This window comes from Serratia sp. B501, from assembly GCF_051172315.1.
In the GTDB taxonomy this organism is placed as follows: Bacteria; Pseudomonadota; Gammaproteobacteria; order Enterobacterales; family Enterobacteriaceae; genus Serratia; species Serratia ureilytica.
Genome location: NZ_JBPIZB010000008.1, coordinates 114,559 through 229,901 on the forward strand (window position 1 = coordinate 114,559; position 115,343 = coordinate 229,901).

A 115,343-nucleotide genomic window follows, 5' to 3' on the forward strand; every position below is an offset into this window, starting at 1 on the left:
AGCGGTACCGCCAGACCGGAGGCGATGGCGGCGACCAGTGACATCACCGCCGCATAGGCCGCTATCATCGCGGCGGCGCGATGAGGAAAATCTCTTTTCACCAGCGTTGGCAGCACCACATTGGCGAAGGCGATGGCGGCACCGATCAGAACGCTTCCCAGCCACAGCATGGCGTCTTGCGGCAGGGAACGCAGCGCGATGCCGCAAACCAGCAGTGCGAGGGCAAAGCCCAGGGTGCGTTCGATTCCGATGCGTTTCGCCAGCGCCGGGGTGAGTGGCGAGAGGATGGCGAACAGGATCAGCGGCAGCGAGTTGATCAGGCCGGCGGCGGTGGCGGACAACGCCAGCTGTTGCTGAATCTGTTCCAGCAGCGGGCCGACGCTGGTGAGGGCGGCACGCAGGTTAGCCGCGATCAGCATGATGCCAACGATCAGCAGAGCAGGGCGATGCAAACGGCGACGCGGGGTCGCGATGGATGATGATGAAGATGAAGCGGGTTGCGGCATGAGTTCCTCGCACCAGGGCATGCAGACAATCAGCGCTGCATGGCGTGATGCGTTGATTGACGTTAACGCTTACGTACCGACAAGGAGCCGATATCTGATTGCAAGTGTAGGGAAGATGGCTCGTGCTGACAAGGGGATGGCCCGGCGGGATGGAGAGGGCTGACCCCCGCCGGCCGCAGGATAATTACCATTATGTGATCCTGGTCACTTAGCGAACTAAAAGTCATGGCGCAGGGCGGGGTCTGCAGCGCTTTCACTTCTGCCGCCGCCGGTGCGGCTGCTCTCCGGCGCTCATGCTCGTCATGGCATTTCATTTTTCTCCCATTCCATTTTTTGGCTTTTCGATTCGTTTCGATTCGAAAGGTTTTTTGGCGGTTTTTTTGCTAAAACGGGGCTGTAAGCCCGATCACAATTTCATTGCTTTCGCTTTGCTGTAATGCCAGCGCAGTAGAGCGAAAGCCATCTTCTCCCCGGCGATGCCGGAAACCTGAGGACCGCAGCTCATGCCAGTGAATACCGCAAAGCGACGTGAACACATCATCGATCTGTTATGCGAGCACGGCAGCGTGCGTGTGGAACAGCTCAGCAAACAGTTTGCAGTATCCACGGTGACGATCCGCAACGATCTGCGCTTTCTGGAACGAAAAGGGTGTGCGCTGCGCGCTTACGGCGGCGCAATGCTCAATCAGCAATTCGCTTTCGATCGGCCGCTGCGGGACAAAGGGCGGTTGAATCGCGATGTCAAAACGCTGATCGCCAACGCGGCGGCCGGCTATGTGCGCGACGGCGAGGCGCTGATCCTCGATTCCGGTTCAACCACCGCGCAGATTGTGCCGTTCCTGAAGGGGCGGCGCGATCTGGTGGTGATGACCAACGCGCTGAACATTGCCTATGAGCTTTCGGGAAACGACGGGGTGGAAGTCATGGTGCTGGGGGGCAGCGTGCGCCGCAACTCTTACTCGCTCTACGGTCCGGCTGCCGAGCAGCAATTGCGTCAGTACCGCTTCGACAAGCTGTTTTTGGGCGTCGACGGGTTCGATCTGAGCGCCGGCATCACCACGCCTCACCCCGGTGAAGCGCACCTCAATCGCGTGATGTGCGAGGTGGCGCGCGAGATTATCGCGGTGGCGGATGCCAGCAAATTCGGTCGCAAGAGCTTTTGCATGATTCGCGAAGCCGGACAAATCCATCGGCTGATCACCGACAGCCGTCTTCCGGACGATTACGAGCGGGCGTTAACCGAGCTGGGCGTGGAGGTCATCATCGCCGATCGGTAGCACGGCGCCTGCATGGGGGCTTCATGCAGCAGTTGTTACAGCTTGTCGAGCAGCACAAGGCCGGTATGCCGGTCGGGATTTTTTCCGTCTGTTCCGCCCATCCCTGGGTTCTGAAGGCCGCGCTGCGGCAGGCTAAAAGCCGCGGCACGCCGGTGTTGGTGGAAGCGACCTCCAACCAGGTCAATCAGTTCGGCGGCTATACCGGCCAAACGGCGGCCCAGTTCCGCGATGCGCTTTGGCGTCTGGCGGATGAGGTTGGCCTGGCGCGCGAGCGCGTGTGGCTGGGCGGCGACCATCTGGGGCCGAACGCCTGGCAGGATCGCCCGGCTCAGGAAGCGATGGCGCTGGCGGAAACGTTGATCGACGATTACGTTCGCGCCGGATTTCGCAAAATTCATCTCGATTGTTCCATGTCGTGCGCCGGCGATCCCTCGCCCCTGGGGGATGCGGCGGTTGCCGAGCGTGCGGCGCACCTGTGCGCGGTGGCGGAACGCGCCTGGGCGCAGAGCGGCGGCGAAGCGCCGGTCTATGTGATCGGCACCGAGGTGCCGGTGCCGGGCGGCGCGCAGGAGGCGTTGGCGGGCCTGCAGGTCACCACGCCGCAGGCGGTGGCGCAAACGCTGGAAATGCACCGTATCGCCTGGCAAAAAGCCGAGCTGAACGATGCCTGGCAGCGAACCATTGCGCTGGTGGTGCAGCCGGGCGTCGAGTTCGATCACCACAGCGTCGAACGTTATCAGCCGCAGCGCGCCGACGCATTGAGCCATTTCATCGAACGGCAGCCGGGCATGATCTATGAAGCGCACTCTACGGATTACCAACCGCCGCAGGCCTATCGCCAGTTGGTGCGCGATCACTTCGCCATCCTGAAGGTGGGGCCGGCGCTGACCTTTGCGCTGCGAGAAGCGCTGTTCGCCCTCGATCGCATCGAGCGTGAATGGCAGGGGGAACGCCAGTCGTCGCAGCTGCGCGCCACGCTGGAGCAGGTGATGCGCGAGCAGCCGCAGCAGTGGAGCCGCTATTACCACGGCACGCCGCACCAACAGTATCTCGATCGCCACTACAGCCTGAGCGATCGGGTGCGTTACTACTGGCCGCAGCCGCAGGTGCAGCAGGCGGTCGACGGCTTGCTGGACAACCTGCGCCGCAACCCGGCGCCGTTGGCGCTGCTCAGCCAGTACCTGCCGGATCAGGCGCGGGCGCTGAATGCCGGCGAGTTGAGCACCGATCCGCAGGAGTGGGTGCTGCATAAAGTGACGCAGGTACTCGACGATTACCACGCCGCCTGTTACCCGGAGGGCCGCTAGCATGCCGAACATTTTAATGACCCGCATCGACAATCGCCTGGTGCACGGCCAGGTGGGCGTGACCTGGACCAATACCCTCGGCGCCAACCTGGTGGTGGTGGCCAACGACGAGGCCGCCGCCGATCCGGTGCAGCAGAACCTGATGGACATGGTGGTGGCGGAAGGGGTGCAGACCCGTTATTTCACGCTGCAGAAAACCATTGACGTGATCCACAAGGCGGCGGATCGGCAGAAGATCTTTCTGGTGTGCAAAACGCCGCAGGACGTGTTGACGCTGGTGCGCGGCGGGGTGCCGATCCGTTTCGTCAACGTCGGCAATATGCACTTCGCCGAGGGGAAGCGGCAGGTGCACAAAACGGTGTCGCTGGACGACGGCGACGTGGCCGCGTTCCGCGCGCTGGCGGAACTGGGCGTGGAGTGCGAAGTGCGCCGGGTGCCGGATGAAGCGGGTGAGGCGATCGGCAAACTGCTCTTTTGAGCCAGGGGGAAAGCATGTTGACGGATGCGTTATTGATTGCGCTGTTGGCCGGGCTGGCGGGGGTTGACCTGTTCGACGGTCTGACCCACTTCCACCGGCCGGTAGTGATGGGGCCGCTGGTGGGGCTGATTTTGGGCGATGTCTATACCGGGTTGCTGGTGGGCGGCACGCTGGAGCTGGTGTGGATGGGGATGGTGCCGTTGGCGGGAGCCCAACCGCCTAACGTGGTGATCGGCGGGGTGATCGGCACCGCATTCGCCATTCTGACCAAAGCCGATCCTAAAGTGGCGATTGGCGTGGCGGTGCCGTTCTCGATCGCGGTGCAGGGTTGCATCACGCTGCTGTTTACGTTGTTCTCGCCGATGATGCACCGCTGCGATCGCATGGTGAAAGCGCTGAACTGGCGCGGCATTGAACGGGTGAACTATCTCGGCATCGGCATTCTGTTCATCTTCTATTTCGTGGTGGCGTTCCTGCCGATTTACTTCGGCGCCGATGCGGCCAGCGCCATGGTGCAGAAAGCGCCGGGCTGGCTGCTGGACGGGCTGGCGGTGGCGGGCGGCATGATGCCGGCGATCGGTTTCTCGCTGCTGATGAAGGTGATGATGAAAAAAACCTACGTGGCCTATTTTATCCTCGGTTTCATCTCGGTCACGTTTCTCAAACTGCCGATCCTGGCGGTGGCGCTGGGCGCCCTGGCGATCGCTTTGATTGATTTCTTCAACACGCAACGCGGCGCGGCAGAGGCGACGGCCCGGCCCGCTCCGCAGGAGGACGCCGAAGATGGCATTTAACGATTCCGACGATCTGCTGGCGCAAAAGGCCGAGCAGCGTATGGCGCAGGCGCTGGCCACCAGCCAGGTGGAGCAGGACGACTATCTGGACAGCCGGCCCGCCGAAGCGCTGACGCGCGGCGACATCAACCGCATGGCCTGGCGTTCGCTGCTGCTGCAGGCGTCGTTCAACTACGAGCGCATGCAGGCGGGCGGCTGGCTGTATCAGCTGATCCCCGCGCTGCGCAAGATCCACCGCAATCCGCAGGATCTGGCCAACTCGATGAAGATGCACATGGAATTTATCAACGTGCACCCGTTCGACGTCACCTTCCTGTCCGGCCTGGTGCTGGCGATGGAGCAGAACAAGGAAAAGATCTCCACCATTCGCGCGGTGAAAGTGGCGCTGATGGGGCCGCTCGGCGGTATCGGCGACGCGCTGTTTTGGCTGACGCTGTTGCCGATCTGCGCCGGCATAGGCGCTTCGCTGGCATTGGAGGGCAGCCTGTTCGGGCCGATCGTCTTCCTGCTGCTGTTCAACCTGTTCCACTTCGGCCTGCGTTTTGGGCTGGCGCACTACGGCTATCAGGCCGGCACCAGCGCGCTGGCGCTGCTGAAGACCCATACCCGGCGCATTTCTCACGCCGCTTCCATTGTCGGCATGACGGTGATCGGCGCGCTGGTGGCCTCGTACGTGCACCTGTCCACGCCGCTGGTGATGCATGCCGGCAAGGCCAGCGTGGCGCTGCAGACCGACGTGCTGGACAAGTTGATGCCCAACTTGCTGCCGCTGTGCTTCACGCTGCTCATTTTCTTCCTGATGAAGCGCGGATTCTCGCCGGTGAAGCTGATTGGCGTCACGGTAGCGATCGGCGTGGTGGGCAAATTTATCGGCATTTTGTGAGGAGCGAGATATGCCAGGCATTGTGATTACCGGCCACGGCGGCTTTGCCTCCGGGCTGTTGCAGGCGGTGGAACAGGTGGTGGGGCCGCAGCGGCATTGCGCGGCGGTCGATTTCCCCGAACAGATGAGCACCGCGCAGCTCAGGGACGCCTTACGCTCGGCGCTGGTCGCGGTGGCGCAGCCGGACGGCGTGGTGTTCCTGACCGACATGCTCGGCGGTTCGCCGTTTCGTAGCGCCTGTGAACTGGCGGATGCGCGGGGCGATTGCGAAGTGCTGACCGGCGTCAACATGCAGCTGGCGGCGGAAATGATGCTGGAACGTGACGGACTGAGCCTGGATGAATTTCGCGAGGTGGCGCTGGCGTGCGGTAAACGCGGCCTGACCAGCCTGTGGCATGAACGCCGCCGAGTGAAGTGCGAAGACGCGCAGGCCGACGGCATCTGAACGAAAACCGGGCGCGGGCGCGCCCGGTTCCGTGAGTTAGGCCGGCAACGGGCTCAGCGCCAGACGCGCCGGTTGGTCTTCGCCGCGACTGAAGCGCCAGCAGGTCTGGTGGTATTTCGCCACGCTGTTGCGGTGCGCCACGCTGACCAGCGTCACGTCCGGCAGTTCATCCACCAGCAGGCAGTACATCAGTTGCTCGGTTTCGTCGTCCAGCGCGCTGGTGGCCTCGTCGAGGAACAGGATGCTCGGGCGAATCAACAGGGCGCGGGCGAAGGCCAGCCGCTGTTGCTCGCCCGGCGACAGGCGATGGCTCCAGTTGGCGGAGGTGTCCAGCCTGCGCTGCAGGTGCTTCAGGCGGCAGTTTTCCAGCACCCGCATCAGCTGCGCGTCGCTGTATTCCGACGCCAGGCTCGGGTAGCTCAGCGCTTCGCGCAGCGTGCCTATCGGAATGTAGCTGCGCTGCGGCAGGAACAGCATGTTGGCGTTGCCCTCTACCCCGATGGCGCCCGCGCCGTAAGGCCAGATACCGGCGATGGCGCGCAGCAGCGTCGACTTGCCGCAGCCGGAAGGCCCGACGATCAGCAGGCGATCGCCGCGTTGCAGCGTCATCTCGGCGCCGGTCAGCAGCGGCTGGCCGTCGGGCAAGTGCAGGCTGAGGTTGTCCAGCGTTAACGGATGGGCGGTCTCCTCCCGCAGTTGAATGCCGCGCGGCTGATGGTGAACCTGATCGACGGCGGCGTTGAAGCCGGCCAGACGGTTAACGCAGGCTTTCCAGGTCGCCAAATCGTTAAACGCGTCGATAAACCACGACAGCGCGCCCTGCACCTGGCCGAAGGCCGAGGCGATCTGCATCAGGCCGCCCATCTGGATGGCGCCGGAGAAGTAGCGCGGCGCCGCCACCAGCAGGGGAAACACGATGGCGAACTGGCCGTAGAAGTTGGTGGCGATGTTGAGCCGCCGGGTGATGCGCATGATCGCCCACCAGTTGCTGCGAATGGTGTCGAAACGGTCACCCAACTGCTGCGCCTCGCGCGGTTCGCCGTGGTATAGCGCAATGGCGTCGTTGTTTTCGCGGATGCGGATCAGGCCGAAACGGAAGTTCGCCTCATACCGCTCCTGGTTAAAGCCCAGCATGACCAGCGGTTTGCCGACCCACCAGATCAGCAGCGATCCCAACACCGCATACAGCAGCGCGAACCACACCATATAGCCGGGCAAGGTGATGGCGTGTTGCCCGAGCGCGAAGGTCATCGGCCCGCTGACGTGCCATAAAATGTCGATAAAGGAAAACAGCGTCACCAGGCTGGAGAGCAGCCCGAGCGACAGCGACAGGGTATATTGAGTCAGCACGTTGAGATCTTCAGCGATACGCTGATCGGGGTTATCGACGATCTGCTGCTGCTCGGTGTGGTAATACGCCTGGTGCGCCAGCCATTTTCCCATGAACCTTTCCGTCATCCAGCGCCGCCAGCGCATCTGCAGCCCCTGAGTCAGGTAGATCTTGTAGACCGCCAGCACGATGAAGATCAGCGCCAGATAGGTAAAGCGCCACAGCTGCGCCTTGAATACCGGGTAGTTTTTGTTCTGCAGCGCGTCGTAGAACACCTGGTTCCACTGGTTGATCTGCACGCTGATATAGACCAGGCCGAGCGACAGGACGACGATGGCGATCAGCATCATCCAGGCGCGCCATCGTTCCTCCGACACCCAAAAGGGTTTGATCAACTGCCAAATGGCGTGTTTCTGCAAGGGGGTTGCGTTCATAACGGCTCGATAATTGCGGTATTTTGTTCAGCATGGGCTGCGGGCCGGTAACAAACAAACCGCGACTGTAAGCAGTTTTGACTCCGCTAACCGTTTGAAATAAGGCGGCTGAATCGCCGGCGGCGCGCAGGTGAGCGCAATTGCGGCATACACTCCGGCGCCGGGCGGTTATACTGGCGCCGAATTTTTGCAGAAAGGATAAACGATGAAGGCTTGGTTTCCCCTGTTGCTGACCTGCGGCGTCTTCGCCTGCGCCCGGGCCTGGGCGCACATTGACGAGCCGGACATCGCCGCCGACTGCCAAAAGGTGGCGAGCTACGCCGAACTGGGAAAAAAGGCCTATCAGCGCCAGGATTACGCCAAAGCCGCCGACATTTTTCGCGATCAGGCGGCCTGGAGCGAGTTTTGCGGTCTGAGCGAGCAGGCTGTCGCCACGGCTTACAACAACGTGGCGCTGTCGCTGATGCACGCCGGCGAATTGCTCAAGGCGCAGGCCTATCTGGCGCTGGCGCCGCACGCTGACAAATCGCAGCACAACATGAGTCTGTTGCGCCAACGCCTGGCGCAGCGGCCGCAGCCGCAGGGGCCGGGCGGCGTGTACTGGCAATACGCCGGGCGCGGGGTGTGGAGCGAAGTGGTGTTGAAGCCGCAGGGCGAGCGCTGGCTGATCGATTTTTCCGGCTACGCCATGCCGCAGATGGGGCTGTATTACGGCCCGAACATGGGCGACTTCACCGCCGAGCTGCCCATTGAGCACGGCAAGGCCGTCTACCATCAACATGACTCGGAAAGCGCGCAGGTCTGCGACGTGACGATGGCGTTTGGCGAGCAAGCGCTGGAGATGCATACGCGGGGGGATTGCGGATTCGGCCACAATGTGCGGGCGGAAGGGCGGTTCGTGCGGGTCGAATGACCCGCCCCGGTGGCCGGGGCGAGAAGGGTTACGCCAGCGCGGCGGCGCCCAACAGATTCTTCCAGGCTTCCACATTGCCCAGATAGTTGCCGGCCGGCAGCAGATGCAGCTGGCCCTCGCTATCCTGCAGCGCAAAGGTCGGGAAGCCCTGGCCCTGCACTTTGGCCAGCAGCGCCCGGCTTTCCGCGATGTGTTGCGCGGTCGGCGCGCCGCTGTTGAAGCGCATTTCGGCGATAAACGCCGCCGAAGGCAACCCCAGCTCTTTCGCCAACGCTTCCAGCACCGGCGTGTCGGCGATGCGCCGCCCTTCCTGATAGTGCGCCTGCTGAATGCGGTGCAGCATGTCCAGCCCGCATCCCGCCAGTTTTTCCGCCGCCAGGATAGCCGTGATCGGCGGCTCGGAATCCATCACCGCCGTGGTGTCGCGCAGCAGGCCGTTGAAATAGGCTTCGCCGAAAGGCTGGCCCGTCATCTCGGCGATGCGCTTGTCGTGCGGAATGACGTAGTTGCGCCATTCGTCGGTGATCTGACGGCGGTTGTTGCCGGTCATCATGCCGCCGGCGTGCGGCACGACCTTCAGCCCGGGGAGGCTCTGAGCCGCTTTCACCAGCGGCGCGGCGCCGTAGCACCAACCGCACAGCGGATCGAAAATGTAATGCAGAGTGGTTTCGGTCATTTTTACTCCTCGCTTGGCGCGCGGCAAGCCGCCGCGGCGCCAGGGCTGGTTCAATCACGCACGGGCGCTTATTGCGGCCACTTCATCTCGCCTTTCAGCACTTTCGCGCTCAGTTCAAGGCTCGATTCGTCTTTCAGCGTCGGGTAGTGCTTTTTCATCGCTTCAATCAGCGCGGCGGAATCCTTGGCTTTCGGCAGTTCAGCTTCCAGCGTTGTCAGGTATTTTTGGGTAAAGTGCACCGATGCCAGCGTCTGTGCGGCACCCGGCAGGAAGTGGCCCGGCACGACGACCTGCGGCTTCAGCGCTTCGATGTTTTTCAGCGTCTGCTGCCAGTGCTGGCGCGATTCTACGCTCTGGTTATCGGCGATCCACGGATGGATATTGTCACCGGCGACCGCCACGCCGCCCACGACCGCTTTCAGCGCCGGGATCCACACGAAGGTGCGATCGGGGGTCGGGCCGTTCAGGCCTTTCACTTCCACTTTTTGACCGTCGATGGTGAAGCTGTCGCCCTGCAGCGGCTGCGGCACGATCACGGTTTTCGGCGCGTTGTCTTTCAGGATTGGGCCCCAGTAGGCGATTTTGCCGTCTTTGGTGGCGTTAATGTCTTTGATGGTGCCAGGCGAAGCGATGATTTTCGCCTCCGGGAAAGCGGCCTTAATCACGTCCAGACCGAAATAGAAATCCGGATCTGAGTGGCTGATGTAGACGGTGGTCAGTTTCTTGCCGGTCGCCTTGATCTTTTTCACCAGCTCTTCGGCATCGTTGCGCTGGAACTGTGCGTCGATCAGCGCCACTTCGTGTTTGCCGCTGACGATTTCGGAAGACACCGGGAACACGCTTTTCTCGCCCGGGTTATACACTTCCATGGTCAGGGTATCGGCAGCGGTGGCGTAGGTGCTCAGCGTGGCGACGCCGGTGAAGGCCAGAGTTAACAGTGATTTCTTAAACATGGGCAGAGGTCCTTAGGTATCGGTTAATGTTGTAATGATGTTAGGTTGCATAAAGCGATAGAAAAACCGGATAATAAGCAATTATTCGTTGCATAAATCGGACTAATCATGGATCGCATTACCGCCGCTGAGGTTTTTGTCACCATCGTCGATCGCGGCAGCATGATCGCCGCTGCGGAAACGCTGGAGATGTCGCGCGCGATGGTCACTCGCTACCTGGCCCAGATGGAGCAATGGGCCGGGGCGCGTTTACTGCACCGCACTACCCGTAAGCTTAGTCTGACCGACGCCGGTGAGCGTACTTTGGAGCGCTGCCGACAAATGTTGGCGCTGGCGGGGGAAATCGATCTGGTGGAGGAAGGGCAGAGCGACGAACTGCGTGGCCTGCTGCGCATCACCTGTTCGCAATCGCTCGGGCAAACGGCGCTGGTGGGGGCTGTCGCCCAGTATCTGAAGCGTCATCCGCAGGTGGCGGTCGATCTGCAGATGAACAACCGGGCGGTGAACCTGGTGGAAGAGCGCATCGATCTGGCGCTGCGCATCACCAATGAGCTGGATCCCAACCTGATCGCCCGGCCGCTGTCCACCTGCGCGTCGGTGGTGTGCGCTGCGCCCGCTTATCTGGCGGCGCACGGCACGCCGCGTCAGCCGCAGGATCTGGCGTTGCACAACTGCCTGACTTATTCCTATTTCGGCAAAAGCCTGTGGCATTTCGACGCTCAGGGGGTGAAATCGGCGGTGGCGGTCAGCGGCAACCTGAGCGCCAACGAATCGGTGGTGCTGATGGCCGGTACGGTGCAGGGGGCGGGTATTTCCCTGCAGCCCTACTATTCGGCGGCGCCGCTGTTGGCCAGCGGCGAACTGGTGGAGCTGCTGCCGGGTTACCGGCCGCAATCGATGGGCATCTACGGCATCTACACCTCACGCCGACAAATGCCCGCCACCTTGCGCACCATGCTGGACTTTCTGGTGGAATGGTTCGCCAGCGATCCGCAGTGGCAGGCGACGCTGCGCTAAGGCTGCAGCAACATTCCCACGCCGTTTTCATCGTTTGACGGCGGCGGCCAGGCGGGCGGAGAACAGTGCCGCCTGTTGATGCAGATGGTCGATAAAGGCCGCCACCAGCGCCGATGAAGGGCGGTGCAGCGGCCGTATCAGGCTGACGGTGAACGGCACGTCGATGCTGAATGGCCGCACGTGCACGCCGCTGCCGGCATAGTCGAGCGCCGTCAGCGGGTTGACGATCGAGACCCCCACGCCGGCTCTTACCATGGCGCACACCGACGCCGCGCTGTGCGTTTCCATCACCATGCGGCGCTCGACGCCCTGCTCGGCGAACAGCGCATCGAGCAAGTGGCGATAGCTGTCGGTGCTCGACAGGCTGATAAAGTTTTGCCCGGCGAAATCCTGCGGCGTCAGTTGGCCTTTCGCCAGCAAAGGATGGCCCGCCGGCAGCACGCAGACCTCATTCAACGTCATCAGCGTTACCCGATCGGTGCCCGCTGGCGTCAGGGTGGTTTCCGTCAGCCCCAGATCGTGGCGCTGGGCCGACAGCCACTCTTCCAGCAGCGGCGATTCTTGCGGGATCACGCTGAAGCTGACTTCCGGGTAACGTTCGATAAAGGGCCGGCACACCGCCGGCAGCAGCGATTGGGAAAATACTGGCAGGCACACGATCGACAGCTGCGCCTGCTGAAACTGGCGAATGCCGGCGGCGGCGTTGACGATGCGATCGAGGCCATAATAGGAGCGTTGCACCTCTTCGAACAGCCGTAGGCCCTGCACCGTGGGGGACAAGCGCCCGCGAACCCGATCGAACAGCTGCAGCCGAATCAGCTTCTCAAAGCGCGCCAGCTCACGGCTGACGGTGGGTTGCGAGGTTTGCAGCAGGGCCGCCGCCTCGGTCAGGTTGCCGGTGGTCATCACCGCCCGAAAGATTTCTATCTGCCGCAAAGAGATGCTGTGCATGACGAGGCTGCTCGACTGTAGAGAAAGCTATATCATAAATGAATAGACTACGGCTAAATAGATATTTTTCACCCGATTCAGCGTGCGGCACTATGGCCTTATCTGCCGTTACTTTCGAATTGGGAATATTGCCATGCCACGCCCGTTGCACGACACCTCCACCGCGTTGAACGCCGCTAACCTGCTGGCCTTGCCGCAGCGCTTCGGTTGCCCGGTCTGGGCTTATGATGCCGACATCATCAGCCAGCGCATCGCTCAGCTGCGCCACTTCGACACTATCCGTTTCGCGCAGAAAGCCTGTTCGAACATTCATATTTTGCGCCTGATGCGCGAGCAGGGCGTGAAGGTGGATTCGGTGTCGCTCGGCGAAATCGAGCGGGCGCTGCAGGCCGGTTTTCAGCCGGGCGGCGAGCCGAGCGATATCGTGTTTACCGCGGACGTATTGGATCACGCGACGCTGGCGCGCGTCAGCGCATTGAAGATCCCGGTCAACGCCGGTTCCATCGATATGCTGGATCAGCTCGGCCAGGCTTCCGCGGGGCATCCGGTGTGGCTGCGCATTAATCCGGGGTTTGGCCATGGCCACAGCCAGAAAACCAACACCGGCGGCGAGAACAGCAAGCACGGCATCTGGTATGCCGACCTGCCGCAGGCGGTGGAGAAGATCCGCCGCTACGGCCTGAAGCTGATCGGCGTGCATATGCATATCGGCTCCGGCGTCGATTACCAGCATCTGGAGCGCGTCTGCGATGCGATGGTGCAGCAGGTGATCGATCTCGGTCATGACATCAGCGCCATTTCCGCCGGCGGCGGCCTGTCTATCCCGTATCAGTACGGCGAAGAGGCGATCGATACCGAACACTATTTCGGTTTGTGGAACCGGGCGCGTGAGCGCATCGCCGCGCATCTGGGGCACCCGGTGCAGTTGGAGATTGAACCCGGACGTTTCCTGATGGCGGAGGCGGGCGTATTGGTGGCCGAGGTGCGGGCGGTAAAAGACATGGGGAGCCGCCACTTTGTGCTGGTGGATGCCGGTTTTAACGATCTGATGCGCCCGGCGATGTACGGCAGCTATCACCATATTTCGCTGTTGCCGGCCGATGGGCGCGACACCTCGGAACAACCGCTGCGCGACACGGTGATCGCCGGGCCGCTGTGCGAATCCGGCGACGTCTTCACCCAGCAGGCGGGCGGCGGCGTGGAAACCCGCGAGCTGCCGCCGGTGCAGATCGGCGATTATCTGGTGTTTCACGATACCGGCGCCTACGGCGCATCGATGTCCTCCAACTACAACAGCCGTCCGCTGTTGCCTGAAGTGCTGTTCGAAAACGGCGAGCCGCGTTTGATCCGCCGCCGCCAAACCATCGAAGAACTGATCGCGCTGGAACTTATCTGATAAGCGGGCGGGCGCCTTGCGCCCGTTTCACAGCGTCATGCGACGGTGCTGGCCATTGGGCAATTGCACATCCAGCGACAGCGTGCCGCCCATCGCCTCGATATAGCGTTTGAGCGACGACAGCTTTATTTCACTGCCGCGCTTTTCCAAATTGGCGACGGAGGGTTGGCTGATACCGAGCCGCTTCGCCAATTCAACCTGAGAGACCGCCAGCTCTTCCCTCAGCATCGCCAGCCGCAGTTCGAAAATTTCCTTGTCCGCTTTTTGCCTGGCTGCGGCAACGACGGCGGGATCGAGCTTGTCGATCAGTTGGGATAACGGTTTGGCCATCTGCACTACCTCCGGGTTGCCAGATAATGTGAAAATTCCATGGCAGCGATGGGCAACATGCGCTGGTAAAAGCGTTTGTCGCCGGTTTTATCGCCACCGCACAGTAATACTGCTTGCCGCTGTGGGTCAAAGGCGAAAAACACCCTGAAAGGGCGCCCGCGATGTTGAACGCGCAACTCCTTCAACTGCCGGGCCGCGTCGGAAAAATGCAGCGTATCGGCGTGCGGCCGCGCCAACTGCGGGCCGAACGTCTGTAATTTGAAGATCGCCGCCAGGATGCTTGTTTGCTGGGCGTTGTTCAGCGCCAAAAACCAGTCGTCGAATCGTTCGACGGTCACCACTTGCCACATGACGCGCTTCGAATATAGTGTTTATGCTATATAGTGTAAAGGTTATTGTGCCAACAATCTGCACGAACGCAGGGAGCGGAAAAAATCCAAAAGCGAGAAATGCGGCGGGCTGCGCAATCTGAGCGCATGGGTGACGGCTCACCCATGCGGCGGCATGATTACGGCTGTTCGTGCGCGTTGTTGAGGGTGGCGACCGAGTGGCGGCGCACCAGCGTTGGGCTGAACATGTTGGTGATTTCCGGCAGCGGTTGCCGGTTGGCCAGCGCCAGCGCCAGCTCCGCCGCCTGGGTCGCCATCGCCACGATAGGGTAGCGAATGGTGGTCAGGCGTGGGCGCAGGTAGCGCGAAATCAACACGTCGTCGAAACCGATCAGCGAAATTTCTCCCGGTACGTCGACGCTGTTATCGCTCAGCACCGACAGCGCGCCGGCGGCCATCGGATCGTTGTAGCAGGTAATGGCGGAGAACGAACGGCCGCGGCCGAGCAATTCGGTCATCGCCTGTTCGCCGCCGATCTCGTCCGGTTCGCCGTAGGCGATCAGCTTTTCATCCACCGCAATGCCGTGTTCCTGCAGCGCGTCGAGATAGCCTTGCAGACGATCGGTGGCGTCGGAAATCTGGTGGGTGGAGCAGATGATAGCGATGCGCTGGTGCCCTTGCTGGATCAGATGTCGGGTCGCCAGCCAGGCGCCGTAGCGATCGTCGAGCGCCACGCAGCGCGTTTCAAACCCCGGCAGCGTGCGATTGATGAGCACCATGCCCGGGATCTGTTGCATCCAGCCGCAAAGTTCCTGATCGCTTAGCCTTTTGGCGTGCACCACCAGCGCTTCGCAGCGGTGCCGCACCAGCTGTTCAATCGCCTGACGCTCTTTTTCGGCGTCGTGGTAACCGTTGCCAATCAGCAGAAAATTGTGGGTGGCGTAGGCCACCTGCTCGACCGCCTTGACCATCGCGCCGAAGAAGGGATCGGAAACGTCGGAGACGATCAGCCCCAGCGTCTCGGTGGATTGCTGCGCCAGCGCTCGTGCGTTGGCGTTAGGGTGATACTGCAGCTGTTCCATGGCGGCCTGCACCGCGGTGCGCGACCCTTCGCTGGCCTTGGGGGAATTGTTTATCACGCGGGATACCGTGGCCACGGAAACACCCGCCAGCCTGGCAACATCCTTTATCGTAGCCATATCAGTCAACACATCCTGGGTAATCGCTTACATCCCCCAGTTTTGCGGAAAAAAACCGGGGCTGCAAGCGGTCTCGTGCGCAACTTGTGGTGGCGGTTGCAGAATCTCTTCGAGTCTGTACGCATAACCGACTGCTACCGAACGATAGCGCAATTTGTACGTTGGCACTGGCGGCGGGCTGAGGTAACGTCTGTGCATTCCGATTTGCGCCGAGAACGCCATGTCCATTAAACGCTATCCGCAGCTCGCCCATTGGGGCGCTTATACCGCCGTGGTTGAAGACGGCCGGCTTATCCGTTGTGAACCCTTCGTCGACGATCCTGACCCTTCGCCGCTGCTCGATTCCATCGTCCCGATGGTCTACTCCGACAAACGCATCCGCAAGCCGGCGGTGCGCCGCTCGTGGCTGCAAAAGCGCGAGGGCAGCGACCGGACGCTGCGCGGCAGGGAAGATTTCGTCGAGGTGGACTGGGAATTGGCGCTCGATTTGGTGGCGCAAGAGAATCGCCGGGTGCGCGAGCGTTACGGCGCCTCCGGGTTGTTTACCGGCTCTTATGGCTGGTCGTCGGCCGGGCGGCTGCACCATGCCCGCTCGCTGGTGCGGCGGTTCTACTTCAGCGGCGGCGGCGGCGTCGATCAGCAGGGCAACTACAGCTGGGGCGCGGCGCAGTTCTTTCTGCCGTATGTGATCGGCACTTTCTCGCCCTTGACCGGGCGCGTCACCAGTTGGCCGAGCGTGGTGGAGCATTGCGAGCTGTTTGTGGCGTTTGGCGGGTTGGCGCTGAAAAACGCTCAGGTCTCTTCCGGCGGCGCGGCGGAACATGCGCTCAAGCCCTGGCTGCAAAAGCTGGCGCGCAAGGGCACGCCGGTTGTCAACATCAGCCCGATGCGCGACGACTGCCCCGAGTTCGTCAACGCGGAATGGATCCCGATCCGGCCGAATACCGACGTGGCGCTGATGCTGGCGCTGGCTTACGAAATCCAGCGGCTGGGCGCGCAGGATGAAGCCTTCCTGCACAGCCACTGCGTGGGCTATCAACAGCTGGCGGATTACCTGAACGGCGCCGGTGACGGCGTGGCGAAAACCCCCGTTTGGGCCAGCGCCATTACCGGCATTCCGGCGGCGCGCATCGCGCTGCTGGCGCGGCAACTGATCGGCGTGCGCAGTTTCATCACCTGTTCCTACTCCGTGCAACGCGCGCATCGGGGGGAGCAACCGTATTGGATGATGATCGCGCTGTCGGCGATGCTGGGCCAGGTGGGGCTGCCGGGCGGCGGTTTCTCGTTCGGCCACGGCTCGATGAACGGCGTCGGCAATCCGCGCGTGGACACGCCTGCGCCGACCATGCCGGTAGGCGAAAATCCGGCCGGGCTGGCGATCCCGGTGGCGCGCATCTGCGACATGCTGTTGCACCCCGGTGAGGCCTATCAATTTTGCGGCGAGACGCGGCATTATCCGGATATCCATTTGGTGCACTGGGCCGGCGGCAACCCGTTCCATCATCATCAGCAGTTGAATCGGCTGGTGGAGGGCTGGCAGAAGCCGGACACGGTGATCGTTCAAGATATCTGGTGGACGGCGGCGGCCAAAATGGCGGACATCGTGCTGCCGGTCACCAGTTCGCTGGAGCGTAACGATATCGGCGGCTCGTCGCGCGATCGTTACGTGCTGGCGATGCATCAGGCCATTGCGCCGCAGCATCAGGCGCGCAACGATTTCGATATCTTCGCCGATCTGGCGGAGCGTCTCGGCTATCGCGAGCGCTTTACCGAGAATCGCGACGAGCGGGCCTGGATCGAAGCTATCTACCGGCAATGCGGCGCAGCGCAGCAGCGCGCCGGGGTCGCCTGGCCCGAGTTTGAGGCCTTCTGGCAGCGGGGCTATGTCGAGCTGCCCGCGCCGGCTAAAGAGTTCGTATTTTTTGACGCGTTCCGCGCCGATCCGCAGGCTAACCCGCTGCAAACGCCCAGCGGCAAGATAGAGCTGTTCAGCGAGCGGATCGCCGGCTATCGCTACGAAGATTTCGCTCCGCATCCGCAGTGGCGGCCGCCGGTGGAGTGGCTGGGCGCGCCGCAGGCCAAAAACTGGCCGCTGCACCTGATCTCCATTCAGCCGAGCGATCGCCTGCATAGCCAGATGGATCCGGCGCCGCTGGCGCAGGGCAACAAGACCGCCGGGCGAGAAACCTTGTACATGCATCCGGACGATGCGGCGCCGCGCGGCGTGGCGGACGGCGCCGAAGTGCTGGTCAGCAACGCGCGCGGCAGCTGTCTGGCGGGGGTATCGCTCACCGATGGCGTGACGCGCGGCGTGGTGCTGATGGCGACCGGCGCTTGGTTCGAGCCGGGTTTCGACGCGCAGCGCCGGCCGGTCGAGCAGGCGGGCAACCCGAACGTGCTGACGCTGGATATCGGCACCTCGCCGCTGACGCAGGGGCCGAACGCCATGAGCTGTCTGGTCGAGGTCAGCGCACGATGAGTGAATATTTCACGTCTGGGTCACTGGCTCGTCGTTGTTATATTTATTTTCGTCGCTGCGGTAAGGTTTAAGTTTCATTGAGTTATTACAGCAGATCGTGGGAAATTTACAGCTGGTTGCATTTGGAGCAGAACTCTTGCGATTCGCCGGTAGTTTCCTGCACGCCATCTCTCTAGAGTAGGTGATCCCAGAGGTATTGATTGGTGAGAAGTCAGCGTGCCTTGCATGCTGAAGCCATTTTCAATTGCACCAACCTACGCGGATGCGTAGGTTTTTTTTTGCCTGCCATATAGTATTCTTTTCCCTACAACGATTTACGCCTCCATGGCCAAGGGAGAAGGGCATGATCTTTTCACTGCTGCGCGCGCTGTTTCGCCTGTTGTTTCGGGTACGGGTCGAAGGGGACGTCCAGCACTCCGAACGGCAAAAATTACTGATTACGCCGAACCACGTCTCTTTCCTCGACGGTGTACTGCTGGCGCTGTTCCTGCCGATAAAACCGGTGTTTGCGGTCTATGCCAGCATCGGCGAGAGCTGGTTTATGCGCTGGCTGCGGCCTTACATCGATTTTGTCTCGCTCGATCCCACCAAGCCGATGGCCATCAAGCAACTGGTGCGCATGGTCGAGCAGGGACGGCCGATCGTGGTGTTCCCTGAAGGGCGCATCACCGTGACCGGCGCGCTGATGAAAATTTACGACGGCGCGGCGTTTATCGCCGCCAAATCGGGCGCGACCGTGGTGCCGGTGCGGATCGATGGCCCGGAGTTCAGCCCGTTTGGCCGCATGGCCGGGGTGTTCAAGATCCGCTGGTTCCCGCAAATCAGCATCCGCATCTTGCCGCCGACCACGCTGCCGATGCCGGAAGCGCCGCGCGCGCGTGAACGCCGGGCGCTGGCGGGCGATCGGCTGATGCAGATCATGATGCGGGCGCGCATGGAGACGCGCGAGCCGCAAACGCTGTTCCATGCCTTGTTGGCGGCGCAGCACCGCTATGGGCGCCGCAAGCCGTGTATCGAAGACATCGCTTTCAAAGAAGACAGTTACCAGACGCTAGTCAAGAAATCGCTGGGCGTCAGCCGCATTCTGCAGCGCTTTACCGCCGAGGGGGAGCACGTTGGGCTGCTGTTGCCCAACGCCACCATTACCGCGGCGGCGATCTTCGGCGCTTCGCTGCGCAATCGCATCCCGGCGATGCTCAACTACACCGCAGGCGCCAACGGCCTGAACAGCGCGATGACGGCCGCCGGCATCAAGACCATCGTCACCTCGCGCCAGTTTCTGGAGAAAGGCAAACTGACCCACCTGCCGGAACAGGTGCCGCAGGCTAACTGGGTGTATCTGGAAGATCTGAAAGAGACGGTCACGCTGGCGGATAAGCTGTGGATCCTGCGTCACTTGCTGCAGCCACAGCGCGCGGCGTTGCCGCAACGTCCGGAGGACCCGGCGCTGATCCTGTTCACGTCCGGATCCGAAGGCCATCCCAAGGGCGTGGTGCATTCGCACGCCAGCCTGCTGGCCAACGTAGAACAAATCCGCACCATCGCCGATTTCACGCCGCGCGACCGCTTCATGTCGTCGCTGCCGCTGTTCCACTCGTTCGGCCTGACGGTGGGGCTGCTTACGCCGCTGATCACCGGCAGCCGCATTTTCCTCTACCCCAGCCCGCTGCACTATCGCGTGGTGCCGGAGCTGGTGTATGACCGTAACTGCACGGTGCTGTTCGGCACGGCGACCTTCCTTAACAACTATGCGCGCTTCGCGCATCCGTATGATTTTGCCCGCCTGCGCTATGTCGTGGCCGGCGCGGAGAAACTGGCGGACAGCACCAAACAGATCTACCAGGACAAATACGGCATCCGCATTCTGGAAGGCTATGGCGTGACCGAGTGCGCGCCGGTGGTCTCGATCAACGTGCCGCTGGCGACCAAGGTGGGCACCGTCGGCCGCATCATGCCGCAGATGGAGGCGCGTCTGATCGCGGTGCCGGGTATTGATAACGGCGGCCGTCTGCAGCTGAAGGGGCCGAATATCATGAAAGGCTATCTGCGGGTTGAGCGCCCCGGCGAACTGGAGCCGCCGGCGGCGGAAGATGCGAACGGCGTGCTGCAGCCGGGCTGGTATGACACCGGCGATATCGTCAGCCTGGATGAGCAGGGTTACTGCACCATTCGCGGGCGCGTGAAGCGCTTCGCCAAGCTGGCGGGCGAGATGGTGTCGCTGGAAAGCGTCGAATTGCTGGCGCAACGGCTGTCGCCGGATAAACTGCATGCCGCCACGGTCAAAAGCGACAGCAGCAAAGGCGAGGCGTTGGTGCTGTTCACCACCGATCCCGCCATTACCCGCGAGGCATTGCTGCGGGTGGCGCGCGAACTGGGCAGCCCGGAGCTGGCGGTGCCGCGCGATATTCGCCTGTTGAAAACGTTGCCGGTGCTCGGCAGCGGCAAACCTGATTTCGTCACCCTGCGTCATATGGCCGAACAGCCGGAGAGTGCCTGATGAATCCTTCGACCGAATCCCCTTTGTTGTCACGCGGCATGATCGCGGTGATCAGCGCGCAGTTCCTCTCGGCGTTCGGCGACAATGCGTTGCTGTTCGCCACGCTGGCGTTGATCAAGCAGCAGCTGTATCCGGACTGGAGCCAGCCGATCCTGCAGATGGCCTTTGTCGCCACCTATATCATTCTGGCTCCGTTCGTCGGCCAGATCGCCGACAGCTTTGCCAAAGGGCGGGTGATGATGTTCGCCAACGCCCTGAAATTGGCGGGGGCATTGGTGATCTGTTTTGGGGGGAATCCGTTTCTGGGTTACAGCCTGGTCGGCGTGGGAGCCGCCGCGTATTCACCGGCTAAATACGGCATTCTGGGCGAGATCACCAGCGGCGAGAAACTGGTCAAGGCTAACGGCCTGATCGAGGCTTCGACCATTGCGGCCATTCTGACCGGTTCGGTGGCCGGCGGTATTCTGGCGGACTGGCACGTGGCGGCGGCGCTGGCGGCCTGCGCGTTGGTTTACGCGGGCGCGGTGGTCGCCAACCTGTATATTCCGCGTTTGGCGGCGGCGCGTCCTGGCGCTTCGTGGCGTCCTCAGGCCATGACGCACAGCTTCTTTGCTGCCTGCGTTACGCTGTGGCGCGATGGACAGACGCGTTTCTCATTGATTGGCACCAGCCTGTTTTGGGGGGCCGGCGTGACGCTGCGTTTTCTGCTGGTGCTGTGGGTGCCGGTGGCGCTCGGCATCGCCGATAACGCCACGCCAACGCTGCTGAACGCCATGGTGGCCGTCGGCATCGTGGTGGGGGCGGGTGCCGCCGCGCGCTTCGTCACGCTTAAAACGGTGAAACGCTGTATGCCGGCCGGGATCCTGATCGGCGTCGCGGTCGCGGTGTTTGCGCTGCAAACGACCATGCTCAATGCCTACGTCTTGCTGGCGCTCATCGGCATGCTGGGGGGCTTCTTCGTCGTGCCGCTCAATGCGTTGCTGCAGGAGCGGGGCAAACATTCGGTCGGCGCCGGCAATGCGATCGCAGTGCAAAACCTGGGTGAAAACGCCGCGATGTTACTGATGCTGGGCCTGTATTCTTTGGTCGTGAAGCTGGGCGTGCCGGTGGTGGGCGTCGGCGTAGGGTTTGGCGTGGTGTTTGCGCTGGCGATTAGCGCGTTGTGGTGGTCGCAGCGGCGGTGAAACGGGGCGCAGCCAGGCTGCGCCCTCCGGCTTCAAGGCGCCGGAATGGTAAACCGGGTGTGGATTTCTTCGAGCGCCTGCAGCACGTCCTCATCCAGAATCACGTCGAGGCTGTCGAGGTTGATTTTCAACTGCTCCACCGAGGTGGCGCCCAGCAGGGTGCTGGCGACGAACGGCTGCTGACGCACGAAGGCCAACGCCATCTGCGAAGGATCCAGCCCGTGTTTTTTGGCCAGCGCCACGTATTCGGCGATCGCCCGTTGGGTTTGCTGCCCTGAATAACGGTTGAAGCGGGTGAACAGCGTATTGCGCGCACCGGCCGGTTTAGCGCCGTTGAGGTATTTACCGCTCAGCGTGCCGAACGCCAGGCTGGAATAGGCCAGCAGTTCTACTCCTTCGTGCTGGCTGATTTCGGCCAGGCCAATCTCAAAGCTGCGGTTCAGCAGGCTGTACGGGTTTTGAATCGACACGATGCGCGGCAGCTCGTGTTTCTCCGCCAGTTGCAGATAGCGCATCACGCCCCAGGGCGTTTCGTTGGATACCCCGATATAGCGAATTTTACCGGCGCGCACCTGCTCGGTCAGCGCCTCCAGGGTTTCCAGCAGCGTGACCGTGGCTTTGTCATCGGTATATTGATAGTTGAGTTTGCCAAAGCAGTTGGTGGCGCGCTGCGGCCAGTGCAATTGGTAAAGATCGAGATAATCGGTGTTCAGCCGCTTGAGGCTGGCGTCCAGAGCGGCGCGGATGTTTTTGCGATCGAGCGCCTGCTGCGGGCGGATGCTGCTGTCAGTGCCGCGCACCGGGCCTGAGACTTTGCTGGCCAGGACGATTTTTTCGCGATTGCTGCGCGCTTTGATCCAACTGCCGATATAGCTTTCGGTCAGGCCCTGGGTTTCCGGGCGGGGCGGCACCGGGTACAGTTCGGCGGTATCAATTAGGTTCACGCCTGCGGCCAATGCATAGTCCAGTTGCGCATGGGCGTCGGCTTCGCTGTTCTGTTCGCCAAAGGTCATGGTGCCCAGTCCCAGCACGCTCACTTCTAAAGAACTGTGGGGAATACGGTGGTATTGCATTAACGGCCTTCCTTTCTTGTTAGCGCTGACGGGCCGTGCGGCCCGGTGAAACAGGAGCCCAATTCAGAAGACGGCGCAAAGTCCGTCGGGCGGCGATGTCGCCTTTCCTGACTATAACCAAGCGGTGAAGATGGGGGAAGCGGATTCCGTGCGGACACGAATGAGGGCTACCGCGCTCGAGCGGGCGATAGCCGGCGTGCGGTGATTAGCGTTCGATAACCTGGGAAACCTGATCGCCGTTGATCTGGCGGTGATTGCCTTTCTCATCTTTATAACTGATGAGCCCGGTGTCTGTGTCGATCTCCGGTTTGCCTTGCGTCAGGATCATGTTGCCGTCTTTGGTCGCCATGACGTAGTCGCTGGAACATCCCGCCAAACCGGCGGCCATAACCAGCGCAGACACTGCCATTACCCACTTTTTCATCCTGCGGATCCTCGATTATGCAGAAAACAATGTTCTTTCAAGATTAGCAAACTCTTGGCAGAGAGCGTCTCAGATAAGTCTTTATCTGATAAGAAAAACTGAAATGAGGGGGCAACGAAACGGCGGAAGCCGCCGATGGCGGCCTCCGCGTAGGGTTATTCCGGCGAACGGTTTTTCTTGCTGCGCATCAGATTGAGCGCTTCTACCGACATGGAGAAGAACATGGCGAAGTAGATGTAGCCTTTCGGCACGTGCACCTGGAAACTTTCCAGCATCAGCGTGAAGCCCACCAGGATCAGGAACGCCAGCGCCAGCATTTTCACCGACGGATGGCGATTGACGAATTCGCCGATCGGCCGTGCGGCGAACATCATCACGCCGACGGCAATCACCACCGCCGCCATCATGATGAACAGGTGATCGGAAAGGCCTACGGCGGTAATCACCGAATCCAGACTGAAGATGATATCCAACAGCATGATCTGTACGATCGCGCCGAAGAAGCTGTGCACCTTGGTGTGGTGCTCTTCTTCCGTGCCTTCGATGGTTTCGTGGATCTCTTTGCTGGCTTTCCAGATCAGGAACAATCCTCCGAGCAGCAGGATCAGATCGCGGGCGGAAATGGCGTGATCCAGCACGGTGAACAGCGGGTGCGTCAAGCGGATCACCCAGGCGATGGAGGCCAGCAGCGCCAGGCGCATCAGCATGGCGGCGGCCAAGCCCATTCGGCGAGCTTTGTTCTGTTGCGCTTTGGGCAGCTTCGCCACCACCAGCGACAGAAAAATGATGTTATCAATACCCAGTACGATCTCAAGAATGGTTAGCGTACCTAACGCTAACCAGGCATTGGGATCCATAATCCATTCGAACATTGCCCGACACACCTTAATACTTAATAAATGCAAAGGGTGAATTATACGCGTTTATCGTGGCGCTGACAGGGCTAGCTAAACCAGAGTTAAACGAAATCGCCTAGATTGAGAAATGTCTTGCCAGCAGCGCGCCGGTAAAACCCTTTTTCAGATAGAAACCGCGCGGCAGCGTCATGATAGGTTGCCCCTGTTCGCCGATGGCTTCGGTGAGCGCCTTGTTGTTGGCCGCTTTGGGGCGCAGTTGCAGCACTTCGCCGTGGCGTGCGGTGATGCGTTCTACGTGACCGAGCACAATCAGATCCATCAGCTCTTCCCAATCGCGGCGCAGCATCTCTTCTTCTGCAGCGCTCGGGCTCCACAGCAGCGGCGAACCGACGCGGCGCTGCGCCAGCGGGATTTGCCGTTCGCCCTCTACCGGTATCCACAACACGCGCGCCAGCTTGTGGCGAACGTGGCTGCTGGCCCAGGTGACGCCGCTGTTGCCGGTGAGCGGGGCCACGCAGACGAAAGTGGTCTCCAGCGGTTTGCCGGCGGCGTCGACAGGAATGGTTTTCAGCTCAATGCCCAGCTCAGGAAAATCCTGTTCCGGTTTGCTGCCGGCCATGGCGCCGAGGTACAGCTCCAGCAGCATGCCCACCCAGCCTTTATCGCGTTTCAGATCCTTGGGGATCGGCAACTGCGCGCGGGCGGCCAGTTCGCCAAAACTGAAGCCGGCCAGCGCCTGAGCGCGCTCGAACAGCTGCCGTTCATTTTCCGGCGGGGGCGGCAGAGGGGATAAAAACGCCATAAATCAAGCCTGTCGAATTTGGTTGAAAAACGTACTGCAAAGATACACGGGAAACGGTAACCCCAGTCGCCTGGGGAAAAGAATAATAGTAGCATGATTTTACATGACTTTTTTTCTTTCCTTGCGCGGGCGACAATGCACCCGCGAGGCTTGTTCACCTGAAGCCACCGACAATAAACAGGATCTTACACCTATTTATCCACAGATTTATGGGATAACCCAAATTTTTACCGATCACTGGTTCAATTTACAGCCTTGACTCGGGCGGTTTTTTACGAATTTGTCCGTTTTGTGCGTAACTTGCCCGGATAATCTGTGGATAAAAACGGCGTTGGTGGATCTTTCGCCAGGGTAAGATCCTTACCGTGCATAGATCACATTTTTGCCCTGTACATAACTGTGGGATATTGGTTAATTATATGTTTTTATAAATAATATTGTTTTATCTGTGTGAGGGGGGATTTTCGGGGACGAGAGTTTTACCGGCTTATCCCTCGAGTTCTACACACACCTATCCACAGAAAAAGTGAATAAAACCGGTCTGAAATGCCGATGCATGTTTATAACTTTGCCTATATCTGTGAGTTATCCCAATGTTATCCGGCCCGCAGCGCCGTAAAGCAGTGGTTTACCGCCTGTAGCTTGTGTGAAACAATCAGGACATCTATGCGAATTTAAGCTTATCGAGGTAGTCCGGTGATCGATGATGATGGCTACCGCCCGAATGTTGGTATCGTAATCTGTAATCGTCAGGGGCAGGTCTTATGGGCCCGCCGTTACGGTCAGCACTCCTGGCAGTTTCCCCAAGGTGGGATTAACCCTGGCGAAACTGCGGAGCAGGCGATGTACCGTGAGCTGTTCGAAGAAGTGGGGCTGAGTAAAAAGGATGTGCGCATCCTGGCTTCGACCCGCAACTGGTTGCGCTATAAATTGCCGAAACGTTTGGTGCGTTGGGACACAAAGCCGGTTTGTATCGGCCAAAAGCAAAAATGGTTTTTGTTGCAGCTACTGTGCAATGACGCTGATATCAACATGCAGCGCAGCAGCACACCGGAGTTCGACGGTTGGCGCTGGGTGAGCTTCTGGTATCCGGTGCGCCAGGTGGTGTCGTTTAAACGCGACGTCTACCGCCGGGTGATGAAAGAATTCGCCGTGACCGTGATGCCGATGCAAGAGCAGGCGGCGCCGCGGCAGGCCCCCGCTTATCGCCGAAAGAGAGGTTAAGTTAAGCCGACTATGCTCACGCGCTTGCGAGAAATTGTAGAGAAGGTGGCCGCGGCGGCCAGTCTGACGGATGCGCTGGATCTGCTGGTCAATGAAACCTGTCTGGCGATGGACACCGAAGTGTGCTCCATTTACCTGGCGGACAACGATCGCCGCTGTTACTACCTGATGGCCACGCGCGGGCTGAAAAAGCCGCGCGGGCGCACTATCGCATTGGCGTTTGACGAAGGTGTCGTCGGGTTGGTCGGCCGCCGGGCCGAACCCATCAACCTGGCCGATGCCCAAAGCCATCCCAGCTTCAAGTACGTTCCGCAGGTCAAAGAGGATCGCTTCCGATCCTTCCTCGGGGTACCGATCATTCACCGGCGCCAGCTGTTGGGGGTGTTGGTGGTGCAGCAGCGAGAGCTGCGCCAGTTTGACGAAAGCGAAGAGTCGTTCATGGTTACCCTGGCCACGCAGATGGCCGGGATCCTTTCACAGTCGCAGCTTAATGCCATTTTCGGCCAGTATCGCCAAACGCGCGTGCGCGCGCTGGCGGCCTCGCCCGGCGTAGCGGTGGCGGAAGGGTGGCAGGACAGCAGCCAGCCTTCGCTCGATCAGGTTTACCGCGCGTCGACGCTGGACACCGCCAGCGAGCGCGAGCGCCTGACGTTGGCGTTGGAAGAGGCCGGCGCGGAATTTCGCCGCTTCAGCAAGCGTTTTGCCGCCAGCTCGCAAAAAGAGAGCGCGGCGATCTTCGATCTTTATTCTCACCTGCTAAACGACGCCCGCCTCAAGCGCGAATTGTTCGCCGAAATTGACAACGGCTCGGTGGCGGAATGGGCGGTGAAGCAGGTGATAGAAGCCTTTGCCGAACAGTTCGCCAAACTGCAGGACACCTATATGCGCGAGCGCGGCAGCGACCTGCGTGCGCTGGGCCAGCGCCTGCTGTTCCACCTCGACGACACCACTCAGGGCGCCACCCAGTGGCCGGCGCGTTTTGTGCTGGTGGCGGATGAACTGACCGCGACATTGCTGGCCGAAGTGCCGCAGGATCGCCTGGTTGGCGTGGTCGTGCGCGACGGCGCCGCCAATTCGCATGCGGCGATTTTGGTGCGGGCGATGGGGGTCCCGACGGTGATGGGCGCCGACATCCAGCCTTCTCTGCTCAGCCAGCGGCTGCTGATCGTTGATGGATATCGCGGCGAACTGCTGGTCGATCCTGAGCCGGTGCTGGTGCAGGAATATCAACGGCTGATCAGCGAAGAACAGGAACTGAGCAAGCTGGCGGAAGACGACGTCGAACAGCCGGCGCAGTTGAAAAGCGGCGAACGCGTTCAGGTGATGTTGAACGCCGGCCTCAGCCCGGAACATGAACAGCTGTTGGGCGGCCGGGTGGACGGCGTGGGGTTGTACCGCACTGAAATTCCGTTCATGTTGCAAAGCGGTTTCCCTTCTGAAGAAGAACAGGTCGCGCAGTATCAAGGCATGCTGCAGCTTTACCCCAACAAACCGGTCACGCTGCGCACGCTGGACATCGGCGCCGACAAGCAACTGCCCTACATGCCGATCAGCGAAGAAAATCCCTGCCTGGGCTGGCGCGGCATTCGCATCACTCTGGACCAGCCGGAGATTTTTTTGATACAGGTGCGCGCCATGCTGCGCGCCAATGCCGGCACCGGCAACCTGGGCATTTTGCTGCCGATGGTCACCAGCCTGGAAGAGGTCGATGAGGCCAAGCGCTTGATTGACCGCGCCGGGCGCGAGGTGGAAGAGGTGCTTGGCTACGCGATCCCGAAACCGAAAATCGGCGTGATGCTGGAAGTGCCGTCGATGATTTTCCTGATCCCGCATTTGGCGGGGCGCGTCGACTTCATCTCGGTAGGTACCAACGATTTGACCCAGTACCTGCTGGCGGTGGATCGCAACAACACGCGGGTAGCCTCGCTGTACGACAGCCTGCATCCCGCGATGCTGCAGGTGCTGAAGCTGATCGCCGAACAGGGGAAAGCGGCCGGGCTGCAGCTTAGCCTGTGCGGTGAACTGGCCGGCGATCCGATGGGCGCGCTGTTGCTGGTAGGCATGGGCTATCGCAATCTGAGCATGAACGGACGCAGCGTGGCGCGCATCAAATACCTGCTGCGGCATATCGATCTTGCCGACGCCGAAGTGTTGGCGCACCGGGTGTTGAACACCCAAATGACCACGGAAGTGCGCCATTTGGTGGCGGCGTTTATGGAGCGACGCGGCATGGGCGGGTTGATTCGCGGCGGCAGATAATCGCCGCGCGATGTGATTTTTTTACAGAACTTTTCCCGCGCTGCCGGCCCGGACCGCGCTAAGCCTATGTTATGATGCGCAACCTCAGCGCGACGCATGTTCGTCGTCTTGCAAACCGCAGCGGCCAACGCTGCTGTTTGAAAGGCGTGTGACAACCTGCGCCGACGTTTGGCACCTGCCGCCCCCGCATGGGGAAAAATAACAGACATGTTGTGGTGATAGATGAGCAATAGCTATCTGGCGTTTCCTAAATTTGATCCGGTCATTTTCTCCATTGGCCCGGTTTCTTTGCATTGGTATGGCCTGATGTATCTGGTCGGCTTCGTTTTTGCCATGTGGCTGGCGGTGCGCCGCGCCAACAAGCCGGGCAGCGGCTGGACCAAAGACGAAGTGGAAAACCTGCTCTACGCCGGTTTCCTGGGCGTATTCGTCGGCGGCCGCGTGGGCTATGTGCTGTTCTACAACCTGCCGTTGTTCCTGGATAATCCGCTCTATCTGTTTAAAGTCTGGGATGGCGGCATGTCGTTCCACGGCGGATTGATGGGGGTGATTCTGGTGATGTTCTGGTTCGCTCGCCGCACCAAACGCACCTTCTTCCAGGTTTCCGATTTTATCGCGCCATTGATCCCGTTCGGTTTGGGCGCCGGCCGCCTCGGCAACTTCATCAACGGTGAACTGTGGGGCCGCGTGACCACCGACACCCCTTGGGCGATGCTGTTCCCAAGCTCGCGCAGCGAAGACGTGGCGCTCGCCGCCGCCGATCCTTCTCTGCTGCCGCTGCTGAATCAGTACGGCGTGCTGCCGCGTCACCCGTCCCAGCTGTATGAACTGCTGCTTGAAGGCGTGGTGCTGTTTATCATTCTGAACCTGTTCATCCGCAAGCCGCGGCCGATGGGTGCCGTATCGGGCCTGTTCCTGATCGGTTATGGCGCATTCCGCATCATCGTTGAAGCGTTCCGCCAGCCGGATGCCCAGCTTGGCCTGTTCGACGGCGTGATCAGCATGGGGCAGATCCTGTCCATCCCGATGGTGGTGGCCGGTGTTATTATGATGATTTGGGCGTACCGTCGTCGCCCGCAGCAACAACTGTCGTGAGGGACAAATGAAACAGTATCTGGATTTGATGAACAAGGTGCTCGCCGAGGGCACTCCTAAAGCCGACCGTACCGGCACTGGCACGTTGTCGATTTTCGGCCACCAGATGCGTTTCAATTTGCAGGAAGGCTTCCCGTTGGTGACCACCAAGAAATGTCATCTGCGTTCGATCATTCATGAGCTGTTGTGGTTCCTGAACGGCGATACCAACATCGCCTATCTGCGTGACAACAAGGTCACCATTTGGGACGAGTGGGCCGATGAAAACGGCGATCTCGGCCCGGTGTACGGCAAGCAGTGGCGAGCCTGGGGCGCGGCGGACGGTCGTCAGATCGATCAGCTGAGCAACGTGCTCCAGCAGCTGAAACAAGATCCGGATTCGCGCCGCATCATCGTTTCCGCCTGGAACGTCGGTGAGCTGGACCAGATGGCGCTGGCGCCGTGCCACGCGTTCTTCCAGTTCTACGTGGCGGACGGCAAGCTCTCTTGCCAGCTGTACCAGCGTTCCTGCGACGTGTTCCTCGGCCTGCCGTTCAACATCGCCAGCTACGCGCTGTTGGTGCATATGATGGCGCAGCAGTGCGATTTGGACGTCGGCGACTTCGTCTGGACCGGTGGCGATACCCATCTGTACAGTAATCATATGGAACAGACGAAGCTGCAGTTGACGCGTGAACCCCGTCCGTTGCCGAAGCTGGTGATCAAACGCAAGCCGGCTTCGCTGTTCGATTACCGTTTCGAAGACTTCGAGATCGAAGGTTACGATCCGCACCCGGCCATCAAGGCGCCGGTCGCGATCTGACCTTAACCGCATCACACCAGGGGCGCAGCGATTGCGCCCCTTTTTTTATCCGCATTGCGCGCCGCGCCGCATTTTATTGTCGCCATTTGTCGCTATAGGGAAAACATTGCGCAGCTTGCCGCAAGGCTTGCGCATGCGGCTTTACCGCCTTGTTACGGCCCTTAAACTGGCCGCATGAAAGAAAATACGCTCTCGAACATCGATGACCGCCAGCGTGGCATGACGCTGATTGAGCTGTTGGCGGCGCTCCTGATCGCCGGCATGCTCACCGGCTGGGGCGTCGGTCAATGGCGCCACCATCAGCAAACGTTGCGCCTGGAACATACTGCCCAGCAGCTGCTGGCGTTTTTACTGCGGCTGCAGGCGGACGCCAACTGGCGCAACCGCACGACGCTGCTGTGGTTCAAGAACGGCACGCCCTGGTGCCTGGGCGGCGGTGTGCCGCCGCCGGATTGCGCTTCCGCCGAGGGTTCCGTTTTCTCACCGTCTTACCGCGATGTCGTTTTGAACGGCTACACCGACAAAGAGATCGGGTTTTACGGCTTGCGCAATACCGCGCAGGCGGGGCATATCCTACTCAGCAACGAGGCAGGCGGCCTGCGGCTGGTGCTGTCCGCCCGAGGGCGGCTGCGTTTGTGCAGCGAAGGGCTCCGGATAAGGGGGATCGCGCCATGCTGACTGTCGAACGCGGTTTTACCGTGCCGGAGGTGATGTTGGCGCTGGTGTTCGGTAGCGTGATCGCGCTCGGCGCCGCGAAAACCTATCCGCTGTTGCGCCAGCAAAACGTGGCCGTCGGCCAGCATTTTCGGCTGGAGTCAACGCTGCGGCAACTGGCGTTCGGCATCGAGAAAGACCTGCGCCGCGCCGGTTTCTGTGCCGGGCAGTGCGCCGGCCGCCCGCTGCTGATCGGCCAGGCGGCGGGAGAAGCGGCGGGCAGCTGCGTTATCGTCGCTTACGACATCACCCGCAGCGGGCAATGGCTCACCTCGGGCGAGGATGCAGGTTATTTCGGTTATCGGCTGCGCAATGGCGGCTTGGAAGGGCAGCGTGGCGTAAGCCAATGCGACGGCGGCGGCTGGGAGCGGCTGCTCGATCGTGACGAAGTGCGCATTGAGCGGTTTCATGTGGCGATAGAGCGCGGGGAGCATGGCGGTGCGCTGGCCCGTTTGACTCTGGCGGGGCGCTCTGTCGGCGATGCGCGTATCAGGCGCAGCCTGAGCGGGAGCGTCGAAATGGCGGCGTTGCCATGAACCGGCGGAGCCAGCGAGGCGGCAGCACTTTGGCGGCGGTAATGTTGCTGTTGGCGTTGGGGTTGATGTTGCTCAATGCCCAGCACCGGCAATTGGATAACGCGCTGTTACTGGCCGCCGATCAGCAGCGCTACCTCCAGGCTTACAATCAGGCCGCTTCGGCGCTGAGTTGGGGCATGCTCCAGCGTTGGCCGCGCGCCGAGCTGAGTGCGGCGGCCTGGTTATGCAGGCAGCGCGCGGAACTGACGGCCTGCGCCCGGCTGTCTGCCAGAGCGGGCGTCGTGACGGTACGCGGCCTTGGGGAGATGCGCGGCGGTGAGCCGCTTTGGCTGTATCAATGGGGCGCGTTTGACGGTGCGGAATCGGTCGGCAGGGTGCAAGCGCAGCCGGGCGGCCGGCTGGATTTTTGCCCCGAGAAAAGGCCGGCCGACTGTGAGGGTTAACGCTCGCGCAGGGCGGTTATCCCGCAACGGCTTCAGCCTGCCGGAAGTGTTGGTGGCAGCATTGTTGTTCTCGGTGTCGCTGCTGGGCTTGTTACAGTATCATCAGGTGCTGTTGCAGTCGTTCCAGCGCCAGTGGCACTACCGGCAAGCCTGGGTGATGGCGCATCAGCAGTTGGAGGCGTTCGCCGTCACCGGTCGGCTCGATGCCGAACCGCTGCCGGAAGGCTGGCGACGCGAGACGGCGTTCGACGGCGCGGATGCTGATTGCCGCCGATTGACGGTCAGAGTACAAACTCCGCAACGGCAGTGGGCGACGCTGAGCCGCTGGTATTGCACCCGTTTTTGAGCCGGTACGTATCTTGTTTTAAAGGAGCCATCATGTTCACGGTTTATCATTCCAATCAGCTGGATTTATTGAAAACGCTGACCAGCGCGCTGATAGCCAGAGATCCGTTGGCCGATCCTTTTCAACAGGAAGTGGTGCTGGTTCAGAGCCCCGGTATGGCGCAATGGCTGCAAATGCAGCTGGCGGAGCAGTTCGGCATCGCCGCCAATGTCGCGTTTCCGCTGCCGGCGACCTTCATTTGGGACATGTTCACCCGAGTGTTGCCGGATATCCCGAAAGAGAGCGCCTTCAGCAAGGACGCCATGACCTGGAAGCTGATGTGGCTGCTGCCGGAGATGCTGACCCAGCCGGCGTTCGCGCCACTGCAGCACTATCTCACCGATGACGGCGACAAGCGAAAAATCCACCAATTGGCCGGCCGGGTTGCCGACCTGTTCGACCAGTATTTGGTTTATCGCCCGCAGTGGCTGGAGAGCTGGCAGCGCGGCGAACGCATCGACGGTCTGCCCGAGGCTCAGCAGTGGCAGGCGCCGCTCTGGGCACGGCTGGTGGAGTACACGCGCGAATTGGGGCAGCCGGAATGGCACCGCGCCAATCTGTATAGCCGCTTTATCCACGCGCTGGAGCAGGCAACAGCGTGTCCGCCCGGTTTGCCGCCGCGGGTGTTTATCTGCGGCATCTCGGCGTTGCCGCCGGTCTATCTGGAGGCGCTGCAGGCGCTGGGGCGGCATATCGATATCCACCTGATGTTCACCAACCCTTGTCGTTATTACTGGGGCGACATTCAGGATTACGCTTTCCTGGCCCGCTTGCAGAGCCGCAAGCGCCGTCACTATCATCAGGCGCGCGAGCAAGGGCTGTTTCGCGAGCCGGCCGACGCGGCGCGTCTGTTTGACGCTGAAGGGCAGCAGCAGCTCAGTAACCCGCTGCTGGCTTCCTGGGGCAAGCTCGGGCGCGATCACCTCTATTTGCTGTCGCAGATGGAAGGGGCGCAAGAGGTCGACGCCTTTGTCGATATCCCGGCGGATACCATGCTGCACGCCGTTCAACGCGATATGCTGGAGCTGGAAGATCACGCGGTGATCGGCATCACGGCGGAAACGCTGGAAAGCAGTTTCAGCAAGCGCAGGCTCGATCCGCAAGATCGTTCCCTCAGCCTGCACGCCTGCCACAGCCCACAGCGGGAAGTGGAGGTGCTGCACGATCAACTGCTGACCATGCTCGCGCAGGATCCCGCGTTGACGCCGCGCGACATCATCGTGATGGTGGCGGATATCGACAGCTATACGCCTTATATTCAGGCCGTGTTCGGCAATGCTCCCGCCGAGCGCTACCTGCCGTTCGCCATTTCTGACCGTAAAGCGCGGCAGGCGCATCCGGCTTTGCAGGCGTTCATCTCACTGCTCGATTTGCCGCAAAGCCGCTTTACTTCGGAACAGGTGCTGGCGCTGCTGGAAGTGCCGGCCCTGGCCGCCCGTTTCGCCATTGGCGAAGAGGGGCTGCGCCTGTTGCGTCACTGGGTCGGTGAATCCGGCGTGCGCTGGGGGCTGGACGACGATAACGTGCGCGAACTGGATCTGCCCGCCACGGGCCAGCACACCTGGCGATTCGGCATTACGCGCATGCTGCTCGGCTACGCGATGGACAGCAACGCCGGCGATTGGCAGGGCATTTTGCCTTACGACGAGTCGAGCGGGTTGGTCGCCGAACTGGCGGGGCAGTTGGCGGATCTGCTGGCCCAATTGAGCCATTGGCGGCAAGTCTTGAGCGAAGCGCGCTCGCTCGAGGCGTGGCTACCGCTGTGCCGACAGCTGCTGGATGCCTTCTTCGAAGCGGATAGCGAGACCGAAGTGGTGCTGGCATTGATCGAGCAGCAGTGGCAGCAGGCCATCAATTTTGGCCTGGCGGCGCGCTATCCGGATGACGTGCCCTTGACGATTCTGCGCGACGATTTGGCGACGCGCCTCGATCAGGAACGCATCAGCCAGCGCTTCCTCGCCGGGCAAATCAACTTCTGTACGCTGATGCCGATGCGCTCGATTCCGTTCAAGGTGGTGTGCCTGCTGGGCATGAACGACGGCGTGTATCCGCGCACGTTGCCGCCGTTGGGTTTTGATCTGATGGCGCAGCAGGTCAAGCGCGGCGACCGCAGCCGGCGCGATGACGACCGCTATCTGTTCCTGGAGGCGATTCTGTCCGCGCAACAACGGCTGTATATCAGCTTCATTGGCCGTTCCATTCAGGACAACAGCCCGCGCTATCCTTCGGTGCTGGTTACCGAGCTGCTGGAGTATCTGGAGCAAAGCTATTGCCTGCCGGGAGACGAGGCGCGCACCGCAGACGACAGCGCCCGGCGAGTGGGCGAGCATTTGCTGAAGTGGCATGCGCGCATGCCGTTCGCCGCCGAGAATTTCTTGCCGGGCTCGGAAGTGCAAAGCTATGCCGCCGAGTGGCTGCCCGCCGCCGACGGGCGCGGGGCGGCGCACCCGGCCTTCAACCAGCCGCTGCCCGCCGAAACGCTGCAGCAAATAGCGTTGGATGAGCTGCTGCGGTTTTACCGCCATCCTATTCGCGCCTTCTTCCAGCTGCGGTTGGGCGTCAGCTTTATCCTGGAAGAGACCGAGCTGCCGGACGAAGAGCCCTTCACGCTGGATAACCTCAGCCGCTACCAGTTCAACAGCCAACTGCTGAATACCCTGATTGACGGCGACGATCCCGAACGGTTGTTCCAACGGGTGCGCGCCGCCGGGGGGTTGCCCTATGGCGCCTTCGGCGAGATCTATTGGCAAAAGCAGCAGGAAGAGATGAGCGAACTGGCCGAGCAGGTGCGTGCGGAACGCGCAGAGAGCCATAGCCTGGAGCTGGATATCGATATCGCCGGCGTACGTCTCAGCGGCTGGCTGCATCAGGTGCAGGATGACGGCCTGTTGCGCTGGCGGCCCGCCACGTTGTCGGCGGTGGACGGCATATTGCTGTGGCTGGAGCACCTGGTGTACTGCTGCGCCGGCGGCACCGGCGAGAGCCGCATGTACGGTCGCAAGAACTCCGCCTGGCGCTTTGCCGCGCTTGCGCCCGAAGACGCGCAGGCGCAGCTGGCGGAACTGCTGGCGGGCTATCAGCGCGGTCTGTGTCAGCCGCTGCTGTTGCTGAACAAGAGCGGCTGGGCGTGGCTGAGTCAGTGCTATCAGCCGGAAACGCAGCAAATCGACTGGGAGGAAGAAGCGCAAACAAAGGCTCGCGCCAAATTGCTGCAGGCTTGGCAGGGCGATCAGCGCATTCCCGGAGAAGGGGAAGATCCCTATGTTCAGCGAGTGTTCCGCCAATTGGACAATGACTACCTGGCGCAAATACTGGCCGAAACAGAGCGTTATCTGCTGCCGGTGGCGCGTCATAATCTGGGGTAACAATCCCCCGGTGGTGCTGTGCGGCGGGAGGTGGTAAAAATAACGAAGGTTATATTCAACCATTGGGGTAATTCCCGGTCTTACATAACGTACAGGCATATACCCGCCGCGTTTGGGGCGCCACATTGGCGAAGAACCCGGCGAGTACAGATTTGGTTATGTGGTTTTGATGTACGTCGCCAGCGTCAGGGAGTGGGCGTGGCGATGTCAGAATAGGGGTTTATTTTGGATATGCGCAGACAGTTGGCCCGCATCACCGGGCTGGTATTATTGGCTATGTGTTGGGCGCCGTTGAGCTGGGCCGCACAAGGATGGCAACCGCTGGCGGAGAAGATCAACAAGAGCGAGCACGATCCGCGTCAGTACGAGGCGATCAAGTTGGCTAACGGCATGACGGTGCTGCTGGTGTCCGATGTCCAGGCGCCGAAATCGCTGGCGGCGCTGGCATTGCCGGTCGGGTCGCTCGAAGATCCGAACAGCCAACTGGGCTTGGCGCACTATCTGGAACATATGGTGCTGATGGGCTCCAAACGTTATCCCGAGCCGGAAAACCTGTCCGAATTCCTGAAAAAGCACGGCGGCAGCCACAACGCCAGCACGGCTTCTTATCGCACTGCCTTCTATCTGGAAGTGGAGAATGACGCGCTGGAGCCGGCGGTCGATCGCATGGCCGACGCTATTGCGGAGCCGCTGCTGGATCCGGGCAATGCCGATCGCGAGCGCAACGCGGTGAATTCAGAATTGACGATGGCGCGTTCGCGCGACGGCATGCGTATGGCGCAGGTCGGTGCGGAAACCCTCAACCCGGCGCACCCGAGCGCGCGCTTCTCCGGCGGTAATCTGGACACGCTGAAAGACAAGCCGGGCAGCAAGTTGCACGATGAGCTGACGGGGTTCTATAAGCGCTACTACTCCGCCAATCTGATGATGGGGGTGCTGTACGGCAATCAGCCGCTGCCGCAGCTGGCTGACATTGCCGCAAAAACCTTTGGTCGCGTGCCGAATCATGACGCCAGCGTGCCGCCGATCACCGTACCGGCCGTCACGCCGGAGCAGCAGGGCATCATCATTCACTATGTGCCGGCGCAGCCGCGCAAGCAGCTGAAGGTTGAGTTCCGCATCGATAACAACAGCGCCGCGTTTCGCAGCAAAACCGATACCTACATCGGTTACCTGATCGGCAACCGCAGTAAAAATACCCTGTCCGACTGGTTGCAGAAGCAGGGATTGGCGGACGCCATCAATGCCGGTGCCGATCCGATGGTGGATCGCAACGGCGGCGTCTTCGCCATCAGCGTCTCGCTGACTGACAAAGGCTTGGCCCAGCGCGACCAAGTCGTCGCCGCCATTTTCAACTACCTGAAAATGCTGCGCAGCGAAGGTATCAAGCAGAGTTACTTCGACGAAATCTCGCATGTTCTGAACCTGGACTTCCGCTATCCGTCGATCACGCGCGACATGGACTACATCGAATGGCTGGTGGACACTATGCTGCGCGTGCCGGTTGAGCATGCGCTGGATGCGCCTTACCTGGCCGATCGCTATGATCCTAAGGCGATCGCTGAACGTCTGGACGCCATGACGCCGCAAAATGCGCGCATCTGGTTCGTCAGCCCCGATGAGCCGCACAACAAGACGGCCTATTTCGTCAATGCTCCTTACCAGGTCGACAAAATCACGCCACAGCGCTTTACGCAGTGGCAGCAGTTGGGCAGCGGCATTTCCCTGTCATTGCCGGCGCTCAACCCGTACATTCCGGATGATTTCACCCTGACCAAACCGTCGCATGAATTCAAAAAGCCGGAAATGGTAGTGGATAAGCCCGGCCTGCGCGTGCTGTATATGCCGAGCCGTTACTTCGCCGATGAGCCGAAGGCCGACGTCACCGTCGCTTTCCGCAACGCCAAGACCATGGATTCCGCGCGCAACCAGGTGCTGTTCTCGCTGACGGATTATCTGGCCGGCCTGGCGCTGGATCAGCTGAGCTATCAGGCGTCGGTCGGCGGGTTGAGTTTCTCGACGTCGCCGAACAACGGCCTGATGTTTAACGCCAACGGCTTTACCCAGCGCCTGCCGCAGTTGCTGACGGCGCTGATCGAGGGCTATTCCAGCTTCACGCCGACGGAAGATCAGCTGGCGCAGGCCAAGTCCTGGTACCTGGAGCAGTTGGACGCCGCCGAGAAGGGCAAGGCGTTTGAACTGGCCATTCAGCCGGTGCAGATGGTTTCCCGCGTGCCGTATTCCGAACGCAGCGAGCGCCGCGAAGTGCTGAAAACGCTGACGCTGAAAGACGTGCTGGCGTATCGCGACAGCCTGCTGGCCGAGGCCACGCCGGAGCTGCTGGTGGTGGGCAACATGAGCAAGCAACAGGTCGATACGCTGGCGTCGACGCTGAAGCACCGTCTGGGCTGTACCGGTATTGAGTGGTGGCACGGTGAAGACGTGGTGGTGGACAAGAATCAGCTGGCCAACCTGCAACAGGTAGGCAGCAGCACCGACTCGGCGCTGGCGGCGGTCTACGTACCGACCGGTTACGACGAAGTGACCGGCATGGCCTATAGCTCGCTGTTGGGGCAGATTATTCAGCCGTGGTTCTACAGCCAGCTGCGCACTCAGGAACAATTGGGGTATGCGGTCTTTGCCTTCCCGATGTCGGTGGGCCGCCAGTGGGGCGTAGGCTTCCTGTTGCAGAGCAACAGCAAACAGCCGGCCTACCTGTACCAGCGCTATCAGGATTTCTATCCGAAAACCGAGAAACGCCTGCGTGAAATGAGCGAGGCCGATTTTGAGCAGTACAAACAGGCGCTGATCAACGAACTCAAACAGCGGCCGCAAACCCTCAGCGAGGAGGCCAGCCGGTTCGCCAATGATTTCGATCGCGGCAACTTCGCCTTTGATACCCGCCAGAAGCTGATCGCGCAGGTGCAACAGCTGACGCCGACCAAACTGGCGGATTATTTCCACCAGGCAGTGATCCAGCCGCAGGGGCTGGCGGTGTTGTCGCAGGTCAGCGGCAGCGGGCAGGACAAAGCGGATTACGCGGCGCCTAAGGATTGGGTCACCTATCCGAACGCGTCGGCATTGCAGCAGATCCTGCCGCGCAAAGTGGCGACGCCATGACGGAAGTCGCCCCGCAGAGGCTAGAACCGCTGACGCTGCCGCTGTTTGGCGAACGCCTGATCGAGGCGTCGGCGGGCACCGGCAAAACTTTTACCATCGGCGCGCTGTACCTGCGCTTGTTGCTGGGGTTGGGGGGGGAGGCGGCGTTTCCCCGCCCGTTGACGGTCGAAGAAATCCTGGTGGTGACCTTTACCGAGGCCGCCACCGAGGAGCTGCGCGGGCGTATCCGCGACAATATCCACGGGCTGCGCATCGCCTGCGTGCGCGGCATCAGCGCTAACCCGCTGTTTTCGGCGCTGATGGAAGAAATTGACGATTTGTCTGACGCCGCTGCGCAGCTGCTGGCGGCGGAGCGGCAGATGGACGAAGCGGCGATTTACACTATCCACGGTTTTTGCCAACGGATGTTGACCCACAACGCCTTCGAGTCCGGCATGCTGTTTGAACAAACGCTGGTACAGGACGAACTGCCGCTGCGGCGGCAGGCCTGCGCCGATTTCTGGCGGCGTCATTGCTATCCGTTGCCGCTGGGCGTGGCGCGTGCGGTCAGCCAGGAGTGGAGCGGCCCGGAAGCGTTGCTGGCCGACCTTTCCGGTTATCTGCACGGTGAAGCGCCGGCGCTGCGGCGGCCGCCGAAGGACGAAGAAACCGTCCTGATGCGCCACGAGCAGATTGTCGCGCGCATCGACGCCATCAAGGCGCAATGGCGGGCGGCGGCGGGCGATCTTGAGGCGTTAATCGCCCAGTCCGGCGTCGATAAGCGCAGCTACAGCAGCAAACACCTGCCGAACTGGCTGAACAAGGTCGGCGAATGGAGCGGGCAGGAGACCCAGGATTACCAACTGCCGAAGGAGCTGGACAAGTTTCGCCAGTCGGTGCTGCTGGATAAGACCAAGAAGGGCGAGCCGCCGCGTCATGCGCTGTTCACGGCGATAGACGAACTGTTCGATGAACCCTTGACGCTGCGCGACCTGATCATGGCGCGCGCGCTCAGCGAGATCCGCACCTCCATTCAGCAGGAAAAGCGCCAGCGCGCCGAGCTGGGGTTTGACGACCTGCTCAGCCGTTTGGACAGCGCCCTGCAAAGCGGCGGCGGCGAACAGTTGGCGCAGGCGATCCGCCAGCGCTATCCGGTGGCGATGATCGATGAATTCCAGGATACCGATCCGCAGCAATACCGTATTTTCCAAAAACTTTACGTCGGCCGGCCTGATTGCGGCCTGCTGCTGATCGGCGATCCCAAGCAGGCGATTTACGCCTTTCGCGGCGCCGACATCTTCACCTACATGCGCGCGCGTTCAGAGGTGAGCGCCCACTATACGCTGGAGACCAACTGGCGCTCGTCGCCGTCGATGGTCGCCAGCGTCAATCACCTGTTTTCTCAGGTAGAAAAACCTTTCCTGTTCGGCCAAATTCCCTTTATTGAGGTTAACGCGGCGGAAAAGAACCAAGGGCTGGCGTTTGAATTGCACGGCAAGCCCCAGCCGGCGATGCAGTTCTGGCTGCAGCAGGGGGAAGGCGCGGGTGTAAGTGATTACCAACAGCTGATGGCGCGCCTGTGCGCCACGCAAATTCGCGACTGGCTCAGCGCCGGGCAGCAGGGCCTGGCGCGGCTGCAGAGCGGCAAGGCGTCACGGCCGGTGCAAGCCTCTGATATCACGGTGCTGGTGCGCAGCCGCAACGAGGCGGCGTTGGTGCGCGATGCGCTCAGCGCGCTGTCTATTCCGTCGGTCTACCTGTCCAACCGCGACAGCGTGTTTGACACCCCGGAGGCCAAAGACCTGCTGTGGTTGCTGCAGGCGGTGTTGGCGCCGGAGCAGGAGCGCACGCTGCGCAGCGCCATGGCCACCGGGCTGATGGGGCTGGACGCGCCGACGCTGGACGGCTTGAGCCGCGATGAGCGCGCCTGGGACGCGCTGGTTAATGAATTCGACAATTACCGCACGCTCTGGCTGCGCCGCGGCGTGTTGCCGATGCTGAGCGAGGTGATGAAAACGCGCCAATTGGCGGAGAACCTGCTGGCCAGCGCCGGCGGCGAGCGTCGCTTGACCGACGTGCTGCATCTGGGGGAGCTGTTGCAAGAAGCGGCGGCGCAGCTCGACAGCGAGCATGCGCTGGTGCGCTGGCTGGCGCAGCAGATCGCTCAGCCTAATCGCCAGTCCGACAATCAGCAACTGCGGCTGGAGAGCGACCGGCATCTGGTGCAGGTGATCACGATCCACAAGTCCAAGGGGCTGGAGTTCGATCTGGTGTGGCTGCCGTTCGTCGGCAACTTCCGCCAGCAGCAGCAGGCGCTGTATCACGATCGCCACAGTTTCCAGGCGTTGCTGGACCTCGACGCCAATGAAGAGAGCCAGGCCTGGGCGGAGGAGGAGCGGTTGGCGGAGGATCTGCGTCTGCTGTATGTGGCGCTGACCCGCTCGGTGTACCACTGCAGTATCGGCATTGCGCCGCTGTTCCAGGGCACGCGCAAGAAACAGGGCGATACCGACCTGCACCGCAGCGCATTGGGCTATCTGGTGCAGGGCGGGCAGCCCGGCGACGCCGTGTATCTGCAGGAGCGGCTGCAGCAATTGGTGGGTGGCGGTATCGCGCTGTCGCTGGTTGAACCGCCGGATGCAGAACCCTGGCAACCCCAGGCGTCGCTGGCCGAAGCGTTGGCGGCGAAAAGCTTTACCCGGCGGATCCAGGATTTTTGGCGGGTGACCAGCTATACCGGTTTGCAACAGCACGGCGCGAGCCTGATGCAGGATCTGCTGCCGCGTCTGGATGTCGACGCGGCCGGTGAGCGCGGGGAAGAAAGTGAGCCAGCGCTTACACCGCATACCTTCCCGCGCGGCGCAACGCCCGGCACCTTCCTGCACAGCCTGTTTGAAACGCTGGACTTCACCCAGCCGCTCGACGAACAGTGGCTGCTGGAACAGCTGCAGCAGCAAGGGTTTGCCGAACACTGGCAACCGATACTGCTGGCGTGGATGCAGGTGCTGCTCAATACGCCGCTCGATGACAGCGGCGTGACGTTGGCGGCGCTGACGCCGCAGCATAAGCAGGCAGAGCTGCAGTTCTATTTACCGATTAACCGGCTGTTGCAGGCGAAGGAGCTCGATGCTCTGGTGAAGCGTTACGATCCGCTTTCCGCCCGCTGCCCGGCGCTGGATTTCCATCAGGTGCAGGGCATGCTGAAAGGCTTTATCGACCTGGTGTTCTGCTGGCAAGGCAAATACTACCTGCTGGACTACAAGTCCAACTGGCTGGGGGAGGACAGCTGCGCCTATACCCGGCCGGCGATGGAGCAGGCGATGGCGGAGCATCGTTATGATCTGCAATACCAGCTGTATACGCTGGCGTTGCATCGTTATTTGCGCCATCGGTTGCCGGATTATGATTACCGGCGCCATTTCGGCGGGGTGATTTATCTGTTCCTGCGCGGCGTGGATGCGGCGCACCCGGGCAACGGCATTTTCACCTGTCTCCCCGCGTTTGAGCTGGTGGCGGGAATGGATAGCTTGTTCAGCGGCGAAGCTGCGGCGACGGAGGAAAAATCATGATCGCACTGCTGGAGCAGGCGGTGGCGCTTGGCGCGCTGCGCCCGCTGGACGTGCAGTTCGCCCGCGTGGTGGCGAGCGAAGACGAGCCTGATATTTTACTGGCCGCCGCCTGTCTGAGCGCAGAGGCGGGGGCGGGGCATGTTTGCCTGATGCTGGAGCAGCTGCAGGCGGACACGCTGTTTGAAGGGCGCCAACCGGCGCTGGCGCTGGCGCTGTGGGAGGCGGCCGGGCGACCGGATAGCGCACGTTGGCAGCAGCGCCTGGCGAGCAGCGCGGCGGTTGGGGACGGCAGCGGCGCTACGCCGCTGGTGCTGCGTGGGCAGCGCTTATATCTGCAACGCATGTGGCAAAACGAAGGTGAAGTGGCGGCGTTTATCGGCGGTGAAGGTGAATCGCTGACGGTGCCGGAGGAGGCGTTGCGCGCCATTCTCGACCGCTTGTTCGGCGCGGCGAGCGATGAACCCGACTGGCAGAAGATCGCCGCTGCGGTGGCTGCCACGCGGCGCATCGCGGTGATTTCCGGCGGACCGGGCACCGGTAAAACCACCACCGTCGCTAAACTGCTGGCGGCGCTGGTGCAGTTGGATGAAAGCGCGCGCTTGCGGATTCAGCTGGCGGCGCCAACCGGCAAGGCGGCGGCGCGCCTGACGGAGTCGCTTGGCAGCGCCAGCCGTCAGCTGGCGTTGACCCCGGCGCAGCAGGCGTTGTTTCCCACGGAGGCGGCGACGTTGCACCGTCTGTTGGGGGCGCAACCCAACAGTCAGCGCATGCGCTATCACCGCGGTAACCGTCTGCATTTGGATGTGTTGGTGGTGGATGAGGCCTCGATGGTCGATCTGCCGATGATGGCGCGCCTGATTGCGGCGTTGCCCGATCGGGCCCGGGTAATTTTCCTCGGCGACCGCGATCAGCTGGCTTCGGTAGAGGCCGGTGCGGTGTTGGGGGATATTTGCCGTTTTGCCGAGCAGGGATACAGCGAGGCGCGCGCCGCAGAGCTGAGCCGCCTGACCGGTTGTTCGATCGCTGGGCAGCGGGCCGAAGCGCAAGCGGCGGTGCGCGACAGCCTGTGCCTGTTGCGTAAGAGCTATCGCTTCGACGCCCGTTCCGGCATCGGTCAACTGGCGTTGGCGGTCAACGCCGGTGCGGGGGATCGCGCGCTGGCGGCATTAAACGGCCGTTTCGGCGATGTCGCGGGCTATGCGCTGGCGACGAGCGAAGAGTATCAGGCGCTGCTGGACGCGTGCGTGGCGGGCTATCGCGACTATCTGCGGCTGACTGCCGAAGGCGCGGATGCGGCGGCGGTGCTGGCCGCCTTTAGCCGCTTCCAGGTGCTGTGCGCGCTGCGTGAAGGGCCGTTCGGCGTTGCCGGCCTGAATGAACGTATTGAACTCGGGCTGCAGCGCGCCGGCCTGATCGACCGCAAACCGGGCGTGCTCGGCCGCTGGTATCGGGGGCGGCCGGTGATGATCGGCCGCAACGACAGCGCGCTGGGGTTATTCAATGGGGATATCGGCATTACTCTGCCGGATGAGCGCGGCGAGCTGCGCGTGCATTTTCAACTGCCGGACGGCAGCATCAAGTCGGTGCAGCCGAGCCGTTTGCCGGCGCATGAAACCGCTTACGCCATGACGGTGCACAAGTCCCAGGGATCGGAGTTTGAGCATACGGTTCTGGTGTTGCCGAACCATTTCTTGCCGGTGCTGACGCGTGAACTGGTCTATACCGCGATCACCCGTGCGCGTCAGCAGCTCTCGCTGTACGCCACGGACGCGGTGCTGCTGCGGGCCATTCGCACGCCGACCCAGCGTCGCAGCGGATTGGCTGAACGGCTGCAGACGACGGAATAAGCGATGAAGGGGCGCGGTAGCGGCCGCGCCCACAGGGATTACAGATCCGCCAGCAGAATTTTGGAGCGGCGTTGGTAGTTGTACAACGCCTGTTTCTGCATCGGCAGCACGTCGACCTCCGCCGGGGTGAAACCACGCTCCTGAAACCAGTGGATGCTGCGGGTGGTCAGCACGAACAGCTTCTTCAATCCCATCTGCCGCGCCTGATTTTCTACCCGCTGCAGCAGCATCTCGCCGCGCGAAGAGCTGCGGTAATCGGGATGCACCGCCACGCAGGCCATCTCGCCGATTTTTTCCTCCGGGAACGGGTACAGCGCCGCGCAGGCGATGGTCAGGTTATCGCGTTCGATAATGGTGAACTTGTCGATCTCCATTTCCAGCTGTTCACGCGAACGGCGCACCAGAATACCCTGCTGTTCGAGCGGCCGGATGAGCTCCAGAATACCGCCGATGTCGTTGATCGTCGCCCGGCGCACCTGTTCGGCGCTCTCCATCACGATTTGGGTGCCGATGCCGTCGCGTGAGAACAGTTCTTGCACCAGCGCGCCGTCCTCCTGATAGCTGATCAGGTGGCTGCGGCGCACGCCGCTGCGGCAGCCTTTCACCGCGCCGCGCAGGAAGCGCACGGTGCCGGAATGGTAATCACCGCCTTCCTCCAGCTCTTCAAGACGCTTTTGCGCGTCGTTGGGGAACAGCTCGGAAAGGATGTTGCCTTCCGCGTCGGTCACGCCCTGCGAGGAGCAGAAACCGATCATTTTTTCCGCTTTCAGTTTGATCGCCAGCTGAGTCGCGACTTCCTCCGAAGTCAGGTTGAAGCTCTCGCCGGTCACCGAGACGGCGACCGGGCCGATCAGCACGATGGCGTTGCTGTCGAGCTGACGATGGATCGCTTCTTCATCGATGCGGCGAATGCGGCCGCTGTGGCAGTAGTCGATGCCGTCATCGACGCCCAGTGGCTGCGCGATGATGAAGTTGCCGCTGACCACGTTAATGTGCGCGCCCTGCAGCGGCGTGTTGTTGAGGCTCATCGACAGCCGGGCGGTGATGTCCAGCTGCAATAAACCGGCAGCCTGCTTGACTAACTCAAGCGTATGGGCGTCGGTCACGCGCGTATGCTTGTGATAGATCGGTTCATAGTTGTGCTGCGCCAGATTGGCGTCGATCTGCGGCCGTGCGCCGTAAACCACCACCAGGCGAATGCCCAGGCTATGCAGCAGCCCGATATCATTGACGATGTTGGAAAAATTCTCGTGTTCGATGGCTTCCCCACCGAGCATGATGACAAACGTCTTGCCGCGGTGGGCGTTGATATAGGGGACGGAGTGACGGAATCCTTGCACCAGCTCTGTACTACGTTCCTTCACGGGCAAACCTCTTTGCATATTTATACGATATTTTTGTATTTTTATTCTTTTATTGCGCCAATGGCAAGTGGGAAATCGTCATGAAGAGCGAGCTAAGGGCGCTAAATCGTTAATAAATTGAAAAACCATAAAAAGATTTTCTGATGACAGGGCTGGAATGATTGGTTAAAGTTTTCGGCATTCCCAAGTCATTGGTGTTTTTTTCATCTGTTGTAAACAGTTATTACTGCCGGAGCCGCATGCCAAACGCTAATCACAATCTGGGCCGCCGTCGTTTATTACAGGGCGTTGCCGCCAGCTGGTTGCTGAGTGTGAGTCGCACGGGCTTCGCCGCGTCATCGCACGTGATTGCCGTGCGCGTCTGGCCGTCCTCCACTTATACCCGCGTCACGCTGGAATCCAACGTCGAACTGAAATACAAGCAGTTCGCCCTGACCAATCCCGATCGCGTGGTGGTGGATATCGAAGGCGTGCATCTCAACAGCGTGCTGAAGGGCATCGCCGGGCAGGTGCGTGCCGACGATCCTTATCTCAAGCAGGCGCGCGTCGGCCAGTTCGATCAGAATACCGTGCGGCTGGTGCTGGAGCTCAAGCAAAGCGTCAGCCCGCACATGTTCTCGTTGGCGCCGGTGCCGGAGTATCGCAACCGTCTGGTGATGGATCTCTACCCGACCAAGGGCGGCAGCGGCGGCGAGGAGTATGATCCGTTACTGGCGTTACTGGAAGATTACAACAAAGGCGATCTGGAGCGCACGCTGCCGCCCGAAGCGCCGCAGGCCGGCAAGGCGGGGCGCGATCGGCCGATCGTCATCATGCTGGATCCTGGCCACGGGGGCGAAGATCCCGGTGCGATCGGCAAGTATAAGACGCGCGAGAAAGACATCGTGCTGCAGATTGCTCGCAAGCTGAGCGCCATGATCAAGCGCGAGCCGAACATGAAGGCGTTCATGACGCGCAATGAAGACGTGTTTATCCCGCTCAAGGTGCGCGTCGCCAAGGCGCGCAAGCAACGCGCCGATTTGTTCGTTTCGATTCACGCCGATGCCTTCACCAGCCGCGCCGCGCGCGGGTCATCGGTGTTCGCGTTGTCCACCAAAGGCGCCACCAGCTCGGCGGCCAAGTTCCTGGCGCAGACGCAGAACGCCTCGGACCAAATCGGCGGCGTCAGCAAGAGCGGCGACCGCTATCTCGACCACACCATGTTCGATTTGATCCAGACCGCAACCATCAACGATAGCCTGAAGTTCGGCAAGGAAGTGTTGAACCGGATGGGTAAAATCAACCGGTTGCACAAGAATCGCGTCGATCAGGCCGGTTTTGCGGTGTTGAAGGCGCCGGATATCCCGTCGATCCTGGTGGAAACGGCGTTTATCAGCAATATTGAAGAGGAGCGCAAGCTGCGCACCAGCCATTTCCAGCAGCAGGTGGCGGAGTCGATTCTGGCGGGCATCAAGGCTTATTTCGCCAACGGCGGCGCGTTGGCGAGCCGATAGCGGCAGGGCCGGGCGCAAGTCCGGCTGTTTTTGCGGATTGCAGATACAAAAAAACACCCGTCAGGGTGCTTATCTGTTGTCATCAAGAGTTGGTTGCGGGGGCCGGATTTGAACCGACGACCTTCGGGTTATGAGCCCGACGAGCTACCAGGCTGCTCCACCCCGCGTCCGTCTTGATGCGGTATTACGACGAAACCACCGTTCATGTTATGCCGCTGGTACGGCATTCGGTTGGTTGCGGGGGCCGGATTTGAACCGACGACCTTCGGGTTATGAGCCCGACGAGCTACCAGGCTGCTCCACCCCGCGTCCGTGTAATACTTTGTTATCGAACCCAAACGCAAAATACCGCCACTGCGGCATCGGTTGGTTGCGGGGGCCGGATTTGAACCGACGACCTTCGGGTTATGAGCCCGACGAGCTACCAGGCTGCTCCACCCCGCGTCCGATGGATGCGCACTATACTCTCCATGCGTTTTGTTGCAAACCCTTTTTGCATTTTATTGGCCTAAACCCGTTTTTCTGCTGAATTTGCCCGCAATTTGCCTTCTTTTTCATCACCATCCTCCGTGCGGCTTTTTTTATTTGCAGCGATTCCTTTATCAATGAGCGTTTGTTATCGTTCAGCCGGTAGATCATATCAGTTTGAGAGTGTGCGCGATGAAAGGACGTTGGGGCAAATACCTGCTGGGCGGGTTGATGGTGGCGGTGTTGGGGGGCTGTTCGTCCAAGCCGACCGATCGGGGTCAGCAATATAAAGATGGCCGTCTGGATCAATCGCTGGAGCTGGTCAATCAGCCCAACGCCAAAGGTTCGCCGGTCAACGCCAAGGACTACTCGGATCAGCTGATGGAGATCAAGTACGCGTCGCCTTCGCTGTTTAACCGCAACAACAGCACCTATCAGGCGGTGCAAAACTGGATGGCGTCTGGCGCCGACACGCGCATGCTGAGCCAGTACGGCCTCAGCGCTTACCAGATGGAAGGCGTCGACAATTACGGCAACGTGCAGTTTACCGGCTACTATACGCCGGTGGTGCAGGCGCGCTATACCCAACAGGGCGAGTTCCGCTATCCGCTGTACCGCATGCCGCCGAAGGGCAGGGGCCGCTTGCCGGATCGCGCGGGCATCTATTCCGGCGCGCTCGACGATCGCTATATCATCGCTTACACCAACTCGCTGATGGACAACTTCATGATGGAAGTCCAGGGTAGCGGCTATGTCGACTACGGCAACGGCCAGCCGCTGGTGTTCTTCGGCTACGGCGGCAAGAACGGCCACGCCTATCGCAGCATCGGCAAGGTGCTGATCGATCGCGGCGAGGTGGCCAAGGCGGACATGTCGATGCAGGCGATCCGTCAGTGGGCGGATACCCACAGCGCTGCAGAGGTGCGCGAGCTGCTGGAGCAGAACCCGTCGTTCGTGTTCTTCCGCCCGGAAGCTTTTGCGCCAGTGAAAGGCGCCAGCGCGGTGCCGCTGATCGCCAAAGCCTCGGTGGCCTCCGACCGTTCGCTGATCCCGGCGGGCACCACGCTGCTGGCTGAAGTGCCGCTGCTGGACAACAAGGGTAAATTCACGGGAAAATACGAGATGCGTCTGATGGTCGCGCTCGACGTGGGCGGCGCCATCAAGGGCCAGCATTTTGACATGTATCAGGGCATCGGGCCGGAAGCCGGCCACTCGGCGGGGTACTACAACCACTATGGCCGCGTCTGGGTGCTGAAGAACAACGGCGGTGGCCAGCTGTTCAGCGCCAATCAGTCAAACCGCGGCGGTTCGTTGCTGGCCACCCGCTAAACGCATACGGCGTGAAAAGAGTGACCCGCAAGGGCCGGATTTTCCGGCCCTTATCATTTGCATTACGAAGGTAATTAAAGCGTTATGAGCACAGCTTATTCGGAAGCCTATCTGCAGCGTTTCGGCGGCACGGCGCGGTTGTACGGCCAGCAGGCGCTGGCGGTGTTCGCGCAGGCGCACGTCTGCGTGATCGGAATCGGCGGCGTGGGTTCCTGGGCGGCTGAGGCACTGGCGCGCACCGGCATCGGCGCCATCACCCTGATCGACATGGATGATGTTTGCGTCACCAATACCAACCGCCAGATCCACGCGCTGCGCCAGCACGTCGGGCAATCGAAAACCGAGGTGATGGCGGAGCGTATCCTGGCGATCAATCCGGAATGCCGGGTGACCTGCATCGACGATTTCATCACCCCGGACAATGTCGCCGAGTTGCTGGACCATAACTTCAGCTACGTCATCGACGCGATCGACAGCGTGCGGCCGAAGGCGGCGCTGCTGTCATACTGCCGCCGCTTCAAGATCCCGGTGGTGACTACCGGCGGCGCCGGCGGGCAGATTGACCCGACCAAGATCGAAGTGGCCGATCTGGCGAAAACCATTCAGGATCCGCTGGCCGCCAAGCTGCGCGAGCGGCTGAAGCACGATTTTAACGTGGTGAAAAACGGCAAGGGCAAGCTGGGCATCGACTGCGTCTTTTCCAGCGAGCCGCTGGTTTATCCGCAGCCGGACGGTTCGGTATGCGCTTCGCGCAGTACGGCGGAAGGGCCGAAAAGAATGGATTGCAGCGCAGGTTTCGGCGCGGCGACCATGGTCACCGCCACCTTTGGCTTCGTCGCCGTGTCGCATGCGCTGAAAAAGATGGTGGCGAAGGCGGCGCGTCAGGCGTAACGGGCGGCGATCGCCTGCACGGCGGCGGCCAACGCCGCCAGCCCGCTGGCGCGAGTGGCGCTCAGCTGAGCGCGCAGCGCCAGGCGGTCGAACAGCGCCAGCGGATCCAATTCGGCGATCTGCTGCGGCGTTTTCCCTTCCACTTCGGTCAGCAGCACCGCCAACAGGCCACGCACGATGCGGCCTTCGCTGTCGCCATAAAAGTGCAGCGTGCCGTCTTCCAGCAACTGGTGCCCCAACCAGACGCGGTTTTCACACCCGCTCAACGCCATTTCTTCACTGCGCAAGGCCTCCGGCAGCGGCGGCAGCCGTTTTGCGAGCATAATCAGTTGGCGGTAGCGGTCTTCCCACTGTTTCAGCGCGCTGAAGGTGGCGATCAACGCTTCGGCGGTGATCTCTCGGCCAAAAGGATGGGGGGCGAGCATAGCGTCTCCGGGAATCAAGTCAGTCGGCCAGCAGGTCGAGGGAGTGGGTCAACGCGCTGACCAGCGTATCGACGTCCTGTTGAGTATTGTAGGGGGCGAACGACGCGCGCAACGTGCCGCTGACGCCTAACGCCGCCATCAGCGGCTGCGCGCAGTGCTGGCCGGCGCGCAGCGCAATGCCTTGCTCCGCCAGCAGCGTGACGATGTCGCTGTGGTGTACGCCGGCGATATCGAACGCCAGCAGGCTGGAACCGGAACTGCGGAAGCTGCGAAAGCCCGGCAGCTGCGCCAACCGCTGTTCTGCCCGATCCGCCAGCTCGCGACTGTAGCGCTCCGCCGCCGCCATGTCCTGTTCGCGAAGCCAGGTGAGCGCGGCGGCCAACCCCAGCACGCCGGCGATGTTCGGCGTGCCGGCCTCGAAGCAGTGCGGCGGTTTTTGCGGGATAAAACCGTCGAACGACGCCTGGGTCAACATCTTTCCCCCTCCTTGCCACGGTGCCATCTGCGCCAGCAGCTCGGATTTGCCGTACAGCGCGCCGATGCCGGTCGGGCCATACAGTTTGTGGCCGGAGAAGGCGTAGAAATCGATATCGAGCCGCTGTACGTCGGCCGGATCGTGAACCACGCCCTGTGCGCCGTCGATCATCACGCGCGCGCCGGCGGCATGGGCCAGCGCGATCGCCGGCGCCAGATCCGGGCAGCCGCCGGTGACATTGGACATTTGCCCCAGCGCCAACAGGCGGGTTCTATCGTTGAGCAGGGCGGGGAGCTGCGCCAGGTCCGGCAGCCGGTCGGCGCCGATAGGCAGTTTCACTACCCGGGCGCCGGTTTGATCCGCCACCATCAGCCAGGGGATCAGGTTGGCGTGGTGTTCCGCTTCGCTCACCAGAATTTCATCCCCCGGCTGCAGACGCGGACGCAGATGACTCTGCGCCACCAGGTTGATCGCCTCGGTGGTGCCGCGCGTCCAGACGATGTCGTCGGCCGACGGCGCATGGATCAGTTGCGCGACCTGGCCGCGCGCCTGTTCGAAACGGGCGGTCAGATCCTGCGCCGCCCGATGCTGGCTGCGGTGCACGGTGGCGGCGTCGTCGCGATAAAACTGCTGCGTGGCGTCGATCACCGCCTGCGGTTTCAACGCGGTGGCGGCGCTGTCCAGATAGATGCCGTCCTGCGCGAGCGCGGGAAACTGTTGGCGAAAAAGGCTGGGGTTAAAAGGCGTCATACCCTGATTGTCACTGGCTTGAGTCGATGGGTGATCCTGTCCTATTTTGCCGCCGGAGACAAGCGTTCGCGCCGATTAGGACTTATCGCCTGGCAAAATTGGGAAAGTTTGTTATGCTATTAAACGTGCGCTTATTAATCGCATCTATACACATAAAAGGTATTTATCAGCATTTAAAACTACAAAGGAGTCCTCAATGAAGAAAACAGCCGCAGTTCTCTCTGCCCTGATGCTTACGTTCACCCTGGCCGCCTGTTCCAGCAACTACGTGATGCATACCAATGACGGACGCACCATTGTCGCTGACGGCAAGCCTAAAGTGGATAACGATACCGGCATGATCAGCTATAAAGACGCCAACGGCGTCGAACAGCAGATCAACCGCGCCGATGTGAAAGAGATGGTTGAAAGCAACCAGTAACCGTCAGGTAAAAAAAAGCACCGCAAGTTTTGCGGTGCTGCATAAAATCACTATGGACAGACAGGGTAAATGTACAGGAAGTGAAAAAACAGTAGCCTAGCTACCATGTCCGGAATCGCCGGACAATTTGCAAACACAACATCACAACCACAAGCCAAAAGTTCATCGGCGTCCTCGACACCCACTCCCTTTTCGTTCCGGCCCGGGAAGTGCCGCCACTATAGGTATTTGCTGGCGCATCCTCAACGGACAAATTATAATGGCTCGGATTAAAAAAACTAATGGCAATGCGCCGTTAGCGTTTGTCCATGGCTTGCCACACAAAGCCGCCCGATTTTCGGCGCCGAATCATTCGGATTAATGTTACACAAAAGTAGCTAATTTAATGTCTAAACGCTTACCTCCCCTCAATGCGCTGCGCGTGTTCGATGCGGCCGCTCGCCACCTGAGTTTCACCAAGGCGGCGGAAGAGCTGTTCGTGACTCAGGCCGCGGTGAGCCACCAGATCAAGTCGCTGGAGGACTTCCTCGGGCTGAAGCTGTTTCGCCGGCGCAATCGCTCGCTGCTGCTGACCGAAGAGGGGCAAAGTTACTACCTTGATATCAAGGAGATCTTCTCTTCGATCAATGAGGCGACGCGCAAGCTGCAGGCGCGCAGCGCCAAGGGGGCATTGACCGTCAGTTTGCCGCCGAGCTTCGCCATTCAGTGGCTGGTGCCGCGTCTGTCCGGCTTTAACTCAGCTTATCCGGGCATCGACGTGCGCATCCAGGCGGTGGACCGTGAAGAGGACAAGCTGGCGGACGACGTCGACGTGGCGATTTTCTATGGCCGCGGCAATTGGCCGGGGCTGCGCGCCGAGCGCCTGTATGCGGAATATTTGCTGCCGGTTTGTTCGCCGAGCCTGCTGACCGGCGATCATCCGCTGAAAACCGCAGACGATCTGGCTTATCATACGCTACTGCATGACGTTTCACGTCGCGACTGGCTGGCCTATACGCGCCAGCTGGGGTTGCAGCACATTAACGTGCAGCAGGGGCCAATCTTCAGCCACAGCGCCATGGTGGTGCAGGCGGCGGTGCACGGTCAGGGCGTGGCGCTGGTGAACAACGTGATGGCGCAAACCGAGATTGAAGCCGGTCGTCTGGTGTGCCCGTTCAACGATGTGTTGGTCAGTAAAAATGCTTTTTATCTGGTATGTCATGACAGCCAGGCAGAACTGGGTAAAATAGCCGCCTTCCGGCAGTGGATCCTGGCGCGTGCCGCCAGCGAACAAGAGAAGTTTCGCTTCCGCTACGAACAATAAGGCCGGCCGCCGCCTTGCCGCGGCCGGTGACTTTTAATGGGATAGATCACGATGAGCAGCCGTTCCATGCTGGTTTTCGCCGCTATCAGCGGCTTTGTGTTTGTCGCGCTGGGCGCATTCGGCGCGCATGTGTTAAGCGGTACGCTGGGCGCCAACGAAATGGCCTGGATCCGCACCGGGCTGGAGTATCAGGGGTTCCACACCCTGGCCATCCTGGCGCTGGCGGTCGCGATGCAGCGCCGCGTGAGCCTGTGGTTTTACTGGAGCGGAGCGCTGTTGGCGTTCGGCACCGTGTTGTTCAGCGGCAGCCTCTATTGTCTGGCGCTGTCGCACCTGAAGGTCTGGGTATATATCACGCCGGTTGGCGGCGTGTGCTTCTTGATCGGCTGGATATTGATGTTGATTGGCGCTTTGCGTCTGAGGAAAAAGGCCGAGCGCCATGAATAAGATTGCGTTGTACTGCCGCCCCGGCTTCGAAAAAGAGTGTGCGGCGGAGATCACCGATAAAGCCGCCCAGCTGGAGATTTACGGCTTTGCGCGGGTAAAAGAGCACAGCGGTTACGTGTTGTTCGAATGCTATCAGCCGGACGATGCAGACCGCCTGGCGCGGGAGATTCCGTTCCGCGAACTGATTTTCGCCCGCCAAATGATCGTAGTGGGTGAGCTGCTGCGCGATCTGCCGCCGGAAGATCGGGTATCGCCGATCGTCGGCATGCTGATCGGCGTGGTTGATCGCGGCGGCGAGCTGCGGGTGGAAGTGCCGGACACCAACGAAAGCAAAGAGCTGATGAAATTCTGCCGCAAGCTGACGGTGCCGCTGCGCGCCGCGATGCGTGAGCAGAAGGTGCTGATGGCGCGCGAGAACCCGACTCGCCCGGTGGTGCACGTGTTCTTCATCGCGCCGGGCTGCTGTTACGTCGGTTACTCCTACAGCAACAACAACTCGCCGTTCTACATGGGCATTCCGCGTCTGCGCTTCCCGGCCGATGCGCCGAGCCGTTCGACGCTGAAGCTGGAAGAAGCGTTCCATGTGTTCATCCCCGCCGACGAATGGGACGAACGCCTGGCCAGCGGCATGCACGCGGTCGATCTGGGCGCTTGCCCAGGCGGCTGGACCTATCAGCTGGTGAAACGCAGCATGATGGTGCATTCGGTGGATAACGGCCCGATGGCGCCGAGCCTGATGGAAACCGGCCAGGTAACGCATCACCGCGCCGACGGCTTCAAGTTCGAGCCGAACAGCAGCAAGATCTACTGGCTGGTGTGCGACATGGTGGAGAAACCGGCGAAGGTGACCAGCCTGATGATTCAGTGGCTGGTGAAAGGCTGGTGCCGCGAAGCGATCTTTAACCTCAAACTGCCGATGAAAAAGCGCTATGAGGAAGTGTCGCAAAACCTGATGAGCATCCGCGAAGCGCTGGGCGCTGCCGGCATCAGCGTTGAAGTGCATGCCAAGCAGCTGTATCACGACCGCGAAGAGATCACCGTACACGTGCGCCGCATGTGGTCGGCGGTGCCGGGCCGCCGCGACGAGCGCGATTAATCGCGTTAAACCTGATAAAGGGCGCTGCTTGCAGCGCCCTTATTGTATTGGCAGGCGCAGCTGCTGCAGGTTGCCGTCCAGCGACAGATCGGTGCGCAGCATGGCGACGTGTTTGCTGATGTAGGCCAGCTCGCGGTGCTGCTCCAGCTTGCCGCGCCATTTCTCCGGCACCTGCTCCAGGTGCTGATAGATCCCGTCCAGACTGCCCGACTGCTGCAACAGCAGCACGGCGGTTTTCGGCCCGATGCCGGCCACGCCGGGGATCTTGCTGCTGCCGATCCCCGCTAACCCCCAGTAGTCCGGCAGTTGCTGCGGCTGCACGCCGAATTCCTGCTGCACGAAAGGCATATCCAACCAGCGTTTCTGGAAGTAATCGCGGATCTGTACGTTCGGCGCCAGCAGCTGGCAATAGCCTTTGTCGGTGGAGACGATGGTCACCTGGTGGCCGCCGTCGGCGACCTTCGCCGCCAGCGTGGCCGCCAGATCGTCTGCCTCGTTGCCGGGTGAATGCCAGCTGGCGACGCCCAGTTCGGCGAAGGCCTCACGCAGCTGCGGCATCTCCTGTTGCAGGTTTTCCGGCATCGGCGAGCGCCCGGCCTTGTAGTCCGGCAGAATTTGGTGGCGCCAGCTTTCGCTGCGGTCGTCCTCGTCAAATACCGCCACCGCGTGGGTCGGGCGGCTGTGCTGAAGCAACTGCTGCAGCGCGTGGCGGCAGGCGTTGACGCAAGGGGAGCCCTGTACGGCGTGAATGCGGCGGATGAGGTTCAGGGCGTCGACAATCAGTAGGTGTATCATCATGGGCGGCAAGGTCAGAAAAAACAGGGCGGCCGTTACGCCGCCCGGGATTGAGGATCAGGCGACGATTTCGTAGCAGGGCACATAGGCGCTGCCCGGCAGCTTCATGCGGTGCTGGGCGACAAAGCCCTGCAGCAGGCTGTCCATCTGCTTCATCATCTGCGGTTCGCCGTGCAGCTTGTAGGGGCCGAACTGCTCAATGGCGTGGATGCCGTTTTCCTTCACGTTGCCGGCCACGATGCCGGAGAAGGCGCGGCGCAGCGCGGCGGCCAATTGCTCCGGCGGCTGGTTCGGATACAGATTGAGGTTCGCCATGTTCTCGTGGGTCGGCTCGAACGGCAGCTGCAGATCTGGCGCGATGCGGATCGACCAGTTAAAGCTGTAGGCGTCGCCGGTGTTGCGGCGGTTTTCCTTCACCAGCGGCATGGCTTTTTTCATCTGCCGTGCCACTTCCGCCGGATCGTCGATGATGATGGTGTAGTGACGGCGCGCGGCGTCGCCCAGCGTGTTCATGATGAACTCGTCCAGCACGCGGAAGTAATCGGCGCTCTCTTTTGGCCCGGTCAGGATCAGCGGCAGCACCTGCTCGCTGTTCTCCGGGTTCATCAGGATACCCAGCAGGTACAGCAGCTCTTCGGCAGTGCCGACGCCGCCCGGGAAGATGATGATGCCGTGCGCGATACGCACGAACGCTTCCAGACGTTTTTCGATGTCCGGCATGATCACCAGCTCGTTCACCAGCGGGTTAGGCGGCTCGGCGGCGATGATTGACGGTTCGGTCATGCCGATGAAGCGGCTGTTGCGGTAACGCTGCTGCGCGTGGCCGACCGCCGCGCCTTTCATCGGCGCTTCCATGGCGCCCGGCCCGCAGCCGGTGCAGATGTTCAACTCGCGCAGGCCCAGCTGGCTGCCGACCTTACGCGCGTACAGGTATTCGTTCTCGTTGATCGAGTGCCCGCCCCAGCACACCACCATGTTGGGATCCTCATCCAGATGCAGCGTGCGCGCATTGCGCAGGATCGAGAACACCAGGTTGGTGATGTGGGCCGAGTTTTCCAGGTTCAGGTGTTGGAAACGGCCGGCGCTGGCGATTTGGCCGTGCACGAACAGAATGTCGCGCAACACGGCGAACAGGTTGGCCTGCAGTGAACGGATGATGCGGCCGTCGACGAAGGCCTCTTCCGGCGGATTGACCAGCTCCAGCTTCACGCCACGCTCGCGGCGCAGCACGTTGATATCGAAGGTTTCATAGCGCGACAGCAGCTGTTTGCTGTTGTCGGTTTGGCTGCCGGAGTTCAACACGGCCAGCGAACAGTTGCGAAACAGGCGGTACAGGTCGCTGCTGGCGGTGCGCTTCAGCATGTCTACTTCCAGCTGCGACAATAAATCCATAGAGCCAAGCGGGCTGATGTGTGTAATCAAGGTAACTCCTTTGCACCCGGTGTGGGGCGGTAGTAATCCATACGCAGCAAAACAGCATCTCGTTATGGTTGGCGTGCTGCGGCGAAGCGGGCGCTCTGCCCGGCCGCAGCCTCGTTTTAACCTTACCGCCGTCCCTGCGCTTTTACCAACACAAACCGCTCGTTAGCTCAGTTGTTGAGCAATGTTTCGCACTTATTGGCGCGCCAGGCGGCCGTGCTCGGGAGCGAATGCGACGTTGCTGCGCCACGGGTTGATATCCAGTCCGCCGCGGCGGGTATAGCGGGCGTAAACCGTCAGGCTTTGCGGCCGGCAATAGCGCATCAGATCGTTGAAGATGCGCTCGACGCATTGCTCGTGGAATTCGTTGTGGTGGCGGAAGGAAACCAGATAGCGCAGCAGCGCTTCGCGATCGAGCTTGCCGCCGCGGTAGCTTATCTGCACCGAGCCCCAGTCCGGCTGATGGGTGATCAGGCAGTTGGACTTCAGCAGGTGGCTGACCAATTGCTCTTCCACTACCTCTTCACCGGCGGCGTTCTGCAGGTAGTCGGCGTTGAACTCATAATTGTCGATGCGAATATCCTGCTGGTCAATGCAGTCGCCGGCCAGACGAGCGATCGGGCTGCCTTCCAGTTGGTCGACGCTGAACAGGGTGACGCTCACCTCGCCCTGGGCGCAGGCGGACAGATCGCGTTGCAGCGTGCTGCGCACCGTTTCCCAATCGGCGAACGGCGTTTGGTTGAAGCTGTTGAGATACAGCTTGAAGCTTTTCGATTCGATCAGGTTCAGGCTGTCGGCGTTGAGGCCGATCTCGCCAACCGCCACCTGCGGCAGCCCGTTGGCGTTCAGCCAGGAGAGTTCGTACAGCGTCCAGATGTCCGCGCCGTGGAAGGGCAGGTTGTCGGGATACAGCCCCAGCGGCTCGCGGTTCATGCTGCGCGGTACCGCCTGCAGCAGCGTGGCGTCGTAGCGATCGCGATAGGCGGTGGGTTTGCCCAGCGTCAGCCCTGACAGGGCCTGGTGGTCTTGATATGAGGACATCTGCTGTCACCTCGGTCAGAGATAGGTACAATGGCCGTCAGTTTAACGTATGCGAGAAAGAATATGGACCATGATGTATCGCACGCTCTGCGTGAATTCACTCAACGCTATGTCGAGTTGTGGCAGCAAGAGCGCGGCCACGCGCCGGCCAGCGAGGCGCTGTACGGCGTGCCGTCGCCCTGCATCGTGGAGAATCGCGAGGACGACGTGCTGTGGTTGCCGCAGCCTTTCGAACCGGCGGCGACGCTGGAGAAGGTCGAGGCTGCGCTGGAGCTGCGTTTGCAGCCGGATGCGCACCGTTTCTACACGCAGCAATACGCCGGTGACATGAGCGCGCAATTTGGGGAGCATCGCCTGAGCCTGCTGCAGGTATGGAGCGAAGAGGATTTTATCCGCCTGCAGGAGAATCTGATCGGCCATCTGGTGACGCAAAAGCGCCTCAAATTGTCACCGACTCTCTTCCTGGCGACCACCGAATCCGAGATGACGATGGTGTCGCTGTGCAACGTCAGCGGCAACGTGGTGCTGGAGCAGTTCGGCAGCGATAAGCGCACCTTGTTGGCGGCGACGCTGGGGAATTTCCTCGATGCGCTGCGCCCAGTGCTGGACTAAAGCGCGGCGGATTCGCCGTCGGTCGTGTAAGAGATCTCTCACACGGGCTGTGAGAGATCGCTCTTAATTTTTTTCACCTCTCTTTAGACCATGAGATTATTGTTATCCAGATCAATTGGTTAGAATTTCTTTAGGATAACTCTTAGTCTTAATTTAGTGTGAGACACCTCTCAAACCCTTGTGATTCCGGGAAATTTGAGCGATCTTATCATTACCGGCACGGACCCGGCGGAGCAGGAAAGCATCAGGATGATGCAGCTTCAGGAAGAAGAAAGGGATGCGCTCAGGCAAGAGCGAGGGATGGCGTCAGGAGATGCCCAGGATGTTTCAGGATTGAAACCAAGGACACCTCCAGGACGGAGATTGAGAGCCGGCGCAGGACTGTCGGCGGGTCAGGAAGGCTGAGGAACCGCGTCAGGACGATGCTGCAGGATGATGCAAGGACCACTTGGTCAGGATGGCCGCAGGAAAAGTTTTCAAGGATTGAGCAGGGAGCATGCTGTGTAGCGGGATGGCTATAAAACGAACCGGGGGCACTGTTAACGCAGTGCCCCCAACTTTTTGTTCTATTCCGCCGCGCGTGCGCCCCGTCTCAATCCTTCTTCCGCGTTAACCAATCGCGCCCAGCGTATCGCCTGCGCCCTGTTTTTTCGGCAGCAGGAACAGCGTGGCGTAGATATCCAGCAGGTAAATCGCCGCCAACAGGCTGATGGCGGCGGTAAACGACACCTGCGTCACCAGCGCGCCGATCACCAATGGCCCCAGGCCGCCGACGCCGCGTCCCAGATTGAACAGGATGTTTTGCGCGGTGGCGCGCGCCTGTACCGGGTAAGTATCGGAAATCAACGCGCCGTAACCGCCGATCATGCCGTTGACGAACATGCCCATCACTGCGCCGGCGAACAGCATCAGCATCGGATCGCTCAACTGGGCGTAGCCGATCACCATCACCACCGCGCCGACCTGATACAGCACGAAAATCTTCCAGCGGGCGAAGCGGTCGGCCAGGACGCCGAACAGCCAGATGCCGAACGTCATGCCGACCACCGTCACCGCCGTCCACAGGCCGGACTTGGTGAGCGAGAAGCCGAAGTTTTTCGCCAGATAAGTCGGCATCCAGATCATCAGCCCGTAGTAGCCGAAGTTCTGCACCGAACAGAGAATGAAGATGCCGATGCTGGCCTTGCTGGTGGCGCGATCCTTAAACAGCAGGCGCAAACGCTGAAGGAAGGAGAGCGGCTGCCCGGCGTCTTTTTGCCGCACGAATTCCTCCGGTTCGCCCAGCGTGCGGCGGATCAGGAATGACGCCAGCGCCGGCAGCAGGCCGACCAGGAACATGCCGCGCCAGCCGATATGTTCCAGCAGCAACGGCGTCAGGAAAGCGGCCGCCAGCACCCCCAATTGCCAGCCCATGCCGACGTAAGCTGAAGCGCGGTTGCGTTTCTCCGCCGGCCAGGCTTCGGCGATCAGCGCCATGCCGATGCCGAACTCGCCGCCCAGCCCGATGCCCGCCAGCGTGCGATAGGCCAGCAGGTCCCAATAGCCTTGCGCCACGGCGCACAGGCCGGTGAACAGGGAAAACATCAGGATGGTGATAGTCAGCACCCGGATGCGGCCGAAGCGATCGCTGAGATGGCCGAAGATCACGCCGCCCAGCACCGCGCCGATCAGCGTCCAGGTGACCAGCGAGCCGGCGGCCGATGAGGTTAATCCTAATTCGATGCTGATGGCCGGCAGCATAAAGCCGAGGATCAGCAGGTCAAACCCGTCCATGGCGTAACCGGTGACCGAGGCCAGCATGGCCTTACCGGGCGTCGCGTGATTTTTTTTCTCTGTTATTACGGACATGAATCTTTATCTGTGTGGTGAATTCGGTGGGGCTATTGTGCCGCGCGGCGGCGCACGCCACCAGATAAAAACGGCAGCCGGTCTCGGGCGCGCCAAATTTGGGCTATAAAAATGCTATGCTTTGCCGCCTTTCAGCCAGCGAGCTGAATATCATGATGAAAAGAGATCGGGAATGCAGATGAGTATACATAATCAGGTTCGCCGCAGTTTGCAGGCGATTGAACAATCCATGCGCGATTTGGCCTTGTGGCAGGCCGCGCCGCCCGAGCCTGAGGCTTTCTCCAGCACCGAGCCGTTCTGCATCGACAGCATGTCGGCCGAGGCTTGGCTGCAGTGGGTGTTTCTGCCGCGCATGTATGCGCTGTTGGACGCCGAAGCGCCACTGCCGACGCGTTTTGCCATCACGCCTTACTTCGAGGAGGCGTTGAAGGAGCGTGAGCCGAGCAGTCTGCCGCTGTTGGTGCTGCTGCAGCGGTTGGATTTGATGTTGAATAAAGAGCCGTAATTCGCCGGCGGCGCGCAGATTTTTGCCGCCCGGCAGTGTAGAGTACTCGCGCGGATGCCGGGCAGGAGAGCCGACGGCGTCTTTCGGCTCGGTTAAACCGCGGCGGTTGACCGGGGGCTGCATTAGGATGATGAGGTGCTGCAATAATGGATTTATTAAGGTTTATCCTTCGTTTGCCTTTTACCCTGGTTAAGGGCGTTTACCGCCTGTTGGGTGGGGTCTTGTCGCTGTTGGGGCGGTTGCTGAGACCGCTGGTCGGCAACCTCAGCTGGCGCGCGCCGGCCTGGTGGGCTGCGCTGCCGCGCAGTTTTCTGCGGCTGGAAAGCGGCGTGGATAAACATCCGAAAGCGATCGGTCTGGGCCTGCTGCTGCTGGCAGGCGCCGCGGGCGGCGCGTTTTACGGTTGGCACTGGTGGCAAAATCGGCCTCAGCCGATCGAACCGGCGCCGATGGTGGTTCAGGAGGTCAGCGCATCGCTGGCTAACCCCACGCCGATAGATTACACCGCCGCCCGGCAAGCGCCACAAACGGTGAGCCTGGCCTTCAGCGGCTCGGTCGCGCCGATCGCCGCGGTGGGCAAAACCGTGAGCGCCGGCATCATCCTCAAACCGACGGCGGAAGGACAGTGGGCGTGGAACAATGAATCGACGCTGGTGTTCACGCCGAAAAAGCCGCTGCCGATGGGCGCGAAATATGACGTGACCCTCGAGCCCGCTACCTTGCTGGCGCCGCAGGTCAAACTCGCCAAAACCCGCTATGCCTTCACCGTGCCTGCGTTCGACTACCGTCTGGGGCAGGCCGAGTACTACCGCGATCCGCAGAATGCGCAGAAACGCAGCGCGATTTTCAATCTGCAGTTCAACGCGCCGGTCGACGTCGCCAGCTTTGAAAAACAGATTTCGCTGGGATTGAAAGAAGGCAGCGCCACCTCCGAGAAGAAGCTGAATTTCTCTCTGGTCTATGACGAGAAAAAACTGAACGCCTGGGTGCATTCCGAGCCGCTGCAGGCGCTGGATCAGGGCGGCGCGGTACATCTGACCGTCGACAAGGGCGTTAAATCGACGGCGGCCGGCAACGCGGTCGAAGAGGCGAAAAGCAACTGGGTCAAGGTTCCCACCCTGTACAGCCTGGCGCTGAGCGACGCCAGCGCCCAGGTGGTGGACACCGACGGCGGCAAAGGGCAGCGTGCGCTGGTGGTTGGTTTCAGCGATGCGGTGAAGGATAAAGAGCTGGCGCGAGCCGCGAAAGCCTGGCTGCTACCGCAGCACGATCCGAGCGATGCCGAGGCCGCCAATGATGCTGAAGACTTTTACCCATGGACGGTAGACAGCGTCGGCAAGAACGTGCTGGCGCAGGCGACGCCGCTGCCGTTGACGCTTAACGAGGCGGAAGAGGCCTATCAGCCGCAGTTCAGCTTCCGTTTTGACGCCCCGGCGCACCGCTTTATGCTGCTCGAGATCGATAACCAGCTGATCTCCGCAGGCGGTTACAAAATGCCGAAGAAGGTTTATCGGGTGGTCGAAGTGCCGGAGTTCCCGAAATCGCTGCAGTTCATGTCGCAGGGCTCGCTGCTGTCGGTCAACGGCGACAAGCAGATCAGCGTGGCGGCGCGCAACGTGGCGGGCCTGCGGCTGGACATCAAGCGGGTGATCCCGAGTCAGCTGCAGCACATTGTTTCCTTCAAAAGCCGGGAATACTCGTCCACGGAATTCAACCGGCTCAACGATGAGTATTTCACCGAGCATTTCAAATACCAGACGTCGCTCAACAACGAGCGGCCGGGGGAAGTGAACTATCAGGGCATCGATCTTTCCCGCTATCTCTCCACCAACGCCAGTTCCCATCGCGGGGTGTTTCTGTTGACGCTGTCGGAATGGCAGCCGAATCGCAAACCGGCGGCGCAAGAGGCGGGTGCCGAGCAGGAGCAGGAACAGGACGAGAGCGCAGGGGAAGAACAGCCCGACGTCGGCGATTCGCGTTTTGTGGTGGTGACCGATCTGGGCATCGTCGCCAAGAGCTCGCAGGATAAGACGCGCGACGTCTTCGTGCAGTCGATCCAAAGCGGTGCGCCGGTCAGCGGCGCCAACGTATCGGTGGTGGCCAAAAACGGCGTGACGCTGCTCAGCCAAACCACCGGCGCCGACGGCCACGTGCGTTTCCCGGCGCTGGATGTGTACACCAACGAGCGCCAGCCGGTGATGTTCCTGGTGGAGAAAGAAGGGGATGTCTCCTTCCTGCCGACCGGCAGCTATAACGATCGCGGGCTGGATTTCTCGCGCTTCGACGTTGCCGGTGAACAAACGCCGACCGATCCGCGCACGCTCAGCAGCTACCTGTTCTCCGACCGCGGCGTGTATCGGCCGGGAGACACCTTCAATATCGGCCTGATCACTCGCGCCGCCGACTGGCGCGTTGGCCTCGCCGGCGTGCCGGTGCGCGCCGAAATTCGCGATCCGCGCGACAAGCTGATGTCCACCGTGCCGCTGACGCTGGGCGCCAGCGGTTTCAACGAACTGAGCTATACCACCGATGAAAACTCGCCCACCGGCGAGTGGAACGTTTATCTGTATCTGATCGGCAAAAACAACGACACCTCCACGCTGCTCGGCCATACCGCAGTCAATGTGAAGGAGTTCGAGCCGGATCAGCTGAAAGTGAAGCTGGCGTTGACGCCGGACCGCCAGCAAGGCTGGGTCAAACCGTCTGAGCTGAAGGCCAGCATCGATGTGCAGAACCTGTTCGGCACCCCGGCGCAAGATCGCCGTGTGACCACCAGGCTGACGCTGCGGCCAATGTATCCGAGCTTCGATCGCTTCCCGGATTATGCGTTCTACGAAAACCGGCAAAACAGCGACGGGTTCGAAACCGAGCTGGAAGATCGCACCACCGATGAACACGGCGCGGCTGATATTCCGCTCGATCTGAAATCTTACGCCGACGCCACTTATCAGCTGCAGCTGTTGTCGGAGGCGTTCGTTGCCGGCGGCGGTCGCTCGGTGGCGGCTACCGCCCGTACGCTGGTTTCGCCTTACGATTACCTGATTGGGGTGAAGGCCGACGGCGATCTGGGTTATATCAATCGCGACGCGGAGCGGCATCTGAACGTGATCGCCATCGATCCGGCCTTGAAACAGATCGCCATGCCGAACCTGAAGCAGGTGCTGATCGAACAGAAATACATTTCGGTGCTGACCAAACAGGATTCGGGCGTTTACAAATACCAGTCGAAGATGAAGGAAGTGCAGCTCTCGGAACAGCCGCTGGCGCTGGGCGATCAGGGCGCGGATCTGCGGCTGGCGACCGATAAGCCGGGCGACTTCGTGCTGGTGATCGAAGATGCGCAGGGCAAGACGCTCAACCGCGTCGCCTACAGCGTGGCCGGCAACGCCAACCTGAGCCGTTCGCTGGATCGCAACGCCGAACTGAAGCTAAAACTCAACCAGGCGGAATACCAGCCCGGCGAAGAGATCGAGGTGGCGATTAACGCGCCCTATACCGGCAACGGCTTGATCACCATCGAGAAGGACAAGGTTTACGCCTGGCAGTGGTTCCACACCGACACCACCAGCTCGGTGCAGACGATCCGCGTGCCGGCCGGCATGGAGGGCAACGGCTACATCAACGTGCAGTTCGTGCGCGACATCAACTCCAGCGAGATCTTCATGAGCCCGCTGAGCTATGGCGTGATGCCGTTCAAGATCAGTACCAAGGCGCGCCAAAACAGCCTTGAGGTGACGGCGCCGCAGGTCATCAAACCGGGTGAAAACCTGACGATGACGGTCAAGACCGATGCGCCGCAGCAGGTGGCGCTGTTCGCCGTCGATGAGGGCATTCTGCAGGTGGCGCGTTATCGCCTGAAGGATCCGTTGGAGTTCTTCTTCAGCAAGCGCGAACTGAACGTGAGCAGCTCGCAGATCCTCGATCTGATCCTGCCGGAATTCAGCAAGCTGATGGCGCTGACCGCGGCGCCGGGCGGCGATGCGGGCGAAGGGCTGGATCTCAATCTCAACCCGTTCAAGCGCAAGCGCGATAAGCCGGTGGCCTATTGGTCCGGCATAACCGAAGTCAGCGGCGAGAAGCAGTTCGTCTATCCGGTGCCGGATTACTTCAACGGCAAGATCCGCGTCATGGCGATTTCGGTGACGCCGGAGAAAATCGGCAAGGCGCAAACCGCCGCTACGGTGCGCGACAGCTTCATCATGACGCCGAACGTGCCGGCGATGGTGGCGCCGGGCGATGAGTTCGACGTCAGCGTGGGCGTGAGCAACAACCTCGAAGGGCTGAACGGCCAGTCGGCAGCCATCAACGTCCTGCTGACGCCGCCGCCGCAATTGGAGGTGGTGGGCAACGCGACGCAAAGCCTGACGCTGGCGGAAAAACGCGAGGGCGTGATCGCCTTCCGTCTGCGCGCCAAAGCCGTTTTGGGCGATGCGCCGCTGGTGTTCGACGCCCGTTACGGCGACCAGGCCAGCCGTCGTACCGTCAGCACCTCGGTGCGGCCGGCGGCGCCGTACCGTACTCAATCGGTGATGGGGCGCATGAGCGGCGGCAGCCAGAACGTCGATGGCCTGCGCCAGATGTTCGACGCCTTCGCGCAGCGCCGGGCGGCGGTGTCGAATTCGCCGCTGGTGCTGACCAGCGGGTTGGCGCAATACCTGGCGGATTATCCGTATTACTGTTCCGAGCAGATCGTCAGCCGTTCCATTCCGCTGATGTTGCAGAGCCGCCATCCAGAGATGAAAAGCAGCCTGAACCAGGCGGAAGTCAGCAAGCAGCTGCGCAACCTGCTGGGCGTGCTGCGCGCCCGTCAGAACGACAGCGGGGCGATCGGCGCCTGGCGTTCGTCGCCGGATGCCGATCCTTTCGTCACGCCTTATGTGGTGCAATATCTGCTCGAAGCCAAAGCGGCGGGTTACGCCCTGCCGGAAGGCATGCTGGACGAAGCCAACGGCGCGCTGCGGGAGCTGGCGGCCAGCGGTTTCGACGATCTGTATCTGCTGCGCCTGCGCAGTTGGGCGGTCTACCTGCTGACGCTGCAGGGCGAAGTGACCACCAACTCGCTGGCGGCCGTGCAGGATACGCTGCAAAAACGCTATGGCGAAGGGTGGAAAACCGATCTGAGCGCGCTGTATTTGGCCTCTTCCTATCGCTTGTTGAAGATGGACGACGAAGCCGCCGCGCTGTTGCAACCCAGCTGGCAGCAACTGAGCAAAGCCTATGACAGCGCCTGGTGGACGCAGAACTATTTCGATCCGCTGGTGCAGGATGCGACGCGGCTGTATTTGATTACCCGTCACTTCCCTGAGAAGGTGGCGTCGATTCCGCCGCAGGTGCTGGAGAATATGGTCAAGGCACTGAAAGAAGAGCGTTACACCACCTACTCCTCTGCAATGAGCATCCTGGCGCTGGAAAGCTATTCGACCCAGGTGGCGGCGCAATCCGCCAATGCGGACGCGTTAGGCATCGTGCAGGTGGGCAAAAGCGGCGGCGAGCCGCAGCGCATCAGCGAGCTGCAAGGGCTGTTCGTTCAGGGGCAGTTCAACGCCGATGCCACCGCCGTGCGCTTCACCAACGGCGGCAGCGCGCCGGCCTGGTATGTGGTGACGCAGGCCGGTTACGATCTGAACGCGCCGCAAAAAGCGCTGTCGCGCGGGATTGAGATCGTCCGGGAATACACCGACGAACAGGGCAAACCGGTGACGCAGGTGACGCTGGGGCAGAAGCTCAACGTCCATCTGAAGGTGCGCGCCAACTCGAAAGAGGGGCAGAGCAACCTGGCGATTGTCGATCTGCTGCCGGGCGGGTTCGAAGTGGTGCAGCAGACGCCGCCGGAACCGGCCGATGCCGGCGAGGAGAGCGACGAACGCGGCGGCTGGCAGTCGCCGCTGGCCGCCTCCGGCTCCACCTGGGCGCCGGATTACAGCGATATCCGTGAAGATCGGGTGATTATCTACGGCAGCGCCGGCACCGAAGTGCAGGAGTTCGTCTATCAGATCAAGGCCACCAATACCGGCAGCTTTATTGTTCCACCGGCGTACGGCGAAGCCATGTATGACCGTGAAGTACAGGCCATGTCGGCCGGCGGCGGCAAGCTGGTGGTGGTGCCGGCGGGCAGCGACTAGGCCGGATCCGGCGCCAGGCCAGCGTCTGGCGCCGGAATGCTGAGAACGTATGAAGATCCTGACCGGGCGCGTGCTGCAAAACGGCTTGATGGCGGTGTTTTTACTGGCGCTGCTGTTGACCGCAATTCGGCTGTGGCCGCATCCGCCCCTGTGGCAGGGGCTGCCGCAGTCTTCCGTTTATTACGACAGGCACGGCGCGCTGCTGCGCATTACGCTGGCCAACGACGATCGCTACCGGCTGTGGACCCCGCTGGAGCAAGTGTCGCCGCTGGCGGTGCGCGGGTTGCTGCTGCACGAAGATCGTTGGTTCTACTATAACCCCGGCTTTAACCCCGTCAGCCTGATGCGCGGTTTCTGGCGCAGCTATGTCGCCGGCGGCAAAATGCAGGGCGGTTCGACCATCAGCATGCAGCTGGCGCGGATGCGCTGGCATCTCAATACCCGTACGCCGGGCGGCAAGATGTTGCAGGTGCTGCGTGCGGTGCAGCTGGAACTGAGCTACTCCAAGCGCGATATCCTGGAAGCCTATTTGAATTACGCGCCCTACGGTCGCAACATTGAAAGCATCGGCGCCGCCAGCCTGATCTATTTCGCCAAGCCGCCGCGGGAGTTGACTCTGCCGGAGGCGCTGACGCTGGCGGTCTTGCCGCAGTCACCCAGCTACCGTCTGGAGCCGAAAACCGGCGTGCTCGGCGCGGCGTTGACGCAGGCGCGCAATCGTCTGTTCCAGCGTTGGCAGCGGGTTTACCCCACCGACGCCAGCCAGCAAACGCTGTTCCGCCTGCCGTTGGCGCTGCGGCAGCCTGAACAAGTGCCTTATATCGCACCGCACTTTATCGAACAGCTGCGCCTGCAGACGCAGCAACTGGTGCAGCGCGATACCCGCGTAGACACGACGCTGGACGCCGGGCTGCAGCGGCTGGTCGAACGGCAGGTCAACGCCTTTATCGCCCGCAACCGCAGCCGTGGCATCCAAAACGCCGCGGTGCTGCTGGTGGACAGCCGCGATATGGGGGTGCGCGCGCTGGTGGGCTCGGCGGACTATTACAATCGTCCGATCCAGGGGCAGGTGAACGGCACCAACGCCAAGCGTTCGCCGGGATCGACGCTGAAGCCGTTCATCTACGCGCTGGGCATGGAGCAGGGCGTGCTGCATCCGATGACCATTCTGAAAGACGTGCCTTCGTCGTTCGGCGCCTATGCGCCGGAAAATTTCGACCGGCGTTTTCTCGGCCCGGTGACCGCCACCGACGCGCTGAATTTCAGCCGTAACATCCCGGCGGTCTATGTCGCCTCACAGCTGCGTCAGCCGACCTTTTATCAGTTTTTGCGCCTGACCGGCGTCGCCAATATGGCCAATGAGAGCCACTACGGACTGTCGCTGGTGCTGGGCGGCGGCGAGGTGACGGCGCAGGAGCTGGCGAAGCTGTACGCGTTGCTGGCGAACCGCGGCGAGCTGCGGCCGCTGCGATTGCGGCTGAACGAGGGTGAACCGAGGCCGGTGCGGCTGTTGAGCGAGGAGGCCAGTTTCATCACGCTGGATATGCTGCGCCAGCACCGGCGGCCGGGCGATACGCTGGCGCAGCGTTCTTCGTCGTTGCCGGTGTACTGGAAGACCGGCACTTCATGGGGCTTTCGCGACGCCTGGAGCGTCGGGATTTTCGGCCCTTACGTGCTGGTGGTGTGGGAAGGCAACTTCGATGGGCGCGGCAACAATGCGTTGGTCGGCGCCGAGGCGGCCGCGCCGCTGTTTTTCAATATCATCGACAGCGTCAACGCCAGCTATCCCGCCCTGCGGGAACCGAAACATCCGTTCCCCAAGCGGCTGCGGCGGGTAGACATCTGTCTCGCCAGCGGCGATCTGCCGACGCCGTGGTGCCAGCAAAAGGGCAAGACCTGGTTCATTCCCGGCAAGTCGCCGATCAAGGTAGACAGCGTCTACCGGCCGGTGGTGCTGGATATTCACAGCGGCGAGGTTGTTTGCCCGCCGTATGACGCGGCGCAGACCCGCACCGAAATTTTTGAATTCTGGCCTTCCGATTTGGCCAACGTGTTCGCCCAGGCCGGGCTGCCGAAGCGGGCGCCGCCGGTCAATCGCTGCAAGGACAACGGCATCGCCGTCGGCGGCAACGCGCCGCGTATCACCTCGCCGTTGAAAAACACCACTTATACCCTGCGCCAGTCGCAGCAGGGACGGGACAAAATCGCCTTCAATGCGGTGACGGACGCCGACAGCAAGACGGTGTACTGGTTCGTCGACGATATCTATCTCGGCAGCAGCGCCAGCAAAAAACCGATCGACTGGCGGCCGATCAACAACGGGCGCTACCGCATTCGGGCGGTGGACGATCGCGGCCGGGCCGATACGCGCCTGGTGACCATCGAATGGGTGAACTAGCGTTGCGTCCCATGCCTGTTATACTCGCGCCCGAAACGGCTATTGACCTGGGAATGCGATGTGATTGAGATTTTGTATCAGGATGAACACCTGGTGGCGGTGAACAAACCGTCGGGCTGGTTGGTGCACCGCAGTTGGCTGGACCGTCATGAAACTCGCTTTATGATGCAGACGGTGCGCGATCAGCTCGGGAAGCACGTCTTTACCGTGCACCGTCTCGATCGTCCGACGTCCGGCGTGCTGCTGATGGCGCTCTCCAGCGAGGTGGCGCGCCTGCTGTCGCAGCAGTTCGAGCAGCATCAGGTGCAGAAAACCTACCATGCGGTGGTGCGCGGTTACGTGCAGGATGGGGCGACCCTCGACTACCCGCTGACGGCGGAGCTGGATAAAATCGCCGATAAACATGCCGATGCCGACAAGGGGCCGCAGCCGGCCGTGACGCACTACCGGCCGTTGGCGCAGGTAGAGATGCCGGTGGCCGTCGGCCGCTACGACAGCGCGCGTTACAGTCTGGTGGGACTGCAGCCGGAAACCGGCCGCAAACATCAGCTGCGGCGCCATATGGCGCACCTGCGCCACCCGATCATCGGCGACAGCAAGCACGGCGATCTGCGGCAGAATCGCGGGATGGCGCAGCATTTCGGTTGCCCGCGCCTGATGCTGCACGCCAGCCATCTGCAGCTGACGCACCCGGTGACCGGCGAGCCGCTGCAGGTAACGGCGCGCTGGGACGAGGCCTGGCAAGGGGTGATGGCGCAGTTCGGCTGGGCAGGGGTATTCCCTGAACTTGCCGGGGTTGAGTTTAACGCGGCTAACGGTCAGGATAGCTGACAATTTTTAAAGGTAATGAAGGGAGTAGGAGCCATGGCTCAGGTTGGTATCTTCGTGGGAACGGTCTACGGCAATTCGCTGCTGGTGGCGGAAGAGGCGCAAAACATCCTCAGCGAGCAGGGCCATGAGGTCAAACTGTTCGAAGAGGGCACGCTGGAGGCCTGGCAGTTTTATCGTCAGCACTACGCGCTGGTGATCACCTCCACCACCGGGCAGGGCGATCTGCCGGACAGCATCGCGCCGCTGTTCCACGCTATCCGCGATCAGGTTGGCTATCAGCCGGAGCTGCGCTATGGGCTGATCGCCCTCGGCGACAGCAGCTATGACCACTTCTGCGGCGCCGGGCGCACGTTCGATGCGCTGCTGCAGGAACAGGGCGCCACCCGCGTTGGCGAAGTGCTGGAAATCGATGCGATGGAACAGCCGGAGCCGGAAGTGGCCGCCTGCCCGTGGGTCGAGCAGTGGGGCACGCTGCTACAGTCATAACGTAAAAAGGCGCCGCAAAAGGGCGCCTTAACGATGATGCGGGTCAACCGATCCGCATTATTTGCCGCGGGTGAGTTTTTCCAGATCGGCTTCGATCTCGGCAATCTTGTGCGACACCACGCCTTCGAGATGGCGCAGGTCGTCGAGGATTTTACGCTTCAGATCCACTTCCACCTGATCGCGCTGGCACAGCTGATCCAGCTCGTCGATCACGTAACGCAGGTTCGGGTTGATCTCGTGAATTTCCTTGTAGCCCTGGCCGGCGTTGTCCGCCACCACGGTTTTACGCTGGCGCGGATACTTGAACTTCACGCTCTTGGCGAAGAACTCGCCCTTGTCCTTGCGGAAATAGATCTTGAGGATGTCGTTGTTGGCCTCTTGACGCAGGCTATAGCGATCGACGTCTTCCGGTTGATTGATGCCCAAACTCTTCAAGTTATCGTACATACTGCGCCCTCTTTAGATGTGATCGTTATATTCCACGACTGCGATTATGGCGGAAAGCGAGATCTGCGACTGTGACTGCCAGCGAAACGCAGACAAAAAAATAGCGGGTGAATCACCCGCTATTTCAATTTAGTCGATAGTACGCAATAACTCATTAATGCCGACTTTACCGCGCGTTTTGGCGTCGACTTTCTTGACGATCACCGCGCAGTACAGGCTGTAAGAACCGTCTTTCGACGGCAGGTTGCCGGAAACCACCACCGAGCCCGCCGGCACGCGGCCGTAATGGATTTCGCCGGTCTCGCGGTCATAGATGCGGGTGCTCTGGCCGAGGTAGACGCCCATCGAAATCACCGAGCCTTCTTCCACGATCACGCCTTCCACCACTTCGGAACGCGCGCCGATGAAGCAGTTGTCTTCGATGATGGTCGGATTGGCCTGTAGCGGCTCGAGCACGCCGCCGATGCCGACGCCGCCGGACAGGTGAACGTTTTTGCCGATCTGCGCGCAAGAACCGACGGTGGCCCAGGTGTCGACCATGGTGCCTTCGTCGACGTAGGCGCCGATGTTAACGTAAGACGGCATCAGCACGGTGTTGCGAGCGATGAACGCACCCTGGCGCACGGTGGCCGGCGGCACGACGCGGAAGCCTTCCTTCTGGAAGCGTGCTTCGTCGTAGTCGGCGAATTTCATCGGCACTTTGTCGTAGTAGCGGGTTTCCGCGCCGTCCATCACCTTGTTGTCGTTGATGCGGAAAGAGAGCAGCACGGCTTTCTTCAGCCACTGGTGGGTGACCCATTGACCGTCGATCTTCTCGGCGACGCGCAGGGCGCCGCTGTCCAGCAGGCCGATCACCTGGTTTACCGCTTCGCGCGTTACGGTGTCTACGTTCGCCGGGGTGATGTCCGCACGGCGTTCGAAGGCGCTTTCAATAACGTTCTGTAATTGCTGCATGCTGTTCTCTTTCCTGATGTTGTCGGTAAAAAGTTACTTGTATCACATTTTATCGTTTGGGGTGAGGGCCTCTGTCAACCGTTGCTCCAACTTTCTGCGCGTTTCTTGGTCGAGCGCGCGCCGCTCGCCGTCGGCCAGGATAAACAAATCCTCGACCCGCTCGCCGATGGTGGAAATGCGCGCGCCGTGCAGCGACAGCCCCAGATCGGCGAACACTTCGCCCACCCGCGCCAGCAGGCCGGGTTGGTCGAGCGCGGTCAGCTCCAGGTAGCTGCGGCGATCGGTGTGGGTCGGCAGGAAGGTGACCTCGGTCGGCACGCTGAAGTGGCGCAGCTTGGAAGAGGGGCGGCGCACGCGCGGCGGCTGGTACTCACGCTGGGTGATGGCCTGCAGCAGCGCCTGGCGGATCGCCGCGTGGCGATCCTGCGCCAGCGGGCTGCCGTCCGGCTCCAGCACGATAAAGGTGTCCATCGCCATACCGTCGCGGTTGGTGAAGATCTGGGCGTCGTGCACGCTCAGGTTGCGGCGATCCATCTCCCCGGCGACGGCGGCGAACAGATAAGGACGATCCGGGCTCCAGATGAAGATCTCGGTGCCGCCGCGCGTCGCCTGGCGGCTGACCAGCACCAGCGGCTGGGTGGAATCGTGGGCCAGCAGATGGCGGGCGTGCCAGGCCAGCTGATTCGGCGAGTGGCGCAGGAAATAGTCGGCGCGGCAGCGGCTCCAGATGCGGTGCAGCGCCTCTTCGTCGATGTTGTCCATGCGCAGCAGCGCCAGCGCCTGCAGCCGGTGGTGACGCACGCGTTCGCGCAGATCCGGGCTGTTTTGCATGCCGCGGCGCAGCTGTTTCTCGGTGGCGAAATACAGCTCGCGCAACAGGCTCTGCTTCCAGCTGTTCCACAGGGTTTCGTTGGTGGCGCAGATATCCGCCACCGTCAGGCATACCAGGTAGCGCAGGCGAGTTTCGCTCTGCACTTCGCTGCTGAACTGCTGGATCACCGTCGGATCCTGGATATCGCGGCGCTGCGCGGTGACCGACATCAGCAGGTGGCAGCGCACCAGCCAGGCCACCAGTTGGGTTTCTCGCGAATTGAGGCCGTGCAGCTCGGCGAACTCCACCACGTCCTCCGCGCCGAGGATCGAGTGATCGCCGCCGCGCCCTTTGGCGATATCGTGGAACAAGGCCGCCAGCAGCAGCAGTTCCGGGTGCGGCAGGCGCGGATACAGCTCCACGCACAGCGGATGGCGAGGCCGGGTTTGCGGATCGGCGAAGCTCTCCAGCTTCTGCAGCACCCGGATAGTGTGTTCGTCGACGGTATAGGCGTGGAACAGATCGAACTGCATCTGCCCGACGATCTTGCCCCACTGCGGCATGTAGGCCCACAGCACGCTGTGACGGTGCATCGGCACCAGCGCGCGCGACACCGCGCCGGGATGGCGCAGGATGGCCATGAACAGATCGCGCGCTTCCGGGATGGTGCACAGCGGCTGTTTCAGGTGGCGGCGCGCGTGGCGCAGCTGGCGCACGGTGGTGGAGTAAATGCCTTTGATCTCGCGGTTGCGCACCATCAGGTAGAACATGCGCATGATGGCTTGCGGCTCGCGGATGAACAGCGTTTCGTCACGCAGATCGATCAGATCGCCGCGCAGTTGGAAATCGTCGTTCAGCGGACGCGGTTTTTCGGTGGCGTCCAGCGCCAGGATGGCTTCGTCGAACAGCTGCAGCAGCATGTGGTTCAGCTCGCTGACGCGCCGCGTCATGCGGTAGAAGTCTTTCATCATGCGCTCGACCGGCTCGTTGCCTTCGCCTTCATAGCGCAGCAGCTGCGCGACGCTGAGCTGGCGATCGAACAGCAGACGGTTGTCGTAACGCGGCAGCACCAGGTGCAGCGCAAAGCGGATGCGCCACAGGAAGCTCTGGCATTCGTTCAGCTCGTTGCGTTCGGCCTGGGTGAGAAAGCCGAAGCCGACCATTTCGTCCAGCGAGGTGGCGCCGAAGTGGCGGCGCGCCACCCACAGCAGCGTGTGGATGTCGCGCAGGCCGCCGGGGCTGCTTTTGATATCCGGCTCCAGGTTATAGCTGGTGCCGTGGTAGCGCTGATGACGTTCTTGCTGCTCGTTGATCTTGGCGTGGAAAAACTGCGGCGAAGGCCAAAAGCCGTCGCTGAAGATATGTTTTTGCATCTGCAGGAACAGCGCGACGTCGCCGCAGATCATGCGCGATTCGATCAGGTTGGTGGCCACGGTCAGATCCGCCAGCCCTTCCAGCAGACACTCTTCCAGGGTGCGCACGCTGTGGCCCACTTCCAGCTTGAGATCCCACAGCAGGGTGATGAATTCGCCGACCCGCTGCGACTGTTGCTCCGTCAGCCGGCGCTGGCTGAGCACCAGCACGTCGATATCCGACAGCGGGTGCAGCTCGCCGCGGCCGTAGCCGCCGACCGCCACCAGCGCGGTTTCCGGGATATCTTCAAAGCCGTAGAACGTCCACAGCCGGCGCAGCAGGCGATCGATGAAGTCGCTGCGCGCCGCCACCAGGCTTTCTGCGCTGGAGCCGGCGTCGAACGCCGCCGCCAGCCACAGCTGAAACTGTTCCAGCCGCTGTTTCAGCACCGGGCAGGTGAGCTCGTCGTCGCCGTAGGCGCTGGGGGAGGCGGGCGGCATCGGCACGGCCGGGGCCGCCTGTTGAAGAAGATTGTCAGACATAGTGCGCAGCCCATAAAAAAGGCCGGCATAAGCCGGCCTGGTGATATTCTGCACGCGGCGTTCGCCGCGGTGCTTACATCTCGTGCGTAATGATGTTGGGGATGGTGTCATCCTTGCGCAACGTCATTATCTCGCAGCCGTTATCAGTCACCACAATAGTATGCTCATACTGCGCCGACAAGCTGCGATCTTTGGTTTTTACCGTCCAGCCGTCTTTCATGGTGCGGATGCGGTAGTCGCCGGCGTTGACCATCGGTTCGATGGTGAAGGCCATGCCCGGCTGCAGCACCACGCCGCCGTCGTCCGCGTCATAGTGCAGCACCTGCGGCTCTTCGTGGAACACTTCGCCGATGCCGTGGCCGCAGTACTCGCGCACCACGGAGAACTTCTCGGCTTCGACGAATTGCTGGATAGCCTTGCCCAGGGTGCGCAGACGGATGCCCGGTTTGACCATCTTCAGCGCCAGATACAGGCTTTCCTGAGTAACGCGGCACAGGCGCTCGCCCAGAATGGTCGGTTTGCCGACGATGAACATCTTCGAGGTGTCGCCGTGGAAACCGTCTTTAATCACGGTCACGTCGATGTTGACGATGTCGCCGTCTTTCAGCGTTTTGTCGTCGCTCGGGATGCCGTGGCACACCACTTCGTTCACCGAAATGCACACGGATTTCGGGAAGCCGTGATAGCCGAGGCAGGCGGAAATGGCCTGCTGCTCGTTGGTGATGTACTCGTGACAGATACGGTCCAGCTCGCCGGTGGTCACGCCAGGTTTGACGTGCGGCTCGATGATCTCCAGCACTTCGGCGGCCAGGCGGCCGGCCACGCGCATTTTTTGGATGTCATCAGGTGTTTTAATTGAGATTGCCATGAAATTCGTCCGCAGGTGTCGTTATCGTCGACAATAAGAAGCAGTGACTTATGGTATCAGCCCGGCCGGGGGCTGCCAAATTTCATTTCCTGACGCCCGGCGAAACGCAACAAAAGTTGGTGTCGGCGGCGGGTTTATGGTATAAAGCGCGCCGGCGATCCGTGTCTTGGTTCTTGTGACCTGGCGGGAATGGGCCGAAAATACTTTAACTGCACTCATTTTGTGTAAATAACACACACGTATCGGCACATCCGCCGGGGTGCCCTGAGGTGACTTGTCGCCGCCAGGGTCGGCGTTATGGGATACGTGGAGGCATAACCCCAATTAATCTATAGAGGTTTAATCATGGCAACTGTTTCCATGCGCGACATGCTCAAGGCTGGTGTTCACTTTGGTCACCAGACCCGTTACTGGAACCCGAAAATGAAGCCTTTCATCTTCGGCGCTCGTAACAAGGTTCACATCATCAACCTGGAGCAGACTGTACCAATGTTCAACGCCGCTCTGGCTGAACTGAGCAAGATCTCTTCCCGTAAAGGCAAGATCCTGTTCGTTGGTACCAAACGCGCAGCAAGCGAAGCGGTAAAAGACGCTGCGAACAGCTGTGACCAGTTCTTCGTGAACCACCGCTGGTTGGGTGGCATGCTGACTAACTGGAAAACCGTTCGTCAGTCCATCAAGCGTTTGAAAGATCTGGAAATCCAGTCTCAAGACGGCACCCTGGACAAGCTGACCAAGAAAGAAGCGCTGATGCGCACTCGTGAACTGGCCAAGCTGGAAAACTCCCTGGGCGGTATCAAAGATATGGGCGGTCTGCCAGACGCACTGTTCGTTATCGATGCCGATCACGAGCACATCGCGATCAAAGAAGCCAACAACCTGGGTATCCCGGTATTCTCTATCGTTGATACCAACTCCAACCCAGACGGCGTTGACTTCATCATCCCTGGTAACGACGACGCAATCCGTGCAGTAAACCTGTACCTGACTGCTGTTGCTGCCGCTGTGCGTGAAGGTCGTTCTCAAGATCTGGCCGTTCAGGCGGAAGAAGGCTTCGTAGAAGCTGAATAATAAGGCAAGCTCGTCACTGAGCCCTTATTAACCAGGTATTGACATATGTTGGTTAGGGGGGCCTGTAAAGGCCCCCTTTGCTTATCTGAATGAGAACTGTCTCCACGCGAGATAACCGAGGAAAAATAAATGGCTGATATTACCGCTGCCCTGGTAAAAGAACTGCGCGAGCGTACCGGCGCTGGCATGATGGATTGCAAGAAGGCGCTGGTTGAATCCAACGGCGACATCGAACTGGCAATCGAAAACATGCGTAAGTCCGGTGCGATCAAAGCCGCTAAAAAAGCAGGCAACGTAGCTGCTGACGGCGTGATCAAAACCAAGATCGAAGGCAACTACGGCATCATTCTGGAAGTTAACTGCCAGACTGACTTCGTTGCGAAAGACGCCGGTTTCCAGGCGTTCGCCGACAAAGTGCTGGATGCCGCTATGGCCGGCAAAATCACTGACGTTGACGTGCTGAAAGCACAGTTCGAAGAAGAGCGCGTAGCGCTGGTGGCAAAAATCGGCGAAAACATCAACATTCGTCGCGTTGCTTCCCTGGAAGGCGACGTGCTGGGCAGCTACCTGCACGGCGCGCGCATCGGCGTTCTGGTTGCGGCTAAAGGCGCTGACGAAGAGCTGGTTAAGCAAATCGCAATGCACATTGCGGCGAGCAAGCCAGAGTTCGTGAAGCCAGAAGACGTGTCTGCTGAAGTGGTAGAAAAAGAGTACCAGGTTCAGCTGGACATCGCCATGCAGTCCGGCAAGCCGAAAGAAATCGCAGAGAAAATGGTTGAAGGCCGCATGAAGAAATTCACCGGCGAAGTTTCTCTGACCGGTCAGCCTTTCGTTATGGATCCGAGCAAATCCGTTGCTCAGGTGCTGAAAGAGCACAACGCTGACGTGACCAACTTCATTCGCTTCGAAGTGGGCGAAGGCATCGAGAAAGTCGAAACCGACTTCGCTGCTGAAGTTGCCGCGATGAGCAAACAGTCTTAATGACTGTCGATGGAACCGCCGTCTGGCGGTTCCATACTACCCAGCCAGAATTACACCGGTGGCAGGCCCTGCAGCGTGATGCTCACCTCAGGCGCGTTTCATCGGCTGAAATCCCCAATACTAATACTGCTTCTTAGGACAGAACACCATGGCAACCAATGCAAAACCCGTATATCAGCGTATTCTGCTTAAACTGAGTGGCGAAGCCCTGCAAGGTGCAGAAGGTTTTGGTATCGACGCCAGCGTTTTGGATCGCATGGCTCAGGAAGTGAAAGAGCTGGTCGAACTGGGAATTCAGGTCGGTGTAGTTATTGGCGGCGGGAACTTGTTCCGCGGCGCGGGGCTGGCGCAAGCCGGCATGAACCGCGTAGTGGGCGACCACATGGGAATGCTGGCTACCGTGATGAACGGCCTGGCTATGCGTGATGCACTGCACCGTGCCTATGTGAACGCCCGCCTGATGTCAGCGATCCCGCTGAACGGCGTATGTGATAATTACAGCTGGGCAGAGGCTATCAGCCTGCTGCGCAACAACCGCGTGGTGATCTTCTCCGCCGGTACCGGCAACCCGTTCTTTACCACCGATTCCGCTGCTTGCCTGCGCGGCATCGAGATCGAAGCGGACGTGGTGCTGAAAGCCACCAAAGTGGATGGCGTATACTCCGCCGATCCGGTGAAAAACCCGGATGCGACTCTGTATGAACAATTAACCTATCAGGACGTGCTGGAGCGCGAGCTGAAAGTGATGGATCTGGCGGCGTTTACGCTGGCCCGCGATCACGGTCTGCCGATCCGCGTGTTCAACATGAACAAGCCTGGTGCGCTGCGCCGCGTGGTGATGGGTGAGAACGAAGGTACGCTGATCAGCAAATAAGGCTGTTCACACCTCTTTTTCGGAGCGCGTGACGCCAGACGCCGCGTGCTCTTCGAGTACGATTACGGGCTATACTTGAGTATCGCCTGCCAAGTAACCAGCTTCCAAGGGTTTGCAACGTGACTAATGAAATCAGAAAAGATGCTGATTCACGCATGGAAAAAAGCGTAGAAGCATTCAAAAACCAAATCAGCAAGATCCGTACCGGCCGCGCTTCTCCAAGCATTCTGGATGGCATCATGGTGGAATACTACGGCGCCGCTACGCCGCTGCGTCAGCTGGCCAACGTGACCGTGGAAGACTCCCGCACGCTGAAAATCAACGTATTCGACCGCAGCCTGAGCCAAGCCGTTGAGAAAGCGATCATGAGCTCCGATCTGGGCCTCAACCCGTCTTCCGCCGGTTCTGACATTCGCGTTCCGCTGCCTCCGCTGACCGAAGAACGTCGTAAGGATCTGATCAAGATCGTGCGCGGCGAAGCCGAGCAGGGCCGCGTAGCGGTGCGTAACGTGCGTCGCGACGCCAACGACAAGGTCAAGGCGCTGCTGAAAGATAAAGAGATCAGCGAAGACGAAGAGCGTCGTTCACAAGACGAGATTCAGAAAATGACCGACGCTTACATCAAGCTGGTCGACGCCGCGCTGGCGGAGAAAGAAAAAGAGCTGATGGAATTCTAATCAGCATCGCGCAGAAAAAAAGCGTCGCCTGGGCGGCGCTTTGTTTTTTGTGGCGCAGATCCCGTTTCATCGTACTGAAAGATCATGGACAAGCGGTGTCCAAGGTTCCACACTGGAGCACCTCCGATCTCATCAGACAGTTATTCAGAGTGAACTCATGAAGCAACTGACCATTCTTGGCTCGACCGGCTCGGTAGGGACCAGCACCCTGGCCGTGGTCAGGGCGAATCTCGACCGTTTTGCGATCAAAGCGCTGGTGGCCGGCCGCAACGTTGCGGTCATGGCGCAGCAATGCATGGAATTTCGGCCCGCGTTTGCCGCGATGGCGGATGAAAGCGCCGCGCGCGAGCTGCGCGCTATCCTGGCGGAAAACGGCGTCGCTACCGAAGTGTTGGCCGGGGAACAAGCGGCCTGTGAATTGGCCGCTTTGGATGACGTCGATCAAGTGACGGCGGCCATCGTCGGCGCCGCGGGGCTGTTGCCGACGCTGGCGGCGATCCGCGCGGGCAAGCAGGTGCTGCTGGCCAACAAAGAGTCGCTGGTCACCTGCGGCCGTCTGTTTATGGACGCGGTGCGGCAAAGCCAGGCGCAACTGCTGCCGCTCGACAGCGAGCACAACGCGATTTTTCAGAGTTTGCCTGAGAACATTCAGCGTCAGTTGGGATACTCTTCACTGGACAGTCATGGTGTTTCGCGCATCGTGCTTACCGGTTCCGGCGGCCCGTTCCGCACCACGCCGTTGGAACAGTTCGCCGCGATGACGCCGGATCAAGCCTGCGCCCACCCGAACTGGTCGATGGGCCGCAAGATCTCGGTGGATTCCGCCACCATGATGAACAAAGGTCTGGAATACATTGAGGCCCGCTGGCTGTTTAACGCCTCGGCCGAGCAAATGGAAGTGATCCTGCACCCGCAGTCGGTGATTCACTCGATGGTGCGCTATGCCGACGGCAGCGTGCTGGCGCAGTTGGGAACGCCGGATATGCGCACGCCAATCGCTCACGCGATGGCGTATCCGCAGCGCGTGAATTCCGGTGTGGAAGCGCTGGACTTCTGCCGTATCGGTTCGCTGACCTTCGCCGAACCGGAGCGTGAGCGTTATCCTTGCCTGTATTTGGCGATCGAAGCGTTCGATGCCGGCCAGGCGGCCACCACCGCGCTGAACGCGGCCAACGAAATCGCCGTGGCGGCATTTTTGCAGCAGCAGATTCGCTTTACCGATATCGCGGCGGTCAATCGCCAGGTGGTGGAACGTCTCGCGCTGCAGGAACCGACGAGCATCGAAGCGGTCTTAGACATTGACCGTCAGGCGCGCGCCGCCGCTGAGGAGCGGGTTCGCGCGTTGTGCGGCCGATCACGGTGATTATCCGATTTTGCTCGTAATTCGCGTGCGCCGCAGCGGGGCCGTTTGTTCATGCCCCGCTGAGGTGGTATAGTCTGCGCCACCTGTCAGCGGTTATACCGTTGAATTATGGCCCGATTGGCGCCTTGTGCGTCAATGGCGGCCCGGCTGCGCCGGGTATCGCAAGGGCAGGCTGAAAGCCGTGTCGGGCACACGGCTTTTTTTGCGCGTAAGGGCCTGATGTTCCGGAAAGGCAGTTATATTTCTATTGAGGAAATAAGTACGAGTTATGTCGTCCGCAAACCAACAAGAGGCTAATCCATCTTCCCCGGGGCCGCGCCATGTCGCCATTATCATGGACGGTAACGGACGCTGGGCCAAACGTCAGGGCAAGTTACGTGTCTTCGGTCATAAAGCAGGGGTGAAATCGGTTCGCCGCGCGGTCAGTTTTGCCGCCAGCCACCATTTAGATGCGCTCACGCTTTATGCCTTCAGCAGCGAAAATTGGAACCGTCCGGTGCAGGAAGTCTCTGCCCTGATGGAGCTTTTTGTCCGCGCTTTGGATAGTGAAGTAAAAAGCCTGCATAAACATAACGTCAGGCTGCGAGTGATCGGCGATATCAGCCGATTCAGCGCGCGTTTGCAGGAGCGGATCCGCCGCTCTGAAGCTCTGACGGAAAATAACGATGGCCTGACGCTCAATATCGCTGCCAACTACGGCGGCCGTTGGGATATCATTCAGGGAGTAAGGGAACTGGCTGAACAGGTACGGGTAGGCGAGTTGCACCCGGATCAGATCAGCGAGGAATTATTGAACGAGCGGGTTTGCATGAGCGACCTGGCGCCGGTGGATCTGGTTATCCGCACCGGTGGCGAGCATCGCATCAGTAATTTCCTGCTGTGGCAAATCGCCTATGCTGAACTTTACTTTACTGATGTGCTCTGGCCTGATTTCGATGAACTTGTCTTTGAAGGTGCGCTGAATGCATTTGCACAACGTGAGCGCCGCTTCGGGGGAACAACACCTAACGGCGCCGATGCGTCCTAGGGAGAACTTTTGCTGAAGTATCGCCTCATAACTGCTCTGATTTTAATCCCGATCGTTATCGCGGCGCTGTTCCTGTTGCCGCCGTTGGCCTTTGCTCTGGTAACGCTCGTCGTGTGCATGTTAGCTGCCTGGGAGTGGGGCCAATTGGCCGGTTTTACCTCCCGTTCGCAGCGCATCTGGTTGGCGATACTGTGCGGTTTTCTGCTTGCGCTGATGATGCTCAGCGTCCCCGCTTACCATCAATCCGTGCCGCAGATAAGCGGCTCGCTGTGGCTGTCGTTGGCCTGGTGGCTGGCGGCGTTGCTGTTGGTGCTGTTCTATCCCGGCTCGGCCGCTATCTGGCGCAATTCGCGCCCGCTGCGCCTGCTGTTTGGCCTGCTGACCATCGTGCCGTTTTTCTGGGGCATGCTGGCGCTGCGCCAGTTCGGCTACGAGCAAAACCCGTTTACCGGCGCCTGGTGGCTGCTGTACGTGATGTTGCTGGTGTGGGGCGCAGATTCCGGTGCCTACATGTTCGGCAAGCTGTTCGGCAAGCATAAGCTGGCGCCGAAGGTCTCACCGGGCAAAACGTGGGAAGGGTTGATCGGCGGGTTGCTGACGTCGGCGGTGATCTCGTGGCTGTTCGGCCGCTACGCGCCGCTGAACGTGGTGCCGACCACGCTGCTGGCCTGTTCGGTGATCGCCGCGCTGGCTTCGGTGCTGGGCGATTTGACCGAAAGCATGTTCAAACGCGAAGCGGGCATCAAGGACAGCGGGCATTTGATTCCCGGTCATGGCGGCATACTGGATCGTATCGACAGCCTGACCGCGGCGGTGCCGGTGTTTGCCTGCCTGATGCTGTTGGTGTTTTAATCCGTCGATGACGGAAAGTGAGGGATGATGGTCAGCGTGCTTTGGAACCTGGTGGCGTTTCTGATTGCGCTCGGTATCTTGATTACCGTGCATGAGTTCGGACACTTTTGGGTTGCCCGTCGTTGCGGCGTGCGCGTTGAACGCTTCTCCATCGGCTTCGGCCGGGCGCTGTGGCGCCGAACCGATCGCCAGGGCACCGAGTACGTTATCGCTCTGATCCCGCTCGGCGGCTACGTGAAGATGCTGGACGAGCGCGTGGAGTCGGTGGCGCCGGAGATGCGCCACCAGGCCTTCAACAATAAAACCGTCTGGCAGCGCGGGGCCATCATCAGCGCCGGCCCCATCGCCAACTTCCTGTTTGCTATCCTTGCCTACTGGCTGGTGTTCATCATCGGCGTGCCGAGTTTCCGTCCGGTGATCGGCGAAATCGCGCCGCAATCGATCGCCGCCAAGGCTGAAATTTCGTCTGGCATGGAACTAAAGTCGGTTGACGGCATCGAAACGCCTGATTGGGAGTCAGTTCGTCTGGCGCTGGTGGCGAAGATTGGCGATGCGCAAACCGAAGTCGGCGTAGCGCCGTTCGGCTCTTCGCAGGTGGTGACCAAAACCCTGGACTTGCGCCAGTGGAACTTTGAACCGGACAAGCAGGATCCCGTTGTCGCGCTGGGGATTATGCCGCGCGGCCCGCAGATCGAATCCGTGTTGGCGGAAGTGCAGCCGAACTCGGCGGCGCAAAAGGCGGGTTTACAAGCGGGGGACAGGATCGTTAAAGTCGATGGTCAGCCGTTGGGTCGTTGGCAGACGCTGGTGAAGCGTATCCACGATGGCCCGGGGCAACCGCTGGCTTTGGAGATTGAAAGAAACGGCGCCCCCTTGTCTTTGACGCTGATACCGGATACAAAGCCGGTGGGAAAAGACAAATCGGTGGGGTTTGCAGGCATCATTCCAAAGGTGCTGCCGCTGCCGGAAGAGTATAAGACGATTCGCCAGTATGGACCGTTCCCGGCGCTGTATCAGGCCGGCGACAAGACCTGGCAGCTGATGCGGCTGACGGTCAACATGCTGGGCAAATTAATAACCGGTGATGTAAAGCTGAACAACCTGAGTGGCCCGATCTCGATTGCACAGGGAGCTGGGGCGTCAGCCGGAGTCGGATTCGTGTATTATCTGATGTTCCTGGCGTTGATTAGCGTCAACCTGGGGATCATCAACCTGTTCCCATTACCGGTGTTAGATGGTGGGCATCTCCTCTTCCTGGCGATAGAAAAGCTGAAGGGTGGGCCGGTTTCCGAGCGAGTACAGGACTACAGCTACCGCATAGGTTCGATCGTGTTGGTGTTGTTGATGGGTCTTGCACTTTTCAATGATTTTTCCCGCCTTTAGGGGCGGGGATAGGTTAGGAAGAACGCATAACAACGATGGCGATGAAAAAGTTGCTCATAGCGTCGCTGCTGTTTGGCAGCGCCACCGTATACGGTGCAGACGGGTTCGTAGTGAAAGACATTCATTTCGAAGGCCTGCAGCGAGTTGCCGTCGGTGCGGCGTTACTCAACATGCCGGTTCGCGTCGGCGATACCGTCACTGACGATGACATCAGTAATACCATTCGTGCCTTGTTTGCCACCGGCAACTTCGAGGACGTGCGCGTACTGCGCGATGGTAATACCTTGATCGTGCAGGTGAAGGAACGTCCTACCATCGCCAGCATCACTTTCTCCGGCAACAAGTCGGTGAAGGATGACATGCTCAAGCAAAACCTGGAAGCCTCCGGCGTCCGGGTGGGCGAGGCGCTCGACCGCACCACGATTTCCAGCATTGAAAAAGGGCTGGAAGACTTCTACTACAGCGTCGGTAAATACAGCGCCTCGGTGAAAGCCGTGGTCACGCCGTTGCCGCGCAACCGTGTCGACCTGAAGCTGGTGTTCACGGAAGGGGTCTCCGCCAAGATTCAACAAATCAACATCGTCGGCAACCACGCCTTCACCAACGATGAACTGATCTCGCGCTTCCAACTGCGTGACGAAGTGCCGTGGTGGAACCTGGTCGGCGATCGCAAATACCAGAAGCAAAAACTGGCGGGCGATCTCGAAACCCTGCGCAGCTTCTATCTGGATCGCGGCTATGCCCGCTTTAACATCGATTCTACCCAGGTGAGCCTGACGCCGGATAAAAAAGGCATCTACATCACCATCAACATCACCGAAGGCGATCAGTACAAGCTTTCTGATGTTGTCGTGAACGGCAACCTGGCCGGCCACTCGGCGGAAGTCGCTCAGATCACCAAAATCGAGCCGGGCGAGCTGTATAACGGCAGCAAAGTGACCAAAATGGAAGACAACATCAAAACGATGTTGGGCCGTTATGGTTACGCCTACCCGCGCGTCGGCACCCAGCCGGAGATCAATGATGCGGATAAAACCGTCAAGTTGCACGTCAACGTTGACGCGGGCAACCGTTTCTACGTGCGCCGCATCAAGTTCGAAGGCAACGACACCAGCAAGGATTCCGTACTGCGTCGCGAAATGCGCCAGATGGAAGGCGCCTGGCTCGGCAACGAGCAGGTCGAGCAGGGCAAGGAGCGTCTGAACCGCCTGGGCTACTTCGAAACGGTCGACGTGGAAACCCAGCGCGTGCCGGGCACTGCCGATCAGGTCGACGTGACCTACAAGGTGAAAGAACGCAACACCGGTACCTTTAACTTCGGCGTCGGTTACGGCACCGAGAGCGGCGTCAGCTTCCAGGCCGGCGTGCAGCAGGATAACTGGTTGGGTACCGGCTACTCGGTCGGCATCAGCGGCACCAAGAACGATTACCAGACGTATACCGAATTCTCGGTCACCAATCCGTACTTCACCGTTGACGGTGTGAGCCTGGGCGGCCGCGTCTTCTACAACGACTTTAAAGCGGATAACGCGGACCTGTCCGACTACACCAACAAGAGTTACGGTGTTGACGGCACGCTGGGCTTCCCGATCAACGAAAACAACTCGTTGCGCACCGGCCTGGGCTATGTCCACAACGGCCTGTCGAACATGCAGCCGCAGATCGCCATGTGGCGTTACCTCGACTCGATGGGTGTGGATGCGAACAAGACCGACCGCGCCAGCTACTCGACGGACGACTTTACCCTGAACCTGGGCTGGACCTACAACAACCTGGACCGCGGCTACTTCCCGACTTCGGGTAACCGCACTACGTTGAACGGCAAGGTCACCATTCCGGGCTCGGACAACGAATACTACAAGGTGACGCTGGACAGCGTACAGTACGTGCCGATCAACGACGACCGCACCTGGGTGCTGTTGGGTCGCGGCCGTCTGGGGTACGCGGATGGGCTGGGCGGCAAGGAAATGCCGTTCTACGAGAACTTCTACGCCGGTGGTTCGAGCACCGTGCGTGGCTTCCAGTCCAACACCATTGGTCCGAAGGCGGTGTACTACAACTCCAATTCGTACCAGTGCCAGTTCAACGCCGGCAGCACCACCGATCGTCAGAGCATCTGTGGTTCGGATGACGCGGTGGGCGGTAACGCCATGGCGGTCGCCAGCCTGGAGCTGATCACCCCAACGCCGTTCATCAGCGAGAAATACGCCAATTCTGTGCGCACGTCGCTGTTCATCGATGCGGGTACCGTGTGGGATACCAAGTGGAAGAATACCAACGAGACGCTGATGTACGGCGTGCCGGACTACAGCAAGGCCAGCAATATTCGTTCTTCCGCCGGTATCGCGCTGCAGTGGATGTCGCCATTGGGGCCATTGGTGTTCTCTTACGCCAACCCGATCAAGAAATACGAAGGCGACAAGTCCGAACAGTTCCAGTTTAACATCGGTAAGACCTGGTAACGGGTCTCGCCTCTGGGCATAACAGTTATTAAGAATCGCAATGGCCAGGCGCCCGCCGGCAGAGGGAGATGATTCTCATTGTTTGGTGGGACAAGTCTGGCAAATTGTGTACTTCAGTGTCATATGACACAAATGGGTGATGGTAAGGAGTTTATAGTGAAAAAGTGGTTGTGTGCCGCAGGCCTCGGTTTAGCAATGGCTGCTTCAGCTGGCGTTCAGGCAGCAGATAAGATCGCTGTCGTTAACGTCTCCAGCATTTTCCAACAGCTGCCGGCCCGCGAAGCGGTCGCTAAACAGCTGGAAAACGAGTTTAAAGGCCGTGCAAGCGAACTCCAGAACATGGAACGTAGCCTGCAGACCAAAATGCAACGTCTGCAGCGTGACGGCGCTACCATGAAAGCCAGCGACCGCAGCAAGTTGGAAAAAGACGTGATGGCGCAGCGCGAGCAGTTCTCTCAGAAAGCCCAGGCTTTCGAGCAGGACAACCGTCGTCGCCAGATGGAAGAGCGTAACAAGATCCTGAGCCGCATTCAGGACGCGGTGAAATCTGTCGCGAGCAAAGGCGGTTATGACGTGGTGATCGACGCCAACGCCGTTGCCTATGCAGACTCTTCCAAAGATATCACTGCTGACGTGCTGAAACAGGTTAAATAACACATGCTTTCAATTCGACTGGCTGATTTAGCGCAGCAGTTGGATGCACAATTGCACGGTGATGGCGATCTCGTCATCACCGGCATTGCTTCTATGCATTCGGCACAGCCTGGCCAAATCACGTTTTTGTCAAACAGCCGCTATCAAGAGCAGCTGTCTTCCTGCCAGGCAAGCGCCGTGGTGCTTACCGAAGCGGATTTACCACACTGCCGTGCTGCGGCGCTGGTGGTTAAGAACCCTTACCTGACCTATGCGCGCATGGCGCAACTGATGGACACCACGCCGTCGCCGGCTCAGGATATCGCGCCAAGCGCGGTGATCTCGCCTGAAGCGCAGCTGGGGCAGAACGTCGCCATTGGGGCGAACGCGGTGATCGAGTCGGGTGCGGTGCTTGGCGATAACGTGGTTATCGGCCCGGGCTGCTTCATCGGCAAACACGCACGCATCGGCGCGGGAACGCGTCTGTGGGCGAACGTAACGATTTATCATGCGGTCGAAATCGGCCAGCGCTGCCTGATTCAGTCGGGCACCGTGATCGGCGCAGACGGTTTCGGCTATGCGAATGAGCGCGGCGAGTGGATCAAGATCCCTCAGTTGGGCACGGTGATTATCGGCGATCGCGTCGAAATCGGCGCTTGCACCACCATTGACCGCGGCGCTTTGGATAACACCCAAATCGGGAATGGTGTTATCATCGACAACCAATGCCAGATTGCACATAACGTCGTGATTGGCGACAATACCGCCGTCGCCGGCGGTGTGATCATGGCCGGCAGCCTGAAAATCGGCCGCTACTGCCAGATTGGCGGCGCCAGCGTGATCAACGGTCACATGGAAATTGCCGACAAGGTTGTTGTTACCGGAATGGGAATGGTTATGCGACCAATCACCGAACCTGGGGTATACTCTTCGGGCATTCCGTTGCAGCCTAACAAGGTTTGGCGTAAAACCGCTGCGTTGGTAATGAATATCGATGAGATCAGCAAACGCTTGAAAGCTGTCGAACGTAAAGTCGGAAAAGACTAATCATTGCCGCCCGCTCTCGCGGGTACAAAACGAAACGCGTTGGTCGTGAGACCAAAAGCGCAAAGAGATGTTAATTTGCGGCCTGCATGATGATCTCCTTTTGGGGTCAGCGCAGGCCGTGTTGTTGATGCCATCAGTTTTTAGAGACAGGAAGAGTATTTTGACTACTGACACTCATACTCTGGATATTGCAGAAATTTTGGATCTGCTTCCTCACCGTTACCCGTTCTTGCTGGTCGACCGCGTCCTCGAGTTTGAAGAGCACAAATATCTGCGTGCGGTGAAGAACGTATCGGTGAATGAACCGTTTTTCCAGGGCCACTTCCCTGGCAAACCGATTTTCCCAGGCGTATTGATCCTGGAAGCCATGGCGCAGGCCACCGGCATCCTGGCGTTTAAAAGCGTCGGCAAACTGGAACCGGGCGAGCTGTATTACTTCGCCGGTATCGACGAAGCTCGCTTCAAGCGCCCTGTGGTGCCAGGCGATCAGATGGTCATGGAAGTCACCTTCGAGAAAACTCGCCGCGGTCTGACTCGCTTCAAAGGCGTGGCGACCGTTGACGGTAAAATTGTCTGCGAAGCAACCATGATGTGTGCCCGCAGCCGGGAGGCTTAATCCGTGATTGACCAAACCGCCTTTATCCATCCTAGCGCGATAGTCGAAGAAGGCGCCGTGATTGGCGCCGGCGTGCATATCGGCCCTTTCTGCTACGTCGGCTCCCAGGTGGAAATCGGCGCCGGCACGGTGCTGAAATCCCACGTGGTGGTAAACGGCATTACCAAGATTGGCCGCGATAACCAGATTTATCAGTTCGCCTCTATCGGCGAAGTGAATCAGGATCTGAAATACGCGGGCGAGCCGACGCGTGTGGAAGTGGGCGATCGCAATCGCATCCGCGAAAGCGTCACCATCCACCGCGGCACCGCGCAGGGCACCGGCCTGACCAAAGTGGGCAACGATAACCTGCTGATGGTCAACGTGCATGTCGCCCACGACTGCGTAGTTGGCAACGCTTGCGTGCTGGCCAACAACGCCACGCTGGCGGGGCATGTGGAGATCGACGATCACGCCATCATCGGCGGCATGACGGCGATCCATCAGTTCTGCATTATCGGCGCGCATGTGATGGTAGGCGGTTGTTCCGGTGTCGCTCAGGACGTGCCTCCTTTCGTCATCGCTCAGGGCAACCACGCTACGCCGTTCGGCGTCAACGCGGTCGGCCTCAAGCGCCGCGGTTTTGACAAGGATGAAATGCAGGCGATCCGCAACGCCTACAAAATCCTGTATCGCAGCGAAAAAACGCTGGATGAAGCGAAAGCGGAAATCGAAGCCCTGGCCAAAGAGCAGCCGGTGGTGCAGCAGTACCTCGATTTCTTCACCCGTTCCACCCGTGGCATTATTCGCTGAGTTATGTCGAATCGTCCATTGACTATCGGATTGGTCGCCGGAGAAACCTCCGGTGACATTCTCGGCGCCGGTTTGATCCGTGCGCTCAAGGCGCAGATCCCCGACGCGCGTTTCGTTGGCGTCGCCGGCCCGCTGATGCAGGCCGAAGGGTGCGAGGCCTGGTACGAAATGGAAGAGCTGGCGGTAATGGGCGTGGTGGAAGTGCTCGAGCGCTTGCCACGCCTGTTGAAGATTCGCAAGGATCTCACCCGCCGCTTTGGTGAGCTGCGGCCGGACGTGTTTGTCGGCATTGACGCGCCGGACTTCAACATCACGCTGGAAGGCCGCCTCAAGCAGCGCGGCATTCGCACCATCCACTATGTCAGCCCTTCCGTGTGGGCCTGGCGACAAAAGCGCGTTTTCAAAATAGGCAAAGCCACCGATTTGGTGCTGGCCTTTCTCCCTTTCGAAAAAGCGTTTTACGATCGTTTCAACGTCCCCTGCCGGTTTATCGGTCACACCATGGCGGACGCCATGCCGCTGCAGCCCGATCGGTTGGCAGCGCGCGCTCAGCTTGGCATCGCTCCGCAGGCGCGCTGTTTGGCCTTGTTGCCGGGCAGCCGTGGCGCCGAAGTCGAGATGCTGAGCGCCGACTTCCTCAAAACCGCGCAGCTGCTGCGTACGCGTTATCCCGAGCTGGAAGTGGTGGTGCCGCTGGTCAACGCCAAACGGCGTGAGCAGTTTGAGCGCATCAAGGCTGAAGTGGCGCCGGATCTGACCGTACACCTGCTGAATGGGCAGGGGCGTGAAGCGATGATCGCCAGCGACGCGGCGCTGCTGGCATCTGGCACGGCGGCGCTGGAATGCATGCTGGCCAAGTGCCCGATGGTCGTGGGCTATCGCATGAAGCCGTTCACTTTCTGGTTGGCGCAGAAGCTGGTGAAAACGCCTTATGTCTCGCTGCCGAATCTGCTGGCGGGGCGGGAGATCGTCACCGAACTGCTGCAGCATGACTGCGTCCCGGACAAACTGGCCGCCGCCGTGATGCCGCTGCTGGAAGAGAGCCCGGAAACCGACGCGCTGAAACAGACTTTCCTTACCTTGCACCAAAGCATCCGTTGCGGTGCGGACGAACAGGCCGCTCAGGCTGTGTTGGAGCTGGCGAAAGCATGATTGAACCCTTTATCTATCCCGCTGCCGCGCTGATTGCCGGTGTGGACGAAGTGGGCCGCGGCCCGTTGGTCGGCGCAGTGGTCACCGCCGCCGTGATCCTCGATCCGGCGCGGCCGATCGTCGGGCTAGCGGACTCCAAAAAGCTCAGTGAAAAACGCCGGCTGGCGCTGTATGACGAAATCGTCGCCAAAGCGCTCTCCTGGAGCCTGGGGCGCGCCGAACCCGCGGAAATCGACCAGCTGAACATTTTGCACGCCACCATGTTGGCGATGCAGCGCGCGGTGGCCGGGTTGCATATCGCGCCGGACATGGTTTTAATCGACGGTAACCGTTGCCCGAGCTTGCCGATGCGTTCGCAGGCGGTGGTGAAGGGCGACAGCCGCGTGGCGGAGATCAGCGCGGCATCCATTCTGGCGAAGGTCACGCGCGATCGCGAAATGGCCGAGCTGGACAGCGAGTTCCCGGACTACGGTTTCGCGCAGCATAAAGGCTACCCGACCGCCTTCCACCTGGAGCGGCTGGCCGCGCTGGGCGCCACCGAGCATCATCGCCGCAGCTTCGCGCCGGTGAAAAGGGCACTCGCGCTGTAGCCTGCGAGCCTGACCGGCTCGACGATAGCATTAACCCGGGCTCAGCACGCTGAGCCCCTTCAATCAGGTATCTGGAGATGGCCGAACCTCGTTTTATTCACCTGCGCGTCCACAGTGACTACTCCATGATTGATGGATTGGCCAAGACGGCGCCGCTGGTGAAAAGAGCCGCCGCGTTAGCCATGCCTGCTCTGGCAATCACCGATTTCACCAACCTGTGCGGGCTGGTGAAGTTCTACGGCAGCGCGCACGGCGCCGGGATCAAACCGATCATCGGCGCGGATTTCCATGTGCAAAGCGAAGTCTTGGGCGACGAACTCGCTCAGCTGACGGTGCTGGCCAGCAACAACGAAGGCTACCAGAACCTGACGCTGCTGATTTCCCGCGCCTATCAGCGCGGCTACGGTGCCGCCGGCCCGATCATCGATCGCGACTGGCTGATTGAACATCGCGAAGGGCTGATCCTGCTTTCCGGCGCGCGTCAGGGCGACGTCGGCAAGTTCCTGCTGCGCGGCAACCAGGCGCAGGTGGATCAGTGTCTGGATTTCTACCAGCAATATTTCCCCGACTGCTACTACCTGGAGTTGATCCGCACCGGCCGCCCGGATGAAGAGAACTATCTGCATGCGGCGGTGGCGCTGGCCACCGAGCGCGGTTTGCCGGTGGTGGCCACCAACGACGTGCGTTTCCTGGTGGAAGATGACTTCGACGCCCATGAGATCCGCGTCGCCATCCACGACGGCTTTACGCTGGACGATCCCAAGCGGCCGCGCAACTACAGCCCGCAACAATACATGCGCAGCGAAGACGAGATGTGCGAGCTGTTCGCCGACATCCCGGAAGCGCTGCTGAACAGCGTCGAAATCGCCAAACGCTGTAACGTCACCATTCGCCTCGGCGAGTACTTCCTGCCGCAGTTCCCGACCGGCGATATGAGTACCGAGGACTTCCTGGTACTCAAATCGAAAGAGGGGCTGGAAGAACGCCTCGAGTTCCTGTTCCCCGATCCTGAAGTGCGCGCGCAGCGCCGCCCGGAATACGACGAGCGTCTGGACGTCGAGCTGAAAGTGATCAACCAGATGGGGTTCCCCGGCTACTTCCTGATCGTGATGGAATTTATCCAGTGGTCGAAGGACAACAACGTGCCGGTGGGCCCAGGGCGTGGCTCCGGCGCCGGTTCGCTGGTGGCCTATGCGTTGAAAATCACCGACCTCGATCCGCTGGAATTCGACCTGCTGTTCGAACGCTTCCTGAACCCGGAACGTGTCTCGATGCCCGACTTCGACGTCGACTTCTGCATGGAGAAACGTGACCAGGTAATCGAGCACGTGGCGGAGATGTACGGCCGCGAAGCGGTATCGCAGATCATCACCTTCGGCACCATGGCGGCGAAAGCGGTTATCCGCGACGTAGGCCGCGTGTTGGGGCACCCGTACGGGTTCGTCGATCGCATCTCCAAACTGGTGCCGCCGGATCCGGGCATGACGCTGGAGAAAGCCTTCGCCGCCGAACCGCAGCTGCCGGAGATTTACGAGGCCGACGAAGAGGTCAAGGCGCTGATCGACATGGCGCGCAAGCTGGAAGGGGTGACGCGCAACGCCGGTAAACACGCCGGTGGCGTGGTGATCGCGCCGACCAAAATCACCGACTTCGCACCGCTGTACTGCGATGCCGAAGGGAACCACCCGGTGACTCAGTTCGACAAGAACGACGTGGAATACGCCGGGCTGGTGAAGTTCGACTTCCTCGGTCTGCGCACCCTGACCATCATCGACTGGGCTCTGGAGATGATCAACGCCCGGCGCGCCAAGACCGGGCTGGAACCGATCGACATCGCCGCCATCCCGCTCGACGACAAGAAAAGCTTCGACATGCTGCAGCGTTCGGAAACCACGGCGGTGTTCCAGCTTGAATCGCGCGGCATGAAAGATTTGATCAAACGTCTGAAGCCCGACTGCTTCGAAGACATGATCGCACTGGTGGCGCTGTTCCGTCCGGGGCCGCTGCAGTCGGGCATGGTGGATAACTTCATCGACCGCAAACACGGCCGCGAAGAGATCTCCTACCCGGACATTCAGTGGCAGCATGAGTCGCTCAAGCCGGTGCTGGAACCGACCTACGGCATCATCCTGTATCAGGAACAGGTGATGCAGATTGCCCAGGTGCTGGCCGGCTATACGCTGGGCGGCGCGGACATGCTGCGCCGTGCGATGGGTAAAAAGAACCCGGTCGAAATGGCCAAGCAGCGCGGCGGCTTTGAAGACGGTGCTAAAGCGCGCGGCATCGACGGTGAACTGTCGGTGAAAATCTTCGACCTGGTGGAGAAATTCGCCGGTTATGGCTTCAACAAATCGCACTCCGCCGCCTACGCGCTGGTGTCGTACCAGACGCTGTGGCTGAAGGCGCACTATCCGGCCGAGTTTATGGCGGCGGTGATGACCGCCGATATGGACAACACCGACAAAGTGGTGGGGCTGGTGGACGAATGCTGGCGCATGGGGCTGAAGATCCTGCCGCCGGACATCAACAGCGGCCTGTATCACTTCCACGTCAACGACGACGGCGAGATCGTTTACGGCATCGGCGCCATCAAGGGCGTGGGGGAAGGGCCGATCGAAGCCATTATCGAAGCGCGCAACAGCGGCGAGCAAGGTTATTTCAAAGACCTGTTCGATCTCTGCGCGCGCTCCGACATCAAGAAACTGAACCGCCGCATTCTGGAAAAACTGATCATGTCCGGGGCGTTCGATCGCCTTGGGCCACACCGCGCCGCGCTGATGAATTCGCTCGGCGACGCGTTGAAAGCGGCGGATCAGCATGCGAAAGCCGAAGCTATCGGCCAGGTGGACATGTTTGGCGTGCTGGCGGAAGCGCCGGAGCAGGTGGAGCAATCCTACGCCAACATCGCGCCCTGGCCGGAGCAGGTGGTGTTGGACGGTGAACGGGAAACGCTGGGGCTGTACCTGACCGGCCACCCGATCACCCAATACCTCAAGGAGATCGAACGTTACGCCGGTGGCCAGCGTTTGAAAGACATGCACCCGACGGATCGGGGCAAAATGACTACCGCCGTCGGGTTGGTGGTCGCCGCGCGGGTGATGGTGACCAAGCGCGGCAACCGCATCGGCATCTGTACGCTGGATGACCGTTCGGGCCGTCTGGAAGTGATGCTATTCACCGAAGCGTTAGAAAAATACCAGCATTTGTTGGAAAAAGACCGTATCCTTATCGCCAGTGGACAGGTCAGCTTTGATGACTTTAGCGGCGGGCTTAAAATGATGGCCCGCGAGGTAATGGACATCAGTGAAGCCCGGGAAAAATACGCTCGCGGGCTTGCTATCTCGCTGACTGACAGGCAAATTGATGACCAGCTTTTGAACCGTCTCCGTCAGTCGTTGGAACCCCATCGCTCGGGGACGATTCCAGTGCATCTCTACTATCAACGGGAAGATGCGCGAGCCAAGCTGCGTTTTGGCGCAACCTGGCGCGTGACGCCCACCGACCGCTTGTTGATAGACTTGCGGACGTTGGTAGGCAATGAGCAGGTGGACTTGGAATTTGACTAAAATAGGAATGCTATGAGTCTGAATTTTCTTGATTTTGAACAGCCGATTGCAGAGCTGGAAGCGAAAATTGACTCGCTGACTGCAGTCAGCCGTCAAGACGAAAAATTAGATATTAATCTGGACGAAGAGGTTCAGCGCCTGCGTGAAAAGAGCGTTGAGCTGACGCGCAAGATTTTTGCCGATCTTGGGGCCTGGCAGATTGCCCAATTGGCACGCCACCCGCGCCGTCCTTATACCCTGGATTATATCAAACATATCTTTACCGACTTCGAAGAGTTGGCGGGCGATCGCGCTTACGCCGACGACAAAGCGATCGTCGGGGGGATTGCGCGCCTGGATGGCCGCCCGGTGATGATCATCGGGCACCAGAAAGGCCGTGAAACCAAAGAGAAGATCCGCCGTAACTTCGGCATGCCGGCGCCGGAAGGCTACCGCAAGGCTTTGCGCCTGATGGAAATGGCCGCGCGCTTCAAGATGCCGATCATCACCTTTATCGATACCCCGGGCGCTTATCCGGGCGTGGGCGCGGAAGAACGTGGCCAGTCGGAAGCCATCGCGCGCAACCTGCGTGAGATGTCGCGCCTGAACGTACCGGTCATCTGCACCGTCATCGGTGAAGGCGGCTCGGGCGGCGCGCTGGCGATCGGCGTGGGCGACAAGGTGAACATGCTGCAGTACAGCACCTACTCGGTGATTTCGCCGGAAGGCTGTGCCTCCATCCTGTGGAAGAGCGCCGACAAGGCGCCGCTGGCCGCGGAAGCGATGGGCATCACAGCGCCGCGTCTGAAAGAGCTGAAGCTGATCGACTCGGTGATCCCGGAGCCGCTGGGTTCCGCGCACCGCGACGTGCCGGCGATGGCCGCCGCGCTGAAAGCGCAGCTGCTGGCCGATCTGAAAGATCTGGATGGCCTGAACGACGAAGAGTTGCTCAACCGCCGTTACCAGCGTCTGATGAACTACGGCTACTGCTGAGTTGCGATCTTCACGGTAATAAACCGCCTTCGGGCGGTTTTTTTTTGGCTACACACCGCCGGATTTTCGTGGTGTTATAGAGACTTGGCCGTTAACTGACAGGAGCTGCCGATGAATATCATCGCCATCATGGGCCCGACGGGCGTCTACTACAAAGATGAGCCGATCCGCGAGCTCCACGCGGCGCTGGGCGCGATGGGATTCCAGCTGGTATACCCCAAAAACAGCGGTGACCTGCTGAAGCTGATCGAAGCCAATGCCCGCATCTGCGGCGTGATCTTCGACTGGGACGATTACAGCCTGGAGCTGTGCAGCGAGATCAACGAGCTGAACGAATACCTGCCGCTGTACGCCTTTATCAATACTCACTCCACCTTCGACGTCAGCCTGCATGAAATGCGCATGGTGCTCTATTTCTTCGAGTATGGCCTGAATGCGGCGGACGATATCGCGCAGCGCATCCAGCAATACACGGCGGAATACATCGACACCATTACGCCGCCGCTGACCAAGGCGCTGTTCAACTACGTGCGCGAAGGAAAGTACACCTTTTGCACGCCGGGCCACATGGCCGGCACTGCGTTCCAGAAAAGCCCGGTGGGCTGCCTGTTCTATGACTTCTTCGGCGCCAATACCCTGAAGGCCGACATCTCGATTTCGGTCACCGAGCTCGGGTCGCTGCTGGATCATACCGGCCCGCATCTGGAGGCCGAAGAGTACATCGCACGCACCTTCAATGCCGAGCAGAGCTATCTGGTCACCAACGGCACCTCCACCGCCAACAAGATCGTCGGCATGTATTCAGCGCCGGCGGGCAGCACGGTGCTGATCGACCGCAACTGCCACAAATCGCTGTGCCACCTGCTGATGATGAGCGATATCGTGCCGATCTATCTGCGCCCGCTGCGCAACGCCTACGGCATCCTCGGTGGTATTCCGCAGCGCGAGTTTACCCGCGCCAGCATCGCCGCCCGGGTGCAGGAGACCCCGAACGCCACCTGGCCGGTGCATGCGGTGATCACCAATTCCACCTATGACGGCCTGCTGTACAACACCGACTACATCAAGCAGACGCTGGAGGTGAAGTCGATCCACTTCGACTCCGCCTGGGTGCCTTACACCAACTTCCACCCGATTTACGACGGCAAGAGCGGCATGAGCGGCGATCGGGTGCCCGGCAAGGTTTTCTACGAAACCCAATCCACCCACAAGCTGCTGGCGGCCTTCTCGCAGGCCTCGATGATTCATATCAAGGGCGACTACGACGAGAGCACCTTCAACGAAGCCTACATGATGCACACCACCACTTCGCCGCACTACGGCATCGTGGCGTCGATGGAGACCGCCGCCGCCATGCTGCGCGGCAATCCGGGGCGCCGCTTGATCAACCGTTCGGTGGAGCGCGCGCTGCATTTTCGCCGTGAAGTGCAGCGGCTGCGCGAGGAAAGCGACAGCTGGTTCTTCGATATCTGGCAGCCGGAAGAGATCGATGAAGCGCAGTGCTGGCCGCTGGATCCGGACGATAACTGGCACGGTTTCGGCCAGACCGATCGCGATCATATGTATCTCGATCCGATCAAGGTGACGATCCTGACGCCGGGCATGAATGAACTGGGGGCGCTGGAGGAAGAGGGGATCCCGGCGGCGCTGGTGGCGAAGTACCTCGACGAGCGCGGCATCGTGGTGGAGAAGACCGGGCCGTACAACCTGCTGTTCCTGTTCAGCATCGGCATCGATAAAACCAAGGCGATGAGCCTGCTGCGCGGCCTGACCGACTTCAAGCGCGCCTACGATCTCAACCTGCGGGTGAAGAACATGCTGCCGGATCTGTACGCCGAGGATCCGGATTTCTATCGCCATATGCGCATCCAGGATCTGGCCGCCGGTATTCATCGCCTGATCTGCCAACACGATCTGCCGCGCCTGATGCAGCGGGCGTTTGACGTGCTGCCGGAAATGAAGCTGACGCCGCACCAGATGTTCCAGGAGCAGGTGCGCGGCAATGTGGAAACCTGCGAGCTGGATCAGTTGGTGGGCAAGGTGGCGGCCAATATGATCCTGCCTTATCCGCCGGGCGTGCCGCTGGTGATGCCGGGGGAAATGATCACCGAAGAGAGCCGGGCGGTGCTCGATTTCCTGCTGATGCTGTGCTCGATCGGCGAGCGCTATCCCGGTTTTGAAACCGATATCCACGGCGCCAAGCTGACGGAAGACGGACGCTATCTGGTGAAGGTGCTGAAAGCCCCGCAGCCATAAGGCCATAATGCGCCCGGCGGTTTGGAAAGATGCGCCGGGCTTCCTCATTGACGGCCTCATCGCCGCCGGATACCGTGCACCATCAGAATGAACAGGAGAGGGCTTCTATGCTGGCATTACGTCAGGTGCATCACATCGCGATCATTGGCGCGGACTACGCCGCCAGTAAACATTTCTATTGCGACATTCTCGGCTTTACCCTGCTGAGTGAAGTTTACCGCGAGGAGCGTGACTCCTGGAAAGCGGATCTGGCGCTCAACGGGCAATACACCCTCGAGCTGTTTTCTTTCCCTTCGCCGCCGGCCCGCGTCAGCCGCCCGGAGGCTTGCGGCCTGCGCCATCTGGCGTTCAGCGTTGACGATATAGATCAAGCCATCGCCCATCTGCAGGCGGCCGGCGTCGCCTGCGAACCGGTACGCGTCGATCCTTATACTCAATCTCGTTTTACCTTTTTCAGCGATCCCGATGGTTTACCGTTAGAATTATACGAGAGTTAACGGCTTAATCGCCTCCCGGCGGCCACAGCCGGGGGCGATTATGCTATGATCGCGCCCTTGCCCCACATGCCTACAGAGTTATTTCCGCCATGCAAGAGCCTGCTTTTCGCGTCGGGGAGTGGCTGGTTACCCCTGCCGACAATACCATCAGCCGTGACGGCCGCCAGAAAACGCTGGAACCGCGCCTGATCGACATGCTGTGCTATTTCGCCCGGCACCCCGATGTGGTGTTGAGCCGCGACGAGCTGATCGATAGCGTTTGGAAGCGCAATATCGTCACTAATCACGTGGTGACCCAATGCATTTCAGAACTGCGCAAATACCTGAAAGACGGCGACAGCGACAGTCCGGAATACATTATCACCGTGCCTAAGCGCGGGTATAAGTTGGCGGCTTCGGTGATCTGGTGTGAAGACGGGGAGTCGCAGCCCGCCCCTGCACCGGCGCCGCAGATTGCGGTGATCATGCATGAGCCGGAAGACGGCAGCGATGATGAAGACGATACGCCGTACGTGCCACCGAGCCGGACCCGAACGCCGGTTGCCGCGCCCGGCGAAAAGCAGCCGCGCTTTTATCGCCGCTCGACGTTCTGGGTGTGGCTGGCGTTTCTGGCGGCGCTCAGCGTCTGCGTGGCGTTTGTCGGCATCGCCACGCTGTCGCAGCGCGTGCCGGTATCGACCATGCCGGTGCTGCTCAATCCGCGCGATATCGATATCCGCATTCAGGGCGGCGAGAGCTGCAGCAACTGGATGCCGCAGCTCTCCTATGTGGTGGGCGTCAGCGAGCTGATCACCGATTCGCTCAACACCTACTCGACCTTCCTGGTGCACGATCAAACCAATTACAACTATTCCGGCCCCAGCAACTCGGGCAAGTCGCTGTATATCGAGTTCGTCAATCAGCGCCACTACCGCGCCCAGCAGTGTTTTCTGTCCGTACGGCTGGTGGATAACGCCGACAGCTCAATCATGTTGGACAAGCGTTACTTCATTACCGCCGATAACCAGCTGAAGATCCAAAGCGACTTCCTCGCCAGCCTGTCCGCCGCGCTGAAACAGCCCTGGCCGCCGCAGCTGGAACAGCGTCTGGCGCAGCTGCTGCCGGACAACGGGCCGCTGCTGCAGCGCTTCTACCAGGCGCATCAATTGTTGATCCACGGCGACGCCGATTCGTTGACTCGCGCCAGCGCGCAGCTGAGCGAGCTGATTAAAAGCGCGCCGAATTTCCACTATCTGCTGGCGGAAAAAGCGCTGGTGGATGTGCTGCGCAACTCTTATCAACCGTTCGACAGCCAGGGGCTGGCGCAATTGCGCGCCGATATCAGCCATCTGGCGACGATCCCCGAATTGAAAAATACGCCGATCGTGCAGCAAGTTCTGGCGGTTGATGCGCTGGCGCAGGGACGCATTGACGATGCGCACCGGGCGATCGAGCTGGGGATTGAGTTGCAAATGTCGTGGCTGAATTATGTGCTGCTGGGCAAAGTGTATGAAATGCAGGGGCAGAATCATTTGGCGGCGGATTCTTATATTACCGCGTTCAACCTGCGCCCCGGTGAAGATACCTTGCATTGGATCACCAATGGCGTATTCCAGACGTCATTGACCAACGTGGTGCCTTATTTAAATAACTATCAGCGCCAATAATTCACCAGGACCACGCCGCCATTATTCTCAGGGAATTCCGGCGGCGTTATTTATTGGTGAAGACATGTTGCGCCATTGTGTTATTTTGCTGCGCAATATCGTTCCTTTTTTGCCGTTTGTTATTCGTGATTAACCTGGTTATTATCCTGTTTTTAAACGATGTTTATCTTTTCTTTAGCTTACCTTTTTATCTTGATGTGTTAATCAAAAACCTCAGATTATCATTTGTATGATCATGAGCGTAATCTCACTTTATCTTTAGGACTTTATTTCTGCCGATGGTTAGCATCCTGACTATCAAGCCGGCTCATTAAAATCTTTTATTTATGGGTGTGGCTTATAAGAAACGTAAATCAGGAGAAACTGACCATGGCTTCACCCAAGAAAATAGGGCTTATTGCCTGCACCGGCGTAGTCGCCGGTAATATGATGGGGAGCGGGATTGCCTTATTGCCCGCCAACCTGGCGAGTCTCGGATCCATCGCCATTTGGGGATGGGTGATCTCGATTATCGGGGCGATGTCGCTGGCCTACGTGTACGCCCGCCTCGCGACCAAAAATCCGCAGCAGGGCGGCCCTATCGCCTACGCCGGTGAAATTTCCCCGGCGTTCGGCTTCCAGACCGGCGTGCTTTATTACCATGCCAACTGGATCGGCAACCTGGCCATCGGCATTACCGCCGTTTCTTATCTCTCCACCTTCTTCCCGGCGTTGAACAACCCGGTGCCTGCCGGCATCGCCTGTATCGCCATCGTGTGGATCTTCACCTTCGTCAACATGCTGGGCGGGACCTGGGTCAGCCGCTTGACCACCCTGGGCCTGGTGCTGGTGCTGATCCCGGTGATCGTAACCGCCACCCTCGGCTGGCACTGGTTTGACGCCGCCACCTACCAGGCTAACTGGAATACCTCCGGCACCACCGACAGCCATGCGGTCATCAAAAGTATTCTGCTGTGCCTGTGGGCGTTCATCGGCGTGGAATCCGCGGCGGTCAGCACCGGCATGGTGAAAAACCCGAAACGCACCGTGCCGCTGGCGACCATGCTCGGCACCGGCCTGGCGGGCATCATCTACATCGCCGCCACCCAGGTGATCAGCGGCATGTTCCCGGCGTCTGAAATGGCCGCCAGCGGCGCGCCGTTCGCCATCAGCGCCTCGGCGATTATGGGCAACTGGGCGGCACCGATGGTTTCCGCGTTCACCGCCTTTGCCTGCCTGACCTCGCTCGGGTCATGGATGATGCTGGTCGGCCAGGCCGGGGTGCGCGCCGCCAACGACGGCAACTTCCCGAAAGTGTACGGCGAGCTGGATAAAAACGGCATTCCGAAAAAGGGCCTGCTGCTCGCGAGCTGCAAAATGACCGCGCTGATGGTGCTGATCACCCTGATGAGCTCCGCCGGCGGCAAGGCTTCCGATCTGTTCGGCGAGCTGACCGGCATCGCGGTGCTGCTGACCATGCTGCCTTACTTCTACTCCTGCGTAGACCTGATTCGCTTCGAAGGGGTCAACGTGCGCAACCTGCTGAGCCTGATCGCTTCGGTGTGCGGCTGCGGCTTCTGCTTCATCGCGCTGATGGGCGCCAACTCTTTCGAACTGTCCGGCACCTTTATCATCAGCCTGATTATCCTGATGTTCTACGCCCGGAAAATGAATACCCGCCAGGCTGCCAATGCAGCGGCGGTCGATGAAAACACCACGGCCAAAGCGCACTGATTCGCGTCCGCTGACCGACTGAATTTACCCAGCCCCTTTCTTTCCGACCTGTCAGCCGCGACGGGAAGGGGCTTGCTTTGCCAGGAGAAATGCATATGAACGTTATCGCCATCATGAATCACATGGGTGTCTACTTCAAAGAAGAGCCTATCCGTGAACTGCATCAGGCGCTGGAAAGTCTGGATTTCCGCATCGTTTACCCTAACGATCGCGAAGACCTGCTGAAACTGATCGAGAACAACGCCCGTCTGTGCGGGGTGATCTTCGACTGGGACAAATACAATCTGGAGCTGTGCGAAGAGATCAGCCAGCTGAACGAATACATGCCGCTGTACGCATTCGCCAACACCTATTCCACGTTGGACGTCAGCCTGAACGATCTGCGCATGCAGGTGCGCTTCTTCGAGTATGCGCTCGGCGCGGCAACCGACATCGCCGCCAAGATCAAACAGAATACCGACGAGTATATCGACACCATCCTGCCGCCGTTGACCAAGGCGCTGTTCAAATACGTGCGCGAAGGCAAATACACCTTCTGTACGCCGGGCCACATGGGCGGCACCGCGTTCCAGAAAAGCCCGGTGGGCAGCCTGTTCTACGATTTCTTCGGCCCGAACACCATGAAGTCGGATATTTCGATTTCGGTGTCCGAGCTTGGGTCGCTGCTGGATCACTCCGGCCCGCACAAAGAGGCGGAAGAGTACATTTCCCGCGTGTTCAACGCCGAGCGCAGCTACATGGTGACCAACGGCACCTCCACCGCCAACAAGATCGTCGGCATGTATTCGGCGCCGGCGGGCAGCACGGTGCTGATTGACCGTAACTGCCACAAGTCGCTGACTCACCTGATGATGATGAGCGACATCACGCCGATCTACTTCCGCCCGACCCGCAATGCCTACGGCATCCTCGGCGGCATTCCGCAGAGCGAGTTCCAGCGCGCCACCATCGCCAAACGCGTGAAGGAGACCCCGAACGCCACCTGGCCGGTGCATGCGGTGATCACCAACTCCACCTATGACGGCCTGCTGTACAACACCGACTTTATCAAGAACACTCTGGACGTGAAGTCGATCCATTTCGACTCCGCCTGGGTGCCTTACACCAACTTCCATCCGATCTATAAAGGCAAGTGCGGCATGAGCGGCGGCCGCGTGGAGGGCAAGGTGATCTATGAAACCCAGTCCACCCACAAACTGCTGGCGGCCTTCTCGCAGGCTTCGATGATTCATGTGAAGGGCGATATCAACGAAGAGACCTTCAACGAAGCCTACATGATGCACACCACCACTTCGCCGCACTACGGCATCGTGGCGTCGACCGAAACCGCCGCGGCGATGATGAAAGGCAACGCCGGCAAGCGCCTGATCAACGGCTCTATCGAGCGCGCGATCAAGTTCCGCAAAGAGATCAAACGCCTGAAAGTCGAGTCCGACGGCTGGTTCTTCGACGTCTGGCAGCCGGAGCATATCGATGAGCCGGAATGCTGGCCGCTGCGCTCCGACAGCGCCTGGCACGGTTTCAAGAACATCGACAACGAACACATGTATCTGGACCCGATCAAGGTCACTATCCTGACCCCGGGGATGAGCAAGGAAGGCGAGATGCAGCCGTTCGGCATCCCGGCCAGCATTGTGGCGAAATACCTCGACGAACGCGGCATCATCGTCGAGAAAACCGGGCCTTACAACCTGCTGTTCCTGTTCAGCATCGGCATCGATAAAACCAAGGCGCTCAGCCTGCTGCGCGCGATGACTGACTTCAAACGCTCGTTCGACCTGAACCTGCGGGTGAAAAACATGCTGCCTTCGCTGTATCAGGAAGCGCCTGATTTCTATGAAAACATGCGCATTCAGGATCTGGCGCAGAACATTCACCGCCTGGTGGAGCAACACAACCTGCCGGACCTGATGTACCGCGCGTTCGAAGTGCTGCCAACCATGGTGATGAATCCGTACCAGGCGTTCCAGAAAGAGCTGCACGGCGAAGTGGAAGAGGTCTATCTGGAAGAGATGGTCGGTAAGGTCAACGCCAACATGATCCTCCCATACCCGCCGGGCGTGCCGCTGGTGATGCCGGGCGAGATGCTGACCGAAGAGAGCCGGCCGGTGCTGGAGTTCCTGCAGATGCTGTGCGAAATCGGCGCGCATTATCCGGGCTTTGAAACCGACATTCACGGCGCCTATCGCCAGGCGGACGGACGTTATCGGGTGAAAGTGCTGAAGGCGAAATAACCGCAGCCAATAAGAGGGGAGGCGCTCGCGCTTCCCCTTTGTCGTTCACCGACTGATGGGAGACCACCATGAAAACACCCTCACAGCCGCGCGCAATCTACTATGTCGTAGCGATACAAATTTGGGAATATTTCAGCTTTTACGGCATGCGTGCGTTATTGATCCTCTATCTGACCCACCAACTCGGCTATACCGACAGCCACGCCATCGATCTCTACAGCGCTTACGCTTCGTTAGTTTACGTCACTCCTATTCTTGGCGGCTGGCTCGCCGACCGCCTGCTGGGCAACCGCGTCGCGGTGATCGCCGGCGCGGCGCTGATGACCCTGGGACATATCGTGCTTGGCCTGAGCGCGGTCTCCGCCCAGTCGCTCTATCTGGCGCTGGCGATCATCATCTGCGGCTACGGCCTGTTCAAATCCAATATCAGCTGCCTGCTGGGCGAGCTGTATCCGGCGCAGGATTCGCGCCGCGAAGGGGGCTTCTCGCTGCTGTACGCCGCCGGCAACGTTGGATCTATTCTGGCGCCGATCGCCTGCGGGTTGGCGGCCGAGCGCTATGGCTGGCACGTCGGCTTTGCGTTGGCCGGGATCGGCATGTTCGCCGGCCTGGTGATTTTTCTGCTGGGCGGACGCCATTTCCGCCACACGCGCGGCGTGAATGCACCGCTGATGCGCGCCAGGAGCCTGGGCCTGCCGCACTGGGGATGGCTGCTGGCGGCGCTGTTGGCGTCGCCTCTGTTCTTCACGCTGCTGTTTGAACGCGGCTGGGCCGGCTATTTGCTCGGGTTGGTGTGCGTGGCGGCGGTGGCGCTGGTGGCGCGCATTATGCTGCGCGCGGACGCTGGCCAGCGGCGGGGGCTGTGGCAGATCATCGTACTGATGCTGCTGGGCACGCTGTTCTGGGCTTTTGCCCAGCAGGGCGGCAGCTCCATCAGCCTGTTTATCGATCATTTCGTTGACCGGCGCTGGTTCGGCTGGACGGTGCCGACCGCGCTGTTCCAGTCGGTTAACGCCTGCGCGGTGATGCTGGGCGGCGTGGCGCTGGCCTGGCTGGCGAGCGGCGATGGCGATCGCACGCTGCGCATCTGGTGCAAGTTCGCCTTCGGTCTGCTGTTGATCGGCGTCGGCTTTACGCTGATGGCGCTCAATACGCGGCTGCACGGGCCGGGATCGATGGGGCTGATGATCGCCGGTTTGGCGGTGATGGGCTTTGCCGAACTGTTTATCGATCCGGTGGCGATGGCGCAGATCACCCGGCTGAATATCCCCGGCGCCACCGGCGTGTTGACCGGCATCTATATGTTGGCGACCGGTTCGATCGCCAACTATCTGGCGGGCATTATCGCCAATCAGACCGCCGAGGACCACATCGAAGGGGCGGCGATGCAGGCGTATGGCCGCATTTTCGCCCAGATCGGCTGGGGAGCGGCCGGATGCGCGCTGGCGGTGATCGCGGTGCTGGGCGGCTGGTGGCTGCTGACGCGACGCCAGGCCCGGACGGTTAATGCTTGATTGATGGCGGTAGGCGGGGTTAACGTGCAGCTATGTAGAAGTGACAAAGCCTACCGATGGATACTGATCAATTAACGACGCAGGTGGCGGACCAACTGGGCGCGCAGCAGCGGCTGCTGGTGGCGTTCAGCGGCGGCCTGGATTCCAGCGTGCTGCTGCATCTGCTGGCGGCGTTGCGCCGCCAACGTCCGGCGCTGCAGCTGCGCGCGCTGCACGTGCATCATGGCCTGAGCGCCTTTGCCGACCGTTGGGTTGAGCATTGCCGCAGCCGGTGCGCCGAGTGGCGGATCCCGCTGACGGTGACGCACGTGCAGGTGGATGCCCGCCAGGGCGGCATCGAAGCGGCGGCGCGTGCGGCGCGCTATGCCGCTTTCAGCGCAGCATTGGCGGAGGGCGAAGCGCTGCTCACCGCCCAACACCTTGACGATCAAAGCGAAACCTTCCTGTTGGCGCTCAAGCGCGGCAGCGGGCCGGCGGGGTTGTCGGCGATGGCGGCGCGCGCCACGCTGGGCGAGCACCTGCTGCTGCGGCCGCTGCTGGGCTGCTCGCGTCAAACGCTGGAAAATTACGCGCAACGCCACGGCTTGGCCTGGATAGACGACGACAGCAATCAGGACACGCGCTTCGATCGCAATTTCCTGCGGTTGCAGGTGTTGCCGCAGCTCAATCAACGTTGGCCGCACTTCGCCTCGGCGGTGGCGCGCAGCGCCAGCCTGTGCGCCGAACAGGAACAATTATTGGACGAGCTGCTGGCGGAACCGCTGCAAAGCCTGTTGGCGGCGGATCGCTCATTGGCGATCGACGGTTTGACGGCCTGTTCGCCGGTGCGGCGCTTCGCTCTGTTGCGGCGCTGGATCGCATTGTTCAACGTTACCATGCCGGCGCGTGAGCAGTTGCAGCGTCTGTGGGAGGAGGTGGCGCTCAGCCGGGAAGATGCCGAACCGCAGCTGCAGCTCGGCGCCTATCAGATCCGCCGTTTCCGAGGCCGATTGCACCTGTTGCCGCCGCTGGCGGCGCTGCGCGATGTGCATCTGCCCTGGCAGCCTGACCAGCCGCTGACGTTGCCGGGCGGGCTGGGGCAGTTGGTTGCCGGTGAGGGCGATCTGGCGCTGCGCGCGCCGCTGCCATCGCAGCAGATTAGCATTCGTTTCGGCGGTGTACAGGGCGCGGTGCGCATCGTGGGGCGCGCCCATTCGCGGCCGATAAAAAAACTGTGGCAGGAGCTGGGTATTCCTCCCTGGCAGCGTGAACGCATCCCGTTGATTTATTATGATGAGCAGCTGATCGCCGCGCTGGGCGTATTCGTCTGTGAGGCGGGGCAGGTGCCGGAAGGCGAACGCCCGTGGCGGCTGCGCTGGGAAAAAAATCATAATCGTGAGGAGCAATGATGAAGTTTGTGGAAATCGCGCTGTTGGCCGCCGGCCTGTTCAGCCTGCCGGCGTTGGCGGCGGGGGATGCGGCCGCCGGTCAGGCCAAAGCCGCCGCGTGCGCGGCCTGCCACGGCGCGCAGGGCAAGGTGACGGTGCCGATGTACCCGAATCTGGCCGGGCAAAACGCCATGTACCTGCAGCACGCGTTGCAGGCGTACAAGAAAGGGGAACGCAACGGCGGCCAGGCCGAGGTGATGAAAGCCTATGTGTCGGGATTGTCGGATGACGATATCGCCGATCTGGCGGCTTATTACGCCAGCCTGAAGCCCTAAATGACGAGGGCAGCCGTTGGGCTGCCCTGTTGGGATGGGGTTACCGCTGCTCAGTCCGACAGACTGACGACCACGGTACCGATTTCCGGATGACTGAAACTGCTGATATGGTCCAGACGCAGGTCGCGCTGCTGGCCGTTCTGTTCGATGGTCAGATACTCAACGCGTTTCTTTTGCAGCAGGTCGATCGCCTTGGCCTCGATCACTTCTCCGTCGCGTAACTCCAGCTTCAGAATAAGTTTATGCTGACAGGCGAGTTCCAGGTTGTCGTAGTCATCGCAATTGATGGGTTGGTACTCATCATTCATCAACATAGTCGCTCACCAATAAGTTAGCGGCGGCAAAGGCCGCCTGTTCCCTAACGGAGGACGGTAGCGCGTGGTTCGCTGCGACATCGTCCAATGCCTTCAACGCACAAGCCAGCGCATCAGGCACGTAGCCAAGATCTCCACTGCCAATCTCGGCGTAAGTACGGCGTACTAACTCACAGTATTGTTGCACAGTTTCCTCCCTTAAGAACCTCTGCATCATCAAGACTACTATCGCGATGAGGCGCAGGCTCTCGGAGTTTTATCCTATCCTAGACGACTATAGCACAGCTGTTATGGAGTTATCAGCACCCCGGCACGCCTTTCGCACTGCCGCAGCCTGGCCGCGCTGGCGGGGTTTGGCCCTGATCAAGTACACTGTCGCCGGATAATAACGAGGTCACCCATGGCGCTGAAAGCAACCATTTATAAAGCCGCGGTCAATATTGCTGATATGGATCGTCACTTCTACCACGACGCCACGCTGACGCTGGCGCAACACCCGTCCGAAAATGAGCAGCGCATGATGCTGCGACTGTTGGCCTGGATCTGCCACGCCGACGAGCGGCTGGTGTTCACCAAAGGGCTGAGCGCCGACGACGAGCCGGAGATCTGGCAGCGCAACGACCACAACGGGCTGGAAATGTGGATCGAGATGGGATTGCCCGACGAGAAACGCATCCGCAAGGCCTGCAACCAGTCGCCGCGCGTGGTCTTGTACGCTTACGGCGAGCGCGCCGCGCACGTTTGGTGGCAGGCGATGCAGGGAAAAGTGGCCGGCTACAAGAACCTGAGCGTGCGCTTCCTCGATGACGAACAGCTGGCGCGCCTGACGGCGCTGGCCAGCCGCACCATGACGCTGCAGGCAACGCTGCAGGAGGGAACTATTTGGCTGTCTGATGCTCAGAATAGTCTGGAAATCCAGTTTGCCGAGTGGCAGCAGGCACAGGTGTGACCGGTGCTGGAACTGTCAAGAAACGTAGCCATACCGGATAATGAGCTGGAATTGACGGCGATCCGCGCGCAGGGCGCGGGTGGCCAGCACGTGAACAAAACCTCAACGGCGATCCATTTGCGCTTTGACATCCGGGCATCCAGCCTGCCAGAGTATTATAAGGAAAGGCTGCTGGCGCTGAATCATCATCTCATTACCGCTGATGGCGTAGTGATTATCAAGGCGCAAGAGTATCGCAGTCAGGAATTGAATCGCGAAGCGGCGTTGGCCAGATTGGTCGCGCTGATTCAGCAGGCGATGGTGGTGGAAAAAATGCGCAAGGCGACCAAGCCGACCAAAGGGGCAAAATTGCGCCGTTTGGAAGGCAAGGCGCGTAAGGGCGCCACCAAGGCGCTGCGTGGCAAGGTTCGCACTTAGGAATACATGAACACAGTAGGAGAATAACTGTGAAGAAAATTACGGTAGCCCTGTTCTTGGCGGCAGGCGCACTCTCGTTGTTGGGATGCAACAATCATTATCAACCGAAGGAACAACCGCTGCAGGCGATGCCGCAGAGTTATCAAGGGCTGTTGCCTTGCGCCGATTGCGGCGGGCTGGATACGGCGCTGTTCCTGGATGAGGACGGCACCTTTGTGCTGCAGGAAACTTATCGCGGCACCAAAGACGGCGATCAGACCTTCGCCGACTACGGCAAATGGGCGCGCACCGCGGATAAGCTGGTGCTGACTGACAGCACCGGGGAAAAACGCTACTTCCGCCCGGTGGGCAAGAGTCTTGAGATGCTGGATCGCAGCGGCGCGCCGATCGCCTCCAAGCTGAATTATCGTCTGGAGCCGGTCGAGAAGCCATTGCCTAAAACGCCGATGGTGATGAAAGGCAGCTACACCTATATGGCCGACGCGGCGGTGTTCAAAGATTGCGCCACCGGCATCACGTTCCCGGTGGATAACAACATCGCGCTGGAGCAAGGTTACGCCAAAGCCAATAAGAATGCCGGTGAGCCGGTGTTTCTGACTTTCAACGCGCACTTCAGCGTGCAGCCGTCGATGGAAGAGGGGCAGATAGAGAAGGCGGTGGTGCCGGACGGTAAAATCGCGTTCGACCGCAGTAAAAGCTGCAGCAACAACTAACTTCCCCTGTCCCCATGGACATAAAAAAACCCGCCTAGGCGGGTTTTTTATTCGCTGACGCTCGGTGTTCAGCGTTTGATCTGGCCCAGCAGGAAATCAACGATTTCACCGGTTTTGATCATTTGCTTCTCGCCGACGCGGCGGTTTTTGTACTCGATCTCTTCGTTGTCGAGGTTACGGTCGCCGATAACGATAGAGTGCGGCACGCCGATCAGCTCCATATCCGCGAACATCACGCCCGGGCGCTCTTTGCGGTCATCGAGGATCACGTCGATGCCGTGGGAGCGCAGGGTGTTGTACAGCTCTTCGGCCAGCGCCTGCACGCGGAACGACTTGTGCATGTTCATCGGCAGAATAGCGACCTGGAACGGCGCGATGGCGTCCGGCCAGATAATGCCGCGTTCGTCGTGGTTCTGCTCGATGGCAGCGGCCACGACGCGCGTCACCCCGATGCCGTAGCAACCCATGGTCAGCACCTGGTTGCGGCCGTCTTCACCCTGTACGGTCGCTTTCATCGCTTCCGAATACTTGGTGCCGAGCTGGAAGATATGGCCCACTTCGATGCCGCGTTTGATCAGAAGCGTGCCCTGACCGTCCGGGCTGGCGTCGCCTTCCACCACGTTACGGATGTCGGCCACCTGCGGCAGCGGCAGATCCCGCTCCCAGTTGATGCCGAAGTAGTGTTTGCCGTCAACGTTGGCGCCGGCGCCAAAGTCGCTCATCGCCGCTACGCTGCGGTCGGCAACCACCGGCATCTGCAGCTTGACCGGGCCGAGGGAACCCGGGCCGGCGCCGACGATGGCGCGGATCTCTTCTTCAGTGGCGAAGGTCAGCGGCGCGGCAACCTGCGCCAGCTTCTCGGCCTTGATTTTGTTCAGCTCGTGATCGCCGCGCACCAGCAGGGCGACCAGTTTATGGCCGCTCTCTTCGGTGGCGCGCACCATCAGCGTCTTCACGGTTTTTTCCACCGGCAGCTGGAATTGCTCGACCAGCTCGGCGATGGTTTTGGCGTTTGGCGTATCCACCAGGCGCAGCTCTTCGCTGGCCGCCGCGCGCGGCGCTGCCGGAGCGACCGCTTCCGCCAGCTCGATGTTGGCGGCGAAGTCGGAACCGGTGGAGAACACGATATCGTCTTCACCGCTGTCTGCCAGCACCTGGAATTCGTGCGACGCACTGCCGCCGATCGAGCCGGTATCGGCCTGCACCGGGCGGAAATCCAGTCCCATGCGGCTGAAGATTTTGCTGTACGCTTCGTACATCGCGTCGTAAGTCTCCTGCAGAGACTCCTGCGAGGTATGGAAGGAGTAGGCATCCTTCATCAGGAACTCACGGGAACGCATCACGCCGAAACGTGGGCGCACTTCATCACGGAACTTGGTCTGGATCTGGAAGAAGTTCAGCGGCAGCTGCTTGTACGAGCTGATCTCGTTGCGGATCAGATCGGTGATCACTTCTTCATGCGTCGGGCCCAGCACGAAAGGACGGTCGCCGCGGTCGACGAAGCGCAGCAGCTCGGGGCCGTATTGCTCCCAACGGCCGCTTTCCTGCCACAGGTCGGCAGGCTGAACCACCGGCATGGACACTTCGATCGCGTTAGCATTGTTCATTTCTTCGCGAACGATGTTTTCAACCTTTTTCAGAACGCGCAGGCCGGTCGGCAGCCAGGTGTAAAGACCGGAGGCCAGCTTGCGGATCATCCCGGCGCGCAGCATCAGCTGGTGGCTGATCACTTCGGCGTCGGCAGGTGTCTCCTTCAGAGTGGAGAGCAGATATTGGCTAGTACGCATGGTGTTTTGGTTCCGTTAGAACTGCAAATTGCATCGGGCTGCCAGAGTGGCGGCCAAAAAGTGATTTAGTTTACCAGCGCGAGCGGGTCGCCAAAAGAGAGGCGGCGGAATTTTAACGCGGGTCGAGCGACAGCACTTCGGTGTGGCCGTCCACGACGCGCCAGCGCACGTTGAAATCCAGCAGCCAGACGGCGTAATCCCGTTCGACGTCCTCTCCTTTACGATAGGCGGGACGGGGGTCCTGTGCCAGCACCTGGCTGATAAAACGCCTTAATTGCGGGTAGCGCGCCTGATGTTGCTGCAGCTGCTGTTCCGCCTGCGGCGCGAAACGCACCGGCATATCGCCGGCGGGCGCGGCCTGGGCAAAGCCGGCGCGGGCCTGCGGTTGGCTCTCGGCGAACGGCAGATAAGGCTTGATGTCCACCACCGGGGTGCCGTCGACCAGATCGAGGCTGCCCAGTTCCAGCGCCACTTCCCCGTTTTTCACCCGTACGCCTTTGAGCTCAATGAGCGACATGCCGAGCGGGTTGGGGCGGAAGGTGGAGCGGGTGGCGAACACGCCCATGCGGGCATTGCCGCCTAAACGCGGTGGGCGTACCGTCGGGCGCCAGCCGCCTTCCATGGTTTGATGGAAAATGAACATCACCCACAGATGGCTGAAATCGCTGAGACCGCGAACCGCTTCCGCCTGGTTGTAAGGCGGCAGCAGCAGCAGTTCGCCGCCACCGTCTTCGACCAGCCCCGGTTGGCGGGGCACGGCGAATTTCTCTTTATACGGCGAGCGGATCACGCCGATCTGCTCGAAAACGAATTCGGTCATTTAGACGAGACGTTAAGCGCCGAGCCCTGGCAAACGGCCTGCTGGTAACAACCGGCGACGCCGCTGACAATCTGGCAGTCGTGCAGCAGCACGGCGTTGGCCTTCATGTAAGACGCACGGATTTGCATGCGTTTACGGGCGGTAGCCAGATTCGGTGGGGAGTCTTGTACGGTGGTTTGGCACGATTCGCCGGACACTTCACCCAGATCGCGGAATGGTTTACCCACGAGTTCTTCTGCACTTTTATACAGTTTTACCGGAGCGGGGCGGGCGGCCGGCGTGGTCTTGGCCGGGGCGGTCGTGGTCGGCTTGCTGGTGCTGTTTGTTGAGGATGGCGCGATACGTTGCGATGAACATCCGGCCAGCGCGAGCGCTAACAAACAGAGAGGTAAAACACGCATTGAGATTCCTCTGCCTTAATGAAAGTGGCGCTATTGAAGCAATCTATGGCGGAAATAACAAGACGGGCCTTGGCCCGTCTTGCAATTATAGGAATAAAATTGGTGAATAAGCGCTTACCAGCCTTTCACGGCACCGCCGTTGAAGATTTTGTTGGCGGCGGCGTCAACTTCGTCAGACTGGTAGGCCTGGACGAATTTCTTCACGTTTTCCGCGTCTTTATTATCTTCGCGCGCAACCAGCAGGTTGACGTAAGGTGAGTCTTTATCTTCCACAAACAGACCGTCTTTCGCCGGCGTCAGGCCGATCTGGCTGGCATAGGTGGTGTTGATCACCGCCAGCGCGATCTGCTGATCGTCCAGAGAGCGCGGCAGCTGAGGGGCTTCCAGCTCAACCAGCTTCAGGTTTTTCGGATTCTCGGTCACGTCCAGTACGGTCGGCAGCAGGCCAACGCCGTCTTTCAGTTTAATCAGACCGACTTTCTGCAGCAGCAGCAGCGAACGGCCCAGGTTGGTCGGATCGTTCGGCAGTGCGATCTGAGAACCCTCTTTCAGTTCGTCCAGCGATTTGATTTTTTTGGAGTAACCGGCGATCGGGTAAACAAAGGTGCTGCCGACCGGCACCAGCTTGTAGCCGCGATCTTTGATCTGCTGATCCAGATAAGGTTTGTGCTGGAAGGCGTTCAGGTCGATATCGCCTTTGCTCAGCGCTTCGTTAGGCAGCACGTAGTCGTTGAAGGTGACCAGCTCAACGTCCAGACCGTATTTCTCTTTCGCCACTTTCTGCGCCACTTCGGCCACTTGCTGTTCAGCGCCGACGATCACGCCGACCTTGATGTGGTTTGGATTCTTTTCATCCTGGCCGCAGCCCGCTAGAGCCAGAGTGCCGATCAGTGCGCCAATTGTCGCGATGGATTTAAATGTTAACGACATATCCCTTCCTCATTAGACTCGCATTAATATGCTGTGAAACTATTTATGGGTAACGGCTTTGACGATGCGATCGCCGCAGAATTGGATCAGATAAACCAAAACTACCAGTAATACTAATACGGTATTCATAACTGTGGCGTTATAACCGATATAACCGTATTGGTAACCGATTTGGCCCAGGCCGCCGGCGCCGACCGCGCCGCCCATGGCGGAGTAGCCCACCAGGGTGATCAGGGTGATGGTCGCGGCGTTGACCAGGCCCGGCAGGGCCTCCGGCAGCAGCACTTTCTTGATGATCTGCATCGGCGTGGCGCCCATGGCGCGCGCCGCTTCCACCAGACCGGACGGGATCTCCAGCAGGGCGTTTTCCACCATGCGCGCGATGAACGGCGCGGCGCCGACGGTCAGCGGCACGATCGCCGCTTGCAGACCGATCGAGGTGCCGACGATCATGCGGGTAAACGGAATCATCCAAACCAACAGGATAATGAACGGGATGGAACGGAAGATGTTCACCAGCCCGGACAGGATCTTATACAGCGAATTGTTGGCGATGATCTGCCCCGGGCGGGTGACATACAGCAGCACGCCTACCGGCAGACCGAGCACGAAACCGAAAAAGCCGGAGACAAAGGTCATCATGACGGTTTCCCACACGCCACGCGCCATCAACCACATCATTGCCTCAGACATAACCCAGAACCTCTACTTTTACCTGATTTTCTTGCAGGAACTTAATCGTTGCCAGCGCGTCTTCGTCGCTGCCGTGCAGCTCCGCCAGCATCACGCCGAATTTCACGCCGCCGGCATAATCCATCTGGGCGCTGATAATGTTGTTGTTCACGTTGAAGCGGCGAGCGGCTTCAGACAGCAGCGGCGCATCGACCGACTGACCGGTGAACTCCAGGCGCAGCAGCGGCTGACGGTCGCCCTGACGCTCCGGCGACAGGCGCGCGGCGTAGTCGTCCGGGATATCCAGATGCAGCGTGGACTGAATGAACTGTTGGGCCAGCGGCGTTTTCGGGTGCGAGAACACTTCGCTGACGCTGTCTTTTTCGATCAGCTGCCCCTGGCTGATGACCGCGACCTGGTCGCAGATGCGTTTCACCACGTCCATTTCATGGGTGATGAGCAGAATGGTCAGGCCCAGACGGCGGTTGATGTCTTTCAGCAGTTCCAGGATGGAACGGGTGGTGGCCGGATCCAGCGCGCTGGTGGCCTCGTCGCACAGCAGCACTTTAGGGTTGCTGGCCAGCGCGCGCGCGATCGCCACACGCTGTTTCTGGCCGCCGGACAGGTTGGCCGGGTAGGCGTCGTGCTTGTCCGCCAGGCCGACCAGTTCCAGCAGTTCGGTCACGCGCTTTTTGATCTCGGCGCGCGGCGTATTGTCCAGCTCCAGCGGCAACGCCACGTTGCCGAACACCGTACGGGAAGAGAGCAGGTTAAAGTGCTGGAAGATCATGCCGATTTGGCGACGGGCGCGCGTCAGTTCGCTTTCTGACAGAGACGTCAGATCCTGGCCATCGACCAGCACCTGGCCGGAGGTGGGGCGCTCAAGCATGTTGGCGCAGCGGATCAGCGTGCTTTTACCGGCGCCGGAGGAACCGATGACGCCATAGATTTGCCCGGCAGGAACGTGAAGGGTCACGTCAGAGAGCGCGGTAATGGTGCGCGAACCCTGCTGGAACACTTTAGTGATGTTAGAAAGTTTAATCATATTCTTCTTATTTTAGCGTGGTTGCCCGTGGCTAGATAAAAGTAAACCTCGGCGTGGAACCAAGGTATGCCTCAGATGTTAAGGCGTCTAGACGTCTAAGTCAACGACCAACGATGTTCTCCGGCGTTCTCAGCGTGGGGTAAAACATGCGATACTGTCAGCGTATACAGGCCCTCAGGAGCAAAGCGGTGACACAAAGCGTTCCAGCAATTTTTCTCGATCGTGACGGCACGATTAATGTTGACCATGGCTATGTCCATGAAATCGACAACTTCCACTTTATCGACGGCGTGATCGACGCCTGTCGCG

Annotated in this window: 97 protein-coding genes and 3 tRNA genes (2 of these 100 only partly in view); 66 read left to right on the plus strand and 34 right to left on the minus strand. The window is 60.3% G+C overall.

The features are described 5' to 3' along the window. A protein-coding gene (locus ACSBQV_RS20875; RefSeq protein ID WP_099783466.1) for a CynX/NimT family MFS transporter crosses the window boundary here: on the minus strand, positions 1-506 show its start. Its footprint begins 718 nt before the window's first position; the window shows 506 of its 1,224 coding nt (coding positions 1-506); it begins with the start codon at positions 504-506; its stop codon lies off the left edge, out of view. Positions 507-1,009: 503 nt separating this feature from the next. On the opposite strand from ACSBQV_RS20875, the gene agaR reads away from it, so the two are divergent. From agaR to agaF, 6 genes are read left to right on the plus strand one after another with little or no spacing between them, the layout of a single operon-like run. Next, positions 1,010-1,783 (plus strand): transcriptional repressor AgaR, encoded by a 774-nt coding sequence (gene agaR / locus ACSBQV_RS20880; RefSeq protein WP_033644822.1) that lies wholly within the window; start codon positions 1,010-1,012, stop codon positions 1,781-1,783. A 23-nt stretch (positions 1,784-1,806) separates the two neighbouring features. Then, positions 1,807-3,090, plus strand: coding sequence for a D-tagatose-bisphosphate aldolase, class II, non-catalytic subunit (locus tag ACSBQV_RS20885; protein WP_099783468.1), 1,284 nt, complete (start codon positions 1,807-1,809; stop codon positions 3,088-3,090). 1 nt (position 3,091) lies between these two features. Then, on the plus strand, positions 3,092-3,568 hold the full coding sequence (gene agaV / locus ACSBQV_RS20890) for a PTS N-acetylgalactosamine transporter subunit IIB (RefSeq protein WP_004931808.1): 477 nt from the start codon (positions 3,092-3,094) through the stop codon (positions 3,566-3,568). A 14-nt stretch (positions 3,569-3,582) separates the two neighbouring features. Then, positions 3,583-4,362: a PTS N-acetylgalactosamine transporter subunit IIC gene (gene agaW, locus ACSBQV_RS20895; RefSeq protein WP_033644826.1), complete on the plus strand. Its 780-nt coding sequence runs from the start codon at positions 3,583-3,585 to the stop codon at positions 4,360-4,362. Continuing rightward, the gene (locus ACSBQV_RS20900; protein WP_099783470.1) at positions 4,352-5,245 is read left to right on the plus strand and encodes a PTS system mannose/fructose/sorbose family transporter subunit IID; all 894 of its coding nucleotides are present in this window, start codon (positions 4,352-4,354) and stop codon (positions 5,243-5,245) included. The genes agaW and ACSBQV_RS20900 overlap by 11 nt, the downstream gene beginning before the upstream one ends. 10 nt (positions 5,246-5,255) lie before the next feature. Then, positions 5,256-5,690 (plus strand): PTS galactosamine/N-acetylgalactosamine transporter subunit IIA, encoded by a 435-nt coding sequence (agaF, locus tag ACSBQV_RS20905; RefSeq protein ID WP_033644830.1) that lies wholly within the window; start codon positions 5,256-5,258, stop codon positions 5,688-5,690. 36 nt (positions 5,691-5,726) lie between these two features. Here the strand turns inward: agaF and ACSBQV_RS20910 are convergent, their stop codons facing one another. Beyond that, the gene (locus tag ACSBQV_RS20910) at positions 5,727-7,454 is read right to left on the minus strand and encodes an ABC transporter ATP-binding protein/permease (RefSeq protein ID WP_099783473.1); all 1,728 of its coding nucleotides are present in this window, start codon (positions 7,452-7,454) and stop codon (positions 5,727-5,729) included. Between the two features lie 205 nt (positions 7,455-7,659). Between ACSBQV_RS20910 and ACSBQV_RS20915 the strand changes: the two genes are divergently transcribed. Beyond that, positions 7,660-8,367 (plus strand): tetratricopeptide repeat protein, encoded by a 708-nt coding sequence (locus ACSBQV_RS20915; protein WP_099783475.1) that lies wholly within the window; start codon positions 7,660-7,662, stop codon positions 8,365-8,367. A 28-nt stretch (positions 8,368-8,395) separates the two neighbouring features. Here the strand turns inward: ACSBQV_RS20915 and ACSBQV_RS20920 are convergent, their stop codons facing one another. Next, positions 8,396-9,043, minus strand: coding sequence for a DsbA family protein (locus tag ACSBQV_RS20920; RefSeq protein WP_099783477.1), 648 nt, complete (start codon positions 9,041-9,043; stop codon positions 8,396-8,398). Between the two features lie 68 nt (positions 9,044-9,111). Then, positions 9,112-9,996, minus strand: a complete 885-nt coding sequence (locus ACSBQV_RS20925; RefSeq protein WP_047026616.1) for an MBL fold metallo-hydrolase — start codon at positions 9,994-9,996, stop codon at positions 9,112-9,114. A 108-nt stretch (positions 9,997-10,104) separates the two neighbouring features. Between ACSBQV_RS20925 and ACSBQV_RS20930 the strand changes: the two genes are divergently transcribed. After that, the gene (locus tag ACSBQV_RS20930; RefSeq protein WP_033644836.1) at positions 10,105-11,013 is read left to right on the plus strand and encodes a LysR family transcriptional regulator; all 909 of its coding nucleotides are present in this window, start codon (positions 10,105-10,107) and stop codon (positions 11,011-11,013) included. A gap of 27 nt (positions 11,014-11,040) precedes the next feature. Here ACSBQV_RS20930 and ACSBQV_RS20935 read toward each other — a convergent pair whose 3' ends face one another. Beyond that, a complete protein-coding gene (locus ACSBQV_RS20935; protein ID WP_099783479.1) occupies positions 11,041-11,964 on the minus strand; it encodes a LysR family transcriptional regulator in 924 nt (307 codons plus the stop codon). Positions 11,965-12,097: 133 nt separating this feature from the next. Between ACSBQV_RS20935 and lysA the strand changes: the two genes are divergently transcribed. Next, positions 12,098-13,360, plus strand: coding sequence for a diaminopimelate decarboxylase (lysA, locus tag ACSBQV_RS20940; RefSeq protein WP_033644838.1), 1,263 nt, complete (start codon positions 12,098-12,100; stop codon positions 13,358-13,360). Positions 13,361-13,387: 27 nt separating this feature from the next. On the opposite strand, the gene ACSBQV_RS20945 is transcribed toward lysA, so the two are convergent. The 3 genes from ACSBQV_RS20945 to galR form a co-directional block, all read right to left on the minus strand. After that, positions 13,388-13,690 carry a helix-turn-helix domain-containing protein gene (locus tag ACSBQV_RS20945; RefSeq protein WP_025304078.1) on the minus strand — a complete coding sequence of 101 codons (303 nt, stop codon included), beginning with the start codon at positions 13,688-13,690 and terminating at the stop codon, positions 13,388-13,390. 5 nt (positions 13,691-13,695) lie between these two features. Next, the gene (locus ACSBQV_RS20950; RefSeq protein WP_033652133.1) at positions 13,696-14,040 is read right to left on the minus strand and encodes a type II toxin-antitoxin system RelE/ParE family toxin; all 345 of its coding nucleotides are present in this window, start codon (positions 14,038-14,040) and stop codon (positions 13,696-13,698) included. Between the two features lie 158 nt (positions 14,041-14,198). Beyond that, positions 14,199-15,218, minus strand: a complete 1,020-nt coding sequence (gene galR, locus ACSBQV_RS20955; protein ID WP_033652132.1) for an HTH-type transcriptional regulator GalR — start codon at positions 15,216-15,218, stop codon at positions 14,199-14,201. A gap of 220 nt (positions 15,219-15,438) precedes the next feature. Between galR and ACSBQV_RS20960 the strand changes: the two genes are divergently transcribed. The 3 genes from ACSBQV_RS20960 (at position 15,439) to lplT (ending at position 21,378) form a co-directional block, all read left to right on the plus strand. Continuing rightward, positions 15,439-17,697, plus strand: coding sequence for a molybdopterin guanine dinucleotide-containing S/N-oxide reductase (locus ACSBQV_RS20960; protein WP_099783481.1), 2,259 nt, complete (start codon positions 15,439-15,441; stop codon positions 17,695-17,697). A 343-nt stretch (positions 17,698-18,040) separates the two neighbouring features. Then, the gene (gene aas, locus ACSBQV_RS20965; protein ID WP_099783483.1) at positions 18,041-20,194 is read left to right on the plus strand and encodes a bifunctional acyl-ACP--phospholipid O-acyltransferase/long-chain-fatty-acid--ACP ligase; all 2,154 of its coding nucleotides are present in this window, start codon (positions 18,041-18,043) and stop codon (positions 20,192-20,194) included. After that, complete coding sequence (lplT, locus tag ACSBQV_RS20970) at positions 20,194-21,378, plus strand: lysophospholipid transporter LplT (RefSeq protein WP_033644843.1); 1,185 nt, start codon at positions 20,194-20,196, stop codon at positions 21,376-21,378. The genes aas and lplT overlap by 1 nt, the downstream gene beginning before the upstream one ends. 32 nt (positions 21,379-21,410) lie before the next feature. Here lplT and ACSBQV_RS20975 read toward each other — a convergent pair whose 3' ends face one another. From ACSBQV_RS20975 to mutH, 4 genes are all read right to left on the minus strand, one after another. Continuing rightward, positions 21,411-22,451 (minus strand): NADP(H)-dependent aldo-keto reductase, encoded by a 1,041-nt coding sequence (locus ACSBQV_RS20975; RefSeq protein ID WP_099783485.1) that lies wholly within the window; start codon positions 22,449-22,451, stop codon positions 21,411-21,413. 205 nt (positions 22,452-22,656) lie between these two features. Continuing rightward, complete coding sequence (locus ACSBQV_RS20980) at positions 22,657-22,875, minus strand: YgdI/YgdR family lipoprotein (protein ID WP_016929923.1); 219 nt, start codon at positions 22,873-22,875, stop codon at positions 22,657-22,659. 155 nt (positions 22,876-23,030) lie between these two features. After that, a complete protein-coding gene (locus ACSBQV_RS20985) occupies positions 23,031-23,747 on the minus strand; it encodes a TerC family protein (protein WP_033644847.1) in 717 nt (238 codons plus the stop codon). Between the two features lie 100 nt (positions 23,748-23,847). After that, on the minus strand, positions 23,848-24,534 hold the full coding sequence (mutH, locus tag ACSBQV_RS20990; protein WP_033644848.1) for a DNA mismatch repair endonuclease MutH: 687 nt from the start codon (positions 24,532-24,534) through the stop codon (positions 23,848-23,850). 696 nt (positions 24,535-25,230) lie between these two features. On the opposite strand from mutH, the gene rppH reads away from it, so the two are divergent. From rppH to recD, 12 genes are all read left to right on the plus strand, one after another. Next, positions 25,231-25,758, plus strand: coding sequence for an RNA pyrophosphohydrolase (gene rppH / locus ACSBQV_RS20995; protein ID WP_004931849.1), 528 nt, complete (start codon positions 25,231-25,233; stop codon positions 25,756-25,758). 12 nt (positions 25,759-25,770) lie between these two features. Then, positions 25,771-28,017, plus strand: coding sequence for a phosphoenolpyruvate--protein phosphotransferase (gene ptsP / locus ACSBQV_RS21000; protein ID WP_033644849.1), 2,247 nt, complete (start codon positions 25,771-25,773; stop codon positions 28,015-28,017). Between the two features lie 222 nt (positions 28,018-28,239). Beyond that, positions 28,240-29,112 carry a prolipoprotein diacylglyceryl transferase gene (lgt, locus tag ACSBQV_RS21005; protein ID WP_015378920.1) on the plus strand — a complete coding sequence of 291 codons (873 nt, stop codon included), beginning with the start codon at positions 28,240-28,242 and terminating at the stop codon, positions 29,110-29,112. Positions 29,113-29,119: 7 nt separating this feature from the next. Next, entirely contained in the window at positions 29,120-29,914 is a 795-nt protein-coding gene (gene thyA / locus ACSBQV_RS21010) for a thymidylate synthase (RefSeq protein ID WP_015378919.1), read from the plus strand. Between the two features lie 174 nt (positions 29,915-30,088). Further along, the gene (locus ACSBQV_RS21015; RefSeq protein ID WP_099783487.1) at positions 30,089-30,592 is read left to right on the plus strand and encodes a prepilin peptidase-dependent protein; all 504 of its coding nucleotides are present in this window, start codon (positions 30,089-30,091) and stop codon (positions 30,590-30,592) included. Further along, complete coding sequence (locus tag ACSBQV_RS21020) at positions 30,586-31,164, plus strand: prepilin peptidase-dependent protein (protein ID WP_099783489.1); 579 nt, start codon at positions 30,586-30,588, stop codon at positions 31,162-31,164. Before ACSBQV_RS21015 ends, ACSBQV_RS21020 begins: the two co-directional genes overlap by 7 nt. Further along, entirely contained in the window at positions 31,161-31,607 is a 447-nt protein-coding gene (locus ACSBQV_RS21025; RefSeq protein WP_015378916.1) for a YgdB family protein, read from the plus strand. The genes ACSBQV_RS21020 and ACSBQV_RS21025 overlap by 4 nt, the downstream gene beginning before the upstream one ends. Beyond that, entirely contained in the window at positions 31,597-31,953 is a 357-nt protein-coding gene (locus ACSBQV_RS21030) for a prepilin-type N-terminal cleavage/methylation domain-containing protein (RefSeq protein WP_015378915.1), read from the plus strand. The genes ACSBQV_RS21025 and ACSBQV_RS21030 overlap by 11 nt, the downstream gene beginning before the upstream one ends. A gap of 32 nt (positions 31,954-31,985) precedes the next feature. Continuing rightward, a complete protein-coding gene (gene recC / locus ACSBQV_RS21035) occupies positions 31,986-35,357 on the plus strand; it encodes an exodeoxyribonuclease V subunit gamma (protein ID WP_099783491.1) in 3,372 nt (1,123 codons plus the stop codon). A gap of 231 nt (positions 35,358-35,588) precedes the next feature. Beyond that, positions 35,589-38,477: a pitrilysin gene (gene ptrA / locus ACSBQV_RS21040; protein WP_099783493.1), complete on the plus strand. Its 2,889-nt coding sequence runs from the start codon at positions 35,589-35,591 to the stop codon at positions 38,475-38,477. Next, the gene (gene recB, locus ACSBQV_RS21045) at positions 38,474-42,025 is read left to right on the plus strand and encodes an exodeoxyribonuclease V subunit beta (RefSeq protein ID WP_099783495.1); all 3,552 of its coding nucleotides are present in this window, start codon (positions 38,474-38,476) and stop codon (positions 42,023-42,025) included. Before ptrA ends, recB begins: the two co-directional genes overlap by 4 nt. Further along, on the plus strand, positions 42,022-43,872 hold the full coding sequence (gene recD / locus ACSBQV_RS21050; RefSeq protein ID WP_099783497.1) for an exodeoxyribonuclease V subunit alpha: 1,851 nt from the start codon (positions 42,022-42,024) through the stop codon (positions 43,870-43,872). Before recB ends, recD begins: the two co-directional genes overlap by 4 nt. 38 nt (positions 43,873-43,910) lie before the next feature. Here the strand turns inward: recD and argA are convergent, their stop codons facing one another. Then, positions 43,911-45,236 (minus strand): amino-acid N-acetyltransferase, encoded by a 1,326-nt coding sequence (gene argA / locus ACSBQV_RS21055; RefSeq protein ID WP_015378910.1) that lies wholly within the window; start codon positions 45,234-45,236, stop codon positions 43,911-43,913. A gap of 239 nt (positions 45,237-45,475) precedes the next feature. On the opposite strand from argA, the gene amiC reads away from it, so the two are divergent. Beyond that, the gene (gene amiC / locus ACSBQV_RS21060) at positions 45,476-46,729 is read left to right on the plus strand and encodes an N-acetylmuramoyl-L-alanine amidase AmiC (protein WP_099783499.1); all 1,254 of its coding nucleotides are present in this window, start codon (positions 45,476-45,478) and stop codon (positions 46,727-46,729) included. Positions 46,730-46,819: 90 nt separating this feature from the next. Here the strand turns inward: amiC and ACSBQV_RS21065 are convergent. From ACSBQV_RS21065 to ACSBQV_RS21075, 3 genes are all read right to left on the minus strand, one after another. Beyond that, positions 46,820-46,896 (minus strand) — tRNA-Met (locus tag ACSBQV_RS21065). 65 nt (positions 46,897-46,961) lie between these two features. Further along, positions 46,962-47,038, minus strand: a tRNA-Met gene (locus ACSBQV_RS21070). Positions 47,039-47,096: 58 nt separating this feature from the next. Continuing rightward, positions 47,097-47,173: transfer RNA gene (locus ACSBQV_RS21075), tRNA-Met, on the minus strand. A 216-nt stretch (positions 47,174-47,389) separates the two neighbouring features. On the opposite strand from ACSBQV_RS21075, the gene mltA reads away from it, so the two are divergent. Together mltA and tcdA are read left to right on the plus strand one after the other, a co-directional pair. After that, complete coding sequence (gene mltA, locus ACSBQV_RS21080; protein ID WP_099783501.1) at positions 47,390-48,526, plus strand: murein transglycosylase A; 1,137 nt, start codon at positions 47,390-47,392, stop codon at positions 48,524-48,526. A gap of 84 nt (positions 48,527-48,610) precedes the next feature. Continuing rightward, the gene (gene tcdA / locus ACSBQV_RS21085; protein ID WP_004931886.1) at positions 48,611-49,417 is read left to right on the plus strand and encodes a tRNA cyclic N6-threonylcarbamoyladenosine(37) synthase TcdA; all 807 of its coding nucleotides are present in this window, start codon (positions 48,611-48,613) and stop codon (positions 49,415-49,417) included. Here tcdA and csdE read toward each other — a convergent pair. Beyond that, on the minus strand, positions 49,408-49,842 hold the full coding sequence (csdE, locus tag ACSBQV_RS21090) for a cysteine desulfurase sulfur acceptor subunit CsdE (protein ID WP_033652490.1): 435 nt from the start codon (positions 49,840-49,842) through the stop codon (positions 49,408-49,410). The genes tcdA and csdE overlap by 10 nt on opposite strands. A gap of 19 nt (positions 49,843-49,861) precedes the next feature. Continuing rightward, entirely contained in the window at positions 49,862-51,067 is a 1,206-nt protein-coding gene (gene csdA / locus ACSBQV_RS21095; protein ID WP_099783503.1) for a cysteine desulfurase CsdA, read from the minus strand. A 196-nt stretch (positions 51,068-51,263) separates the two neighbouring features. Between csdA and ACSBQV_RS21100 the strand changes: the two genes are divergently transcribed. The 4 genes from ACSBQV_RS21100 to rlmM all read left to right on the plus strand — a co-directional run bounded on the left by ACSBQV_RS21100 (position 51,264) and on the right by rlmM (position 54,334). Continuing rightward, a complete protein-coding gene (locus ACSBQV_RS21100) occupies positions 51,264-51,488 on the plus strand; it encodes a YgdI/YgdR family lipoprotein (protein WP_025304050.1) in 225 nt (74 codons plus the stop codon). A 385-nt stretch (positions 51,489-51,873) separates the two neighbouring features. Continuing rightward, positions 51,874-52,791, plus strand: coding sequence for a transcriptional regulator GcvA (locus ACSBQV_RS21105; protein WP_004931894.1), 918 nt, complete (start codon positions 51,874-51,876; stop codon positions 52,789-52,791). A gap of 51 nt (positions 52,792-52,842) precedes the next feature. Next, on the plus strand, positions 52,843-53,238 hold the full coding sequence (locus tag ACSBQV_RS21110; protein ID WP_004931896.1) for a DUF423 domain-containing protein: 396 nt from the start codon (positions 52,843-52,845) through the stop codon (positions 53,236-53,238). Further along, entirely contained in the window at positions 53,231-54,334 is a 1,104-nt protein-coding gene (gene rlmM, locus ACSBQV_RS21115; RefSeq protein WP_019455735.1) for a 23S rRNA (cytidine(2498)-2'-O)-methyltransferase RlmM, read from the plus strand. The genes ACSBQV_RS21110 and rlmM overlap by 8 nt, the downstream gene beginning before the upstream one ends. Before the next feature lie 39 nt (positions 54,335-54,373). On the opposite strand, the gene xni is transcribed toward rlmM, so the two are convergent. The 3 genes from xni to queF form a co-directional block, all read right to left on the minus strand. Next, a complete protein-coding gene (gene xni, locus ACSBQV_RS21120; protein ID WP_099783505.1) occupies positions 54,374-55,132 on the minus strand; it encodes a flap endonuclease Xni in 759 nt (252 codons plus the stop codon). Between the two features lie 54 nt (positions 55,133-55,186). Continuing rightward, complete coding sequence (gene ppnN, locus ACSBQV_RS21125; RefSeq protein WP_019455737.1) at positions 55,187-56,551, minus strand: nucleotide 5'-monophosphate nucleosidase PpnN; 1,365 nt, start codon at positions 56,549-56,551, stop codon at positions 55,187-55,189. A gap of 192 nt (positions 56,552-56,743) precedes the next feature. Beyond that, a complete protein-coding gene (queF, locus tag ACSBQV_RS21130) occupies positions 56,744-57,589 on the minus strand; it encodes an NADPH-dependent 7-cyano-7-deazaguanine reductase QueF (RefSeq protein WP_033644864.1) in 846 nt (281 codons plus the stop codon). A gap of 63 nt (positions 57,590-57,652) precedes the next feature. Here queF and syd point away from each other — a divergent pair, with 63 nt between their 5' ends. Further along, positions 57,653-58,201, plus strand: coding sequence for a SecY-interacting protein (syd, locus tag ACSBQV_RS21135; protein ID WP_033644866.1), 549 nt, complete (start codon positions 57,653-57,655; stop codon positions 58,199-58,201). Between the two features lie 609 nt (positions 58,202-58,810). On the opposite strand, the gene ACSBQV_RS21140 is transcribed toward syd, so the two are convergent. Continuing rightward, complete coding sequence (locus tag ACSBQV_RS21140; RefSeq protein WP_033644867.1) at positions 58,811-60,049, minus strand: MFS transporter; 1,239 nt, start codon at positions 60,047-60,049, stop codon at positions 58,811-58,813. A gap of 178 nt (positions 60,050-60,227) precedes the next feature. Here ACSBQV_RS21140 and ACSBQV_RS21145 point away from each other — a divergent pair, with 178 nt between their 5' ends. The 5 genes from ACSBQV_RS21145 to ACSBQV_RS21165 all read left to right on the plus strand — a co-directional run bounded on the left by ACSBQV_RS21145 (position 60,228) and on the right by ACSBQV_RS21165 (position 70,391). Beyond that, entirely contained in the window at positions 60,228-60,554 is a 327-nt protein-coding gene (locus tag ACSBQV_RS21145; RefSeq protein WP_168177218.1) for a YqcC family protein, read from the plus strand. A gap of 146 nt (positions 60,555-60,700) precedes the next feature. Further along, positions 60,701-66,676: an alpha-2-macroglobulin family protein gene (locus ACSBQV_RS21150; protein ID WP_099783510.1), complete on the plus strand. Its 5,976-nt coding sequence runs from the start codon at positions 60,701-60,703 to the stop codon at positions 66,674-66,676. Between the two features lie 49 nt (positions 66,677-66,725). Continuing rightward, positions 66,726-69,074: a penicillin-binding protein 1C gene (pbpC, locus tag ACSBQV_RS21155; RefSeq protein ID WP_099783512.1), complete on the plus strand. Its 2,349-nt coding sequence runs from the start codon at positions 66,726-66,728 to the stop codon at positions 69,072-69,074. 60 nt (positions 69,075-69,134) lie between these two features. Then, complete coding sequence (gene truC / locus ACSBQV_RS21160) at positions 69,135-69,905, plus strand: tRNA pseudouridine(65) synthase TruC (protein ID WP_099783514.1); 771 nt, start codon at positions 69,135-69,137, stop codon at positions 69,903-69,905. Between the two features lie 33 nt (positions 69,906-69,938). Then, positions 69,939-70,391 (plus strand): flavodoxin, encoded by a 453-nt coding sequence (locus ACSBQV_RS21165; RefSeq protein WP_033644870.1) that lies wholly within the window; start codon positions 69,939-69,941, stop codon positions 70,389-70,391. A 57-nt stretch (positions 70,392-70,448) separates the two neighbouring features. Here ACSBQV_RS21165 and ACSBQV_RS21170 read toward each other — a convergent pair whose 3' ends face one another. The 4 genes from ACSBQV_RS21170 to map all read right to left on the minus strand — a co-directional run bounded on the left by ACSBQV_RS21170 (position 70,449) and on the right by map (position 75,366). Further along, positions 70,449-70,838, minus strand: a complete 390-nt coding sequence (locus ACSBQV_RS21170; RefSeq protein WP_004931929.1) for a DUF3461 family protein — start codon at positions 70,836-70,838, stop codon at positions 70,449-70,451. A gap of 129 nt (positions 70,839-70,967) precedes the next feature. After that, positions 70,968-71,792 carry a 2,3,4,5-tetrahydropyridine-2,6-dicarboxylate N-succinyltransferase gene (gene dapD / locus ACSBQV_RS21175; RefSeq protein WP_004931932.1) on the minus strand — a complete coding sequence of 275 codons (825 nt, stop codon included), beginning with the start codon at positions 71,790-71,792 and terminating at the stop codon, positions 70,968-70,970. Positions 71,793-71,834: 42 nt separating this feature from the next. Further along, positions 71,835-74,498, minus strand: coding sequence for a bifunctional uridylyltransferase/uridylyl-removing protein GlnD (gene glnD, locus ACSBQV_RS21180; RefSeq protein WP_033652507.1), 2,664 nt, complete (start codon positions 74,496-74,498; stop codon positions 71,835-71,837). Positions 74,499-74,571: 73 nt separating this feature from the next. After that, positions 74,572-75,366: a type I methionyl aminopeptidase gene (gene map / locus ACSBQV_RS21185; protein WP_028127527.1), complete on the minus strand. Its 795-nt coding sequence runs from the start codon at positions 75,364-75,366 to the stop codon at positions 74,572-74,574. A 345-nt stretch (positions 75,367-75,711) separates the two neighbouring features. Between map and rpsB the strand changes: the two genes are divergently transcribed. The 25 genes from rpsB (at position 75,712) to ACSBQV_RS21310 (ending at position 106,986) form a co-directional block, all read left to right on the plus strand. Further along, positions 75,712-76,437, plus strand: a complete 726-nt coding sequence (gene rpsB, locus ACSBQV_RS21190) for a 30S ribosomal protein S2 (RefSeq protein ID WP_016929891.1) — start codon at positions 75,712-75,714, stop codon at positions 76,435-76,437. Between the two features lie 129 nt (positions 76,438-76,566). Further along, complete coding sequence (tsf, locus tag ACSBQV_RS21195; RefSeq protein ID WP_033644872.1) at positions 76,567-77,418, plus strand: translation elongation factor Ts; 852 nt, start codon at positions 76,567-76,569, stop codon at positions 77,416-77,418. Positions 77,419-77,566: 148 nt separating this feature from the next. After that, a complete protein-coding gene (pyrH, locus tag ACSBQV_RS21200) occupies positions 77,567-78,292 on the plus strand; it encodes a UMP kinase (RefSeq protein WP_004931940.1) in 726 nt (241 codons plus the stop codon). Positions 78,293-78,411: 119 nt separating this feature from the next. Then, the gene (frr, locus tag ACSBQV_RS21205) at positions 78,412-78,969 is read left to right on the plus strand and encodes a ribosome recycling factor (protein WP_025160240.1); all 558 of its coding nucleotides are present in this window, start codon (positions 78,412-78,414) and stop codon (positions 78,967-78,969) included. 157 nt (positions 78,970-79,126) lie between these two features. Then, positions 79,127-80,332 (plus strand): 1-deoxy-D-xylulose-5-phosphate reductoisomerase, encoded by a 1,206-nt coding sequence (ispC, locus tag ACSBQV_RS21210; protein WP_046687715.1) that lies wholly within the window; start codon positions 79,127-79,129, stop codon positions 80,330-80,332. A gap of 268 nt (positions 80,333-80,600) precedes the next feature. Continuing rightward, positions 80,601-81,359 (plus strand): (2E,6E)-farnesyl-diphosphate-specific ditrans,polycis-undecaprenyl-diphosphate synthase, encoded by a 759-nt coding sequence (gene ispU, locus ACSBQV_RS21215; protein WP_033644874.1) that lies wholly within the window; start codon positions 80,601-80,603, stop codon positions 81,357-81,359. A 9-nt stretch (positions 81,360-81,368) separates the two neighbouring features. After that, on the plus strand, positions 81,369-82,211 hold the full coding sequence (cdsA, locus tag ACSBQV_RS21220) for a phosphatidate cytidylyltransferase (RefSeq protein ID WP_033644875.1): 843 nt from the start codon (positions 81,369-81,371) through the stop codon (positions 82,209-82,211). 27 nt (positions 82,212-82,238) lie between these two features. Further along, the gene (gene rseP / locus ACSBQV_RS21225) at positions 82,239-83,594 is read left to right on the plus strand and encodes a sigma E protease regulator RseP (RefSeq protein WP_099783534.1); all 1,356 of its coding nucleotides are present in this window, start codon (positions 82,239-82,241) and stop codon (positions 83,592-83,594) included. Between the two features lie 35 nt (positions 83,595-83,629). Further along, positions 83,630-86,056, plus strand: coding sequence for an outer membrane protein assembly factor BamA (gene bamA, locus ACSBQV_RS21230; RefSeq protein WP_033652498.1), 2,427 nt, complete (start codon positions 83,630-83,632; stop codon positions 86,054-86,056). Between the two features lie 156 nt (positions 86,057-86,212). Further along, a complete protein-coding gene (skp, locus tag ACSBQV_RS21235) occupies positions 86,213-86,710 on the plus strand; it encodes a molecular chaperone Skp (protein WP_004931958.1) in 498 nt (165 codons plus the stop codon). A gap of 3 nt (positions 86,711-86,713) precedes the next feature. Next, entirely contained in the window at positions 86,714-87,736 is a 1,023-nt protein-coding gene (gene lpxD, locus ACSBQV_RS21240) for a UDP-3-O-(3-hydroxymyristoyl)glucosamine N-acyltransferase (protein ID WP_025304030.1), read from the plus strand. A gap of 160 nt (positions 87,737-87,896) precedes the next feature. After that, positions 87,897-88,352, plus strand: coding sequence for a 3-hydroxyacyl-ACP dehydratase FabZ (gene fabZ, locus ACSBQV_RS21245; protein ID WP_004931962.1), 456 nt, complete (start codon positions 87,897-87,899; stop codon positions 88,350-88,352). Positions 88,353-88,355: 3 nt separating this feature from the next. Continuing rightward, on the plus strand, positions 88,356-89,144 hold the full coding sequence (gene lpxA, locus ACSBQV_RS21250; RefSeq protein ID WP_033644878.1) for an acyl-ACP--UDP-N-acetylglucosamine O-acyltransferase: 789 nt from the start codon (positions 88,356-88,358) through the stop codon (positions 89,142-89,144). A gap of 3 nt (positions 89,145-89,147) precedes the next feature. Next, positions 89,148-90,296: a lipid-A-disaccharide synthase gene (lpxB, locus tag ACSBQV_RS21255; RefSeq protein ID WP_004931967.1), complete on the plus strand. Its 1,149-nt coding sequence runs from the start codon at positions 89,148-89,150 to the stop codon at positions 90,294-90,296. After that, a complete protein-coding gene (gene rnhB, locus ACSBQV_RS21260) occupies positions 90,293-90,886 on the plus strand; it encodes a ribonuclease HII (RefSeq protein ID WP_434991527.1) in 594 nt (197 codons plus the stop codon). The genes lpxB and rnhB overlap by 4 nt, the downstream gene beginning before the upstream one ends. A gap of 77 nt (positions 90,887-90,963) precedes the next feature. Next, on the plus strand, positions 90,964-94,452 hold the full coding sequence (dnaE, locus tag ACSBQV_RS21265; protein ID WP_033652500.1) for a DNA polymerase III subunit alpha: 3,489 nt from the start codon (positions 90,964-90,966) through the stop codon (positions 94,450-94,452). Between the two features lie 12 nt (positions 94,453-94,464). Continuing rightward, complete coding sequence (gene accA, locus ACSBQV_RS21270) at positions 94,465-95,424, plus strand: acetyl-CoA carboxylase carboxyl transferase subunit alpha (RefSeq protein WP_004931972.1); 960 nt, start codon at positions 94,465-94,467, stop codon at positions 95,422-95,424. Between the two features lie 111 nt (positions 95,425-95,535). Continuing rightward, a complete protein-coding gene (locus tag ACSBQV_RS21275; protein WP_099783518.1) occupies positions 95,536-97,680 on the plus strand; it encodes a lysine decarboxylase LdcC in 2,145 nt (714 codons plus the stop codon). A 107-nt stretch (positions 97,681-97,787) separates the two neighbouring features. Beyond that, a complete protein-coding gene (locus tag ACSBQV_RS21280; protein ID WP_047026598.1) occupies positions 97,788-98,177 on the plus strand; it encodes a VOC family protein in 390 nt (129 codons plus the stop codon). An 89-nt stretch (positions 98,178-98,266) separates the two neighbouring features. Then, a complete protein-coding gene (gene cadC / locus ACSBQV_RS21285) occupies positions 98,267-99,823 on the plus strand; it encodes a lysine decarboxylation/transport transcriptional activator CadC (RefSeq protein WP_033644885.1) in 1,557 nt (518 codons plus the stop codon). A 369-nt stretch (positions 99,824-100,192) separates the two neighbouring features. Continuing rightward, positions 100,193-101,536: a cadaverine/lysine antiporter gene (cadB, locus tag ACSBQV_RS21290; protein ID WP_033644886.1), complete on the plus strand. Its 1,344-nt coding sequence runs from the start codon at positions 100,193-100,195 to the stop codon at positions 101,534-101,536. Between the two features lie 95 nt (positions 101,537-101,631). Beyond that, the gene (gene cadA / locus ACSBQV_RS21295) at positions 101,632-103,770 is read left to right on the plus strand and encodes a lysine decarboxylase CadA (RefSeq protein WP_033635725.1); all 2,139 of its coding nucleotides are present in this window, start codon (positions 101,632-101,634) and stop codon (positions 103,768-103,770) included. Between the two features lie 68 nt (positions 103,771-103,838). Further along, complete coding sequence (gene dtpD / locus ACSBQV_RS21300; RefSeq protein WP_060660317.1) at positions 103,839-105,284, plus strand: dipeptide permease DtpD; 1,446 nt, start codon at positions 103,839-103,841, stop codon at positions 105,282-105,284. Between the two features lie 56 nt (positions 105,285-105,340). Next, on the plus strand, positions 105,341-106,672 hold the full coding sequence (gene tilS, locus ACSBQV_RS21305) for a tRNA lysidine(34) synthetase TilS (protein ID WP_099783522.1): 1,332 nt from the start codon (positions 105,341-105,343) through the stop codon (positions 106,670-106,672). Continuing rightward, a complete protein-coding gene (locus ACSBQV_RS21310; protein WP_025304017.1) occupies positions 106,672-106,986 on the plus strand; it encodes a c-type cytochrome in 315 nt (104 codons plus the stop codon). The genes tilS and ACSBQV_RS21310 overlap by 1 nt, the downstream gene beginning before the upstream one ends. Before the next feature lie 50 nt (positions 106,987-107,036). On the opposite strand, the gene rof is transcribed toward ACSBQV_RS21310, so the two are convergent. Next, positions 107,037-107,300 (minus strand): Rho-binding antiterminator, encoded by a 264-nt coding sequence (rof, locus tag ACSBQV_RS21315; protein ID WP_004931991.1) that lies wholly within the window; start codon positions 107,298-107,300, stop codon positions 107,037-107,039. Next, a complete protein-coding gene (locus ACSBQV_RS21320) occupies positions 107,287-107,487 on the minus strand; it encodes a YaeP family protein (protein ID WP_033652508.1) in 201 nt (66 codons plus the stop codon). Before ACSBQV_RS21320 ends, rof begins: the two co-directional genes overlap by 14 nt. A gap of 213 nt (positions 107,488-107,700) precedes the next feature. On the opposite strand from ACSBQV_RS21320, the gene ACSBQV_RS21325 reads away from it, so the two are divergent. From ACSBQV_RS21325 to nlpE, 3 genes are read left to right on the plus strand one after another with little or no spacing between them, the layout of a single operon-like run. Further along, positions 107,701-108,249, plus strand: coding sequence for a YaeQ family protein (locus ACSBQV_RS21325; protein ID WP_033644891.1), 549 nt, complete (start codon positions 107,701-107,703; stop codon positions 108,247-108,249). A gap of 3 nt (positions 108,250-108,252) precedes the next feature. Next, positions 108,253-108,666, plus strand: a complete 414-nt coding sequence (gene arfB, locus ACSBQV_RS21330; protein ID WP_033644893.1) for an alternative ribosome rescue aminoacyl-tRNA hydrolase ArfB — start codon at positions 108,253-108,255, stop codon at positions 108,664-108,666. 29 nt (positions 108,667-108,695) lie between these two features. Further along, complete coding sequence (gene nlpE / locus ACSBQV_RS21335; RefSeq protein ID WP_033644894.1) at positions 108,696-109,379, plus strand: envelope stress response activation lipoprotein NlpE; 684 nt, start codon at positions 108,696-108,698, stop codon at positions 109,377-109,379. Between the two features lie 68 nt (positions 109,380-109,447). Here nlpE and proS read toward each other — a convergent pair whose 3' ends face one another. The 6 genes from proS to metN form a co-directional block, all read right to left on the minus strand. Then, positions 109,448-111,166, minus strand: coding sequence for a proline--tRNA ligase (gene proS, locus ACSBQV_RS21340; RefSeq protein WP_099783524.1), 1,719 nt, complete (start codon positions 111,164-111,166; stop codon positions 109,448-109,450). Positions 111,167-111,278: 112 nt separating this feature from the next. Then, positions 111,279-111,986 (minus strand): tRNA (N6-threonylcarbamoyladenosine(37)-N6)-methyltransferase TrmO, encoded by a 708-nt coding sequence (gene tsaA / locus ACSBQV_RS21345; RefSeq protein ID WP_033644898.1) that lies wholly within the window; start codon positions 111,984-111,986, stop codon positions 111,279-111,281. Then, positions 111,983-112,387, minus strand: coding sequence for an Rcs stress response system protein RcsF (gene rcsF / locus ACSBQV_RS21350; protein ID WP_025304011.1), 405 nt, complete (start codon positions 112,385-112,387; stop codon positions 111,983-111,985). Before rcsF ends, tsaA begins: the two co-directional genes overlap by 4 nt. 114 nt (positions 112,388-112,501) lie before the next feature. Further along, positions 112,502-113,317, minus strand: coding sequence for a MetQ/NlpA family lipoprotein (locus ACSBQV_RS21355; protein ID WP_025304010.1), 816 nt, complete (start codon positions 113,315-113,317; stop codon positions 112,502-112,504). A gap of 39 nt (positions 113,318-113,356) precedes the next feature. Beyond that, complete coding sequence (locus ACSBQV_RS21360) at positions 113,357-114,010, minus strand: methionine ABC transporter permease MetI (protein WP_004932010.1); 654 nt, start codon at positions 114,008-114,010, stop codon at positions 113,357-113,359. After that, a complete protein-coding gene (gene metN / locus ACSBQV_RS21365; protein ID WP_004932012.1) occupies positions 114,003-115,034 on the minus strand; it encodes a methionine ABC transporter ATP-binding protein MetN in 1,032 nt (343 codons plus the stop codon). Before metN ends, ACSBQV_RS21360 begins: the two co-directional genes overlap by 8 nt. 188 nt (positions 115,035-115,222) lie before the next feature. Between metN and gmhB the strand changes: the two genes are divergently transcribed. Next, positions 115,223-115,343: the beginning of a D-glycero-beta-D-manno-heptose 1,7-bisphosphate 7-phosphatase gene (gene gmhB / locus ACSBQV_RS21370; RefSeq protein ID WP_025304009.1), read on the plus strand. 443 nt of this gene lie beyond the right edge of the window; 121 of the gene's 564 nt are visible here — the first part of the coding sequence; the start codon lies at positions 115,223-115,225; its stop codon lies beyond the right edge, outside the window.

Coding starts and splice junctions, on each gene's coding strand:
- agaR (WP_033644822.1), top strand. CDS start 1,010: ATGCCAGTGAATACCGCAAAGCGACGTGAACACATCATCGATCTGTTA.
- ACSBQV_RS20885 (WP_099783468.1), top strand. CDS start 1,807: ATGCAGCAGTTGTTACAGCTTGTCGAGCAGCACAAGGCCGGTATGCCG.
- agaV (WP_004931808.1), top strand. CDS start 3,092: ATGCCGAACATTTTAATGACCCGCATCGACAATCGCCTGGTGCACGGC.
- agaW (WP_033644826.1), top strand. CDS start 3,583: ATGTTGACGGATGCGTTATTGATTGCGCTGTTGGCCGGGCTGGCGGGG.
- ACSBQV_RS20900 (WP_099783470.1), top strand. CDS start 4,352: ATGGCATTTAACGATTCCGACGATCTGCTGGCGCAAAAGGCCGAGCAG.
- agaF (WP_033644830.1), top strand. CDS start 5,256: ATGCCAGGCATTGTGATTACCGGCCACGGCGGCTTTGCCTCCGGGCTG.
- ACSBQV_RS20910 (WP_099783473.1), bottom strand. CDS start 7,454: ATGAACGCAACCCCCTTGCAGAAACACGCCATTTGGCAGTTGATCAAA.
- ACSBQV_RS20915 (WP_099783475.1), top strand. CDS start 7,660: ATGAAGGCTTGGTTTCCCCTGTTGCTGACCTGCGGCGTCTTCGCCTGC.
- ACSBQV_RS20920 (WP_099783477.1), bottom strand. CDS start 9,043: ATGACCGAAACCACTCTGCATTACATTTTCGATCCGCTGTGCGGTTGG.
- ACSBQV_RS20925 (WP_047026616.1), bottom strand. CDS start 9,996: ATGTTTAAGAAATCACTGTTAACTCTGGCCTTCACCGGCGTCGCCACG.
- ACSBQV_RS20930 (WP_033644836.1), top strand. CDS start 10,105: ATGGATCGCATTACCGCCGCTGAGGTTTTTGTCACCATCGTCGATCGC.
- ACSBQV_RS20935 (WP_099783479.1), bottom strand. CDS start 11,964: ATGCACAGCATCTCTTTGCGGCAGATAGAAATCTTTCGGGCGGTGATG.
- lysA (WP_033644838.1), top strand. CDS start 12,098: ATGCCACGCCCGTTGCACGACACCTCCACCGCGTTGAACGCCGCTAAC.
- ACSBQV_RS20945 (WP_025304078.1), bottom strand. CDS start 13,690: ATGGCCAAACCGTTATCCCAACTGATCGACAAGCTCGATCCCGCCGTC.
- ACSBQV_RS20950 (WP_033652133.1), bottom strand. CDS start 14,040: ATGTGGCAAGTGGTGACCGTCGAACGATTCGACGACTGGTTTTTGGCG.
- galR (WP_033652132.1), bottom strand. CDS start 15,218: ATGGCTACGATAAAGGATGTTGCCAGGCTGGCGGGTGTTTCCGTGGCC.
- ACSBQV_RS20960 (WP_099783481.1), top strand. CDS start 15,439: ATGTCCATTAAACGCTATCCGCAGCTCGCCCATTGGGGCGCTTATACC.
- aas (WP_099783483.1), top strand. CDS start 18,041: ATGATCTTTTCACTGCTGCGCGCGCTGTTTCGCCTGTTGTTTCGGGTA.
- lplT (WP_033644843.1), top strand. CDS start 20,194: ATGAATCCTTCGACCGAATCCCCTTTGTTGTCACGCGGCATGATCGCG.
- ACSBQV_RS20975 (WP_099783485.1), bottom strand. CDS start 22,451: ATGCAATACCACCGTATTCCCCACAGTTCTTTAGAAGTGAGCGTGCTG.
- ACSBQV_RS20980 (WP_016929923.1), bottom strand. CDS start 22,875: ATGAAAAAGTGGGTAATGGCAGTGTCTGCGCTGGTTATGGCCGCCGGT.
- ACSBQV_RS20985 (WP_033644847.1), bottom strand. CDS start 23,747: ATGTTCGAATGGATTATGGATCCCAATGCCTGGTTAGCGTTAGGTACG.
- mutH (WP_033644848.1), bottom strand. CDS start 24,534: ATGGCGTTTTTATCCCCTCTGCCGCCCCCGCCGGAAAATGAACGGCAG.
- ptsP (WP_033644849.1), top strand. CDS start 25,771: ATGCTCACGCGCTTGCGAGAAATTGTAGAGAAGGTGGCCGCGGCGGCC.
- lgt (WP_015378920.1), top strand. CDS start 28,240: ATGAGCAATAGCTATCTGGCGTTTCCTAAATTTGATCCGGTCATTTTC.
- thyA (WP_015378919.1), top strand. CDS start 29,120: ATGAAACAGTATCTGGATTTGATGAACAAGGTGCTCGCCGAGGGCACT.
- ACSBQV_RS21015 (WP_099783487.1), top strand. CDS start 30,089: ATGAAAGAAAATACGCTCTCGAACATCGATGACCGCCAGCGTGGCATG.
- ACSBQV_RS21020 (WP_099783489.1), top strand. CDS start 30,586: ATGCTGACTGTCGAACGCGGTTTTACCGTGCCGGAGGTGATGTTGGCG.
- ACSBQV_RS21025 (WP_015378916.1), top strand. CDS start 31,161: ATGAACCGGCGGAGCCAGCGAGGCGGCAGCACTTTGGCGGCGGTAATG.
- recC (WP_099783491.1), top strand. CDS start 31,986: ATGTTCACGGTTTATCATTCCAATCAGCTGGATTTATTGAAAACGCTG.
- ptrA (WP_099783493.1), top strand. CDS start 35,589: ATGCGCAGACAGTTGGCCCGCATCACCGGGCTGGTATTATTGGCTATG.
- recB (WP_099783495.1), top strand. CDS start 38,474: ATGACGGAAGTCGCCCCGCAGAGGCTAGAACCGCTGACGCTGCCGCTG.
- recD (WP_099783497.1), top strand. CDS start 42,022: ATGATCGCACTGCTGGAGCAGGCGGTGGCGCTTGGCGCGCTGCGCCCG.
- amiC (WP_099783499.1), top strand. CDS start 45,476: ATGCCAAACGCTAATCACAATCTGGGCCGCCGTCGTTTATTACAGGGC.
- mltA (WP_099783501.1), top strand. CDS start 47,390: ATGAAAGGACGTTGGGGCAAATACCTGCTGGGCGGGTTGATGGTGGCG.
- tcdA (WP_004931886.1), top strand. CDS start 48,611: ATGAGCACAGCTTATTCGGAAGCCTATCTGCAGCGTTTCGGCGGCACG.
- csdE (WP_033652490.1), bottom strand. CDS start 49,842: ATGCTCGCCCCCCATCCTTTTGGCCGAGAGATCACCGCCGAAGCGTTG.
- csdA (WP_099783503.1), bottom strand. CDS start 51,067: ATGACGCCTTTTAACCCCAGCCTTTTTCGCCAACAGTTTCCCGCGCTC.
- ACSBQV_RS21100 (WP_025304050.1), top strand. CDS start 51,264: ATGAAGAAAACAGCCGCAGTTCTCTCTGCCCTGATGCTTACGTTCACC.
- ACSBQV_RS21105 (WP_004931894.1), top strand. CDS start 51,874: ATGTCTAAACGCTTACCTCCCCTCAATGCGCTGCGCGTGTTCGATGCG.
- ACSBQV_RS21110 (WP_004931896.1), top strand. CDS start 52,843: ATGAGCAGCCGTTCCATGCTGGTTTTCGCCGCTATCAGCGGCTTTGTG.
- rlmM (WP_019455735.1), top strand. CDS start 53,231: ATGAATAAGATTGCGTTGTACTGCCGCCCCGGCTTCGAAAAAGAGTGT.
- xni (WP_099783505.1), bottom strand. CDS start 55,132: ATGATGATACACCTACTGATTGTCGACGCCCTGAACCTCATCCGCCGC.
- queF (WP_033644864.1), bottom strand. CDS start 57,589: ATGTCCTCATATCAAGACCACCAGGCCCTGTCAGGGCTGACGCTGGGC.
- syd (WP_033644866.1), top strand. CDS start 57,653: ATGGACCATGATGTATCGCACGCTCTGCGTGAATTCACTCAACGCTAT.
- ACSBQV_RS21140 (WP_033644867.1), bottom strand. CDS start 60,049: ATGTCCGTAATAACAGAGAAAAAAAATCACGCGACGCCCGGTAAGGCC.
- ACSBQV_RS21145 (WP_168177218.1), top strand. CDS start 60,228: ATGAGTATACATAATCAGGTTCGCCGCAGTTTGCAGGCGATTGAACAA.
- ACSBQV_RS21150 (WP_099783510.1), top strand. CDS start 60,701: ATGGATTTATTAAGGTTTATCCTTCGTTTGCCTTTTACCCTGGTTAAG.
- pbpC (WP_099783512.1), top strand. CDS start 66,726: ATGAAGATCCTGACCGGGCGCGTGCTGCAAAACGGCTTGATGGCGGTG.
- ACSBQV_RS21165 (WP_033644870.1), top strand. CDS start 69,939: ATGGCTCAGGTTGGTATCTTCGTGGGAACGGTCTACGGCAATTCGCTG.
- ACSBQV_RS21170 (WP_004931929.1), bottom strand. CDS start 70,838: ATGTACGATAACTTGAAGAGTTTGGGCATCAATCAACCGGAAGACGTC.
- dapD (WP_004931932.1), bottom strand. CDS start 71,792: ATGCAGCAATTACAGAACGTTATTGAAAGCGCCTTCGAACGCCGTGCG.
- glnD (WP_033652507.1), bottom strand. CDS start 74,498: ATGTCTGACAATCTTCTTCAACAGGCGGCCCCGGCCGTGCCGATGCCG.
- map (WP_028127527.1), bottom strand. CDS start 75,366: ATGGCAATCTCAATTAAAACACCTGATGACATCCAAAAAATGCGCGTG.
- rpsB (WP_016929891.1), top strand. CDS start 75,712: ATGGCAACTGTTTCCATGCGCGACATGCTCAAGGCTGGTGTTCACTTT.
- tsf (WP_033644872.1), top strand. CDS start 76,567: ATGGCTGATATTACCGCTGCCCTGGTAAAAGAACTGCGCGAGCGTACC.
- pyrH (WP_004931940.1), top strand. CDS start 77,567: ATGGCAACCAATGCAAAACCCGTATATCAGCGTATTCTGCTTAAACTG.
- ispC (WP_046687715.1), top strand. CDS start 79,127: ATGAAGCAACTGACCATTCTTGGCTCGACCGGCTCGGTAGGGACCAGC.
- ispU (WP_033644874.1), top strand. CDS start 80,601: ATGTCGTCCGCAAACCAACAAGAGGCTAATCCATCTTCCCCGGGGCCG.
- rseP (WP_099783534.1), top strand. CDS start 82,239: ATGGTCAGCGTGCTTTGGAACCTGGTGGCGTTTCTGATTGCGCTCGGT.
- bamA (WP_033652498.1), top strand. CDS start 83,630: ATGGCGATGAAAAAGTTGCTCATAGCGTCGCTGCTGTTTGGCAGCGCC.
- lpxD (WP_025304030.1), top strand. CDS start 86,714: ATGCTTTCAATTCGACTGGCTGATTTAGCGCAGCAGTTGGATGCACAA.
- lpxB (WP_004931967.1), top strand. CDS start 89,148: ATGTCGAATCGTCCATTGACTATCGGATTGGTCGCCGGAGAAACCTCC.
- rnhB (WP_434991527.1), top strand. CDS start 90,293: ATGATTGAACCCTTTATCTATCCCGCTGCCGCGCTGATTGCCGGTGTG.
- dnaE (WP_033652500.1), top strand. CDS start 90,964: ATGGCCGAACCTCGTTTTATTCACCTGCGCGTCCACAGTGACTACTCC.
- accA (WP_004931972.1), top strand. CDS start 94,465: ATGAGTCTGAATTTTCTTGATTTTGAACAGCCGATTGCAGAGCTGGAA.
- ACSBQV_RS21275 (WP_099783518.1), top strand. CDS start 95,536: ATGAATATCATCGCCATCATGGGCCCGACGGGCGTCTACTACAAAGAT.
- ACSBQV_RS21280 (WP_047026598.1), top strand. CDS start 97,788: ATGCTGGCATTACGTCAGGTGCATCACATCGCGATCATTGGCGCGGAC.
- cadC (WP_033644885.1), top strand. CDS start 98,267: ATGCAAGAGCCTGCTTTTCGCGTCGGGGAGTGGCTGGTTACCCCTGCC.
- cadB (WP_033644886.1), top strand. CDS start 100,193: ATGGCTTCACCCAAGAAAATAGGGCTTATTGCCTGCACCGGCGTAGTC.
- cadA (WP_033635725.1), top strand. CDS start 101,632: ATGAACGTTATCGCCATCATGAATCACATGGGTGTCTACTTCAAAGAA.
- dtpD (WP_060660317.1), top strand. CDS start 103,839: ATGAAAACACCCTCACAGCCGCGCGCAATCTACTATGTCGTAGCGATA.
- tilS (WP_099783522.1), top strand. CDS start 105,341: ATGGATACTGATCAATTAACGACGCAGGTGGCGGACCAACTGGGCGCG.
- ACSBQV_RS21310 (WP_025304017.1), top strand. CDS start 106,672: ATGAAGTTTGTGGAAATCGCGCTGTTGGCCGCCGGCCTGTTCAGCCTG.
- rof (WP_004931991.1), bottom strand. CDS start 107,300: ATGTTGATGAATGATGAGTACCAACCCATCAATTGCGATGACTACGAC.
- ACSBQV_RS21325 (WP_033644891.1), top strand. CDS start 107,701: ATGGCGCTGAAAGCAACCATTTATAAAGCCGCGGTCAATATTGCTGAT.
- proS (WP_099783524.1), bottom strand. CDS start 111,166: ATGCGTACTAGCCAATATCTGCTCTCCACTCTGAAGGAGACACCTGCC.
- tsaA (WP_033644898.1), bottom strand. CDS start 111,986: ATGACCGAATTCGTTTTCGAGCAGATCGGCGTGATCCGCTCGCCGTAT.
- rcsF (WP_025304011.1), bottom strand. CDS start 112,387: ATGCGTGTTTTACCTCTCTGTTTGTTAGCGCTCGCGCTGGCCGGATGT.
- ACSBQV_RS21355 (WP_025304010.1), bottom strand. CDS start 113,317: ATGTCGTTAACATTTAAATCCATCGCGACAATTGGCGCACTGATCGGC.
- ACSBQV_RS21360 (WP_004932010.1), bottom strand. CDS start 114,010: ATGTCTGAGGCAATGATGTGGTTGATGGCGCGTGGCGTGTGGGAAACC.
- metN (WP_004932012.1), bottom strand. CDS start 115,034: ATGATTAAACTTTCTAACATCACTAAAGTGTTCCAGCAGGGTTCGCGC.